Origin of the sequence: Bradyrhizobium sp. BRP56, assembly GCF_020194035.1 — a bacterium.
Classification (GTDB): Bacteria; Pseudomonadota; Alphaproteobacteria; order Rhizobiales; family Xanthobacteraceae; genus Bradyrhizobium; species Bradyrhizobium australafricanum.
In genome coordinates, this window is sequence record NZ_JADYVV010000025.1 from 1 (window position 1) to 107,825 (window position 107,825).

115 protein-coding genes and 1 pseudogene are annotated in these 107,825 nt (G+C 65.3%); 62 read left to right on the forward strand and 54 right to left on the reverse strand.

The features are described 5' to 3' along the window. Positions 1-217 precede the first annotated feature (217 nt). The 3 genes from I6F38_RS18725 to I6F38_RS18735 are packed head-to-tail and all read right to left on the reverse strand — an operon-like array spanning position 218 to position 2,214. Positions 218-874, reverse strand: a complete 657-nt coding sequence (locus I6F38_RS18725) for an SCO family protein (protein WP_225161361.1) — start codon at positions 872-874, stop codon at positions 218-220. Beyond that, entirely contained in the window at positions 871-1,986 is a 1,116-nt protein-coding gene (locus tag I6F38_RS18730; protein WP_225161362.1) for an MBL fold metallo-hydrolase, read from the reverse strand. Before I6F38_RS18730 ends, I6F38_RS18725 begins: the two co-directional genes overlap by 4 nt. 48 nt (positions 1,987-2,034) lie before the next feature. Then, positions 2,035-2,214 carry a hypothetical protein gene (locus tag I6F38_RS18735; RefSeq protein ID WP_225161363.1) on the reverse strand — a complete coding sequence of 60 codons (180 nt, stop codon included), beginning with the start codon at positions 2,212-2,214 and terminating at the stop codon, positions 2,035-2,037. On the opposite strand from I6F38_RS18735, the gene I6F38_RS18740 reads away from it, so the two are divergent. Then, positions 2,213-2,920 carry a glutathione binding-like protein gene (locus I6F38_RS18740; RefSeq protein ID WP_225161364.1) on the forward strand — a complete coding sequence of 236 codons (708 nt, stop codon included), beginning with the start codon at positions 2,213-2,215 and terminating at the stop codon, positions 2,918-2,920. The two genes, I6F38_RS18735 and I6F38_RS18740, sit on opposite strands and share 2 nt — an antisense overlap. A 125-nt stretch (positions 2,921-3,045) precedes the next feature. Here the strand turns inward: I6F38_RS18740 and I6F38_RS18745 are convergent, their stop codons facing one another. Further along, complete coding sequence (locus I6F38_RS18745) at positions 3,046-3,837, reverse strand: crotonase/enoyl-CoA hydratase family protein (RefSeq protein WP_225161365.1); 792 nt, start codon at positions 3,835-3,837, stop codon at positions 3,046-3,048. A gap of 86 nt (positions 3,838-3,923) precedes the next feature. Between I6F38_RS18745 and I6F38_RS18750 the strand changes: the two genes are divergently transcribed. Continuing rightward, complete coding sequence (locus I6F38_RS18750) at positions 3,924-4,520, forward strand: TetR/AcrR family transcriptional regulator (RefSeq protein WP_225161366.1); 597 nt, start codon at positions 3,924-3,926, stop codon at positions 4,518-4,520. Between the two features lie 390 nt (positions 4,521-4,910). Here I6F38_RS18750 and I6F38_RS18755 read toward each other — a convergent pair whose 3' ends face one another. After that, positions 4,911-5,585, reverse strand: a complete 675-nt coding sequence (locus I6F38_RS18755; protein WP_225161367.1) for an HAD family phosphatase — start codon at positions 5,583-5,585, stop codon at positions 4,911-4,913. A gap of 327 nt (positions 5,586-5,912) precedes the next feature. On the opposite strand from I6F38_RS18755, the gene I6F38_RS18765 reads away from it, so the two are divergent. Then, entirely contained in the window at positions 5,913-7,490 is a 1,578-nt protein-coding gene (locus I6F38_RS18765) for a DUF1800 family protein (RefSeq protein WP_225161369.1), read from the forward strand. Then, positions 7,487-8,716, forward strand: coding sequence for a DUF1501 domain-containing protein (locus I6F38_RS18770; RefSeq protein WP_225161370.1), 1,230 nt, complete (start codon positions 7,487-7,489; stop codon positions 8,714-8,716). Before I6F38_RS18765 ends, I6F38_RS18770 begins: the two co-directional genes overlap by 4 nt. Before the next feature lie 166 nt (positions 8,717-8,882). Here the strand turns inward: I6F38_RS18770 and I6F38_RS18775 are convergent, their stop codons facing one another. From I6F38_RS18775 to I6F38_RS18785, 3 genes are all read right to left on the reverse strand, one after another. Further along, a complete protein-coding gene (locus I6F38_RS18775) occupies positions 8,883-9,824 on the reverse strand; it encodes an aldo/keto reductase (RefSeq protein ID WP_225161371.1) in 942 nt (313 codons plus the stop codon). Positions 9,825-10,095: 271 nt separating this feature from the next. Continuing rightward, positions 10,096-10,557 carry a GNAT family N-acetyltransferase gene (locus I6F38_RS18780; protein WP_225161372.1) on the reverse strand — a complete coding sequence of 154 codons (462 nt, stop codon included), beginning with the start codon at positions 10,555-10,557 and terminating at the stop codon, positions 10,096-10,098. A 103-nt stretch (positions 10,558-10,660) separates the two neighbouring features. Next, the gene (locus tag I6F38_RS18785) at positions 10,661-11,476 is read right to left on the reverse strand and encodes a PAS-domain containing protein (protein ID WP_225161373.1); all 816 of its coding nucleotides are present in this window, start codon (positions 11,474-11,476) and stop codon (positions 10,661-10,663) included. 212 nt (positions 11,477-11,688) lie between these two features. Between I6F38_RS18785 and I6F38_RS18790 the strand changes: the two genes are divergently transcribed. Continuing rightward, positions 11,689-12,042, forward strand: a complete 354-nt coding sequence (locus I6F38_RS18790; RefSeq protein WP_076829887.1) for a DMT family protein — start codon at positions 11,689-11,691, stop codon at positions 12,040-12,042. Positions 12,043-12,230: 188 nt separating this feature from the next. Here I6F38_RS18790 and I6F38_RS18795 read toward each other — a convergent pair whose 3' ends face one another. From I6F38_RS18795 to I6F38_RS18805, 3 genes are all read right to left on the reverse strand, one after another. Further along, entirely contained in the window at positions 12,231-12,386 is a 156-nt protein-coding gene (locus tag I6F38_RS18795; RefSeq protein WP_168859260.1) for a hypothetical protein, read from the reverse strand. Between the two features lie 61 nt (positions 12,387-12,447). Further along, entirely contained in the window at positions 12,448-12,624 is a 177-nt protein-coding gene (locus tag I6F38_RS18800; protein WP_168859259.1) for a hypothetical protein, read from the reverse strand. 180 nt (positions 12,625-12,804) lie between these two features. Continuing rightward, positions 12,805-13,458 (reverse strand): glutathione S-transferase family protein, encoded by a 654-nt coding sequence (locus I6F38_RS18805; RefSeq protein ID WP_028336064.1) that lies wholly within the window; start codon positions 13,456-13,458, stop codon positions 12,805-12,807. Positions 13,459-14,085: 627 nt separating this feature from the next. On the opposite strand from I6F38_RS18805, the gene I6F38_RS18810 reads away from it, so the two are divergent. From I6F38_RS18810 to I6F38_RS18820, 3 genes are all read left to right on the forward strand, one after another. Beyond that, the gene (locus I6F38_RS18810) at positions 14,086-15,288 is read left to right on the forward strand and encodes a pyridoxal phosphate-dependent aminotransferase (protein WP_028340563.1); all 1,203 of its coding nucleotides are present in this window, start codon (positions 14,086-14,088) and stop codon (positions 15,286-15,288) included. Positions 15,289-15,531: 243 nt separating this feature from the next. Next, positions 15,532-16,053: a DUF992 domain-containing protein gene (locus I6F38_RS18815; RefSeq protein WP_057015953.1), complete on the forward strand. Its 522-nt coding sequence runs from the start codon at positions 15,532-15,534 to the stop codon at positions 16,051-16,053. Between the two features lie 257 nt (positions 16,054-16,310). Continuing rightward, on the forward strand, positions 16,311-16,793 hold the full coding sequence (locus I6F38_RS18820) for a DUF992 domain-containing protein (RefSeq protein WP_168859258.1): 483 nt from the start codon (positions 16,311-16,313) through the stop codon (positions 16,791-16,793). On the opposite strand, the gene I6F38_RS18825 is transcribed toward I6F38_RS18820, so the two are convergent. After that, entirely contained in the window at positions 16,790-17,722 is a 933-nt protein-coding gene (locus I6F38_RS18825) for an alpha/beta hydrolase (RefSeq protein WP_225161374.1), read from the reverse strand. The two genes, I6F38_RS18820 and I6F38_RS18825, sit on opposite strands and share 4 nt — an antisense overlap. 124 nt (positions 17,723-17,846) lie before the next feature. Between I6F38_RS18825 and I6F38_RS18830 the strand changes: the two genes are divergently transcribed. The 6 genes from I6F38_RS18830 to I6F38_RS18855 all read left to right on the forward strand — a co-directional run bounded on the left by I6F38_RS18830 (position 17,847) and on the right by I6F38_RS18855 (position 24,190). Then, positions 17,847-18,761, forward strand: a complete 915-nt coding sequence (locus I6F38_RS18830) for a LysR substrate-binding domain-containing protein (protein WP_225161375.1) — start codon at positions 17,847-17,849, stop codon at positions 18,759-18,761. A gap of 159 nt (positions 18,762-18,920) precedes the next feature. Continuing rightward, positions 18,921-20,969 carry an elongation factor G gene (locus I6F38_RS18835; RefSeq protein ID WP_225161376.1) on the forward strand — a complete coding sequence of 683 codons (2,049 nt, stop codon included), beginning with the start codon at positions 18,921-18,923 and terminating at the stop codon, positions 20,967-20,969. A gap of 141 nt (positions 20,970-21,110) precedes the next feature. Next, on the forward strand, positions 21,111-21,752 hold the full coding sequence (locus I6F38_RS18840; RefSeq protein WP_225161377.1) for a YoaK family protein: 642 nt from the start codon (positions 21,111-21,113) through the stop codon (positions 21,750-21,752). A gap of 31 nt (positions 21,753-21,783) precedes the next feature. Further along, entirely contained in the window at positions 21,784-22,626 is an 843-nt protein-coding gene (locus tag I6F38_RS18845) for a shikimate dehydrogenase (RefSeq protein WP_225161378.1), read from the forward strand. Between the two features lie 116 nt (positions 22,627-22,742). Next, positions 22,743-23,321: a hypothetical protein gene (locus I6F38_RS18850; protein WP_225161434.1), complete on the forward strand. Its 579-nt coding sequence runs from the start codon at positions 22,743-22,745 to the stop codon at positions 23,319-23,321. 260 nt (positions 23,322-23,581) lie between these two features. Further along, entirely contained in the window at positions 23,582-24,190 is a 609-nt protein-coding gene (locus I6F38_RS18855) for a hypothetical protein (protein WP_225161379.1), read from the forward strand. Positions 24,191-24,451: 261 nt separating this feature from the next. Here the strand turns inward: I6F38_RS18855 and I6F38_RS18860 are convergent, their stop codons facing one another. After that, positions 24,452-25,588, reverse strand: a complete 1,137-nt coding sequence (locus tag I6F38_RS18860; protein WP_028340554.1) for an alpha-hydroxy acid oxidase — start codon at positions 25,586-25,588, stop codon at positions 24,452-24,454. Between the two features lie 142 nt (positions 25,589-25,730). On the opposite strand from I6F38_RS18860, the gene I6F38_RS18865 reads away from it, so the two are divergent. The 11 genes from I6F38_RS18865 to I6F38_RS18915 all read left to right on the forward strand — a co-directional run bounded on the left by I6F38_RS18865 (position 25,731) and on the right by I6F38_RS18915 (position 37,288). Beyond that, on the forward strand, positions 25,731-25,904 hold the full coding sequence (locus I6F38_RS18865) for a hypothetical protein (RefSeq protein ID WP_225161380.1): 174 nt from the start codon (positions 25,731-25,733) through the stop codon (positions 25,902-25,904). Positions 25,905-26,120: 216 nt separating this feature from the next. Beyond that, complete coding sequence (gene glmM / locus I6F38_RS18870; protein WP_016846677.1) at positions 26,121-27,467, forward strand: phosphoglucosamine mutase; 1,347 nt, start codon at positions 26,121-26,123, stop codon at positions 27,465-27,467. 312 nt (positions 27,468-27,779) lie between these two features. Continuing rightward, positions 27,780-29,030: an MFS transporter gene (locus tag I6F38_RS18875; RefSeq protein WP_225161381.1), complete on the forward strand. Its 1,251-nt coding sequence runs from the start codon at positions 27,780-27,782 to the stop codon at positions 29,028-29,030. Between the two features lie 302 nt (positions 29,031-29,332). After that, complete coding sequence (locus I6F38_RS18880; protein ID WP_225161382.1) at positions 29,333-30,181, forward strand: outer membrane beta-barrel protein; 849 nt, start codon at positions 29,333-29,335, stop codon at positions 30,179-30,181. 180 nt (positions 30,182-30,361) lie between these two features. Continuing rightward, the gene (locus I6F38_RS18885; RefSeq protein ID WP_225161383.1) at positions 30,362-31,246 is read left to right on the forward strand and encodes an outer membrane beta-barrel protein; all 885 of its coding nucleotides are present in this window, start codon (positions 30,362-30,364) and stop codon (positions 31,244-31,246) included. Between the two features lie 82 nt (positions 31,247-31,328). Further along, positions 31,329-31,919: a glutathione S-transferase family protein gene (locus I6F38_RS18890; RefSeq protein ID WP_225161384.1), complete on the forward strand. Its 591-nt coding sequence runs from the start codon at positions 31,329-31,331 to the stop codon at positions 31,917-31,919. Between the two features lie 18 nt (positions 31,920-31,937). Then, positions 31,938-32,408: a GNAT family N-acetyltransferase gene (locus tag I6F38_RS18895; RefSeq protein ID WP_225161385.1), complete on the forward strand. Its 471-nt coding sequence runs from the start codon at positions 31,938-31,940 to the stop codon at positions 32,406-32,408. A gap of 168 nt (positions 32,409-32,576) precedes the next feature. Further along, positions 32,577-32,789, forward strand: coding sequence for a hypothetical protein (locus I6F38_RS18900; RefSeq protein WP_050382779.1), 213 nt, complete (start codon positions 32,577-32,579; stop codon positions 32,787-32,789). Between the two features lie 78 nt (positions 32,790-32,867). Beyond that, positions 32,868-34,040, forward strand: coding sequence for a phosphoserine transaminase (locus I6F38_RS18905; protein ID WP_225161386.1), 1,173 nt, complete (start codon positions 32,868-32,870; stop codon positions 34,038-34,040). 210 nt (positions 34,041-34,250) lie between these two features. Further along, the gene (gene serA, locus I6F38_RS18910; RefSeq protein WP_225161387.1) at positions 34,251-35,840 is read left to right on the forward strand and encodes a phosphoglycerate dehydrogenase; all 1,590 of its coding nucleotides are present in this window, start codon (positions 34,251-34,253) and stop codon (positions 35,838-35,840) included. Positions 35,841-36,115: 275 nt separating this feature from the next. Continuing rightward, on the forward strand, positions 36,116-37,288 hold the full coding sequence (locus I6F38_RS18915; protein WP_057017940.1) for an acetyl-CoA C-acyltransferase: 1,173 nt from the start codon (positions 36,116-36,118) through the stop codon (positions 37,286-37,288). Between the two features lie 73 nt (positions 37,289-37,361). Here I6F38_RS18915 and I6F38_RS18920 read toward each other — a convergent pair whose 3' ends face one another. Next, a complete protein-coding gene (locus tag I6F38_RS18920; protein WP_225161388.1) occupies positions 37,362-37,820 on the reverse strand; it encodes a MarR family transcriptional regulator in 459 nt (152 codons plus the stop codon). 82 nt (positions 37,821-37,902) lie between these two features. Between I6F38_RS18920 and I6F38_RS18925 the strand changes: the two genes are divergently transcribed. From I6F38_RS18925 to I6F38_RS44010, 4 genes and pseudogenes are all read left to right on the forward strand, one after another. Beyond that, complete coding sequence (locus tag I6F38_RS18925; protein ID WP_225161389.1) at positions 37,903-39,336, forward strand: MFS transporter; 1,434 nt, start codon at positions 37,903-37,905, stop codon at positions 39,334-39,336. Positions 39,337-39,515: 179 nt separating this feature from the next. After that, the gene (locus I6F38_RS18930) at positions 39,516-41,189 is read left to right on the forward strand and encodes a mucoidy inhibitor MuiA family protein (protein WP_225161390.1); all 1,674 of its coding nucleotides are present in this window, start codon (positions 39,516-39,518) and stop codon (positions 41,187-41,189) included. Positions 41,190-41,358: 169 nt separating this feature from the next. Further along, positions 41,359-41,715 (forward strand): annotated as a pseudogene (locus I6F38_RS44005) (enoyl-CoA hydratase/isomerase family protein); the annotation flags it as partial. Between the two features lie 67 nt (positions 41,716-41,782). After that, positions 41,783-42,193: an enoyl-CoA hydratase-related protein gene (locus I6F38_RS44010; protein ID WP_276573498.1), complete on the forward strand. Its 411-nt coding sequence runs from the start codon at positions 41,783-41,785 to the stop codon at positions 42,191-42,193. Positions 42,194-42,568: 375 nt separating this feature from the next. Here I6F38_RS44010 and I6F38_RS18940 read toward each other — a convergent pair whose 3' ends face one another. From I6F38_RS18940 to I6F38_RS18960, 5 genes are all read right to left on the reverse strand, one after another. Further along, entirely contained in the window at positions 42,569-43,921 is a 1,353-nt protein-coding gene (locus I6F38_RS18940) for an esterase-like activity of phytase family protein (RefSeq protein ID WP_225161391.1), read from the reverse strand. Positions 43,922-44,029: 108 nt separating this feature from the next. Continuing rightward, positions 44,030-44,833, reverse strand: coding sequence for a heme ABC transporter ATP-binding protein (locus I6F38_RS18945; RefSeq protein WP_225161392.1), 804 nt, complete (start codon positions 44,831-44,833; stop codon positions 44,030-44,032). Further along, positions 44,830-45,930: an iron chelate uptake ABC transporter family permease subunit gene (locus I6F38_RS18950; protein ID WP_225161393.1), complete on the reverse strand. Its 1,101-nt coding sequence runs from the start codon at positions 45,928-45,930 to the stop codon at positions 44,830-44,832. The genes I6F38_RS18945 and I6F38_RS18950 overlap by 4 nt, the downstream gene beginning before the upstream one ends. Next, on the reverse strand, positions 45,927-46,877 hold the full coding sequence (locus I6F38_RS18955; protein WP_225161394.1) for a hemin ABC transporter substrate-binding protein: 951 nt from the start codon (positions 46,875-46,877) through the stop codon (positions 45,927-45,929). The genes I6F38_RS18950 and I6F38_RS18955 overlap by 4 nt, the downstream gene beginning before the upstream one ends. Positions 46,878-46,885: 8 nt before the next feature. Beyond that, positions 46,886-47,092, reverse strand: coding sequence for a hemin uptake protein HemP (locus I6F38_RS18960; RefSeq protein ID WP_225161395.1), 207 nt, complete (start codon positions 47,090-47,092; stop codon positions 46,886-46,888). Positions 47,093-47,343: 251 nt separating this feature from the next. On the opposite strand from I6F38_RS18960, the gene I6F38_RS18965 reads away from it, so the two are divergent. From I6F38_RS18965 to I6F38_RS18990, 6 genes are all read left to right on the forward strand, one after another. Further along, positions 47,344-49,689: a TonB-dependent hemoglobin/transferrin/lactoferrin family receptor gene (locus I6F38_RS18965; protein WP_225161396.1), complete on the forward strand. Its 2,346-nt coding sequence runs from the start codon at positions 47,344-47,346 to the stop codon at positions 49,687-49,689. Between the two features lie 147 nt (positions 49,690-49,836). Then, a complete protein-coding gene (locus I6F38_RS18970; RefSeq protein ID WP_021080657.1) occupies positions 49,837-50,169 on the forward strand; it encodes an antibiotic biosynthesis monooxygenase in 333 nt (110 codons plus the stop codon). Positions 50,170-50,180: 11 nt separating this feature from the next. Beyond that, positions 50,181-50,690 (forward strand): heme utilization cystosolic carrier protein HutX, encoded by a 510-nt coding sequence (gene hutX / locus I6F38_RS18975; protein ID WP_225161435.1) that lies wholly within the window; start codon positions 50,181-50,183, stop codon positions 50,688-50,690. A 162-nt stretch (positions 50,691-50,852) separates the two neighbouring features. Next, complete coding sequence (exbB, locus tag I6F38_RS18980; protein WP_225161397.1) at positions 50,853-51,653, forward strand: tonB-system energizer ExbB; 801 nt, start codon at positions 50,853-50,855, stop codon at positions 51,651-51,653. Between the two features lie 3 nt (positions 51,654-51,656). Further along, complete coding sequence (exbD, locus tag I6F38_RS18985; protein ID WP_225161398.1) at positions 51,657-52,103, forward strand: TonB system transport protein ExbD; 447 nt, start codon at positions 51,657-51,659, stop codon at positions 52,101-52,103. A gap of 92 nt (positions 52,104-52,195) precedes the next feature. Next, positions 52,196-53,017: an energy transducer TonB gene (locus I6F38_RS18990; RefSeq protein WP_225161399.1), complete on the forward strand. Its 822-nt coding sequence runs from the start codon at positions 52,196-52,198 to the stop codon at positions 53,015-53,017. A 178-nt stretch (positions 53,018-53,195) separates the two neighbouring features. Here the strand turns inward: I6F38_RS18990 and I6F38_RS18995 are convergent, their stop codons facing one another. From I6F38_RS18995 to I6F38_RS19010, 4 genes are all read right to left on the reverse strand, one after another. After that, a complete protein-coding gene (locus tag I6F38_RS18995; protein ID WP_026193344.1) occupies positions 53,196-54,092 on the reverse strand; it encodes a carbohydrate ABC transporter permease in 897 nt (298 codons plus the stop codon). After that, positions 54,085-55,041 carry a sugar ABC transporter permease gene (locus tag I6F38_RS19000; RefSeq protein ID WP_092085191.1) on the reverse strand — a complete coding sequence of 319 codons (957 nt, stop codon included), beginning with the start codon at positions 55,039-55,041 and terminating at the stop codon, positions 54,085-54,087. Before I6F38_RS19000 ends, I6F38_RS18995 begins: the two co-directional genes overlap by 8 nt. A 128-nt stretch (positions 55,042-55,169) precedes the next feature. Next, positions 55,170-56,516 carry an extracellular solute-binding protein gene (locus I6F38_RS19005; RefSeq protein WP_069276553.1) on the reverse strand — a complete coding sequence of 449 codons (1,347 nt, stop codon included), beginning with the start codon at positions 56,514-56,516 and terminating at the stop codon, positions 55,170-55,172. 143 nt (positions 56,517-56,659) lie between these two features. Then, positions 56,660-57,703: a C-terminal binding protein gene (locus I6F38_RS19010; RefSeq protein WP_225161400.1), complete on the reverse strand. Its 1,044-nt coding sequence runs from the start codon at positions 57,701-57,703 to the stop codon at positions 56,660-56,662. Between the two features lie 277 nt (positions 57,704-57,980). Here I6F38_RS19010 and I6F38_RS19015 point away from each other — a divergent pair, with 277 nt between their 5' ends. Then, the gene (locus I6F38_RS19015) at positions 57,981-59,666 is read left to right on the forward strand and encodes a methyl-accepting chemotaxis protein (RefSeq protein WP_225161401.1); all 1,686 of its coding nucleotides are present in this window, start codon (positions 57,981-57,983) and stop codon (positions 59,664-59,666) included. Between the two features lie 210 nt (positions 59,667-59,876). Here the strand turns inward: I6F38_RS19015 and I6F38_RS19020 are convergent, their stop codons facing one another. Both I6F38_RS19020 and I6F38_RS19025 read right to left on the reverse strand, forming a co-directional pair. After that, complete coding sequence (locus I6F38_RS19020; RefSeq protein WP_225161402.1) at positions 59,877-60,848, reverse strand: tripartite tricarboxylate transporter substrate binding protein; 972 nt, start codon at positions 60,846-60,848, stop codon at positions 59,877-59,879. A gap of 264 nt (positions 60,849-61,112) precedes the next feature. Further along, positions 61,113-61,496: a nuclear transport factor 2 family protein gene (locus tag I6F38_RS19025; protein ID WP_225161403.1), complete on the reverse strand. Its 384-nt coding sequence runs from the start codon at positions 61,494-61,496 to the stop codon at positions 61,113-61,115. Positions 61,497-61,631: 135 nt separating this feature from the next. On the opposite strand from I6F38_RS19025, the gene I6F38_RS19030 reads away from it, so the two are divergent. Next, positions 61,632-62,588 (forward strand): LysR family transcriptional regulator, encoded by a 957-nt coding sequence (locus tag I6F38_RS19030; RefSeq protein ID WP_225161404.1) that lies wholly within the window; start codon positions 61,632-61,634, stop codon positions 62,586-62,588. Between the two features lies 1 nt (position 62,589). On the opposite strand, the gene I6F38_RS19035 is transcribed toward I6F38_RS19030, so the two are convergent. Both I6F38_RS19035 and I6F38_RS19040 read right to left on the reverse strand, forming a co-directional pair. Then, positions 62,590-63,543, reverse strand: coding sequence for a DMT family transporter (locus tag I6F38_RS19035; protein ID WP_225161405.1), 954 nt, complete (start codon positions 63,541-63,543; stop codon positions 62,590-62,592). Positions 63,544-63,833: 290 nt separating this feature from the next. After that, positions 63,834-64,679: a metal-dependent phosphohydrolase gene (locus I6F38_RS19040; RefSeq protein ID WP_092085207.1), complete on the reverse strand. Its 846-nt coding sequence runs from the start codon at positions 64,677-64,679 to the stop codon at positions 63,834-63,836. A gap of 114 nt (positions 64,680-64,793) precedes the next feature. Between I6F38_RS19040 and I6F38_RS19045 the strand changes: the two genes are divergently transcribed. After that, complete coding sequence (locus I6F38_RS19045) at positions 64,794-65,195, forward strand: DUF1330 domain-containing protein (RefSeq protein ID WP_225161406.1); 402 nt, start codon at positions 64,794-64,796, stop codon at positions 65,193-65,195. 96 nt (positions 65,196-65,291) lie between these two features. On the opposite strand, the gene I6F38_RS19050 is transcribed toward I6F38_RS19045, so the two are convergent. Beyond that, entirely contained in the window at positions 65,292-65,906 is a 615-nt protein-coding gene (locus I6F38_RS19050; protein ID WP_225161407.1) for a TetR/AcrR family transcriptional regulator, read from the reverse strand. A 75-nt stretch (positions 65,907-65,981) separates the two neighbouring features. On the opposite strand from I6F38_RS19050, the gene I6F38_RS19055 reads away from it, so the two are divergent. Then, entirely contained in the window at positions 65,982-66,386 is a 405-nt protein-coding gene (locus tag I6F38_RS19055; protein ID WP_225161408.1) for a hypothetical protein, read from the forward strand. A gap of 104 nt (positions 66,387-66,490) precedes the next feature. On the opposite strand, the gene I6F38_RS19060 is transcribed toward I6F38_RS19055, so the two are convergent. From I6F38_RS19060 to I6F38_RS19080, 5 genes are all read right to left on the reverse strand, one after another. Then, complete coding sequence (locus I6F38_RS19060; protein ID WP_346657120.1) at positions 66,491-67,708, reverse strand: alpha-hydroxy acid oxidase; 1,218 nt, start codon at positions 67,706-67,708, stop codon at positions 66,491-66,493. Positions 67,709-67,853: 145 nt separating this feature from the next. Then, complete coding sequence (locus I6F38_RS19065; protein ID WP_225161409.1) at positions 67,854-68,663, reverse strand: MlaD family protein; 810 nt, start codon at positions 68,661-68,663, stop codon at positions 67,854-67,856. Positions 68,664-69,081: 418 nt separating this feature from the next. Further along, the gene (locus I6F38_RS19070) at positions 69,082-70,011 is read right to left on the reverse strand and encodes a DMT family transporter (protein WP_028343500.1); all 930 of its coding nucleotides are present in this window, start codon (positions 70,009-70,011) and stop codon (positions 69,082-69,084) included. Between the two features lie 218 nt (positions 70,012-70,229). Further along, positions 70,230-70,616, reverse strand: a complete 387-nt coding sequence (locus I6F38_RS19075) for a hypothetical protein (protein WP_028343499.1) — start codon at positions 70,614-70,616, stop codon at positions 70,230-70,232. A gap of 412 nt (positions 70,617-71,028) precedes the next feature. Beyond that, positions 71,029-71,802 (reverse strand): LuxR family transcriptional regulator, encoded by a 774-nt coding sequence (locus I6F38_RS19080; protein WP_016842683.1) that lies wholly within the window; start codon positions 71,800-71,802, stop codon positions 71,029-71,031. A gap of 81 nt (positions 71,803-71,883) precedes the next feature. Here I6F38_RS19080 and I6F38_RS19085 point away from each other — a divergent pair, with 81 nt between their 5' ends. From I6F38_RS19085 to I6F38_RS19095, 3 genes are read left to right on the forward strand one after another with little or no spacing between them, the layout of a single operon-like run. After that, entirely contained in the window at positions 71,884-72,540 is a 657-nt protein-coding gene (locus tag I6F38_RS19085; RefSeq protein ID WP_225161410.1) for an acyl-homoserine-lactone synthase, read from the forward strand. Further along, on the forward strand, positions 72,500-73,864 hold the full coding sequence (locus I6F38_RS19090) for a cytochrome P450 (RefSeq protein WP_225161411.1): 1,365 nt from the start codon (positions 72,500-72,502) through the stop codon (positions 73,862-73,864). The genes I6F38_RS19085 and I6F38_RS19090 overlap by 41 nt, the downstream gene beginning before the upstream one ends. A gap of 38 nt (positions 73,865-73,902) precedes the next feature. Then, a complete protein-coding gene (locus I6F38_RS19095) occupies positions 73,903-74,121 on the forward strand; it encodes a hypothetical protein (RefSeq protein ID WP_016842680.1) in 219 nt (72 codons plus the stop codon). Positions 74,122-74,190: 69 nt separating this feature from the next. Here I6F38_RS19095 and ybaK read toward each other — a convergent pair whose 3' ends face one another. Next, positions 74,191-74,673: a Cys-tRNA(Pro) deacylase gene (ybaK, locus tag I6F38_RS19100; RefSeq protein WP_028333475.1), complete on the reverse strand. Its 483-nt coding sequence runs from the start codon at positions 74,671-74,673 to the stop codon at positions 74,191-74,193. Between the two features lie 347 nt (positions 74,674-75,020). Here ybaK and I6F38_RS19105 point away from each other — a divergent pair, with 347 nt between their 5' ends. From I6F38_RS19105 to I6F38_RS19125, 5 genes are all read left to right on the forward strand, one after another. Further along, positions 75,021-76,313: an adenylosuccinate synthase gene (locus I6F38_RS19105; RefSeq protein ID WP_225161412.1), complete on the forward strand. Its 1,293-nt coding sequence runs from the start codon at positions 75,021-75,023 to the stop codon at positions 76,311-76,313. Between the two features lie 35 nt (positions 76,314-76,348). Beyond that, entirely contained in the window at positions 76,349-77,899 is a 1,551-nt protein-coding gene (locus tag I6F38_RS19110; RefSeq protein ID WP_225161413.1) for a hypothetical protein, read from the forward strand. A gap of 197 nt (positions 77,900-78,096) precedes the next feature. Further along, positions 78,097-78,531, forward strand: a complete 435-nt coding sequence (locus I6F38_RS19115) for a DUF5413 family protein (protein ID WP_038382276.1) — start codon at positions 78,097-78,099, stop codon at positions 78,529-78,531. 218 nt (positions 78,532-78,749) lie between these two features. Beyond that, positions 78,750-79,274, forward strand: coding sequence for a cyclic nucleotide-binding domain-containing protein (locus I6F38_RS19120; protein WP_225161414.1), 525 nt, complete (start codon positions 78,750-78,752; stop codon positions 79,272-79,274). Between the two features lie 93 nt (positions 79,275-79,367). Continuing rightward, entirely contained in the window at positions 79,368-79,934 is a 567-nt protein-coding gene (locus I6F38_RS19125) for a DUF4112 domain-containing protein (protein ID WP_225161415.1), read from the forward strand. 138 nt (positions 79,935-80,072) lie between these two features. Here the strand turns inward: I6F38_RS19125 and I6F38_RS19130 are convergent, their stop codons facing one another. The 6 genes from I6F38_RS19130 to I6F38_RS19155 form a co-directional block, all read right to left on the reverse strand. Then, positions 80,073-80,363, reverse strand: coding sequence for a hypothetical protein (locus tag I6F38_RS19130; RefSeq protein WP_016844322.1), 291 nt, complete (start codon positions 80,361-80,363; stop codon positions 80,073-80,075). 224 nt (positions 80,364-80,587) lie between these two features. Further along, positions 80,588-80,752, reverse strand: coding sequence for a DUF3309 family protein (locus tag I6F38_RS19135; RefSeq protein WP_016844323.1), 165 nt, complete (start codon positions 80,750-80,752; stop codon positions 80,588-80,590). A 99-nt stretch (positions 80,753-80,851) separates the two neighbouring features. Next, positions 80,852-81,058 carry a hypothetical protein gene (locus I6F38_RS19140; RefSeq protein WP_225161416.1) on the reverse strand — a complete coding sequence of 69 codons (207 nt, stop codon included), beginning with the start codon at positions 81,056-81,058 and terminating at the stop codon, positions 80,852-80,854. Positions 81,059-81,076: 18 nt separating this feature from the next. Then, positions 81,077-81,490 carry a peptide-methionine (R)-S-oxide reductase MsrB gene (gene msrB / locus I6F38_RS19145; RefSeq protein WP_028343489.1) on the reverse strand — a complete coding sequence of 138 codons (414 nt, stop codon included), beginning with the start codon at positions 81,488-81,490 and terminating at the stop codon, positions 81,077-81,079. 114 nt (positions 81,491-81,604) lie between these two features. Beyond that, complete coding sequence (gene msrA, locus I6F38_RS19150; protein WP_225161417.1) at positions 81,605-82,321, reverse strand: peptide-methionine (S)-S-oxide reductase MsrA; 717 nt, start codon at positions 82,319-82,321, stop codon at positions 81,605-81,607. A 309-nt stretch (positions 82,322-82,630) separates the two neighbouring features. Beyond that, on the reverse strand, positions 82,631-83,740 hold the full coding sequence (locus tag I6F38_RS19155) for an ATP-dependent RecD-like DNA helicase (RefSeq protein WP_038382266.1): 1,110 nt from the start codon (positions 83,738-83,740) through the stop codon (positions 82,631-82,633). Positions 83,741-83,958: 218 nt separating this feature from the next. On the opposite strand from I6F38_RS19155, the gene I6F38_RS19160 reads away from it, so the two are divergent. The 7 genes from I6F38_RS19160 (at position 83,959) to I6F38_RS19190 (ending at position 90,840) form a co-directional block, all read left to right on the forward strand. After that, complete coding sequence (locus tag I6F38_RS19160; protein ID WP_225161418.1) at positions 83,959-85,164, forward strand: LLM class flavin-dependent oxidoreductase; 1,206 nt, start codon at positions 83,959-83,961, stop codon at positions 85,162-85,164. 217 nt (positions 85,165-85,381) lie between these two features. Continuing rightward, positions 85,382-86,332 carry a sulfonate ABC transporter substrate-binding protein gene (locus I6F38_RS19165; protein ID WP_225161419.1) on the forward strand — a complete coding sequence of 317 codons (951 nt, stop codon included), beginning with the start codon at positions 85,382-85,384 and terminating at the stop codon, positions 86,330-86,332. A 40-nt stretch (positions 86,333-86,372) separates the two neighbouring features. After that, positions 86,373-87,326, forward strand: a complete 954-nt coding sequence (locus tag I6F38_RS19170; RefSeq protein ID WP_225161420.1) for a sulfonate ABC transporter substrate-binding protein — start codon at positions 86,373-86,375, stop codon at positions 87,324-87,326. Continuing rightward, entirely contained in the window at positions 87,308-88,489 is a 1,182-nt protein-coding gene (gene ssuD, locus I6F38_RS19175; protein WP_225161421.1) for an FMNH2-dependent alkanesulfonate monooxygenase, read from the forward strand. Before I6F38_RS19170 ends, ssuD begins: the two co-directional genes overlap by 19 nt. Positions 88,490-88,647: 158 nt before the next feature. Continuing rightward, complete coding sequence (locus tag I6F38_RS19180) at positions 88,648-89,394, forward strand: ABC transporter permease subunit (protein ID WP_057017321.1); 747 nt, start codon at positions 88,648-88,650, stop codon at positions 89,392-89,394. Positions 89,395-89,402: 8 nt separating this feature from the next. After that, a complete protein-coding gene (locus tag I6F38_RS19185) occupies positions 89,403-90,242 on the forward strand; it encodes an ATP-binding cassette domain-containing protein (protein WP_225161437.1) in 840 nt (279 codons plus the stop codon). 7 nt (positions 90,243-90,249) lie between these two features. After that, positions 90,250-90,840, forward strand: coding sequence for a flavin reductase family protein (locus tag I6F38_RS19190; protein WP_225161422.1), 591 nt, complete (start codon positions 90,250-90,252; stop codon positions 90,838-90,840). Here I6F38_RS19190 and I6F38_RS44240 read toward each other — a convergent pair. Further along, complete coding sequence (locus I6F38_RS44240; RefSeq protein ID WP_346657121.1) at positions 90,837-91,190, reverse strand: hypothetical protein; 354 nt, start codon at positions 91,188-91,190, stop codon at positions 90,837-90,839. The two genes, I6F38_RS19190 and I6F38_RS44240, sit on opposite strands and share 4 nt — an antisense overlap. Before the next feature lie 197 nt (positions 91,191-91,387). Between I6F38_RS44240 and I6F38_RS19200 the strand changes: the two genes are divergently transcribed. Further along, a complete protein-coding gene (locus I6F38_RS19200) occupies positions 91,388-91,543 on the forward strand; it encodes a hypothetical protein (RefSeq protein ID WP_016844338.1) in 156 nt (51 codons plus the stop codon). A 41-nt stretch (positions 91,544-91,584) separates the two neighbouring features. Here I6F38_RS19200 and I6F38_RS19205 read toward each other — a convergent pair whose 3' ends face one another. The 7 genes from I6F38_RS19205 to I6F38_RS19235 form a co-directional block, all read right to left on the reverse strand. After that, positions 91,585-92,970 carry a sigma-54 dependent transcriptional regulator gene (locus I6F38_RS19205; RefSeq protein ID WP_225161424.1) on the reverse strand — a complete coding sequence of 462 codons (1,386 nt, stop codon included), beginning with the start codon at positions 92,968-92,970 and terminating at the stop codon, positions 91,585-91,587. 54 nt (positions 92,971-93,024) lie between these two features. Then, positions 93,025-93,375, reverse strand: a complete 351-nt coding sequence (gene fliN, locus I6F38_RS19210; protein WP_028333458.1) for a flagellar motor switch protein FliN — start codon at positions 93,373-93,375, stop codon at positions 93,025-93,027. 20 nt (positions 93,376-93,395) lie between these two features. Then, positions 93,396-94,019 carry a FliH/SctL family protein gene (locus I6F38_RS19215; protein WP_018273553.1) on the reverse strand — a complete coding sequence of 208 codons (624 nt, stop codon included), beginning with the start codon at positions 94,017-94,019 and terminating at the stop codon, positions 93,396-93,398. Then, the gene (gene fliG, locus I6F38_RS19220) at positions 94,019-95,104 is read right to left on the reverse strand and encodes a flagellar motor switch protein FliG (RefSeq protein ID WP_018273552.1); all 1,086 of its coding nucleotides are present in this window, start codon (positions 95,102-95,104) and stop codon (positions 94,019-94,021) included. Before fliG ends, I6F38_RS19215 begins: the two co-directional genes overlap by 1 nt. A gap of 1 nt (position 95,105) precedes the next feature. Continuing rightward, a complete protein-coding gene (gene fliF / locus I6F38_RS19225; RefSeq protein WP_225161425.1) occupies positions 95,106-96,734 on the reverse strand; it encodes a flagellar basal-body MS-ring/collar protein FliF in 1,629 nt (542 codons plus the stop codon). 174 nt (positions 96,735-96,908) lie between these two features. Beyond that, entirely contained in the window at positions 96,909-97,184 is a 276-nt protein-coding gene (locus tag I6F38_RS19230; protein WP_002714638.1) for a DUF1153 domain-containing protein, read from the reverse strand. A 175-nt stretch (positions 97,185-97,359) separates the two neighbouring features. Further along, entirely contained in the window at positions 97,360-98,220 is an 861-nt protein-coding gene (locus I6F38_RS19235) for a LysR substrate-binding domain-containing protein (protein ID WP_225161426.1), read from the reverse strand. A 78-nt stretch (positions 98,221-98,298) separates the two neighbouring features. On the opposite strand from I6F38_RS19235, the gene mdcA reads away from it, so the two are divergent. The 3 genes from mdcA to I6F38_RS19250 are packed head-to-tail and all read left to right on the forward strand — an operon-like array spanning position 98,299 to position 102,039. Then, the gene (gene mdcA / locus I6F38_RS19240) at positions 98,299-99,954 is read left to right on the forward strand and encodes a malonate decarboxylase subunit alpha (RefSeq protein WP_225161427.1); all 1,656 of its coding nucleotides are present in this window, start codon (positions 98,299-98,301) and stop codon (positions 99,952-99,954) included. A 12-nt stretch (positions 99,955-99,966) separates the two neighbouring features. Beyond that, positions 99,967-101,226 (forward strand): malonyl-CoA decarboxylase, encoded by a 1,260-nt coding sequence (locus tag I6F38_RS19245; protein ID WP_225161428.1) that lies wholly within the window; start codon positions 99,967-99,969, stop codon positions 101,224-101,226. Positions 101,227-101,259: 33 nt separating this feature from the next. Next, positions 101,260-102,039, forward strand: coding sequence for an alpha/beta hydrolase (locus I6F38_RS19250; RefSeq protein ID WP_225161429.1), 780 nt, complete (start codon positions 101,260-101,262; stop codon positions 102,037-102,039). Positions 102,040-102,098: 59 nt separating this feature from the next. Here I6F38_RS19250 and I6F38_RS19255 read toward each other — a convergent pair whose 3' ends face one another. Continuing rightward, positions 102,099-103,319, reverse strand: a complete 1,221-nt coding sequence (locus I6F38_RS19255; RefSeq protein WP_225161430.1) for an OpgC domain-containing protein — start codon at positions 103,317-103,319, stop codon at positions 102,099-102,101. Positions 103,320-103,443: 124 nt separating this feature from the next. Next, positions 103,444-103,626 carry a hypothetical protein gene (locus I6F38_RS19260; RefSeq protein ID WP_038377339.1) on the reverse strand — a complete coding sequence of 61 codons (183 nt, stop codon included), beginning with the start codon at positions 103,624-103,626 and terminating at the stop codon, positions 103,444-103,446. A 513-nt stretch (positions 103,627-104,139) separates the two neighbouring features. Between I6F38_RS19260 and I6F38_RS19265 the strand changes: the two genes are divergently transcribed. Then, a complete protein-coding gene (locus I6F38_RS19265; protein ID WP_225161431.1) occupies positions 104,140-105,117 on the forward strand; it encodes an AraC family transcriptional regulator in 978 nt (325 codons plus the stop codon). Between the two features lie 197 nt (positions 105,118-105,314). On the opposite strand, the gene I6F38_RS19270 is transcribed toward I6F38_RS19265, so the two are convergent. The 3 genes from I6F38_RS19270 to I6F38_RS19280 form a co-directional block, all read right to left on the reverse strand. Then, entirely contained in the window at positions 105,315-105,515 is a 201-nt protein-coding gene (locus tag I6F38_RS19270; RefSeq protein WP_057017332.1) for a hypothetical protein, read from the reverse strand. A 203-nt stretch (positions 105,516-105,718) separates the two neighbouring features. After that, a complete protein-coding gene (locus I6F38_RS19275) occupies positions 105,719-105,940 on the reverse strand; it encodes a hypothetical protein (RefSeq protein WP_028333448.1) in 222 nt (73 codons plus the stop codon). Next, a complete protein-coding gene (locus I6F38_RS19280) occupies positions 105,941-106,099 on the reverse strand; it encodes a hypothetical protein (protein WP_194295381.1) in 159 nt (52 codons plus the stop codon). A 179-nt stretch (positions 106,100-106,278) separates the two neighbouring features. On the opposite strand from I6F38_RS19280, the gene I6F38_RS19285 reads away from it, so the two are divergent. The 3 genes from I6F38_RS19285 (at position 106,279) to I6F38_RS19295 (ending at position 107,104) form a co-directional block, all read left to right on the forward strand. After that, positions 106,279-106,464 (forward strand): DUF3606 domain-containing protein, encoded by a 186-nt coding sequence (locus I6F38_RS19285; RefSeq protein WP_028333447.1) that lies wholly within the window; start codon positions 106,279-106,281, stop codon positions 106,462-106,464. 1 nt (position 106,465) lies between these two features. After that, entirely contained in the window at positions 106,466-106,642 is a 177-nt protein-coding gene (locus I6F38_RS19290) for a DUF2934 domain-containing protein (protein WP_225161432.1), read from the forward strand. A gap of 117 nt (positions 106,643-106,759) precedes the next feature. After that, positions 106,760-107,104 carry a DUF1236 domain-containing protein gene (locus I6F38_RS19295; RefSeq protein WP_092089173.1) on the forward strand — a complete coding sequence of 115 codons (345 nt, stop codon included), beginning with the start codon at positions 106,760-106,762 and terminating at the stop codon, positions 107,102-107,104. Between the two features lie 110 nt (positions 107,105-107,214). Here I6F38_RS19295 and I6F38_RS19300 read toward each other — a convergent pair whose 3' ends face one another. Continuing rightward, entirely contained in the window at positions 107,215-107,433 is a 219-nt protein-coding gene (locus I6F38_RS19300) for a hypothetical protein (protein ID WP_225161433.1), read from the reverse strand. Between the last annotated feature and the right edge of the window lie 392 nt (positions 107,434-107,825).

The following is a 107,825-nucleotide window of genomic DNA, read 5'->3' on the forward strand; positions in this document are numbered from 1 at the left end:
GGCAGGGCAATCGCATATGGAATGAACCGATTCTTCCGCGCCGTCATGGCCGGGCTTGTCCCGGCCATCCACGTCTTTTCTTCGCGTGGAAACGAAGACGTGGATGCCCGGGACAAGCCCGGGCATGACGAGTTTGTGGGAACTCCGATCGCCTCAAACGGCCATATGCGATTGCCCTACCCGCAAGCGGGAGAGGGACAGCAATCCCGATGCGGCACTAGCGCGCCGGCTCGGCGAGCCGTGGCCGGATGATCTCGACCATCCGGTCGGCCGACGTCCCCGGCGGAAAGAAGCCGAGATAATTGCCCTCGCGGTCCATCAAATAGATGTAGGCGGTGTGATCGACGGTGTAGTCGCCGGCATCCTTCAGCGGCACCCGCGCGAAATAGACCTTGTAGGCATCGGCGAGCTTGCGGATCGCATCCAGCTTGCCGGTCAGTCCGATCAGGCGCGGGTGGAACATCGGCACGTAGTCTGCGAGATGCGCCGCGGTGTCACGCTCGGGATCGACCGTGATGAAGATCGGTTGCACCTGGTCGCCGTCGCGGCCGAGCTTGTCGAGCACAAGCCCGATCGCTTGCAGATCGGTCGGGCAGACGTCGGGGCAGGTGGTGAAGCCGAAATAGATCAGCATCAGCTTGCCGCGGAACTCCCTGTCGGTGCGCTCATGGCCGGCCTGATCGGTCAACGCGAACGGGCCGCCGACCGGCTCCCTGTTCCACATCAGGATGTCCATGATCTCGGCGGCCGAGCGCGCCGATTGCGGCGGCGCATCGCCCGCCAGCACCGGCGCCAGCGTCAGCCACAGGCCGACGCCGGCGAATGCCAGGCCCGCGCCAGCGAATGCAATGACGCGCGGGATCGGCGCGATCATATGCCGAAGGAGAGGCGGCTGCCCGTCGTCGTGACCAGCACCTTGTCGCCCATCTGCGCGGTCGCCTCCTGCACGAAGTTGAGCCCGGAGCAGTGCATCGGGATCAGCACGTCGGGGTCGAGCTTCTTGATCTCGGCGACCACCTCGGTGAGGTAATCCTTCGGCGCCGGCCCGAGATGGAAGCCGCCGACGATGGCGTGCACCTTCTGGATGCCGGAGACCTCCTGTGCCTGCTTCACCGAATTGACGATGCCGACATGGCCGCAGGACGAGATCACGACGAGGCCGAAGTCCCGCACGTTGAAGCAGGTGGCGTGCTCGTGGATGTGCTCGTCGGGCACGATCTTGCCGTCCATCTCGGCCGGCAGATAGTGACTGGCATTGCAGCCGAGCCCGTCCTTGATGCCGAACTCGACCCAGGTCTGCGGCAGCACACGCTCGATGCTGCGGCGGGTGATCTTGCCTGTCGTGAAGGCATGGCCCGCGATCACGGTCGGGGTCTCGCACAGCACGGTGGTGACGCGCTGCGCCGCGAGCTGGCGGCGGTCGAGCGTGCCGAAATCGTTGAACTGGCCCTTGGTCGGTGTTGCGCTGACGCGGTGGCAGAAATTGTCCTCGCCGCCGGCATAGAGCTTCACGTCGGCCGGTAGTTTATCACGGAATTTGTCGAGGAAGCCGTTGAGGCCGCCGAAATGGTCGTAATGCCCGTGGCTCACAATCAGGGCATCGAGCTTCGCCGGATCAACGCCGACCAGCGCCATGTTGTTGAGCAGCACTTCCGGCGTGTAGCCGTAGTCGAGCATCAGCGTGCGCTGCGCGCCCTCGGCCTCCGACTCCAGCCACAGCGACAGGCCCCATTCATTGTGCAGCGACTTCTGGTAGTCGGCGGAGCGCGGCGGCGGCGCGATGGTGACGCCGCCCGACTGCTTCGGCTTGAAGAACAAATCGAAGCTGGAATCGACCAGCACGCGGATCGAGAGCTTGTCGACGGTCGGCACCTCGATCGGTGCGGCGCTCGCGACCTCGACGCAGGAGAAGGCGCCCGCGGCTGCTGCGCCGGCGAGCGCGGCCGAACCTTTCAGGAAATCACGTCGTGCCAAATCCCGTGTCATCGCAATCCCCCGTGTTTTGAAAACTTTTCAATACCAAACACGTTGAGCCTAGGAGCAATTGGGACGCGGCTCAATCGGGTACTTGCGCTGCTTGCAGATCACATTCGCGCGCGGTGCAATGCGCGCGCCATTGACTTGGCTGCGGTTATGCGCCCAACTCCATGCATTCGCATCTTTCTCGCCGATGCACGACATCGGCAGTCCCTGGCAATGCAGGATCACGCCCATGATCGATCTCCACTACTGGTCCACGCCGAACGGTCACAAGGTAACGATGTTCCTTGAGGAGACCGGATTGGAGTACAAGATTTTCCCGGTGAACATCGGCAAAGGCGATCAGTTCAAGCCGGACTTTTTGCAGATCGCGCCGAACAACCGCATCCCCGCAATTCTCGATCACGCGCCGAAGGGCGGTGGCAAGCCGCTACAGCTGTTCGAGTCCGGCGCGATCCTGCTCTATCTCGCCGAGAAGACCGGACAATTCCTGCCGGCCGATATCCATGGCCGCTATGACGCGATCCAGTGGACGTTCTGGCAGATGGGCGGGCTCGGGCCGATGGCCGGGCAGAACCACCATTTCCGCAACTACGCCGTCGAGAAGCTGCCTTACGCGATCGACCGCTACGTCAACGAGACCAACCGGCTCTACGGCGTGCTCAACAAGCGGCTCGCCGACCGCGAATTCGTCGCCGGCGATTATTCGATCGCCGACATGGCGAGCTATCCCTGGGTCGTGCCCTACAAGAACCAGGGCCAGGAGATCGACGATTTCCCGCATCTGAAGCGCTGGCTGGAGACGATCGGCAAGCGCCCGGCGACCGAGCGCGCCTATGCCAAGGCGAAGGAGGTCAATCCGAATTTCGGCCAGCCCGCGATCCGCACCGAGGAAGAGCGCAAGCTGCTGTTCGGGCAGACCGCGGCGGTGGTGCGGTAAAGGCAGAGGTCTCCGCCGTCTCTCCGTCGTCATGGCCGGGCTTGACCCGGCCATCCACGTCTTGGGACGCGGGAAGTCTTGGATGCCCGGGTCAAGCCCGGGCATGACGAGCTGATAGATTGACGCTACTCCCCGACATACCTCGCCGGCCGCCGTTCCTTCCACGCCGCGAGCCCCTCGGCGAGATCGCGGCCCGGCACCAGCGCGGCGAACTGCTCGCTCTCGACCAAAAGGCCCTCGGCAATCGGCATGTTGAGCCCGCGAGTCACCGCGGTGATGGTGCCGGCGACCGATCCGGGCGAATGCCTGGTGATCCGGCCGGCGAGTTCGCGCGCGGCGGTCAGCAGCTGATCGTGCGGCACGACCTGATTGACCAGCCCGATCTCGCGCGCATGCTCGGGCGGGAACGGATCGCCCGTCAGCAGCAATTCAAGTCCGCGCTTGCGTCCCGCCAGCCGTGGCAGTCGCTGCGTGCCGCCGAAGGTCGGCGGCATGCCGAGCTTGATCTCGGGCTTTGCAAATTGCGCGCGGTCGCTGGCGACAGCGAGATGCACCGCCTCGGTGATCTCGCAGCCGCCGCCGAAGGCGAGCCCGTTGACCGCGGCGATCACGGGCTTCTTGAATGCCTCGAGCCGCGCGCTCATGGCCTGGCCGCGGCGGACGAAGTCGCGCACCGCGACGGCGGCGCCCTGCTTGACGCTCTCGGAAAACTCCTTGATGTCGGCGCCGGCCGAGAAGGCCCGCTCGCCGGCCCCGGTCAAAATCACGGCGCGCACCTCAGCGTCGCCCTCGATGCGGCCGAGCGCGGCCATCAGCTGATCGATCAGCGCGTAGTTCAGCGCGTTGAGCTGCTCCGGACGGTTCAGGGTGATCAGGGCGATCCCGTCGGTGATCTCGAGCAGGATGGGGGCGGGCATGATGCAGTCTCCAGCAATTGTGTGTCGGGCCGAATGTAGGGCCAGCCGCAATTTGTGTATATTCACTGGTTAGTATACATAGCAGAATGCCCAGACCCTCCGAGCCCACCCGCGAGCGCATCGTCCAGGCGGCGAGCGCGCTGTTCTACAATGAAGGCATTCGCCGCGTCAGCGTCGACGAGGTCGCGGCCAAGGCCGGCCTCACCAAGCGCACGCTGTATTATCACTTCAAGAGCAAGGACGATCTCGTCGCTGCCTATCTCGCCGCGCGCGACCAGCCCAATCTCGCGCTGTTCCGCAAATGGTTCGCGGAGGCCGAGGGCGGCCTGGCGGTGAAGGTCGAGGCGATCTTCAAGAACCTCGCGCGCTCGGCGCGGCATCCGAAGTGGAAGGGCTGCGGCTTCCTGCGCACCTCCGCCGAGCTCGCCAACATGCCCGGGCATCCCGCGATCCGGATCGGTGCCGCGCACAAGAAGAAGTTCGAGGATTGGCTGCGCGCGACCTTCGCGGAGCAGGGCATCGCCGATCCGCTCAAGCTGGCGCGCCAGATCCTGCTGCTGCTGGACGGATCATTCGCCGTCGTGCTGCTGCACCGCGACGCGAGCTATATGGAGACGGCGGGGGAGGCCGCACGCACGCTGATTGCGACGGCGCTGGCGAGACCGCGGCGTAAGCGGGGTTAGGACATGACGAGAGTAGGTGGAATGGTAGTCGCGAAGGCGATGCGCTCCCTCTCCCGCTTGCGGGCAGGGCAATCGCATATGGCAGCGAAAAGCTTGGCGGCGCTATTTCCACATCGTCATGGCCGGGCTTGTCCCGGCCATCCACGTCTTTTTCGCGCGGAAACCAAGACGTGGATGCCCGGCACAAGGCCGGGCATGACGAGTCTGTGGAGGGATCGAGCGCACATGCGATAGCCCTGCGCTTGTGGGGGAGGGCTGGGGTGGGGGCTCTCTCCACGAGTCACATCGTGGAGAGAGCCCCCACCCGTATCGCATCTTCGATGCGATACGACCTCCCCCGCAAGCGGGAGAGGTGCAGCAGCCTGCGGCGAGACCTTCTCGCAATGACGATTAAAGCGCGCCGCGCTCCTGCAGCAGCGCCAGCACCGCGTTGAGGTCCGGCAGCACGGCCGCGCATTTTGCACGGGTCGCTTCGGTCGGCGGCGCCATGTCCGGCACCATCAGCGTGATGGCGCCGGCGGCGTGGGCCGCCGTGACGCCGTGGTTGGAGTCTTCCACGGCGATGCAGGCTGCCGGCGTCACGCCGAGTCGCGCGGCGGCCTTGAGATAGAGCGCCGGGTCCGGCTTGCCGTGTGTCACGTCGTCAAGCGTCAGCAGCGTCTCGAAGCGGTCGCGGATGCCGGCAAGCGTCAGGTTGCGTTCAGCAGAGCGGCGCGACGACGAGGTGACGATCGCCATCGGGCGTCCTGCCGCAGCTATGGCGTCGAGCAGATCGAGCGTGCCTGATTTGAGCGGCAGGCCCGACTGCATCATCCGATCGCGATGTTCGAGGAAGGCCAGGTTGACCGCCTCCAGCGGAAACGTCGCGCCGTAATGATCGCGCAGCATCGCCTCGCAGACCGGGCCGGGAAGGCCGACCATGGAATGGCACAGCGCGACGACGTCGTCGGTGTAGCCGCACACGTTCAGCGCCGCGACCAGGCTGTCGAAGTAGACCTTCTCGGTGTCGAGCAGCGTGCCGTCCATGTCGAGCAGGACGGCGTCGACGGTCCAGCGTGCCTTCACGTGGCGCTCACCGCTGCTTGCTGTTCCGCGAGCTTCCGCAAGCATGCGGGGCACAGGCAGTCGTCGCCGTCGGTCGGCATCGGCAGGCAGAAACTCTCATCGGAGCACCAGCATGCTCCCGTGAGCGAGCAGGAAAATTCGCTGCCGCATGCCGTGCAGGCAAGCCGGCGCGGAGATGCTGGTTGGGAACGATCGTTTGACGAGAGGTCCATTCTAACCGCGATTTAATGCGCGAATTAATCTCGGGTTCATCCCGGACCGCGCTATGATGCCAAGCAACTGATATAGCCGGGATAGGCCGCCAAGGAAATCGTCAAGGGAATTCTGATGGCCCGTGATTCGCAAGCCGCGCTGGTTGCCCTCAACCGGTTTGGATTCGGCGCCCGCGGCGGGGCGTCCGGCGACTTCATCAACGCGGCCTCCGATCCGCGCGGTTTCGTGCTGGCGGAACTGGCGCGTCCGAACGGCGCGCTGCTCGAAGTGCCGGGCCTGCTCTCGACACCCGAACTCGGCAAGCAGGTGTTCGATTATCAGTTCGAGATCCAGCAGGCGCGCAATGCCGCGAAGGCCGCGCAGCAGGGCGCGAGCGAGACACCGCCGCAGGGGCCGGACACCAAGCCGCAGCAGCGGCGCAACCTGTCGCTGCCCTCCGCCGCCAAGGAAATCGCCGGGAAGGATTCGGCGATGCAGACGCCTGACAACGCCAATGCGGCGATGACGCCGTCGGCTCCGATGCAGCCTCCGACGATGCAGACGGTGGCTGGTCCGCCCAAGCCGCCGGCGCAACCGCTCAACATCATCCAGAAGACGTTCCGCGCCGAGGCGCTGGCGCGCCTGCAGCGCGGCGTGGTCGCCGATTGCGGCTTCGTCGAACGGCTCGTGGTGTTCTGGTCCAACCACTTCTGCGTCTCCGCCAACAAGGGCGCGCTGGCGCGGATGTGGGCCGGCTCGTTCGAGCGCGAGGCGATCCGTCCGCATGTGCTCGGCCGTTTCTCGGACATGCTGAAGGCCGTCGAGCAGCATCCGGCGATGCTGTTCTTTCTCGACAACCAGCAATCGCTCGGCCCGGAGTCGCGCGCCGGCATCAACCGCAATCGCGGCCTGAACGAGAACCTCGCGCGCGAGATCATGGAGCTGCATACGCTCGGCGTCGGCGGCGGCTACACCCAGGACGATGTGACGGCGCTGGCGCGCGTCATCACCGGCTGGACCTTTGCCGGCCGCCGTGGCCAGCTCGGCACGCCCGGCAGCTTCGTGTTCAACGCCAATGCGCACCAGCCCGGACCGCAGCAGGTGCTCGGCAAGAGCTACGCGCAGGCGGGCGTCGCGCAGGGCGAGGCGGTGCTGTCGGACATCGCGCGGCATCCCTCGACCGCAAAATTCATCGCGACCAAGTTCGCGCGCCACTTCGTCGCCGACGATCCGCCGCCGGCGCTGGTGGCGAGGCTGCAGAATATGTTCACGAAAACGGACGGCGATCTCAGGGCGCTGGCCACCGCGCTCGTTCAGTCCAGCGAGGCCTGGCAGCCGCCGCTGACAAAGATGCGTTCGCCTTACGAATTCCTGGTCGCCTCCGGCCGCCTGCTGGCGCGCAATCCGGAGGATCCGGGCCGCTATCTCAACGGCCTCAACGTGCTGGGCCAGCCCTTGTGGTCCCCGGCCGGGCCGAACGGTTTTCCGGACACCGCCGCGGCCTGGGCGGCACCTGAAGGCGTCAAGCTCAGGCTCGACATCTCGGCGCAGCTTGCCTCCCAGCTCGCCGACCGGTTCGACCCGCGCGACCTGCTCGAGCTCATTGCCGCCGATGCAGCCTCACCCGAGACGCGGCGCACCATCGAGCGCGCGGAATCGCGGCAACAGGCGCTGGCGCTGCTGTTGATGTCGCCCGAGTTCCAGAGGAGATGACGATGGAATGCTCCGAGAGCCTGATGCTGCAGGCGACGTCGCGGCGCGCGCTGCTGCTCGGCGGCGCCTCGTTTGCGGCCTGGGCTTATTTGCCGAAATTCGCGCGCGCCGCCGATGGCCGCGATCCGCGCTTCGTCACCATCATCCTGCGCGGCGCACTTGATGGCCTTGCCACGGTCGCACCGATCGGCGACCCCGACTATGCCGGCCTGCACGGCGCGATCGCGCTGCGCCCCGATGGCCCGAACGCGGCGGTGATGCTCGATCCGTTCTTCGGCCTGCATCCGGCGATGCCGGAATTTTCGCGGATGTATCGCGCCAAGCAGGCCGCGGTGGTTCATGCGGTGGCAACCTCCTATCGCGATCGCTCGCATTTCGACGGCCAGGACGTGCTGGAAAGCGGCTTTCCCGGTCCGGGCCGCGTGCAGTCCGGCTGGCTCAACCGCGCGCTGGAGGCGCTGCCGAAAGGCGAGCGGGTGACGAGCGCGCTCGCGGTCGGCCCGACCACGCCGCTGGTGCTGCGCGGCGCCGCGCCGACCGTCGGCTGGGCGCCGACCGCGCTGCCGCAAGCCGCTGACGACACCGCGATGCGGCTGCTCGATCTCTATCAGCACCGCGATCCGGTGCTGGCGAGCGCGCTGACGCAAGGCTTGCAGCTCGAGAAGCAGGCGCAGGGCGACGAGATGAAGCCGAAGCCCGGAGTGGGCGGCGTGGCGGCGATGCGCCTCGTGGCGCGCGGCGCCGCGAAATTGATGGCAGCCGATGACGGCCCGCGGATCGGTGCGCTCGCCTTCGACGGCTGGGACACCCACGCCAATGAAGGCGGGCCGGTCGGCCGCCTCGCGCAGCTGCTCGGCGGCCTCGACGGCGCGCTGGCGGAATTCCAGAGCGGCCTCGGCGCGCGCTGGCGCGACACCGTGATCGTGGTCGCGACCGAGTTCGGCCGCACCGCGCGCATCAACGGCACCGAGGGCACCGACCACGGCACCGGCACCACCGCGCTGCTCGCCGGCGGCGCGGTGAATGGCGGCCGCATGATCACCGACTGGCCCGGCCTCAAGCCCGCCAATCTCTATCAGGCCCGCGACCTCGCCCCGACCACCGACCTGCGCGCCGTGATCAAGGGCGTGCTGCACGACCAGTTCGGCCTCGGCGAGCGCGTCCTGGCTGATGCCGTGTTTCCGGACAGCGCCCCGGTAAAGCCGATGAAGGGGCTGGTGGCTTGACGGCCAGCCTCAATCACGCTGTCGTCCCGGCGAAGGCCGGGACCCATTACCACTGCTGGTGATTGTTGGGGCGCGCTGGAGCCACAGCGTGGCGTAACCACGCGCATTTGTGGTTATGGGTCCCGGCTTTCGCCGGGACGACGCTGTGGTTACACGACCGCAAGTGTCACCCCTTCGTGATCCCATCGATCTCCGCCATCTGCTCCGCGGAGAGCTTCCAGCTGATCGCCTTGACGTTCTGCTCGATCTGCTCGGGACGCGTCGCCCCGGCGATGACGCTTGCGACTTGCGGGCGGGCGGCGAGCCAGGAGAAGGCGAGCTCGAGCATGGAGTGGCCGCGCTCACTGGCAAACGCCTGCAGCTTCTCGACGATGTCCTCGTTGCGCGGCGTGACGTAGCGATCCTTCAACGCCGGCGCCTTGGCGAAGCGGGTATCGGCGGGTGCGGCGGCGCCGCGCCGGTACTTGCCGGTCAAGAGGCCGCTGGCGAGCGGGAAGAACGGCAAGAGGCCAAGATTGTATGCTTGCGCCGCCGGCAGCAGATCCTTCTCGATGCCGCGCACCAGGAGGCTGTATTCGTCCTGGCAGGACACGAAGCGGTTCATGTTCATCTGGCGCGCGACGTACTCGGCTTCGGCGATCCGCCAAGCCGGGAAGTTGGAGTTGCCGATGTAGCGCACCTTGCCCTGGCGGACGAGATCGTCGAGCGCGCGCAGCGTCTCGTCGATCGGGGTGAGCGGATCGTAGTCGTGCTGCTGGTAGAGATCGATATAGTCGGTCTTCAGGCGAGTGAGGCTCGCTTCGACTGCGGACATGATGTAGCGCCGCGAGGCGCCCTGCTTGGTGCCGTCGGTCGCCATCGGCTTGGAGAATTTGGTGGCGAGCACGATGTCCTTGCGGCGGTCGCCCAGCATGGTGCCGAGCACGGTCTCCGAGCCGCCCATGCCGGCATAGATGTCGGCGGTGTCGAACAGCGTGATGCCGAGATCGATCGCCTTGTGGATCACCTTGCGCGAGGTTTCGAGGTCGGTGCGCTGGCCGAAATTGTTGCAGCCGAGGCCGACCGCGGACACGCGCAGCCCGGAGCCGCCGAGATTACGAATTTCCATGAGACAATCCTGTGGGATAGGCGAGGGGTGCCGCGTATTGTGACAAGCACACTAGGGCCCGGCAAGGTGCCGTCCTACCGCCGATCACGCATGACGGTGTCGCAAAATGAGATGCCGCAAAAAAAGCGGTCCCGGTCAGACGCGGCGACTGACGGGGACCGCTTGGCGAAGATCTGAGACGGGGGGCCTGATCTGCGCGAGCGGAAGCCTAGCCGGGCTTTGTAACGTGCCGGTGACACCTCAGTTCAATCCACAGGCCGCGAAGATCCGCTCAGACAATCTTGCGATAGATGACGAAGCCCGGCTTGTCCGCGACCTTGTCATAAAGCTGCATCGCGGTGTGGTTGGTCTCATGCGTCTGCCAGTAGACGCGCGGCGATCCCGCGAGCCTGGCCTGCGCGTAAACCCCGTTGATCAACGCGCGGTCAACGCCCTTGCCGCGTGCGGCTTCGCTGGTGAACAGATCCTGCAAATAGCAGGTTGGCGCGATCGCGGTGGTCGAGCGGTGAAACAGATAATGCGTCAGCCCGAGCAATCTGCCGCCGGCGTCGGCGACCAGCGCGTGCACCGGCTCATAGGCATCGAAGAAGCGTTCCCACGTCATCGCGGTGATCTCGGGCGCGAGCGCGGTCGGCCCGGATCGCTCATAGAAGGCATTGTAGCCGTCCCACAGAGGAAGCCACTGGGCGTAGTCGTCGCGGGTGACGAAGCGGATGGTGACGTCGTCGGCCATGGAGGATTCCTGGATGGTCCTGCGTTGCGGGCGATGTCTCCGCACCGCTCGCAAGGTTCTACCGTCGCTATCTCGCAGGATCAATTGTGGACGAGGTCGCGCCTCACTCGGCGGCGCGCAGCAGCCGCGCCAGACGGCGCTCGCGCCCGGCGCGCTGGGCCCGATATTCATCGGCCTTCGCGGGATCGTCGGTGTGCCGCACGAGGTCGGTGACCGGCGTGTAGCTCAGCATGCGGCCGCCGTCCGGCAGTGCGGTGCAGCTGAAGCGCAGCACCTGGCCGTCGGCGAGGTTGAGATTGATCGGCGTGGAGTCGCCGGCGCGCATCATCGCGATGCGCTCGGCGATGAACGCGCTCAGCTCGTCTTCCTGCAGTTCATAGGCGCCGGTGTCGCGGCCGTGATACATCAGCGCGACGAAGGGCGGCTTGCTCTCGGCCTGCGCATCCGACAGCGCGAAATAGTCGCGGAAGGCGCGGTTGATGAATTCGGCGCGGGTGTCGGTGTCGAGCAGCACGATGCCGATGTCGACCTGATCGAGCGCGGCGGCGAGCCGCTCCGCGGTGGCGTGATGCTGCTGGTCCGCGGCAAAGGCGTCGATCCATTTCTGCCGCAGCATTCCAGTGATCACGGCCGTGCCGGCCGCGGTCGCCGCCAGCATCAGCATTCGCGCGACGTCGGCGGTGTCGTAACCGGGCAGCGCGCGATGATTGAGGAAGAACAGCGCCGAGGCGGCCACCGCGATCGCGGCGGAGATCAGCCCGGAGGTGATGCCGCTGATCGAGCTCGCAAGCGCCACGATGCAGACGAACAGCGGCGCGGGATTGGGGACGGCGACAACGAGGCGATCGAGCAGGAAGGCGGCGGATGCCGTGATCGCCGTCAGGGCCGGACCTGAAATTGCACGCCAGTCGAACCGCATGCGCGTTCTCGCTATCTATCAAACGAACGATAAAGCCGCAGTTTGACGACAGGGCCGCAACCGCGCCGGCATTTCCGTCCCGACCGTTAAGCGGGCGTTGCGGGGGCCGAACCAGCTTTCGCTGATTTCAAATCAAATGATATGCAGATCGGCACGGAACCCGGTTCCGTGCCTGCGGGTTACCGCGTGCTTTGCTTGCAAGAGGACATTCGATGCCCGCCATTTCGCCGTCGCTGCTGCCGATCCTGATGCTGTTCGCCTCGAACGTCTTCATGACCTTCGCCTGGTACGGCCATCTCAAGTTCAAGGATCACTCGCTCCCCATCGTCATCATGGTGAGCTGGGGCATCGCCTTCTTCGAGTACTGGCTGGCAGTGCCGGCCAATCGCTGGGGCAGCGCGGTCTACTCGGCGGCGCAGCTCAAGACCATGCAGGAGGTGATCACGCTGGTCGTGTTCGCCGCCTTCTCGGTGTTGTACCTGAAGGAGCCGCTGGGCTGGAATCACGCGCTCGGATTTGCCTTCATCGCCGCCGGCGCGTTTCTGATCTTCCACAAATGGGGCTAATGCTTCACCTCGCCCCGTGTGCGGGGAGGTTGGAACGCATCGTTAGATGCGTTCCGGGTGAGGGGGACTCTCCGCAAATGCAGCGATCTCCGAATACGCGGAAAGAGCCCCTCACCCCAACCCTCTCCCCGTAAGAACGGGGCGAGGGAGCACACTGCCGCCGCGGTTCGACCTGATCTCATTGCGCTTTAGTGGTGCGGGGCCGGCTTGGCGGTCGGCGTCGTGACATGCGCGGGGCGTGCGCGGTCTTCGCCTTGCGTGCCGGTCACGATCAGGAGCGATGCCGCCAGCAGGATCGCCGCCGACAGCGTCACGGTCACCAGTCCGACGGGGGTCTTCATCATGTCGCGCCGCTGTCTCTCCCGCGCCTTGCCGCGGATCAGGTGCCAACCGGAAATTGCTTGATTACGCCGGGATCGCCGTTGCCATGGTGATGTTGCTCGACAGCACCGTCACGGCGACGACCAGGCACAACGTCAGCGCGCCGAGCGCGAGCGACGCGGCGATCGCGTTCGTCAGCCGGGATGATGCCACCGGGGCAGGGCGGCCATCGAAGCCTGCCGTGCCGGACCACCGTTTCATGGTCTAAATCCCTCAGGCCGCGAGCGAATCACTCGCGACATCCGCGCGAATCTGCCGGTTGTCACCGGCAACATTGCGGCGGCGGCGCCGTCCAAAAATGGCTAAAATACGGCGGGGGCGCGAGTTTTGCCCGTTATTTGGGCAGTTTCCCCGTTATTCCCTGGATTCACACCCAGCCGTTCAGACGCCGGCCGCGAGGCGAGGCTCAGGTTCGGCCTCGGTACCAGGCTGCCAGTCCATCGAGACAAACCCGGGGGTCTGCTCGACCCGCTTGAGCCAGGCGCGGATCGACGGAAAGGTCGCCAGGTCGAAGTCGCAGCGGTCGGCGACGTGGGTGTAGCCGTAGAGGGCGATGTCGGCGACGGTGAGCTGTCCGGCGGCGAAATAGGTGTGCTCCTTGAGGTGATTTTCCATCACCTGCAGCGCCGCATAGCCGCGCTCCATCCAGTCCTCCAGCGCGTGCGTCTGCAGGTCGCGTCCGCCCTTGACCAGCGACAGCCAGAAATAGGCGGCGCCGATATTCGGCTCGAGCGCGTGCTGCTCGAAGAACATCCACTGCAGCGCCTCGGCGCGCTCGATCCGCGACTCCGGCGCCAGCGGCGTGCCGATCGCGACGTACCAGAGGATGGCATTGGACTCGGCGAGATGGCGGCCCTCGGCGACCTCGAGCAGCGGCACCTGGCCGCTCGGATTCTTGGCCAGGAATTCCGGGGTGCGGCTCTCGCCGCGCAGGATGTCGATCTCGATCGCCTCGTACGGCGTGTTCAGCACGGCAAGCGCCAGCCGGACCTTGTAGCTGTTGCCGGAGCGCTGCATCGAATAGAGCTTGTACATTGCGTCGTGGTTCACTCGGTCAGGGAGACGGTACGCTTAAAAATTGCGCGGCCTGTCACACCGCAACGCCGCTAAACAATGATGCCGACGGGGATGCGTCGCAAGCCCTGCAGTGTGGAAAAAGTCGAAACGTCTACTGCACTGCACACGTGCAGAACGATTCCATCCACACGGCAGAACAACTCGGATCACGCCTGCGCGACGCTCTGCACGGTGCCGGTCGATGGCAAGGCCGATATCAAGGTCGGCACCACGGCCGGCGCGCTGCAACCCACAAACCTTAACGCGCCATCCTTGGCGGCACGACGCGCCGGTCTGCGTTGACGACCCGCCGTTAGCGCTGTCAGGCAGGTGCCGTGCGGCATTGTCCTCGGAGCAATCCGCGCTGGCGCATGCCGCCGAAGGCCCTGCCGGCAAGGCCGGAGCTATGGTCGCCGGCCTTGCCGGATATAAGTCATCCGGCGCCGGAACTTGCGGAAAATTGCGCGCGCCGCGAGCCATGCGCGAAAGTTTTCGTGCTTTACCGCCAAGCTTCTTGCGGTGCAGCGGCGACAGGCCTAGGGTGCCGCGATCCCATTCAAATCAAGTCGTGGCCCTACGGCTCACGACGTTTGCCAGGAGATGATAATGGCCTTCCTGTCCGCTGCGCTCGACCGTGTGAAGCCGTCCGCGACGATCGCGGTCACGGACAAAGCACGCGCGCTGAAAGCCGCGGGCCGTAACGTCATCGGCCTCGGCGCCGGCGAGCCTGACTTCGATACGCCCGCCAACATCAAGCTGGCAGCGATCCACGCGATCGAGGCCGGCAAGACCAAGTACACCGATGTCGGCGGCATTCCGGAGCTCAAGGAAGCCATCATCAACAAGTTCGCGCGCGAGAACGGTCTGACCTACAAGCCGAACCAGGTCATCGTCGGCACCGGCGGCAAGCAGGTGCTCTACAACGCGCTGATGGCGACCATCAATCCGGGCGACGAGGTGATCATCCCGGCGCCGTACTGGGTCAGCTATCCCGAGATGGTGGCGCTCGCCGGCGGCGAGTCGGTGCCGGTGGTGTGCCCGGCCTCGACCGGCTTCAAGCTGCGTCCGGAAGATCTCGAGAAGGCGATCACGCCGAAGACCAAGTGGGTGATCCTGTGCTCGCCGTCGAACCCGACCGGCTCGGCCTATACGAAGAGCGAGCTCAAGGCGATCACCGACGTGCTGGTCAAGCATCCGCATGTCTGGGTGATGACCGACGACATGTACGAGCACCTCGTCTATGACGACTTCGTCTTCACCACGGCGGCGCAGGTCGAGCCGAGCCTGTACGATCGCACGCTGACCGTGAACGGCGTGTCGAAGGCCTATTGCATGACCGGCTGGCGCATCGGCTATGCCGGCGGTCCGGCGCAACTGATCAAGGCGATGGCGACGATCCAGTCGCAGTCGACCTCGAACCCGTCGTCGATCGCGCAGTGGGCGTCGGTCGAGGCGCTCAACGGTCCGCAGGACTTCATCGCCGCGAACAACAAGGTGTTCAAGGAGCGTCGCGACCTCGTGGTGTCGATGCTCAACCAGGCGAGCGGTATCGAATGCCCGCGGCCGGAAGGCGCGTTCTACGTCTATCCGTCCTGCGCCGGCACGATCGGCAAGAAGGCACCGTCGGGCAAGCTGATCGACAACGACGAGGCGTTCGTCACCGAATTGCTCGAGAGCGAAGGCGTCGCCGTGGTGCAGGGATCGGCATTCGGGCTCGGACCCGCGTTCCGCATCTCCTACGCCACCAAGACTTCCGATCTCGAGGATGCCTGCAAGCGCATCCAGCGCTTCTGCGGTAATCTCCGGTAGTTCGATCCGAAATCAAGAAACGCTCCCGCACCTGGTGCGGGAGCGTTTTTGTTTGTGTGCTGAAATCGCGCCGGTAGATTCGACGAGTCAAATCACATCCTGCTCACCTCACGCGCGTGTGTGCGAACATCGATGCCACACGCGGGAAGTTTTTACGGCGTCTTTGCGCGCTGCCTTGTTTTGGACACGAGCCTTCCTTCCTGTCCGCCGCGCAAATTCAGTTCACCTTGCGGAGACAGTTCAATGCGACTTTCGACCCTCACCCTTGCAGCGCTTGCGTTGCTGGCGCCGTTCGCCACCGCCAACGCGGCGCCTCAGGTTCAAGCCGGGGTCCTGCAATGCCAGGGCGGCGAGAATGTCGGCTTCGTTGTCGGCTCTGTCGCGCGCCTCGAATGCGTATTTCAGAGCGGCGGCCGTCGGCCCGAGCCCTATGTTGCGACCGTGAAGCGGATCGGCGTTGACCTCGGCGTCACCGCGACGACCCAGCTCGCCTGGGCCGTGAGCGCGCCGACCACCCAGCTCCCGCGCGGTGCGCTCGCCGGCAGCTACGGCGGCGTCGGCGTCAACGCCTCGGTCGGCCTCGGTGCCGGCGGTAACTTCCTGTTCGGCGGCCCGAACAACGCCTACGCACTGCAGCCGGTCAGCGTGCAGGGCCAGACCGGCCTCAACGTTGCGGCCGGCATCGCCGGGATCGATCTCGAGCCGGTCGCCTACGGCGGTCCGCGCCGTCATCATCGTCACCACCGTCATCATCACCACCACTAAGTTGTTGGTGTCTCATCAAGAGGCCCGCGAAAGCGGGCCTCTTTTTTGTTGTCTGTTGTTTGCTGTCCGTTGCTCGATCAATCGGCAGACCCCGAGGAACATAGCAGCGCCGCAACATCTCCTGACAATCGGTGGCCGGGCACCGCAAATTCTGGCTGGACGTTCGATGTTGTGGCATAGGATGCGAACGGCGCCGCAGACACGGCGCCGTTCGGTTCTCTGCTCGCGTCATGCCTCTCAGCCGGAGACTTCCCAACATGCGTCGCTTCACTCGCCTCGCCGGTGCTGCCATTGCCACGCTGACCGCAATCGTTGGCGCCAGCGCCCAACAGCCGATCCAGCGCGTGCAGGTCGGCGTCCTTGAATGCCGCGGCGGCGCGAGCGTCGGCTTCATCGTCGGTTCCGTGACCCATCTCGGTTGCGTGCTGCGCGCCAATGGTCTGCCTGAGGATCGCTACATCGCGACCATCCAGAAGGTCGGCATCGATCTCGGCATCACCCAGGAATCGGCGCTCGCCTGGGGCGTCTACGCGCCGGTGGAGCGGCTCGGGCCGGGTGCGCTCTCCGGCAACTATGCCGGCGCGCAGGGCAGCGCGACGCTCGGTGTCGGCGTCGGCGGCAACGTGCTGGTCGGCGGCTCCGACAATACGATCGCCCTGCAGCCGCTCAGCGTGCAGGGCCAGGTCGGCATCAACATCGCCGCCGGCCTCGAAAGCCTGGAGCTGCGTCCGGGCCGCTAACGCGCGTCCGTGCGGTTGATCAGCTTGCCGAAGAAGCCACGGGCTTCTTCGGCAACGATCCGCGGCGCCTCGGCGTGAACATAGTGCCCGGTCTCGACGAACCTGATCGAAGGTTCGCTCCAATAGTCTTTCAACCTGTCCGACCATTCGGGCGCGATCAATGGATCGCGGCGGCCCCAGAGAAAGCGCGAGGGCACGTCGATGCGCGGCTGCGCCGGCAGCTTGCCTTCCAGCCAGAGCCGGCGATTGGGCGCGGACGAGAGATACCAGTCGAAGCCGCCCTGGATGTTGCCCGGCTTCATGAAGTTGTCGACATAGGCTTCCAGCAGGTCGCCGAACACCGCGGGATCGTCGCCCGACCAGTGGTCGAGGAAATGTCGGAAGTAGAGCCGGCATGACTCGCGCGAGCTTCCGACCAATTGCGCGGCCCATGGCAGCTGCTGGAAGTATTGATACCAGACCTCGATCAGGTGACCGGGCTGGCCGTAGCGATGTCCGAGGCCCGGATAGGGCGTGCAGAGATAGAGCGTGCCGGTCAGCCGCTGCGGCTGACGATGCGACATCGCCTGCATGACATAGGCGCCGAGATCGCCGCCGATGACGCCGAAGCGGTCATGACCGAGCGCGTCCATGACGGCAAACATATCCAGCGCATGGCGCTCCGCGGTGGCGGACGCATCGGGCTCCGGTGTCGGCTTGGCGGTGTCGCCGCAGCCGCGCAAGTCCGGCGCGATCAGTTCAAAACTGTCGCCGAGGCGCAGCATCAGCGGGCGCCACACCAGCCAGAACTCCGGCCAGCCATGAAGCAGGAGCAGCGGCGGCCCTTTGCCGAAGCGCGCGATGTTGACGCGCAGGCCGCCGATATCGATCTTCTGTTGCGTGATGCCTGCCGCGGCTGCTTCCGCGAAGGCTTTTTCCAGCGCCGTCATAAGGACTCCCTGTGCTTTGCCGCAGGCTGTCCGCGTTCGCGCGTCCGGTCCAATACTCGTTCGATACGGTTGCAGAGCTATTGTGTATGACTGACGGTACCCGCCGCCGTGCTATACCGACGGCATGGAATTGCGACATCTCAGATATTTCGTGGCGCTCGGCGAGGAATTGAATTTCACCCGCGCGGCCGAGCGGCTGCACATCGCGCAACCGCCGCTGAGCCAGCAGATCCGTCAGCTCGAGGACGAACTCGGCGTGACGTTGCTGCAGCGGAATAGCCGTCCTGTCAGACTCACCGAGGCGGGCGAGCTGCTGCTTGCGCGCGCCCGCTCCCTGCTCGTAAATTTCGAGGCCGCGGTTGCGGACACGCGGCGCGTCGGGCGCGGCCAGGCCGGCAAGCTCGCGATCGGATTCGTCGGCTCCGCGATGTTCGCCGGTCTGCCTGATCTCATCGGCAGCTATCGCGACGCCTGTCCCGACGTCGAGCTCGTGCTTGACGAGATGCTGGCGGCCGAGATTGCCGAAGCGCTGCGGCGACGCCGGATCGATGTCGGCTTCGCACGCCCGGCGCTATTGCCGGAGGCGGGACTTGCCCAGCGCCTGATCCTGGAGGAGCCCTATGTCGCGGCGTTGCCGCGCGCGCATCCGCTTGCCGAGAGGGACGACATTGCGCTCGCCGAATTGTCCGACGATGCCTTCGTGCTGTATCCGGCGCGGCCGGAGCCGTCGGTCACCGGCCTGATCGTCGCCGCGTGCCAGGCTGCCGGCTTCACGCCGCGGCTCGCGCAGGAGGTGCTGCATCTGCAAACCGCGATTGGCCTGATCGCCGCCGGCGTCGGTGTATCGCTCGTCCCGGAGGCCGCGGCACGCGCGCAGACCGGTCGCGGCGTGGCATATGTCCGCTTGGCCGAGCCGGCGGTGACGGCGCCGCTCACGATTGCGTGGCGTGAAGAAGATGTCTCGCCCGCCGTGCAGCGTCTGCTCGACCTCGCGACTCGCTGGCACGAGATTTCTCCGGGACTTGCGCGAAGGAACTGACGCAGCGGATGCAATTGTCCGGACGATGGCTCGGAATTGCAAGCTTACGCGACGCCGCACCGCAGCGACGTTTTCCCGCTTGCCAAATGTCAAACGCAGGCAGAGCATAAACGGTCGCCGACCCAATCATGGGCCGAGCTCCAAAACGAGGAGGCGGCAATGGGACAAGACGTCAGAAGTCCCCGAGGTCCACGGTGCATCGCATTGGTGGGCCCTTTCCAAAGCGGTAAAACCACACTTCTGGAAGCGATCCTGGCGCGCACTGGCGCCATTAAAACTGCCGGCAGCGTCGATGCCGGAACCTCCGTCGGCGATGCCAGCCCCGAGGCGCGTCAACACAAGATGGGCGTAGGCCTGACCGCCGCCACCACCACCTTTATGGGGGACAGCTACACCTTTATCGATTGTCCCGGCTCGATCGAATTCGCGCACGATATGCGTGCAGCGTTGCCGGCAGTCGATGCCGCGGTCGTGGTCTGCGAAGCCGATGAGAAGAAGCTGCCGCAGCTGCAGATCATCCTGCGCGAGCTCGAGGAGCTGAGAATTCCCCGTTTCCTGTTCCTGAACAAGATCGACCGTGCCAACAAGCGCGTCCGCGAGACGCTTGCGACGCTGCAGCCGGCCTCGCGCGTGCCGCTGGTGCTGCGCCAGATCCCGATCTGGAACGGCGATCTGATCGAAGGCTTTGTCGATCTCGCGCTGGAGCGCGCGTTCGTCTATCGCGAGCACAAGCCGTCGGAGGTGATGGCGCTCGAGGGCGGCAATCTCGATCGCGAGAAGGAAGCTCGCTTCTCGATGCTGGAGAAGCTTGCCGACCATGACGACGCGCTGATGGAGCAGTTGCTGGAGGATATCCAGCCGCCGCGCGATGCCGTGTTCGACGATCTCGCCCGCGAACTGCGCGAAGGGCAGATCTGTCCGGTGCTGCTCGGCGCTGCGAGCCGCGAGAACGGCGTGCTCCGCCTGATGAAGGCGCTGCGCCATGAGGCGCCCGGCGTTGCCGAGAGCGCCAATCGGCTCGGCATCAAGGATCAGAAGGATGCGCTGGCGTACGTGTTCAAGACCGTGCATTTGCAGCACGGCGGCAAGCTGTCGCTGGCGCGCGTGCTTGCGGGCCGGCTCGACGACGGCGCGACGCTGCAATCTTCAAGTGGCGAGAGCGGACGCGTCTCAGGCATCCTCGCGGTCTCGGGCGGGCATGACAGCAAGCGGCCGCAGGCCGAGGCCGGCGACACCGTCGCGCTCGGCAAGCTCGATGCGATCAAGACCGGCGATACGGTCTCGAGCGGCAAGACGGCGCCGGCCTCGCTGGTCAAGGTCGAGCCGGCCGCGGCCGTGCTGTCGATCTCGATTGCCGCGACCGACCGCAAGGACGATGTCAAGCTCGGCCAGGCGCTGCTGCGGCTGAACGAGGAAGATCCCTCGCTGACGATGATCCAGAACCCGCGCACCCACGACACCGTGCTGTGGGGGCAGGGCGAGATGCATCTGCGCGTGGCGCAGGAGCGGCTGAAGGACCGCTACGGCGTCAACGTCAAATCGCATCCGCCGGCGATCGGCTATCAGGAGACCATCCGCAAGCCGATCACCCAGCGCGGCCGGCACAAGAAGCAGTCCGGCGGTCATGGCCAGTTCGGCGACGTCGTGCTCGACATCAAGCCGAAGCCGCGCGGGTCAGGCTTCGAATTCCACGAGAAAGTGGTCGGGGGCGCGGTGCCGCGCAACTATATCGGCGCGGTGGAAGAGGGCGTCGTCGACGCGCTGGCGCGCGGCCCACTCGGCTTCCCCGTGATCGACGTCGACGTCACGTTGACCGACGGCTCCTATCACAGCGTCGACTCGTCCGATCTCGCGTTCCGTACCGCGGCGCGGATCGGGGTCAGCGAGGGGTTGCCGCAGTGCCAGCCGGTGCTGCTGGAGCCGATCCACATGGTCGAGATCGTCTGCCCGACCGACGCCACCGCCAAGATCAACGCGATCCTGTCGGCGCGCCGCGGCCAGATCCTCGGCTTCGACACCCGCGACGGCTGGATCGGCTGGGATTGCGTCCGCGCCACGATGCCGGAATCCGAGATCGGCGACCTGATCGTCGAGCTGCGCTCCGCCACAGCCGGCGCCGGCACCTTCACCCGCCAGTTCGACCGCATGGCCGAAGTGACGGGCCGCGCCGCCGACCAGATCATCGCCGCGCATCGCGACGCGGCCTGATTTCGCACCGTCATTCCGGGATGGTCCGAAGGACCAGACCCGGAATCTCGAGATTCCGGGTTCGATGCTGTCGCATCGCCCCGGAATGACGGGCCAAGATAGCGCCCGTGATTCCCTTCCTATGACGCAGTTTCCGCCAGCATGCTTGAATCCCGCCGTAACCTGGCGCTGGCCTGCGCGCTCAGCGCAATGGCCGGCTATGTCGACGGCATCGGCTATCTGCATCTCGGCGGGCTGTTCGTCTCTTTCATGAGCGGCAACTCGACGCGGCTTGGCGTGACGCTGGCCGAGGGGCATTGGCAGCATGCCCTGGAAGCGCTGGAGCTGATCGTGCTGTTCGTCGCCGGCGCCGCAGCCGGCAGCCTGATCGTGCTCAGCGCGCTGGCCCATCGCCAGCCCCTGCTCCTGCTCATCGAGGCGTGGCTGCTCACGGCGGCGGCGGTGGCCTATGCCCATGGCCTGCCGAACGCCGCGGTCGCCGCCATCGTGCTGGCGATGGGGCTCGAGAACGCCGTATTCCAGCTCGAAGGCGGCGCCGGGCTCGGCCTCACCTATGTCACCGGGGCGCTGGTGAAGGCCGGCCAGCTGATCGCCGCCGCGCTCACCGGCGGTGCGGGCTGGGCCTGGCTGCCGAACCTGCTGTTGTGGGCGGCGCTGGTCGCGGGCGCGCTCGCCGGCGGGCTGGCCTATGGCTGGATCAACCTCGCGGCGATCTGGTTCGCCGCAGCCGCCGCGTTCGCCCTCAGCGCGCTGGTTGCCGCAACCGCGAAGCGGACGCATTGACAGCGCGCCCGCCTTGGCCGATGTCACCATCATGACGTCCTCAAGCAAAACCCGCGCCGCGTGCCTGATCGGCTGGCCCGCCGCGCATTCCCGCTCGCCGTTGATCCATCATTACTGGCTGCGCACGCTCGGCATCGAGGGCGGCTATGTGATCGAGGCGGTGCCGCCGGAGGATTTCAAGGATTTCCTGTTTCGGCTGTCGCTGCGCGGCTTCGTCGGCGCCAATGTCACCATTCCGCACAAGGAGCGCGCGCTGGCGCTATCGGCGCCGGACGAGCGCGCCCGTGCCGTCGGCGCCGCCAACACGCTGTGGTTCGCCGATGGCGAGCTGCGCTCGACCAACACCGATGTCGAAGGCTTCATCAACAATCTCGACGCCTGCGCGCCCGGCTGGGACAAGACCGCGGACGCGCTGGTGCTCGGCGCCGGTGGCGCGGCACGTGCGGTGGTGTTCGGCCTGATCGAGCGCGGCATCGCGCGCGTGCATCTGGTCAACCGCACCATCGACCGTGCCCGTGCGCTCGCCGACCAGTTCGACGCGCGTGTTCATCCCGCGACGTGGGACGCGGTTGGCGAGTTGCTGCCGCGCGCAGGGCTGCTGGTGAACGCCACGTCGCTCGGCCAGCATGGCCAGCCCGCGCTCGAGGTCGATGTGGGGTTGCTGCCACAAAATGCGGTTGTTTCCGATATTGTCTATGTGCCGCTGGTGACGCCGCTGCTCGCGGCGGCGGAGGCGCGTGGCCTGAAGACCGCTGACGGGCTCGGCATGCTGCTGCATCAGGCGGTGCGCGGTTTTGAATTGTGGTTCGGCCAACGCCCGCAAGTTACAGCGGAACTGCGTGGGCTGGTCGAAGCCGATCTCACAAAGACTTGAGGCCTGGAATAGCGTCTCTGGCACGGTGTCTCGTGTTAGTCCCCCCACGTTCCCTCCCGGAGATCACCATGCCTGCCAGCCGTTCCCATCTCTTTCGTCCGTGCATCGCGCTCGCGATGGTGACGGCATCCACGCTTTATGCGCTTGCGCAGCAGCCGCCGACGCCGACGCGGGTGCGTGGAACCGTCGAGAGCGCCGATGGCGATACGCTCGCGGTGAAGTCGCGCAGCGGCGAGGACGTCAAGCTGCACATGGCAGGCAACATGGTGGTGCTCGGTCTCACCAAGATCGCGCTATCCGACATCAAGGTCGGTTCCTTCATCGGCACGACCACCGTGCCCGGCCCCGACGGCACGCCGAAGGCGGTCGAGGTGCACGTCTTCCCGGAGAACATGCGCGGCACCGGCGAAGGCTCGCGGCCCTACGATCTGAAGCCGAACAGCAGCATGACCAATGCGACCGTCGCGCAATCCGTCGTCAGCAATGACGGCCACACATTGCTGGTCAAGTACAAGGACGGCGAGAAGAAGGTGGAGGTCGCACCCGATACACCGGTCGTGACCTATGTTCCCGGTGACAGAGCGGACCTGAAGGCCGGCGCCAAGGTCATCGCTTTCATGAAGAAACTGCCAGACGGCTCGCTTGAAACCGATCGCGTCAGCGTCGGCCGCGACGGCCTCACGCCGCCGATGTGACGCACAGCGCGTAGCCCGGATGGAGCGGAGCGAAATCCGGGAATCTTCCCAGGAAGGCGGTCCCCGGATTGCGCTCCGCTCCATCCGGGCTACGGCAGAACATGCAAACGCATCACCTGTCCGTTATCGCAGTAACGGCCCCCTCATCCGGTCCGTAGTTGTTGAACGGTCACCTTTCCCGCAAACGGGAGGTAGCCGCACGGAATACCTTCAACTCCGCGGTGTTCCCTGATTCGCCAGCCAAACCCATGAGGGACACCATGCCGAAATCGACGCTGTTCGCCGCATTGCTTCTTGTTGCCCTTGCCTCGGCTGCATCCGCGCAGCAGCCGCCGGCGGTGCGCATCCGCGGCACCATCGAGGCCGTCGACGGCGCCATGCTGTCGATCAAGTCGCGCGACGGTGCCGACGTGAAGGTGCGGACCACCGACAACGTCGCGGTGTTCGGCGTCGCCAAGACCGATCTGTCGGAGATCAAGCCCGGCTCCTATATCGGGGTCACCGCGATGCCCGAACCCGACGGAACGCAGAAGGCGATCGCGGTTCACATCTTCCCGGAGAACCAGCGCGGCGCCGCCGAAGGCTTCCGCCCGTGGGACCTGCGCGCCAATTCGACCATGACCAACGCCACCGTCGCCGAGACCGTGAAGGGCACCGACGGCCAGAACATCACGGTGAAGTACAAGGACGGCGAGAAGAAAGTCGTGGTGCCGCCGGGCACCCCGGTCGTCACCTTCGTCGCCGGCGACAAGTCGGAGCTGAAGCCGGGCGCCAAGATCATCATCTTCGGTGCGCTGAAGAAGGACGACGGCACGCTGGAAGCCAACCGCGTCAATGTCGGCCGCGACGGGATCGCACCGCCGATGTGAGGCTGAACAGGCTCCGCTGTCGTCTCTGCGAAAGCAGGGACCCGTAATCACAGGGTTGAGTTGTTGAAGCGTGCTGTCGCCGCGGCGTTGCGAAACGACGGCCATCGGTGGTTATGGGTCCCGGGTCGCGCTTCGCTTGCCCGGGACGACGAAGATTGCGTAGCCCGGATGGAGCGCAGCGCAATCCGGGCCCAATCTATCCACGAGGAAAGACCCGGATTACGCTTCGCTTCATCCGGGCTACGATAATAGCGCCGGCGGCTAAACCGCCAGCACGTGATCGTCGATCTCGGCGATGGTGTTGACGCCGCACAGCCCCATCGTGGTGGTGAGCTCCTTGCCCAGGATGTCGATCGCCTTGGCGACGCCTTCCTGGCCGCCGGCGCCGAGGCCATAGGCATAGGCGCGGCCGATCATGCAGGACTTCGCGCCGAGCGCCAGCGCCCGCATCACGTCCATGCCGGTGCGGATGCCGCCGTCGAACATGATCTCGAGCTTCGAGCCGACCTCGTCGACGATCTCCGGCAGCACCTCGATCGAGGACGGCGCGCCGTCGAGCTGGCGGCCGCCATGGTTGGAGACCACGATCGCCTGCGCGCCGGTCTTGGCGGCAAGCTCGGCGTCCTCGACATCGAGAATCCCTTTGAGGATCAGCTTGCCCGGCCAGATGCTGCGGATCCAGTCGATGTCCTTCCAGCTCAGCGAGGTGTCGAACTGCGAGGCGGTCCATTCCGACAGTTTCGTCAGGTCCTCGGTGCCTTTGACGTGGCCGGCAATGTTGCCGAAGGTGCGGCGCTTGCCTTGCAGCACGCCGGACACCCAGGCGGGCTTGGTCGCGAAGTCGATCAGCTTCGACAGCGACCATTCCGGCGGCACCGTCATGCCGTTCTTGATGTCCTGGTGGCGCTGGCCGATCACCTGCAGGTCGACGGTCAACACCAGCGCCGAGCATTTCGCCGCGATCGCGCGCTCGATCAGCGACTTGATGAAGCCGCGGTCCTTCATGACGTAGAGCTGGAACCAGAACGGCTTGTCGACGGCGGCCGCGATGTCCTCGATCGAGCAGATCGACATCGTGCTCTGGGTGAAGGGAATGCCGGCCGCCTGCGCGGCGCGGCAGGCATAGATCTCGCCGTCGCCATGCTGCATGCCGAGCAGGCCGACCGGCGCCAGGATCAGCGGCATCGCCGCCGGCTCGCCGAGGATCGTGGTCGCCAGGGTGCGCTTGGACACATCGACCAGGATGCGCTGGCGGAACTTGATCTGCTGCAGATCTTCCGAATTCGCGCGCAGCGTGTCCTCGGTGTAGGAGCCGCGGTCCGCATAATCGAAAAACGCCTTCGGCACCCGGCGCTTGTGCAGCTGGCGCAGATCTTCGATGCAGGTAATGTGCTTCATGGACGGTCCCGGCCCTTCTTCTGTGTCGCACGTTCGATGTCGCGAGCCTTGTTTTAGGCAGCAAGTCTTGCGGGTGTTCGGTCTTGCCGTCATCTAGCATGGATGGGAGGCCTGCCAAATCGAAGACGGATGGGAGAGTGCGATGACCCAATCAGGCTCCAAGCCGAAAGCAGACGAGAACGCCGAGAAGCGCCGGCTCGACGAGGCCTTGGAGGAGGGACTGGAGGAGACGTTTCCCGGTTCCGACCCCGTCAATGTCACCCAGCCGGCCCCTACCAAGGGTGACCAGCACGTCAAGCGCACCGGCAAAGGGTAGGGGACGACGTTCGTTCCCCAGGTTGCCGAAAGAGTAATAATGTTATATCTTTCAGTGCCTTAATGTAGAGGCACGGGGTTTAGCCCCGGTAATGATTCATCATATTTTTTGAAGTCCTTTTAGCGCCTGGCAGTCTATAAGGCCGATGCACGCTAGACTGGTAGGCGTTCAGGACTCTCTCGCCGGGTGGTTCGAGAGGTCCGTGTTGGGGGTTACATGAGCCGCAAATATTTCGGGACCGATGGAATTCGGGGCCGCGCCAATGGGCTGATCACGCCGGAGCTCGCGCTCAAGGTGGGGCAGGCCGCGGGATTGGTGTTTCAGCGTGGCGACCATCGCCATCGCGTCGTGATCGGCAAGGACACGCGGCTGTCCGGCTACATGATTGAATACGCCATGGTCGCGGGCTTCACCTCGGTTGGTATGGACGTGCTGCTGGTCGGCCCGATGCCGACCCCGGCGATCGCGATGCTCACCAAGTCGATGCGCGCCGATCTCGGCGTCATGATCTCGGCGTCGCATAATCTGTTCGAAGACAACGGCATCAAGCTGTTCGGCCCGCAGGGCTTCAAGCTGTCGGACGATGTCGAGAAGCAGATCGAGCAGCTGCTCGACGAATCGCTCGACCGCCGCCTGGCGCAGAGCGCGAGCCTCGGCCGCGCCCGCCGCATCGACGGCGTCCATGACCGCTACATCGAATTCGCCAAGCGCACGCTGCCGCGCGATCTCTCGCTCGACGGCCTGCGCGTCGTGGTCGATTGCGCCAACGGCGCCGCCTACAAGGTGGTGCCGGAAGCGCTGTGGGAGCTCGGCGCCGACGTGGTGCCGATCGGAGTCGAACCCGACGGCTTCAACATCAACAAGGAATGCGGCTCCACCTCGCCGGAAGCGCTGTCGCGGAAGGTGCGCGAGATGCGCGCCGACATCGGCATCGCGCTCGACGGCGATGCCGATCGCGTCATCCTGGTCGACGAGCGCGGCCACATCGTCGACGGCGACCAGCTGCTCGCGGTGATCGCGCAGAGCTGGAAGGAGGAGGGGCGCCTCGCCAAGCCCGGCATCGTCACGACCGTGATGTCCAATCTCGGGCTGGAGCGCTTCCTGCAGGGCCTCGGGCTGCAGATGGTCCGCACGCCGGTCGGCGACCGCTATGTGCTCGAGCAGATGCTGAGCGGCGGCTACAATCTCGGCGGCGAGCCGTCGGGCCATATCATCATGTCGGACTATTCGACGACCGGCGACGGTTTCGTCGCCGCGCTGCAGGTGCTGGCGGTGGTGCAGAAGCTGCGTCGCCCGGTGTCGGAGATCTGCCGGCGTTTCGACCCGTTGCCGCAAATCCTGAAGAACGTGCGCTATCGCAGCGGCAAGCCGCTCGACGACGCCGAGGTCAAGTCCGCGATCACCGACGGCGAGAAGCGCCTCAACGGCCATGGCCGTCTGTTGATCCGCCCCTCTGGCACCGAGCCGGTGATCCGCGTCATGGGCGAGGGCGACGATCGTATCCTGGTGGAAGAGGTCGTCGACAACATCGTCAGCGCGCTCGGTCACGCCGCCGCGGCTTAAGCCCCGTCCGGCCTCGTCAGCTCGTGATCCGTCATTCTGAGGAGCGCGCCCTTGCGCGCGTCTCGAAGGATGCACGGCCCGTTGTCGCGATGTGGCGAGCGCCGGGCCGTCGACCCTTCGAGACGCGCGGAGCCTGTCATCGGGCCGCGCTTTGCGCGGACGCGTTGGCGCTCCTCAGGGTGACGGGGATAGAGTTTGGCCGCCGGCTGGCCACACAGCGCATCGCTGCCATCGGCTAACGCAACTGGTTTGCCTCACCTCCGCGTCGTACGACACGGAGGTATTTTTGCGAATCTGTCCGGGAATGCTGCATTGAACAAACCCGTCGTGAGCAAACAGGCGCTGGGCGAGCCGGTGCCGGTGCCGGAGCTGACGGCCGCGAAGGTCGCCGTCGCTGCGGGACCGGCCTATGTCGTGCTTGCCGGCATCAGCTTCTCGCACTTCCTCAACGACACGATGCAGTCGCTGATCGCTTCGGTCTATCCGATCCTGAAGGACAATTACGCGCTCGACTTCGCGCAGATCGGCATGATCACGCTGGCGTTCCAGTTCACGGCGTCGCTGCTGCAGCCGCTGGTCGGGCATTTCACCGACAAGAAGGCGCAGCCGTTCTCGCTTGCGATCGGCATGGGCTTCACCTTCTTCGGGCTGCTGCTGCTCAGCGTTGCGCACACCTATGGGGTCATCTTGATCGCGGCGTCGCTGGTCGGCCTCGGCTCCGCGGTGTTCCACCCGGAATCGTCGCGCATCGCGCGGCTGGCGTCGGGCGGACGTTACGGCTTCGCGCAATCGGTGTTCCAGCTCGGCGGCAGTTTCGGCACCTCGATGGGACCGGTGCTTGCAGCACTGATCGTGGTGCCGTTCGGCCAGCCCTCGATCGCCTGGTTCTCCTCGATCGCGTTCCTTGCCATCGTGATCCTCTGGCGCATCGGCGTCTGGTACAAGCCGCAGATATCGGGCAAGAAGACGGTCGCCATCGCGCGGCATCCCGACCATCCGGATCAGCGGCGCGTGAAGATCGCGCTCATCGTGCTGGTCGCGCTGCTGTTCTCCAAGCAGCTCTATGTCTCGAGCCTGTCGAGCTATTACATCTTCTATCTGATCGACCGGTTCGGCGTCTCGACGCAGGCGGCGCAGCTCTATCTGTTCGTCTTCCTTGCCGCCAATGCCGCGGGCGCATTCATCGGCGGCCCGCTCGGCGACCGCTTCGGCCGCAAATACGTGATCTGGTTCTCGATCCTCGGCGCGCTGCCGTTCACGCTGGCGCTGCCCTATGCCGGCCTGTTCGCCAGCGCTGTGCTGACGGTCGTGATCGGTTTGATCATCTCGTCGGCGACGTCGGCGATCATCGTGTTCGCGCAGGAATTGATGCCGCATCGCTTCGGCATGATCTCCGGCGTGTTCTTCGGCGTCGCGTTCGGGATCGGTGGTCTCGGCGCCGCCGTGCTCGGCAAGCTCGCCGACCACACCTCGATCGCCTTCGTCTACCAGCTGTGCGCCTTCCTGCCGGCGATCGGCCTGCTCGCGGTGTTCCTGCCGAAGATGCCGAAGGCCGTGCACTGAACGCCCGGCCGCAGACGCGACGCCCGCGTTAAGCATTCGCTAACACACGCGGCTCCCATGCCCTTGCGAACGGCGCGCATGCGTCAACGCTTCATTAGCACTTGTGGCGGGATCGCGATGTTCCGCCGCCAACCTGCGTCATTTATGGACCCATAAGCGACAGCTGCAGAGAAAGGTGAGAGAAAATCAACCTTAAAAATTAGGGTTAAGTGCCGCTTAAACATTTCCTGCCATCGTCCGGGCCGTGAGTTTCAGACGTGGGGCTTTCGTGTCGCCTCACTTGGCCCAAAAGGACGAAGCCAATGCGTAGCGTAAAGACCCTGATTGCCGCCGGTGCGGCATCTCTGTTGTCCTCGGCGGCGTTCGCCGCCGACATGCCCATCATGCCGCCGCCTCCGATGGCGTATGCTCCTCCGCCGGTCCAGGATTTCGGCGGCTGGTATCTGCGCGGCGACATCGGCATGACCAACACCCAGGCCAAGCTGCACGTCAACGCCTACGACACATTGCCGGCCGGCACCGCCTTCAACCAGTATGGCCACGGCTTCGACGGCGGCGTGCTCTACGGCATCGGCGTCGGCTATCAGTTCAACAGCTGGTTCCGCGCCGACATCACCGGTGAGTATCGCTCGAAGGTGAGCTTCAACGGCACCGATTTCTTCACGTTCCCCGGGCCCAGCCCGCTGAGCGACGCCTATCATGGCGGCATCCAGAGCTGGGTTGGCCTCGTCAACGTCTACGCTGATCTCGGCACCTGGGGCTGTTTGACCCCGTTCATCGGTGCCGGTGTCGGTGCCGCGACGATCAAGACCTCGGCCTTCTCCGACGTCGCGACGTTCCCGAGCGGGTCGGGCCTCACCAGCTCCTTCATCGCCGATGGCGCCACCAAGACCAACTTCGCCTGGGCGCTGCATGCCGGTGTCGCCTACAAGGTCACCAACAACTTCACGGTTGAACTGGCCTATCGCTACCTCGACATGGGCACTGCCGCCCACGGCCAAGGTCACTTCTTCGACGGCACGCCGGCCGGTCTCTCGAGCTTCCAGTACCGCGACATCACCTCGCAGGACGTGAAGCTCGGCGTGCGCTTCAACTTGCCGTGCTGCGACGTGCCGCCGCCGGCTCCGCCGCCGCTGATCCGCAAGGGTTAATTTCGGGCCTTCACGGTTAACGATTGCAACGGCGTGGGACCATCCCGCGCCGTTTTTCTTTGCCGCGTCATGTCGCGAACTTCTGCAACTTGCGTGCTCGAAAACGGGCGGCGACAACGATTGGTTAAGGTTAACAGGCGATGATCAACGCGAAATCGGTGCGGTGGATGGAGCGTTGCAATGCGTAGGTTGGTGCTGGCGGCGATGATGATTGGAACGGTGACCGGCGCACAGGCTGCCGACCTGCCGGACTTTCCGATCCTGCGCGGCTCCTATGTCGATGCACCGAGCAGGAGCGGGAACTGGGAAGGATGGTATGTCGGCGGCCAGATCGGCTATACCTCCGGCGACATCGATTTCAGCCACGCGCCAAGCGCGATGACCTCCTTCATGCTGCGCGAGAGCGTTCTGGCCGACCCGGTTTCGGGTTGGGCTCTGCTGCCGAAGAACCATGCGCAGAGCAACGGGTTCGGCGCGTTCGTCGGCCGCAACTGGCAATGGGACGACGTCGTGCTCGGCGTCGAGGCCAACTACAATTACCTGAACGGCCTCGAAAGTTCGGCGGGCGACTCGATGACACGGCAGATCGTGAATCCCAAGGGCGAGACTCCTCCGAGCGGGCACACCTACACCTACAACACCACGTTGTCGGGGAGCGCCGCCTTGCAGGTCAAGGACGTCACGACCTTCCGTGGACGCGCCGGATGGGCGGCAGGCAACTTCCTGCCATACATGTTCGGCGGTGTTGCGGTGGGACGCATGTCCGTGTCGCGTTCGGCGACGGTGTCGTTTGACAAGTACGATGCCTGGGCCGAGACCCAGACGGTCGGCAACAACACCGTTACAATTCAGCATAACGACTACCTAGGCTCAGGCAGCGCCGCCCAGACGGAGCAGCGGGTGAACAACTATGCGGTCGGTTGGACCGCGGGCCTCGGGCTTGAATATTGCGTGGTCGGCGGGTTGTTTCTCCGCGGCGAGTGGGAATATGTGCGCTTCGCTGCGGTCAAGAATATCGCCGTCGACATGAACAGCTTCCGGGTCGGCGCCGGCTACAAGTTCTGATCGCCGCTGCCGTAGCCGGCGACGGTTGACAGACCGGGGAGCGACTGCTGCTCTGTCGCCACCCGGTGCGGAGCGCGATCACATGAAAATCTACGGCGACGCCAATTCAGGCAACTGCCTGAAGGTGAAATGGGTGTGCGACAGGCTGGCGCTGCCGTACACATGGGTCGAGATCGACACCATGAAGGGCGGCAGCCGGACCGCGGAATTCCTCAAGCGAAACGACTGGGGCCAGGTGCCGACGGTGGAGCTGGATGACGGCCGCACGCTGGCCCAATCCAACGCCATCATCCGCTATCTCGCGCGCGGCAGCGACCTGATCCCGAGCGATCCCTATCGCGCGGCGCAGATGGATGCCTGGATGTTCTGGGAGCAGAACAGCCATGAGCCTTATGTGGCCGTCTGCCGCTTTCAGGCCGTGTATCTCGGCAAGGCCATCTCGGAGATCGATCCGAACCTCATCAAGCGCGGCTATGTCGCGCTCGATCATCTGGAGCGGCATCTGGCGGGTACACAATTTTTGGTCGGAGACGCGTTCTCGCTCGCCGACGTCTCGCTGCTCGCCTATACCCGTGTCGCGGAGGATGGCGGCCTCGAGCTCGCGCGCTATCCCGTGATCCGTCGCTGGATCGCCGACGCCGAGCGCGTGCTCGCGCTGTCGCCGGTCCGCTGACCTCAGGTGAATGCCGCCATGACTGAAGCTTCATCCATTATGATCCGCCGTGCCCGCCGCGAAGACGTCGCCGCCATCGTCGGCATGCTTGCGGACGATCCGCTCGGCAGTGCGCGCGAGCGGATCGAGGATCCGCTGCCGCAAAGCTATTACGAGGCCTTCGCGCGGGTCGAGCGCGATCCCAACCTGCAGCTCGTCGTCGCCGTCGACGGAGAGGGCGTCGTCGTCGGCTGTCTGCAGCTTGCGGTTCTGCCGGGCATCAGCTCGCAGGGCGGCTCGCGCGGCCTGCTTGAGGACGTTCGCGTCGCAAAGCATTGCCGCAGCCGCGGCATCGGCGAGAAGCTCGTGGAGTGGGCAGTCACGGAGGCGCGCGTGAGAGGCTGCATGCTCGTCGAGCTGCTGACGCATCAGACGCGGGTCGATGCGCAGCGCTTCTATGAACGGCTCGGGTTCGCGCGCAGCCATGTCGGGATGACGATTCGCTTTTGAATCGCGTGCAATAAGTTGTGCCATCTACCCGCCAATACCTGAAGCAGCGGATAGTCTGCGATCCGGTTAACAGCCAATAAACTAAGCCGGTCTCCGTGATTTTACGGACCGGAACGAGTCCGGTATGTCGGACGTCTCCCACGGGGCGGCGGGCAACTGGGGATTGGAATGTCGGATTATTCGATCGTGCGGGTCGGCAACGAATACATCGTGCAGGCCGGCGAAAAGCGCATTCTGAAAGTATCGAGCCGGCGCAGGGCGGTTAAGATCATGACTCTGGCGGCAGATTTGCTCGATCAGGAGACGATCCAGCAGGTCGAGGACGCCCCATCAATCAGCCGTGATGCCCGGATTGTTCCAGACGAGTCCGAACTTTCTTGACGTTTGGGTACCTTTCCACTATCCCCGACCGCGGGAAACCTCTCCCCACCGAGAGGCAGCTATCTGGAAGGGTAGATTATGACTGCAGCGAAGCCCGCTTCGCGGCCTGAAGTGCCGCATTTTTCCTCCGGCCCCTGTGCCAAGCGCCCCGGCTGGCACCCCAACAATCTCAAGGACGCCGCCCTCGGCCGCTCGCATCGTGCGAAAGTCGGCAAGGCCAAGCTCAAGCTCGCGATCGAACTGACGCGCGAGGTGCTTGAGGTGCCTGCCGATTACAAGATCGGCATCGTGCCGGCGTCGGATACCGGCGCGGTCGAGATGGCGCTGTGGTCGCTGCTCGGCGCGCGGCCCGTCACCACGCTCGCCTGGGAATCCTTCGGCGAGGGCTGGGTCAGCGATATCGTCAAGGAATTGAAGCTGAAGGACGTCACCAAGCTCAACGCGGCTTATGGTGAAATCCCCGATCTCTCCAAGGTCGATCCGAAGTCGGATATCGTCTTCACCTGGAACGGCACCACCTCGGGCGTGCGCGTGCCGAACGCTGACTGGATCAGCGCGGATCGCGAAGGCCTGACGATTTGCGACGCGACCTCGGCCGCCTTCGCGCAGCCGCTGGATTTCGCCAAGCTCGATGTCGTCACCTTCTCCTGGCAGAAGGCGCTTGGCGGTGAAGCCGCGCACGGGATGCTGATCCTGTCGCCGCGCGCGGTGGAACGGCTCGAGACCTACAAGCCGGCCTGGCCGCTGCCGAAGATCTTCCGCCTCACCAAGGGCGGCAAGCTCAACCAGGGCATCTTCGAGGGCGAAACCATCAACACGCCGTCGATGCTTTGCGTCGAGGACTATCTCGATGCGTTGAACTGGGCGAAGTCGATCGGCGGCCTGAAGGCGCTGATCGCCCGCGCCGACGCCAACACCAAGGCGCTCGCCGACTGGAAGGCGAAGACGCCCTGGATCGACTTCCTGGCCGAGGATCCCGCGATCCGCTCCAACACCTCGGTGTGCCTCAAGTTCACCGATCCCGCGATCACCTCGCTTCCATCAGACGCACAGGCCGACTTCTGCAAGAAGCTGGTCGCGCTGGTGGAGAAGGAGAACGCCGGCTTCGACTTCGCGTATTACCGCGATGCGCCGGCGGGTCTGCGGATCTGGTGCGGCGCCACCGTCGAAGCCAAGGATGTCGAGCTGCTGACGCAGTGGATCGACTGGGCGTTTGCCGAGACCAAGGCAGCGTTGCCCAAGGCGGCATAAGTTTTCTCTTGTCACCTCTTCCCGTTCTTACGGGGAGAGGTCGGATCGCGCAGCGATCCGGGTGAGGGGCCCTTTCGGCTTGTTCCTCGCTCGTGGCTGCCCTCACCCCAACCCTCTCCCCGCAAGAAACGGGGAGAGGGAGAAGTGATCAGAGACTTCACCAGATCGGTCCAGGAGACCCGCCCGCGGCAGGGTAAAGGAACAATCGAGATGACAAAACCCAAAGTTCTGATTTCCGACGCGCTGTCTCCCGCCGCCGTCCAGATATTCAAGGATCGCGGCGTCGAGGTCGACTTCCAACCCAACCTCGGCAAGGACAAGGAAAAGCTCGCCGAGATCATCGGCAATTACGACGGCCTCGCGATCCGCTCGGCCACCAAGGCGACCGCCAAGCTCATCGAGAAGGCGACCAGGCTCAAGGTGATCGGCCGCGCCGGCATCGGCGTCGACAATGTCGAGATCCCGGCCGCGACCGCCAAGGGCATCATCGTGATGAATACGCCGTTCGGCAATTCGATCACGACCGCCGAGCACGCGATCACGCTGATGCTGGCGCTGGCGCGCGAGATTCCGCAGGCCGACGCCTCGACCCAGGCCGGCAAGTGGGAGAAGAACCGCTTCATGGGCGTCGAAATCACCGCCAAGACCCTCGGCGTGATCGGCTGCGGCAATATCGGCACGATCGTCGCCGACCGCGCGCTCGGCCTGCGCATGAAGGTGATCGCGTTCGATCCGTTCCTGTCGCCGGAGCGCGCCAAGGACATCGGCCTCGAGAAGGTCGAGCTCGACGATCTCTTGAAGCGCGCCGACTTCATCACGCTGCACACGCCGCTGACCGAGAAGACCCGCAACGTGATCGATGCGGCCGCGATCGCCAAGATGAAGAAGGGCGTGCGTATCATCAACTGCGCGCGTGGCGGCCTGGTCGACGAGCAGGCGCTGGTCGACGCGCTGAATTCCAAGCATGTCGCGGGCGCCGCCTTCGACGTGTTCGTCGAGGAGCCGGCGACCTCGAACGTGCTGTTCGGCCATCCCAATGTGATCTGCACCCCGCATCTCGGCGCCTCCACCACCGAAGCGCAGGAAAACGTCGCGCTGCAGGTCGCCGAGCAGATGTCGGACTATCTGCTGTCTGGCGCGATCTCGAACGCGGTCAACTTCCCCTCGATCACGGCGGAAGAGGCGCCGAAGCTGAGGCCGTTCATCGAGCTCGCCGAGAAGCTCGGCTCGTTCGCCGGCCAGCTCACCGAGAGCGGCATCCTCAAGACAGAGATCACCTATGAGGGCCACGTCGCCGAGATGAAGATCAAGGCGATCACCTCGGCAGTGCTGTCGGGCCTGCTGCGGCCGATGCTGGGCGAGGTCAACGTGGTCTCGGCGCCGGTCGTCGCCAAGGAGCGCGGCATGGTGGTGGACGAGGTCGTCCGCGCCGCGCAGAGCGACTATGAAAGCCTGATCACGGTCACCGTCACCACCGAGCGTCAGGAGCGTTCGGTGTCCGGCACCGTCTACGCCGACGGCAAGCCGCGTCTCGTCGACATCAAGGGCATCCGCGTCGACGCCGAGTTCGGCAAGTCGATGATCTACGTCACCAACGAGGACAAGCCGGGCTTCATCGGCGCGTTCGCGAGCCTCTTGGGTGATGCGAAAATCAATATCGCGACCTTCCATCTCGGCCGCGTCAAGCAGGGCGGCGACGCCATTGCGCTGGTCGAGGTCGACGGCGCGGTGCCGGCGGAGCTGCTCGCCAAGGTACAGACGCTGCCGCAGGTGAAGCAGGCCAAGGCACTGACGTTCTGAGGCACTGACGTTCTGAGCCGCCGACGTTTCAAGGCGCCGATGTTTTAAACGTTGTTTGAGCGGTTCTCGTCGTCCGGGACGCGCCCGGACGTGACGAACAAAGATACCGCTCAAGCACATCCATATTCCGATCTGCGGAACATGACGCCGTCTCCGGTCCCGGAGGCGGCGTTTGTCGTTCCGGGGCGTCCGGTATTGCTGTTGCGCTCGCCGAAAAATGTGTACGAACGGGCCACGACGCGCCACAATGACCGTCATCTCAGAGGGAGAAAACAATGCGTGAAGCCGTAATCGTTTCCTACGCGCGCACCGGCCTGGCAAAGTCCGGCCGTGGCGGATTCAACATCACCCCGCCGATGTCGCTCGCCGCGCACGCCATCAAGCACGCGGTCGACCGCGCCGGCGTCGACAAGGAATATGTCGAGGATTGCTATCTCGGCAATTGCGCGCATGGCGCGCCGAACATCGGCCGCCAGGCGGCGCTGCTCGCCGGCCTGCCGAAGTCGACCGCGGGCGTCTCCGTGAACCGCTTCTGCTCGTCGGGCCTGCAGACCATCGCGATGGCCGCCAACTCGATCCGTTCCGACGGCTCCGATTGCATCGTCGCCGGCGGCGTCGAGAGCATCTCGATTCCCGGCGGCGGCTCGCCGAAGGAATCGATCGATCCCGAGCTGCTCAAGACCGCGCCCGACATCTTCATGGCGATGATCGATACCGCCGACATCGTGGCCGAGCGCTACAAGCTCAGCCGCGAATACCAGGACGAGTATTCGCTGGAGTCGCAACGCCGCATGGCCGCCGCGCAGCAGGCCAACAAGTTCAAGGACGAAATCGTCCCAATGAAGACGAAGATGAAGGTGGTCGACAAGGCGACCAAGGCCGAGTCGATCGTCGACTACGTGGTCGATCGCGACGAGTGCAACCGCCCCGAGACCACGCTAGAGGGCCTCGCCAAGCTCGAGCCGGTCAAGGGGCCGGGCAAGTTCATCACCGCCGGCAATGCCAGCCAGCTCTCCGATGGCGCCGCCGCCGTGGTGCTGATGGAGGCCAAGGATGCCGAGAAGCGCGGCCTCAATCCGCTCGGCCGCTTCGTGGCCTGGGCCTCGGCCGGCTGCGAGCCCGACGAGATGGGCATCGGTCCGGTGTTTGCGGTGCCGAAGCTGCTCAAGCGCCACGGCCTGAAGGTCGACGACATCGATCTCTGGGAGCTCAACGAGGCGTTCGCCAGCCAGTGCCTCTATTCGCGCGACCAGCTCGGCATCGATCCCGAGAAGTACAACGTCAATGGCGGTTCGATCGCGATCGGCCATCCCTTCGGCATGACCGGCGCCCGGCTCACCGGCCACCTGCTGCAGGAAGGCCGTCGCCGCAAGGCCAAGTGGGGCGTCGTGACCATGTGCATCGGCGGCGGCCAGGGCGGCGCCGGCCTGTTCGAGATCTACAGCTAAGCGCGATCGACCCTGATCGTGTGCGACCGAGCGGCCCGGCGGCAACGCCGGGCCGCTTTTCATTTGGAGCCGGCTAGCTCGCCGGTGAGGTAAGCGCGCGCTCGTCGAACTCGAGCGAGGCAATCAGTTCGAGCGTCTGCCGGAGATCGGCGGCCTGCCTTGCGCCGAAGGCGGTCTCGAAGCGCTCCTGCGCCTTGAGCCATGCGGCCTGTGATTCCTCGAGCCTGGCTTCGCCGCGCTTGGTGAGCCGCACCAGCCGGCTGCGCCGGTCGTTCTTGTCGACGGTGATGGTCAATAGACCGTCGCGCTCGAGCGGCTTGAGGTTGTGGTTCAGCGCGGTGCGGTCGAGCACCAGGGCTGCGGCAAGCTCGCCCATCGTCGGCGCGCCCGACCGCCTGACATAGACCAGAATCGCCCGTTGCGTGCCGCGCAGGCCGGATGTGGCAAGGACCTGATCGTAGAGCTGCGACACCCGCCGCGTCGCCTTGCGCAACGCCGTGAGATTACACCGGCTGGGTTCCGTTTTCGCCATCGCTGCCTCCGATGGACTTGACAGATACATGCGTATGCACCTAATGGCAATAGATGCATATGCACGTATTTCGGAGGGTGTGATGTCGGAGGTAGAGGCGGAGACCATCGATCTGGTCGTCGAACCTGATGCGCGGCCGCGGTCCGGCGTCGCCACCGCAACCCCGCGCCAGGTGCTTGCGATCGTGTCGGTCGGAATTTGCCTCGCCAATCTCGATTTGTTCATCGTCAATGTCGGGCTGCCGAACATCGCGCAGGAATTTCGCGGCGTCTCGCTTGAGGATTTGTCCTGGATCCTCAATGCCTACGCCATTGCCTACGCGGCGTTGCTGGTGTTCTTCGGCCGGCTCGCCGAACGCCACAGCCGCAATCTCAGCTTCCTGCTGGGCGTCGCGCTGTTCACGGCCGCGTCAGCGGCATGTGCGCTGGCCTCCAGTGTCGAGTTCCTGGTCGTCTCGCGCGTGGCGCAGGCCGCCGGTGCGGCATTGATGACGCCAACCTCGATCGGCCTGCTGCTGGCGTCGTTTCCGCCCGAGCAACGCGCCGGGGCGGTGCGCACCTGGACGGCGATCGGCGGCCTTGCCGCCGCACTGGGCCCGCTCGCGGGAGGCGTCCTGGTCACCTTCGACTGGCGCTGGATCTTCATCGTCAATGTCCCGATCGGCGTCGTCGCGCTGATCGTCGGCTGGCTGAAATTGCCCGAAGTGCCCGGTCACGACGTACCGCGTCCGAGTTCATGGGCGGCGCTGCTGGTGACCTCCGGTATCGGTGCGCTGACATTTGCGATTGTGAAGGCGAACGATTGGGGATGGAGTTCGCGCGGCGTCGTGCTTGGCTTTGCCGTCGCGACCGTCTCGCTCGCCGCCTTCGCGTGGCATTGCCTCAGATCGAGGAATCCCTTCGTCGATCCTGCGCTGTTCGCGGTCAGGCCGTTCACCGGCGCGTCGTTGGTGATGGCGCCTTATTCGGCGGCCTTCGGCGCCATGCTGCTGTCCTGCGCCTTGTGGGAGCAGACGGTATGGGGCTGGTCGGCGTTGAAGACCGGCCTTGCAATCGCTCCCGGCCCGCTGATGGTGCCGATCACCTCGCTGTTGTTTGCCGGCCGGCTGATTGCGCGGTTTGGCGCCGCGGCCGTCGTCTCCGCCGGAATCGTGCTGTTCGCGGCCGGCCTTGCGATCTGGGCGACGCTGCTTGGGGCCGACCCCAATGCGCCTGCCGTCGTCGCGGGCGTGATGCTGATCGGTATCGGCGTCGGGCTGACCTTTCCGACCCTGATGGGCGTCGGCGCCGGTGCGCTGCCGCCGTCGTCGTTTGCCACCGGCTCCGGCGTCATCAACATGATCCGGCAGGCGGCACTGGCGATCGGCGTCGCGATCTTTGTGGCGATCCTTGCAACGCCGGTCTCGATGACCGAGCGGATCGCGGCGTTTCAGCGCGGCTGGTGGATCATGATCGCGATCACCCTGGCCGGCTTCGTGCCGAATTATCTGTTCATCCGGCGCAAGGCAGATCGCTAACGCCCGAAAGACATCGCCGCGCCATGCGGCGGCCGCGGCGGCGCCATCGTCGCGCCGCAGGGAAACCCCAATCGAACCAGTCCCTTCCTCGCTGCGTCTCACCACGAGAAACGACGCGCCCTCGAGCCCGGCGCGCCGTTCGTCTCGCGCGCGATGCGGCGTTTTTCCGGAGGGATGTTATGTGTAGGATTGCGAATTATCTTGTGACCACCAGCCTGGTGCTGGCGGGTGCGCTGGTTGCCGGGCCGCTGCATGCGGCCAATCTCGATGCGGCCTCGCAGGTCGATGCCGTGACCGTCTATCCCGATGGCGCGAGCGTCACCCGCGTCATCACGCTGGATCTGCCTGCAGGCGATAACACCCTCATCGCTAGGGATTTCCCGATCGGGCTCGATCCGTCCTCGCTGCGGGTCGAAGGCGAGGGCGGAGCGAAGCTCACGATAGGCGCGATCGACACCAAGCTGCCGGGGCCGCTGCTGCCGCAAAATCTCTCCGAGATCGACAAGCGCATCGAGGCGCTTGACGATCAGCGCGCCGATTTGCAGGGACTGATCAGCGCGGCCGAGGCGCGGCGCAAATTTGCCGAGCGGTTTGCCGAGGCGTCACCCGCGGGCCTCGGCGAAAAGGGCGAGGCGCGTCCGCTCAGCGAGTGGCGCGCGGCGTTTTCGGCGGTGGCCGACGAGGTCGCAACCGCCGACAGCGCGATCCGTGACGCCGAGCGCAAGATCCGCGTGATCGACCGCGATCTTGCGCAGCTCGCAGCCGATCGCACCAGCAAGCCGCCGAGCAAGGTCGAGGTGCGGATCGATGTCGCCTCGCAAGCGGCGACCAAGGCGACCTTGCGGGTCACCTATGCGGTTCCCAACGCGCGCTGGACGGCGCTCTATGACGCCCGGCTCGACACCGGCGCCAAAGACCGCAAGCCCGCGATCGAACTGGTGCGCCGCGCCGAGATCACCCAGTCGACCGGCGAGGACTGGTCGAACGTGGCGCTCGTCGTCTCCACCGTGCGGGTCGCGCGCGGCGGCAATGCGCCCGACCTCCGCTCGCTGATCGTGCAATATCCGCAGCCCCCGCGGCCGCTGGCGAAGCTTTCGGGAGAGGCCAGCATGCGGGCGCGCGAGGCGCTGGCACCCGCGCCGGCCGCCGACGCGGTTCAGCAATTCCGCTTTGGTGGGGGACGCATGGACGAACTGGAAGCCACCGCCGAGGTCGGCGCCTTCCAGGCCACCTTCAAGATTCCCGGCCGCGTCAGCGTTGCCGCCAATGAGGGCGCGAAGAGCCTGCGCATCTCGACGGCGACCATCACCCCCGATCTCGCGGTTCGCGCCGTTCCTGTGATCGACCCGACCGCGTTCCTGGAAGCGAGCTTCGTGCAGGCCGACGATGCGCCGTTGCTGCCGGGGCAAATCTCGATCTACCGCGACGGTATCTTTGTCGGCCGCAGCCGGATGGCCACGGCCGCCAAGGACGAGACCGTGCGGCTCGGCTTCGGCGCCGACGACAAGGTCAAGATCGAACGCACGGTGGTGAAGCGCAACGAGGGCTCCGCCGGCCTGATCGTGACCACGTCGAAGACCGACGAGCGCGCCTTCAAGACCACGGTGCGCAACGGCCACGACTTCCCGATCAAGGTCGCGGTCCAGGATCAGCTCCCGGTCAGCGAGAACGACGATATCGTGGTCGAGATGCTGCCGTCGTCGACGCCGGCGACGACGACCAATCTGCGCGACAGGCGCGGCGTGCTGGAATGGGCGTTCGAGGCCAAGGCCGGCGAAGTCCGTGACATCAATTTCGCCTGGCGGATGCGCTGGCCCAAGGACAAGGGCGTCGTGATGGTGCCGGCGGGCTAGAGCCCGTGCCGGGGCTCTAGCGTTGTTGCTTGACGCGTTCTCTTCACGCGAACCGGAACCCACTTCGCTTGAAAACGCTATGAGGACCTGCGTCATCTGCCGATGACAACCCTGCCGATCTCGGGCATCACTTTGCCAAAGGCAACAAAGCCTGAGATCGGGAGGATCCATGAGCTACCAGCACATCATCGTCGATGATCCGCGTCCGCGCGTCCGCCGCATCACGCTGAACCGCCCCGAGAAGCGCAACGCGCTGAACAATCGCCTGCGCGGCGAGATCTTCGAGGTGCTGGAGCAGGCCGACCGCGATCCCGAAATTTCGATCTCGATCCTGCGCGGCGCCGGACCCTGCTTCTCGGCGGGCTACGATCTCTCCGCCGACAATCGCGTCGACCAGCCCTATCACTCGGCATCCGGGCCCGGCCAATGGTCGCGCCATGTCGTCGAGGGCTGGTTCTCGATCTGGGATCTCGCAAAGCCCGTGATCGCGCAGGTGCACGGCTACTGCCTCGCCGGCGGCACCGAGCTCGCGACCGCCTGCGACGTGGTCTATGTCGCCGACGACGCCCAGATCGGCTATCCCGGTGCGGCTGATGAGCCCGCCCGACATGCAGTATCACCCGTGGCTGGTCGGCATGCGCCGCGCCATGGAATTGATGCTGACGGGCGACGCGATGTCCGGCCGCGAGGCCGCCGAATGGGGCTATGCGACCCGGTCGTTTCCGCTCGCCGAACTGGAGGCGAAGACGCTGGATTTCGCCGAGCGCGCGGCCAAGGTGCCGATCGAGCTGCAGCAGCTCAACAAGCGTAGCGTCCACCGCGCGATGGAAATCATGGGCGCCCGCGCCGCGATGCGGGCCGGCACCGAGATCCAGGCGCTGGCCTTCACGACCGAGGCCAGCAAGGCCTACATGGCGGGCTTCCGCCGCGACGGCGGCAGCGTGAAGGCCCAGCTCGACCAGCGCGACACGACGTTCGGAGATTACCGGACGAAGAGGGAGTGACGATCACGCAAGCCGCGCGTTGAGCTGTATCGCCGTCACCTGAGGAGGCCGCAGAGCGGCCGTCTCGAAGGGCGGCGGCCCGGCTGTCTCCGCGCGGCTGCATCGGGGGCCGCGCATCCTTCGAGGCTCACCCAGCGGCGCAATTGCGCCGCAAGGCTCGCACCTCCAGCGACAAAGGCGAAGCCTTTGCGCGGGGAGGACGGAATGGCTGTCGTGCCGGGATGAGCATCACGCTATCCGCATATTCGCTGTCATGCCCCGCCTTGAGCGGGACATCCAGTACGCCGCGGCTTGTCCACCAAATTCGGACGTCAATACTGGGTCGCCCGGCCGAGCCGGGCGACGACACTGGTGTGATCGGCGAAAGCAGCCCCTTCACTTCGCCTTCAGGAAGTCGCCGACCTCGAGCAGCACGAACTCGTCGTCATCGGCCTTGTTCGGGTCGCGGCTCGAGGAGAACGGCAGGTTGTTGTCGTTGCCGACGATGATGTGGGTCTCGTCGACCCGGTCGACATTCTCGATGGTGAAGAACGGGAAGGTGTAGACGCCGTCGTTGAGCGGCTTGCGCGCCTTTTTGTTGGGATCGCGGATCTTCATCAGGTCGATATAGGCGATCTTGCGCACGGGCTTGCCGACATTGGCGTCGGACAGCTCGATCTTGTAGACGCGCTTGAACTTGGCAAGGTCAGGGAAACAGTTCTCGCCGCGCTGGCCTTGCGGGCAGGCTTTGTCGGCGGTGCCTTCGCCATTGTCGCGTTCGATCACGAGGCCCTGGGCCGGATCGATCATGTTGAAGTCGCCGATCGCATTGCCGTTCTGCTCGAACACATACTGCCAGTGGCGCCCGGTGAACTTCTCCGCCGCGACGTCGAATTCCAGGATGCGCGAGGCTTCCTTGCCGTCGACCTTCTCCCAATCCTTCTTGTCGGCATCCCACAGCGGTCCTTCGAGCAGGCCGTAGAGGAACTTGCCGTCCTTGGAGGAAGCAAAACCTTCATAGCCCTTGGAGCGGCGCAGGTTGACGTTGGTGTAGCTGGCGCCGGGCGCGCCGGGCGACTGCACCGCCCAGTGATCCGGCGAGCGCACCGGCTTGCCGTCGGCGACGGTCTCGAACACGGCGAGGATCTTGCCGGTCTTGTCGGCCTTGAGGATGTAGGGCCCGAACTCGTCGCCGATCCAGAAAATGTCGTTGATGATCTGGAAGCCCTCGGTGTCGAAGTCGGCACCGGTGAGGTAGCGCTTGGCGGTGTCCTCGTGCACGATGCGGAACGGCACCTTCCTGTCGGGATCGTGCAGGAACACGGTCTCCTGACGCTCGATCTTGCCGCTCGCCCAATCGATCTTGTGCCGGTTCAGGTACAGCATCGAGTCCGCCGAGTTGTAGCGCGAGCCCATGCCGTTGTCGGTGATCACCCAGAACGAGCCGTCGGGCATCACCTTGATGCCGGAATGGCCCTGCAGCGGCTGGCCCTTGAACGGCAGCGACACGCTGGTCGGCCGCCCGTACGATTTGCCCATCACGGTGCCGATGGCGTCGACGCGCCTGCCGGTGGTGTATTTGCCCGAGGTCTTCAGATCATCAGGGGCGTCGGCGGGCGCGTCGATGAAGCTCTCCGCCGGCATCACGGCATGTCCCGCCAGCGTCGCCGGGAATTCGCCCTCACCCTGCGCGAACGCCGAAGTGGCGAGCAGGATCGAGGCGACGGAGCAGAGCAGGGGCAGGCGCATGGTTGATCTCCCAAAGGATAAACGATGCGGTGTTCTCCGAGCCGCCTGTTACAGCCGGCTGACAGTTTTGTGAACCGCGGATGTTGCGGCGGGATAAGGCTTGCGGCGTTACGTCGCCTTGCCGGCCGGCCGCATCGTCTGCGGTAGCAGGAACGGCACGCCACCTCCGGTGTAATCGATCGCAGCGTCGATCTCGAAGATATCGCGCAGCGTCTCGGTCTTCATCGCCGCCGTGCGGTCGCCGTCGACGGCAAGCCGGCCGCGGTGCAGCAGCAGGACGCGGTCGGCGAACCGCATCGCGAGGTTGAGGTCGTGCAGGATCGCGATCACGGCGGTGCCGCGCGCGGCACGCCGCCTCGCCGTTTCGACCAGGTCGATCTGGTGCCGCAGATCGAGGCTCGAGGTCGGCTCGTCCAGTAGCAGCAGTCCGGGTCCGTGCAGCGCTTCGCCGCAGGCGAGCTGCACCAGCACGCGGGCGAAATGCGCCCGCTGCTGCTCGCCGCCCGACAGCGTCGGCAATTGCCTGAAACGGAAACGCGCGAGCCCGACCTCGTCGAGCGCCGCCTCGACCAGCGCCCGCGCCACGGCACGCGGGCTTTCGCCGGCGCCCATGCTGACGATTTCCTCGACGGTGAACGGGAAGGTGACGTTGACGTGCTGCGACAGCATCGCGCGGTGCTGCGCCAGCGCGCGTGGTCCGTAAGTTTGCAGGTCGCGCTGCCGCAGCCTGATCGTCCCGCGTGACGGACGCAGGTCGCCCGACAGCATCCGCAGCAGGGTCGATTTGCCGGCGCCGTTGGGACCGACGATCGCGACCATCTCGCCGGCACCGATCTGCAGCGACACCGCGTTGACCAGCGTCGTGCCGCTGACCGTCATCGATACCGACTGCGCTTCGAGCAGGGCCGTCATAGCGACACCAGTCCGCGCTGCCGCAGCAGCATGGCGAGGAAGAACGGCGCGCCGATCGCCGCCGTCAGGATGCCGATCGGCATTTCCGCGGGTGCCACGATGGTGCGCGCCACGGTGTCGGCGCCGACCAGGAGGATGGCGCCGAGCAGCGCGGAGGCCGGCAGCAGCAGCCGATGCGCGGGCCCGATCACCAGCCGCAACAGATGCGGCACCACGATGCCGACGAAACCGACCACGCCGCAGACCGAGACCGCGACTCCGGTCATCGCCGACACCAGCACGATCGAGATCCGCTTCAGCCGTTCGACGTCGACGCCGCTGTGGAACGCCTCAGCCTCGCCGAGCACCAGCACGTCGAGCCCGCGCGCGATCGAGAGGCAGGCGACCAGCGCGACCGCCAGCACCGGCGCCAGCGCTGTGAGCTTGCTCCAGGTCGCGCCGCTGAGCGAGCCGAGCAGCCAGAAGGTGATGTCGCGGAGCTGGCGGTCGTCGGCGACGAACACCAGAAGGCCGATGCCGGCATTGGCGATCGCGGCGATCGCGAGCCCGGCCAGCAGGAAGATCGCAATCGATGTCCGGCCGCCGCGGCTGGCGATGCCGTAAAGCACGATGGTCGTGATCAGCGAGCCGGCAAAGGCCGCGATCGGCAGCAACTGGTGTTGCAGGAAGCGCAGGCTTTCGCCGAGATGACTGTCGGTGAACACGATCGCGGCCGCCGCGGCAAACGCGCCGCCGGAGGAGACGCCGACCAGCGCGGGGTCGGCGAGGGGGTTGCGGAACAGGCCCTGCATGATCGCGCCTGATAGGGCAAGCAGTCCGCCGACCATCGCCGCCGCTGCGATCCGCGGGATGCGGATCGACCACACCACGAGCTGGTCGCGTGCGAGCAGCGGGTTGGCGACACGATCAGCCCATAGCCCAAGCGCTGCCGGAAGCCGCGCCATTGGAATGCCGGCGGCCCCGACCGTCAGGGCGACCAGGGCAGTGCCTGCGAGCGCCGCAAGCAGGCAGAGCAGGGTGAGTGCCGCGGCCGGCCGCAGCGACATGCCGACGCGCCGTCGTTTCGCACGCCGGCGGCGTTCGGCCAGCACGCTCATTGCCGGCAATTCGCGGTCAGCGCTGCCGGCTTGAAGCTGTCGGCGTCCGGCGCCAGCGCCGGATAGAGCTTGACCGAGAGGTCGCGTGCCGCGGCCGCGGTGCGCGGCCCGAAGCCGAGCAGATAAAGGCCTTCCATCGAGATGAAGGCCTTGTTGACCGCGACCGGCGTCAGCGCGAAGGCCGGATGCGCGAACACGGCATCCGACGTCAGCGAGTCCTTGCCGCGATCGATCGACAGCACGACATCCGGCTTCGCCGCCACGATGGCCTCGTCATTGACCGGCTTGTAGCCGTCGTAACCATCGATGGCGTTGACGCCGCCGGCAAGCCGGATGATCTCGTCGGCCGCGGTCTTGTGGCCCGCCGCCATCGCCCGGCCGTTCAACAGCGACATCACGAACATCACGCGCACCGGCTTCGTTACCCTGGCGCGCAGCGCGCGCAGTTGCGCGAGATCGCCCTCCACCACCGTGGTCAGGCAGGCGGCGCGCGGATCGGCGCCCATGGCGTGGCCCACCAGTCTGATCTTCTCGATCAGCCCGGCCTCCGAGAACGTCTCCGGCACCAGCACCAGCGGCACCTTGGCCGCCTCCAGCACGTCCATGGTCTCCTTCGGCCCGGAGCCCTGCACTGCGAGCACCAGCGACGGATGCAGGCCAAGCACGCCCTCTGGCGACAGCTGACGCATGTAGCCGACGTCGGGCTTCTCGCGCAGCGCTGCCGGCGGGTAGAGGCTGGTCGCATCGACGCCGGCGATGCGGTCCTCGAAGCCGAGGGCATAGAGGATCTCGGTGATCGCGCCGCCGATCGAGACGATCCGCGACGGATTGTCGATCACGACGTCGCGGTCGCGTGCGTCATGCACGGTGATGCCCTCGGCCGTCACGGCTTCGATCGGCAGCAGGCAGGAGAAGGCGAGCAAAGCGAGCGTGCGACAAATTGTCATCGGGGCCGTCACTTGGTCAGGATCAGCTTGTTCTGCGAGGTCAGCCGCAACCGGTAATGCTCTTCGCCGTGCATGATGATGATCTCGCGCTCCGCCGCGAACAGGTCGCGGCTGTCGAGACGATTACCGCGCATGATCAGTGTTTTGGCCACGCCGGATGCAGGCTCGGTCTGCTTTCCGGCTGCGCCGATATTGTCTCCGGAAGCTGCGGACATATTGTGGTGCTGCGCCTGCGAAAATTTTCAAATGGTGTTTGCTTGTATAAGCGGGCGAGAGCGCATTCCAACGGCGGCACTTTACAATCGATATAAACAGCGCTGCCGCATTCTTGACCGTTTTGTTTCCGGCTCGTAACCAATCCTCACGCGATGCAGGCGGGTGACTTGCATCGCGATGTAGCCAGCAAGCCGCTCGTCGGAGCGCACGCCAGCCAAACCAGAAAAGCGATGATCAGGCTGGGGCTAGAATGGCTGACGGGGCTAGGGTTTCGCGCGCCTTGATTTTGGGCGCGTCGGTGTTCTCATTTGCGGCAGCACTGCCGGAACGCGGCTTCGCGCAGACCGCCGATCCGTCGGCTCCACGTCCGGCGACCGAGCGGCCGAAGCAGGCCAAGCGGAAGCCGAAGCCGGCGGCCGAAGCTCAGGCGGCGCCGGCGGCGATGAACGCGCGGGCGCAGATCGGCGCGGTGCCGGTGCAATCGCTCGACACCATCACGGCGGTGGCCTCCAAGACCGAGGAGCGCGCGATCGATGCGCTGGCGCCGGTCAGCTCCGTCACGCTGGAGAAGATCCAGGGCCTGCAGCCGAACCGGCTCTCCGATATTTTCTATAACGTGCCCGGCGTCTCGGTTCAGGAGCGTGGCGACGATCCGGCAACCGTCATCAACATCCGCGGCTTGCAGGATTTCGGCCGTGTCGCTGTTGTCGTCGACGGCGCGCGGCAGAACTATCAGCGCACCGGTCACAACGCCAACGGCTCGTTCTTCCTCGATCCCGAATTGATCGGCGGCGTCGACGTGGTGCGCGGCCCGACCGCGAACATCTACGGCTCCGGCGCGATCGGCGGCGTGGTCTCATTCCGTACCAAGGACATCGACGACGTGGTGCGTCCCGGCGAGCGCTGGGGTGTCGACATGTCGGGCTCCTACGGCACCAACACGGACCGCGGCATGGGCTCGGTGTTCGGCGGCGTACGCGTCGATCCGAATGTCGATGTGTTCGGCGGCGCGGTCTATCGTACACAGGGCAATTACAAGGACGGCGCGGGCACCGAGATCGGCAACACCGGCAACGATATCGCGGCCGGCCTGATGAAGGTGACGTTCCGCCCGGCCGAAGGCCACGAATTCAAGATCGGCGGCATCTTCCAGGACTACCAGTACAATATCGGTCAGCCGAACCGCGGCCCGACCACGACGGCGGCGCCGCTCGCCGCCATCGCAGGCTCCTCGGTCTACGCCTCCGACGCGAAGAACTACACGGGCACCTTGAGCTGGCGATATTCCAAGCCAGACGACATGCTGTTCGACTGGAACATCTCGGTCTACGGCAACCGCACCGACAACGATCAGGTCAAGACCTACAACAACCGCATCACCACCGGCGGCGGGGTCTGCACGCTCGCCAATCCCGGCAACAACATTTCCGGCTGCGTCGGCGACAAGCGCGGTTATTTGCTGGATACGGTTGGTGTCGACGTCAACAACACCTCGCGCTTCAATTTCGGCGACTGGCGCAACGCCGTGACCTACGGCTTCGACGCCTTCCGCGACGATGTCGAGACCTTCGACTCGCGCGGCAATTCCAACATCACGACGCCGGGCGGCCAGCGCACGGTGTCCGGCGGCTTCGTGCAGCTGAAGCAGAACTATTCGACCTGGCTCGAGCTGATCAGCGCTGTTCGTTACGACCATTACGAGCTCAATTCGATCAACACCACAACCAGCGGCGACCGGCTGTCGCCGAAGATCACGCTCGGCGTCACGCCGGTTGCCGGCTTCACGCCCTATGTCAGCTATGCCGAAGGATATCGCGCGCCGTCGATCACCGAGACCCTGATCGCGGGCGGCCATGCCACCGGCGGCGGGCCGGCGCTGTTCAACTGCCCTGACGGCACCAGCGGCCTGTTCTGCTTCCTGCCCAATGCAGCGCTGCGGCCGGAGGTCGGCAAGAACAAGGAAGCCGGCATCAACCTGAAATATGACGGCATCTTCACCGCGAACGACTCGCTCCGCGGCAAGATCAACGTGTTCCGCAACGACGTCGACGGCTATATCGACCTCGTCGCCTCGGCGCCGACCCTGACGCCATTCGGGCGGTTCAGCCAGTTCTACCAGTACCAGAACATCGCCCACGCCCGCATCGAGGGCTTCGAGCTCGAGACGATGTATGATGCAGGCGACTGGTTCGTCGGCGTCGCCGGCCATCTGATGCGCGGCCGGAACACCCAGACCAATGTCGGGCTCGCCACCATCACGCCGCGCAAGGTGACGACGACCGGCGGCGTCCGCCTGCTCGACCGTTCGCTGATCATTGCCGCGCAATGGTCCTCGTTCGGCGCCAACAACGACCTGCCGGCGGGCTATCTGCCCTCGACCGGCTACGAGCTCGTCAACCTCTATCTGACCTGGAACGCCACCAAGGACATCACCTTCACGGCGTCGGTCGACAACCTCTTGAACCAGTACTACCGGCCTTATGCGATCCCGGGCTCCTCGACCGACGGCACGACGCAGAACGACGTGCTGTTCTCGAGCCCCGGTCCGGGCACCGTCTACAAGGCCGGGCTCAGGATTCACCTAGGTGGAGCGTAACGCGAGACGCCGATCATTCCATCCAGGTTGCTCCGGCCGCGCTGGTGCCCCCAGCGCGGCCTTGGCGTTTTCCCTGGCGCGTTCATGTTATTAACGAGATCAACCGGCAGGATCCGGGCATCCGCCGTCAAACAGGAGAGAGTCTTCATGTTCATCGCAATGAACCGGTTCCAGGTGATCAAGGGCAAGGAGCAGGCGTTCGAGACGGTCTGGAAGACGCGCGAATCCTATCTCGGCGATCTGCCTGGATTCATCGAATTTCATCTGGTGAAGGGTCCCGAGGCCGAGGATCACACGCTCTACGCCACCCACACGGTGTGGGCCAGCAAGGCGGCGTTCGAGGACTGGACCAAATCCGATGCGTTCCGCCGCGCCCATTCCCGCGCCGGCAACGAGACCGGCGGCAGCCTCTATCTCGGCCATCCGAAATTCGAGGGCTTCGAGGTGCTGATCACCGAGCGCGCGAAGAGCCCGGCGTGACGGAGGCGGCCGTGCAGAACGCGGAGCTTGCGGGATTGATGGCCCATATGGCCGACAATCCCGGCGCTGTGATCGAGGACGTTGCGCGTGAGCGCAAGGTGACGCCGCGCGCGGTGCTCGAGGCACTCCCCAAGGGCATGGTGCGGATCGGCGCCGGGGAGTTCGCCGCCGCGATGCAGGACATCGCGGAATGGGGCGAGGTGACGCTGATCGTGCACACCGATGACGCGATCTTCGAGTTCACCGGCGCCATTCCGAACGGCGAGGTCGGTCGCGGCTATTTCAACCTGATGCAGCCGAAGGGCCTGCACCGCCATCTGAGGCACGATCGCTGCGCGGCGATCGCGTTCGTCGAGCGGCCCTTCATGGGCAAGGTGTCGGCGTTCATCGCCTTCATCAATCGCGACGGCGGCATCATGTTCAAGGTGTTCGTCGGCCGCGACGAGACGCGCGCGCTGCGCGGCGATCAGCTGGTGCGCTTTCATGCGCTGGCGGACCGCCTCGCACCGAACGCGGGCTGAAGATTTCTTCTCCCTCTCCCCGCTTGCGGGGAGAGGGGCGGGGTGAGGGGACCCTCCGGGCACCGTGCTCGTGGAGAGTCCCCCTCACCCGGATCGCATCTTGCGATGCGATCCGACCTCTCCCCGCAGGCGGGGCGAGGTGAGATGCGGTTGGAGGTGAGTATGCTAATTCGCACGTTTGGCAGAAGTAGCCGGCTATCAATCGTCGTCCAGTTGATTGCGGTCGTGACTGCATCTCTCCCAAGCAGTAGCCTTGCCGCAGCCGACGCCGCAGTGCTGCCGCGCAACCTCTCGCCCTGGGGCATGTTCGAAAGCGCCGACATCGTCGTGAAGGCGGTGATGGTTGGGCTCGCCTTCGCCTCGCTCGTCACCTGGACGGTCTGGCTCGCCAAGACCGTCGAGATCCGCCGCAAGGCAGCGCTCGCCCGGCAGCGGATCGGCCTCCTTGAGCGTGACACCCAGCTTGCCGAAGTCGAGCAGGCGAGCCGCGACGGCAACGATGCGGTGGCGCAGATCGTGCAATCGGCCTCGCGCGAGGCTGCGCTGTCCGGCGGGATGTTCGACGACGGCTTCAAGGAGCGCATCGCGCTGCGGCTGGAGCGGGTCGAAGCGGCGATGTCGCGGCAGATTGCGCGCGGCACCGGTGTGCTGGCGACGATCGGCGCCACCGCGCCGTTCGTCGGCCTGTTCGGCACGGTGTGGGGCATCATGAATGCCTTCATCGGCATCTCCGAGGCCCACACCACCAATCTCGCGGTGGTCGCGCCCGGCATCGCCGAGGCGCTGCTTGCGACCGCGCTCGGCCTGGTCGCCGCGATTCCGGCGGTCGTGATCTACAATCACCTGACCCGTTCGATCGCGTCCTATCGCGCGTTGCTCGGCGACGCCTCCGTCATGGTGATGCTGCTGGTCAGCCGCGAGGGCGATCGCAGCTTGTTCCGGCTGGCGCGCGCTGCGGAGTAGGCGATGGGCGCGAAGCTTGGGACAGGCGGCGCATTCGGCGGCCGGCGTCGCGGCGATGACGATCTGGTCGAGGCGCATGAGATCAACGTCACGCCGTTCATCGACGTGATGCTGGTGCTGCTCATCATCTTCATGGTCGCGGCGCCGCTCGCGAGCGTCGATCTCGGCGTCGATCTGCCGGCCTCGACCGCCGACCCGCAGCCGCGCCCGGACAAGCCGGTGTTCGTCACCGTGAAGCCCGATCTCTCCGTCGCGGTCGGCGAGGACGTGATCGCGCGCGAGACGCTGACGTCGACGCTCGATGGCGCCACGCAAGGCAGGAAGGACGAGCGCATCTTCCTGCGCGCCGACAAGGCGGTCAGCTATGGCGATCTGATGGAGGTGATGAACCTGCTGCGCAACGCCGGCTATCTCAAGATCGCGCTGGTCGGCCTCGACGGGCGTAGCTAGCGCATGATCCGGAAAAGTGGGTACCGGTTTTCCGTCGCGACAAACGCGGAACGCGTTTGCGCGGAGATCATGCGCCAACAAGATAGACTTCCATGAATGCCTACGCGCTTCATGATGCGGGCGACGAGATCTGGCTGAAGCGCTGGGGCCTGTCGGTGGCCGTGATCCTGGCGGCGCATGCGGCGCTGCTCGCGCTCGGGATGACATGGGTCTTGGCGCCGCCGCCGGGCGTTGCGGTGCCGGCGGTGCTGGTCGACCTGACGCCGATCACCTCGGCCCCGGACATTTCGGAGACCGAGCTGCCGCCGGGGCCGGCGATGCAGGAGGCCGACGCGTCGCCGCCGGAGCCTGCCGCCGCGCAGGGCGTGCCGCAGGAGATCGCGCCGACGCCGATGCAGGAGAAGCCCGACGTCGTCGCACCGCCGGAACAGAAGCAGCTGATCACGCCGCCGCAACCCGAGCCCGCGAAAGTCGTTCCGGAGAGGAAGCCCGAACCGGTCAAGCCGAAGGTGGTTCGTCGGCAAGCAAAGAAGCCGTCCGAGGCAACGCCGGCACCGCGCACCAGCGCGCCGAGCCGTGCCGAACGGCAGGCGCCGGCGGCGTCTGCGATCAGCGTCGGCGCAGCCGCGTCAGCGATCGCGGCCTATAACGCCCGCGTCCGCGCGCATCTGCTGCGCTTCCATTCCTATCCCGCCGGCGGCAGCGGCCAGCGCGGGGTGGTCCGCCTGGTGTTCACGCTCGGCCGCGGCGGGCAGGTGCTGTCGAGCCACCTCGGCGGCTCGTCCGGCAATCCGACCTTCGACGCGCGGGCGCTGGCGATGGTGCGCCAGGCCCAGCCGTTTCCGGCGTTTCCGTCCGAGATCACGCAGGGCTCGATGGGTTTTTCCGTGCCGGTCGCGTTTGTGCCGCGGTAGCGTCAGATTCTTGTTGATCCAGGCCGCGCTTCCTTCCCCGTCATCCTGAGGTGCGAGCGGAGCGAGCCTCGAAGGATGAATCGGCCACCGGCGGGGCCGTGCATCCTTCGAGGCTCGCCGAAGAGGCTCGCACCTCAGGATGACGGAGATAGAGCGAATTGCGCGTCCCCGTGCCCAGCTACTCCTTCACCGCACCGGTCAGCGACGACACGTAGTAGTCGACGAACAGCGAGTAGAACAGCGCGACCGGCAGCGAGCCGAGCAGCGAGCCGGCCATCAGCGCGCCCCACTGGTAGACGTCGCCGGTGACGAGCTCGGTCAGGATCGCGACCGGCACCGTCTTGTTGGCGCCGCTCTGGATGAAGGCGAGTGCGTAGATGAACTCGTTCCAGGACAGCGTGAAGGAGAAGATGCCGGCCGAGATCAGGCCGGGCACCGCGAGCGGCAGCGTGATCCGCCACAGGATCTGCAACCGCGTCGCGCCGTCGACCAGCGCGCATTCCTCGAGCTCGTAGGGGATCGATTTGAAATAGCCGATCAACAGCCAGGTGCAGAACGGCACCAGGAAGGTCGGATAGACCAGGATCAGCGCCAGCGGCGAGTCGAACAAGCCGAACTGCACGATCACGGTGGCGAGCGGAATGAACAGGATCGACGGCGGCACCAGATAGGCGAGGTAGATGCCGAGGCCGACATAGGGACTGCCGCGGAAGCGCAGCCGCTCGATCGCATAGGCGGCGAGCGTCGAGGCGAACAGCGACAGGAAGGTCGAGCCGATCGCGACCAGCATGGTGGTCTTCAGCCAGCGCGGATAGGCCGTGTCGAACAACAAATGCTTGATATGCGCGAGCGTCGGCGAGGTGATCCAGAACGGATTGTGCTCCTTGTAGTTGAGCAGCTCGGCGTTCGGTTTGAACGAGGTGACCGCCATCCAGTAGAACGGAAACAGCAGGATCAGGATGAAGCAGGCGAGCGGCAGATAGATCATCACCACGCGCCGGGCGCGGGAGTCCCACGCCATCGTATCGGGCGTGGCGCTGGCGACGTTGGAGGATTGGGCTGCAACGTCAGTCATTGGCTTCTCCCTGCTGCCATTTGCGGCGCGCGAGGCCGAAGTAGCTGAACAATGTTGCGAACACCAGGAACGGGATCATCGAGACGGCGATCGCGGCACCCTCTCCGAGCTCGCCGCCGGCGATGCCGCGCTGGAACGCCAGTGTCGCGAGCAGATGGGTCGAGTTGACCGGGCCGCCGCGGGTGATGGCGTAGACCAGCTGGAAGTCGGTGAAGGTGAAGATGATCGAGAACGTCATCACGATCGCCAGGATCGGCATCATCATCGGGAAGGTGATGTAGCGGAAGCGCTGCCAGGAGGTGGCGCCGTCGAGCATCGCCGCCTCGTAGAGCGAGGGCGAGATAGTCTGCAGCCCCGCCAGCAGCGAGATCGCGACGAACGGGATGCCGCGCCAGATATTGGCGGCGATCAGCGAGAACCGCGCCGGCCAGGGCGAGCCGAGAAAGTCGACATTGCTGTCGCGCCAGTGCAGCACGTCGACCAGGAGATAGGAGATGATCGAGAACTGCGGATCGTAGATCCACCAGAACGCCAGCGCGGAGAGCACCGTCGGCACGATCCACGGCAGCAGCACGATGGCGCGGATCAGGCTCTTGAACGGAAAATGGTTGTTGAGCAGCAGCGCCAGCCAGAAGCCGAGCGCGAACTTTCCGAAGGTTGCGATCGCGGTGTAGAAGATCGAATAGAACACCGCGTTCCACCACAAGGAATCCTTGAGCAGATACTGGAAGTTCTCAAGTCCGATGTAGATGCCGCGCTGGCCGATCGTGGTGTCGGTGAAGGCGAGCCAGATGCCGAGGCCCAGCGGATAGGTGAGGAACACCAGCAGCAGGCCGATCGCAGGCGCAAGGCACATCACGATCAGGAACGGCTTGTAGTCGAACAGGCGCGCGAGCCAGCCCGGCTGGTGCAGCGCCGCGCCGCGTGAGGGGAGGGTGGTGACAGACATCAGGTTCTTGTCTCGGTCCTACTTCCAGGGGCATTCCGGGCTGGTGCGTTAGCACCGGACCCGGAATCTCGAGATTCCGGGTTCGACGCTACGCATCGCCCCGGAATGACAGCGGCTTGAGGTCGATCTTACCGGCCTTGCCGCCGGAAGTACCGCTTGGCGCGCTGTTCGGCTTCTGCTGCGGCGGCCTCGGGCGTTGCGGCGTCGGTCGCGACCGAGGCGCACATCTGCACCAGCACATAGTCGGCGTTGACGGCGCCGGTCGCGGTCGAGATCGGCCCCTTGTAGCCGTTGTAGTAGGGGCTCCTCATCGTGTCCTTGAAGATCGCGACCTTGGGGTCGCTCGACCACACCGCCGCATCGGCATAGGCCGCCAGCGGCTGCGACCAGTAACCGGAGTTGGCGTTGAGCCACGGCTCGTACTGTTCGTGCTCGAGCATGAACTGCAGGAATGCCTTCGCGGCGTTCGGATACTTGCTGTGCTTGAACACCATTGCGTTCAAGGTCAGGCCGGACATCGGAGAGGTGGGGGCCAGCCCCTTGATCAGGAACTGATGCGCGGTGTCGTCGGCGATCGCCTTGGTCGCGGGATCGTTCTTCAGCGAGAAATACAGCGAGACGCCGTTTGCGGTCAGGCCGATTTCCTGCGACGAGTAGGCGCGGTTGTTGGAAACGTCGTTCCAGGACGGCGTGCCGGCGATGAAGGTCGGATAGAGTTCCTTCAGATATTTCAGCGCCGCGATCGTCTCCTTGCTGTTGATGATGATGTTGCCTTCCTCATCGAGCAGCGCGGCGTTGTGCGACCACAACAGCCAGTTGGCGAAGCCGTTGCCGTCGCCGACCGCGTTGCCGAGTGCGAAGCCCGCGGGCTTGCCGGCCGCCTTCAGCTTCTTGCAGAGTTCGAGGAAGCCGGCGTGGTCCTCCGGCACCTTGTCGAAGCCGGCGGCGTTGACCAGCGACTTGCGGTAGACCAGCGGGCCGCCCGAGGCGCCGAACGGCAGGCCGACCCAGCTCTTCGACTTCGAGCGCATGCCGTATCGGCGCGCCAGCGTGAGCCATCCGCCATAGCGCTTGTCGAGATAATCGGCGACATCGGTCAGCTCGATCAGCTTGTCGATATAGATGTGCGGCGCGTCGCCGAAGCCGATGATGATGTCGGGGCCGGCGCCGGAGTTCGAGGTCACGGCGGTCTGCTGGTTGATGTCCTCCCAGCCGACGAAGTCGACCTTGATCTCGACACCGGTCTTGTCGGTGAATTTCTTGGCATTGGCGCGGAACACGTCCTCGTCGGCCTGGACGAAGCGCACCGGCCGCAGCATGCGCAAGGTGGCGTCCTTTTCGATCGGCAGCGACGGCGCCGCCACGTCGGCTGCCTTCACCTTCGACGCCTCCTGCGCCGAAGCGCCGGTGACCGCCAGCGCCGCCGCGGAAGCCCCCAGCACCAGCGCGTCGCGACGCGTGATCTCGTACTTCATGTCGTTCGCACTCCCGTTCTTATTGTTTCGTTGTTGTTTTTCCTTCCCGGCGTTTGGCCGCCGGTGAAGGTCTCTTGGTCTCGGCGCCAGCCGCACAAAGGGCCCGCAAGAGACGGGCCCCGCACGAAAAACGCATTCCCGCCCTAGCTGTTCGGACCGCGATCCATGCTGACGGGCTGCCAGCGGCGCAACGCGGTGTTTTGCAGCACCGACGGGTTGACGCAGCTTACCGGCCACATGCCTTGCAGCACTAGTGACAATTCGTAGCCCACCCGGCGCTTGCGCGCCTCGTCAAAACGTGCCGACGCCGAGGCGACATGGGCGGTCAAGGTAACATTGTCCATCCCGAGCATCGGATTGTTGTGCGACGGCGGCTCCTTTTCCAGCACGTCGAGCGCGGCGTGGGCGATCCAGCCCTCTTGCAGCGCCTTGATCAGCGATTCCTCGTCGACCGTGGCGCCGCGGCCGGTGTTGATGAAGATCGCCGACTTTTTCATCTGGCGAAAATGCTTCTCGGTCAGCATGTGGTGCACTTCGGGCCGCGCCGGGGCGTGCATCGAGACGAAATCCGACTGCGACAGCACCTCCGACAGCGTCGAGGGGATCACGCCGTGGTCGTACATCAGGGTTTCCTGGATGAAGGGATCGTAGGCCACCATTCTGAGGCCGAACGGCGCGGCGCGCTTGGCGACAGCGCGGGCGACCCGGCCGAACGAGATGAAGCCGAGCGTCTGGCCCATCAGCCGCGGAATCTTCAGAAGCGCCGGGCGGCCCTCGGCCCAGCGGCCGGTGCGCACCATCTTGTCCTGCTCGATCAGGCGGCGGAAGCCGGCGAGCAGCAGCATCATGGCGTGGTCGGCGACCTCCTCGATGAAGGTGTCGGGGATGTTGGTGACGGGGATGCCGCGGGCGGTCGCGGCCTTGACGTCGACCGAGTCGACGCCGACGCTGCCGAGCGTGATCACCTTGCAGTTCTCGAGCGCGTCGATGACCGCCTTGGTGATCGGCATGCCCTTGGCGTAGATCGCGTCCGCGGAGCGTGCCGCGGCGATGAATTCGGCCTCATTGGCCGGCGCCTCGACGATCTCGGCGCCGATCGGATCGAGCGCCTCGCGCTCATAATCGTAGCCGCCGCCGGCGACCGTGAAGCTCGCGCCCTTCGGCGTGACCACCCTGAATTTCGACATTGTCTGCTCCCGATGTGAGTCTGCTGTTCTTGCTTCTTGCTGGTTTGCTTCTTGATCTTGCTTCTTCTTGCTTCTTGGAGCGCGGCTGGGGTCGCCGCCTTCCCATGCTTGTACGCGAGCTGCGCTGTTCTCTCCACAATTGCCGGTTGGTCCGCGGCCTGATTCTCCGGGCTTCTACGGGGAACCTCCGTAACCAACAGGTAAAGGGTCTCACATTACGGTGCGCGGAATCAATCCGCCAATCGCGTCGCGTTCCCCGCCTCTTCTGGAGACCCCCGTGAAGCTGTCAAATCTGAAGATCACCCCCAAGCTCGGCATTCTGGTGGGGGTGACCCTCCTTGGCCTGTGCACGGCCGGCATCCTCGCCGGTCACCTGATGCAGCGGGAGATGCTGAATGCGCGCATCGACCAGGCCAAGGCCATCGTCGAGATGGCGAAGAACATGGCGGCGGGCCTGAAGAAGGATGTCGATGCCGGCAAGCTGACCAGGGAAGCGGCACTCGCCGAGTTCGGCAAGCGTGCCAACACCCTGACCTACGACAACGGCGCCGGCTATCTGTTCGGCACCGACTACAGCGGCATCACGGTGCTGGCGCCCGATCCGAAGCAGGTCGGAACCAATCGCATGGACGTCGTGACCAATGGTCGCAAGCTCTCGCAGGAACTGATGGACGGCGTGAAGGCCAAGGGCGAGATCCTGCTGTTCTATGATTATGTGAAGCCCGGCCAGGAGACGCCGATCCGCAAGCTCGGCTACGCCGTCGCGGTCCCCGGCTTCGATATGTATCTCGGCACCGGCGCCTATCTCGACGATATCGATGCCAAGATGCGGCCGATTGCCTGGCTGCTCGGCCTCGCGATCCTCGGCATCGGCATCGTTTCCGGCTCGGTCGCCTGGCTGATCGGCCGCAGCATCTCCCGTCCGCTCAACCTGCTCGGCGCCCGCATGCGCGACATCGCCGACGGCAAGCTCGACGGTGACATCCCCGGCGTCGGCCGCGGTGACGAGGTCGGCGGAATGGCGGCCACGGTTCAGGTCTTCAAGGACAACGCGGTTCGCATCCGCGGCCTGGAACAGGCCGAGGCCGAGACCAAAGCACGCGCGGAGGCCGAGCGCCGTGGTGCGATGGAGAATATCGCCAACGATTTCGAGCGCAGCGTGAACGGCATTGTCCGCACGGTGGCCTCCGCTGCCGCCGGCATGCAGACCACGGCGCAATCGATGACCGCGACCGCAAGCGACGCCAGCGCGCGGGCCGCGACCGTCGGCGCTGCGTCCGACAGCGCCTCCAACAATGTCGGCACCGTCGCCGCCGCCGCCGAGGAGCTCTCCAGCTCGGTTGCGGAGATCTCCCGCCAGGTGGCGCGCTCCAGCGAGGTCGCGAGCCAGGCGGTGGCCGATGCCGAGCGCACCAACGCGACCGTGCAGGCGCTCTCCACCGGCGCCGAGAAGATCGGCGAGGTGGTCAAGCTGATTCACTCGATCGCAGCCCAAACCAACCTGCTCGCGCTCAACGCCACCATCGAGGCGGCGCGCGCCGGCGAATCCGGCCGCGGTTTCGCGGTGGTCGCCTCTGAAGTGAAGGCGCTGGCCAACCAGACCGCGAAGGCGACCGAGGAGATCTCGGCGCAGGTCGCCGCGATGCAGGCTTCCACCGGCGAGGCGGTGACCTCGATCGGCGGCATCACAGCGACGATCGCGCAGATGAGCGAGATCACCGCCTCGATCTCGACCGCGATCGACCAGCAGGGCGATGCGACGCGCGAGATCGCGCGCAACATCCAGCAGGTCGCGGCCGGCTCGAGCGAGATTTCCGCCCATATCGGCGGCGTCACGTCAGCGGCCGCCGCCACCGGCACCGCGGCCGGCGACGTGCTGTCGAATGCCCGCGAGCTCGACACGCAATCGGGCATGCTGCGCAACGCGGTCGACGAGTTCCTGCAGAAGGTGCGCGCGGCGTAAGCGAGCCGCGTAGGGTGGGGTAGCGACGCTACGCCACCCTACGAATCCGTATCCCCGTCATCCTGAGGAGCGCGCTCTTGCGCGCGTCTCGAAGGATGCACGGCCACCAGTGGGGCCGTCGATCCTTCGAGACGGCCGCGTTGCGGCCTCCTCAGGATGACGGAGTTGGCAGAGTTCGTCGCTTCGCTTCGCTCGCAATGACGGGTGTCTCTACTGCTTCTCGATTCCGGCGTCGGCGATCAGCTTTTCCCACAGCACGAGCTGCTCCTTGAGGAATGCCTCGAACTCCTCGGGCGTGCCGGAGAATGCCTCCATGCCGCGCTCGGCGAGCTGGCTCTTGATGTCCGGCCGCTCGATGATCTTGCGGATCTCCGCATTCAGCCTGACCACGACGTCCCTCGGCATGTTGGCGGGGCCGAGATAGCCCTGCCAGGAGGTGATATCGAAGCCCTTCACGGTGTCGTCCATCGTGGGCAGGTCCGGCAGCAGCGCCGACTTCCGCTTGGTGGTGACGGCGAGCGGCTTCAGCACCTTGGCGTTGACGTGCGGCAGCCCGGTTGGCACGTCGATGAACATCATCGAGATGCGGCCGGCGATGACGTCGGTCAGTGCCGGCGGTGAGCTCTTGTAGGGCACATGCAGCAGGTCGATGCCGGCGAGGCGCGCGAAGGTCGCGCCGGAGACGCTCGCCGACGACGAGCCGCTGGCGTAGCTGTACTTGCCCGGCTCCTTCTTGGCGAGCGCGATCAGCTCGGCGACCGAGTTCGCCGGGATGTCCGGATGGATCACCAGCATGAAGGGCAGGTCGCCGGTGCGCGCGATCGGCGTGAAATCCTTAATCGGATCGTAGTTCATGGTCTTGAGCAGATACGGATTGGCCGAGTGCGTCGTGTTCGTGGTGACGAACAGCGTGTAGCCGTCGGGCGCGGAGCGGGCGACATAGTTCGCCGCGATCGAGCCGTTGGCGCCGGCCCGGTTGTCGATCACCATGCCGACGCCGAGCGCAACGCCGAGCTCCTTGGAGATCAGCCGCGTCGTGGTGTCGGTGCCGCTGCCGGCGGCAAACGGCAGCACCAGCGTGATGTTGCGGGTGGGATAGGTCTGGGCAAGTGCCGCCCCGGATATCGCCGCAAGCGCGGCGGCGGCTGCGGCCGCCAGGCAGCGATATCGTCTCAATCCCATGATCATGTCGTCGTCCCCCCGCGCAGGCCCTGAACAGGCCCATTGCGGCCGAAGCTAACCCGGCCGCCATGGCCGCGGAAGCCGTGCCGGGAGCAGCCTTTCGCCGCATGGCCGCTCCCGGGCCGTCGCAGGGCGCGCTGCCAAAATATCGAAAACAACCCCATGCAAAGGAGCCGGTGGCGGCCGGCGCCCGACCAGGCAACTTGACACGTCGGGCAAATCAGTGCCATTATTCCGATAGTCAGAAATTCAGTCGTGGGGACGCTACGATCCCGCCGGGAAGACCTGCGCGACGTGAAACGCCTTGGTGGTGATGAGCCACCGGCCGTCGATGCGATGAAACACCAGATGATCGATGAAGCCGGTTTGGCCGGCCCTGACGCGCACCTTGGCGACGGCCAGATCGGACGCGGTCTGGTCGATGCTGATGATGGCCTCCTCGCGCGGCGATTTCATCGACGCCGGCGAGGGACGGCTGCGGATGAAGTCGCGGAATTCGGCGGCCGACCGCACCGTGTGCTTGCCGTCCCGGATGCCGTGCACGATGCAGGCATCGGCGAAGACGTCGCAGAACCGGCTATCGTCGACGTCATACATCAGGTTGAAATATCCATCGATCGCGGATGCGATGGCCTCGATGTCGCTCATTGCAAAATCTCCTTGGCGGTTGATGTGGCGGTGGCCGCACCGGATCGAACCGGTGATCTGCGCCGACAGTGGCCGATATGGTGGCGGAGTGCTACGACTGGGCGGTCATCTCTTGGATGACTGAGAGGCATCGGCATGGACGAAGTTGATGGTCGGCTGGTTGGCGGCCTGGTGGTCCTCGCGGCGCTGGCGGATGCGCGCAGTTTTGGCCGGGCCGCCGAACGGCTCGGCATGACGCAATCCGGGGTCAGCAAGGCGATCGCGAAGCTCGAGGCGCGCCTCGATGCCAGGCTGGTTCACCGCACGAGCCGCGCCGTCGAGCTCACCGAGGAAGGACGCGCGCTGTGCGAGCGGGTTGCCGCGCATCTGGCCGGGATCGGCGAGGCGGCGGCGGAGACCTCGAAATCGCGCGATGCGGTTCGCGGCAGGCTGCGGGTCAATGTCGACCCGTTGTTCTCCCGCATGGTGCTGTCGCCGAAGCTGAGCGAGTTCCTGCTGCAGAATCCAGGGATGGAGCTGCGTATCGAGACCCGCGACCGGATCGCGGATCTGGTCAGCGACGGTTTTGATCTGGCGGTGCGTTTCGGCGAGCCGACGCCGTCGGCGCTGATTGCGCGCCGCGTACTCGATACGCGCGTGCTCACCGTGGCCTCGCCGATCTATCTCGAACGACACGGCCGGCCGCTTGATCCGCGGGAGCTGGCAAGCCGCGACCATCAGTGCATCCATGCAATCGACGCGGCGACCGGGCGTCCCTTCGATTGGGAGTTTCGGCGCGGCGGCGAGGTCGTGCCGGTCGCGGTTAACGGGCGGCTCACCGTGACCGATTCGGGAACCAAGCTCGGCGCTTGCCTGGCCGGCTTCGGCATCGCGCAGGTGATCGATCTCGGCCTCGACGATCACCTGAGGAGCGGCGCGCTGATCGAGCTGTTTCCGGACTGGCCCGACGAGCGTTTTCCGCTCTACGTCTATTACGCCTCGCGTAACCACGTGCCGGCCAAGGTGAGGCGGTTTATCGACTTCATCACGGAAACCCTGGCGGCAAAGTCGCATTCGCCACGCAAATCCGCCGGCTTGCGCAAGGTTGGCTAGTCTAGTGCTTCGCCGACGTCTTGGCCGATCCTTGCCGCGAGGCGATGATGACGCCGGCGAGCACCAGCGCGTAGCCGATCAGATGGAACGGCGCGAGCGTCTCGCCGAGCAGCAGGATCGCCATCGCCGAGCCGAACACCGGCACCAGATGGAAGAACGGCGCGGCGCGGTTCGGACCGATCAGCGCGACGCCGCGGTTGAAGAACAGATAGGCGAGCGTGGACGGGAAGATCAGCACATAGGCGAGCGTTGCGCCGGTCAGCAAGTCGAACTTCAGCGTCACGCCGTTGGCGAACTCCCAGGCCGCCACCGGCAGCAGCATCAGCGCACCGCAGCAGGTGGTGAACGAGATCAGCGAGAGCTGGTGGATTTTCGGCCGCCGCGGGATCAGCGCCGAATAGAGCCCGAACGACACCAGCGAGGCGCCGAACATGATGTCGCCGCGGTTGAAGCTGATACCGGCGAGCGCGGAGAAGTCGCCGCGCAGGATGATGGTCAGCACACCGGCCAGCGAGATCGCGATGCCAGCCAGCTGCGCCGGCGTCAGCCGCACGCCGAACAGGATCAGCGACCACAGCGCCACGAACAGCGGCCCCGCCGACTGGATCAGCAGCGCATTCAGCGCCTCGGTGTACTGCATTGCCCAGTAGGAGATCGCGTTGTTGAAGGCGAAACCGACCGCGGACAGCAGCAGCATCAGCGGCAGGGCGCTGCGCAGCTTCGGCCAGTCCTGCTTCAGATGCGGCCAGGCGAACGGCAACAGGATCAGGAAGACGCCGAACCAGCGGATGGTGGTCAGCGTGACCGGCGGCACATGGCTGCCGACATGGCGCGCCAGCACGATGTTGGCGGCCCAGAACAGCGACGTCAGGCTGAGCAGCAGATAGGGCTGGTTATTGAGCCAGTTGAGCGGCGAGCGGCGTGGCGTTGTGGCAGGTGCGGGCAAGGCGGTCATTATCGGGCGGATGTTGTGCCCGAATCCGCCGCCGCGACAAGACGAAAGAGCGGATTGGAGCCATGCGTGGTCGAACTCGTCGTCAAGCACAGCGCGACGAAAGCTCAATTCCGTCATCCCGCGCAAAGGCTTCGCCTTTGTCGCTGGAGGAGCGCGGAGCGCGTCTCGAAGGATGCACGGCCCGGCTGTGGCCGATTCATCCTTCGAGGCTCGCTCCGCTCGCACCTCCAGCGACAAAGGCGAAGCCTTTGCGCGGGGATGACGGGGATGGGTCTTCGTCGGCCCGCCGCCTATTTCTGCGGCCCCGACAGCGAGATGTCGCGCTCGGCGCGAAACACGTTGCTGTAGAGATTGGCGATCCATTGCCGTCCGCTCGAGGTGATGTTGAGGTAGCGGATCGCCTTCTGCACATGCGGGGCGACGCTGTCCCAGTAGAACCGCGGATAGCGGTCGACGAGATCGGCCGGCGAATCGTAGCCGAGCTGGCGGTTCAGTCCGGCCTCCTCGAATTCGATGTACAGCGCATTGGCCTTGCGGATGTAGTGGGGATCGCCGAGCTGGCCGATCAAATCGGCGGCCCGCAGCAGGGTGGCCTCTTCACCGAAATCCTCGTCGTCATCAGGGGCGCTCAGCGGAAAGCGGGTGCCTTCGATGGCACGCACAATGCGCTCCTTGTCGAGCAGGGTGACGCCCTTGAGCCGCTCCATCACGAAGATCTTGGAGCGATCGACGTGGTAGGACATCAGCGCCGCATCCGACGAGCCGCGCGGCAGGATGATCTTGCGGCCGTCGGCATCGACCAGATAGCCGTCCTGGCCGTCGGCCTCGAACAGCCCGCGCACATAGCCGATGTCATGGGTGAGGCAGGCGATGATGACATGGGCATAATCCTCGGCGCTCATATGCGAGTGCAGCGCGCGGCCGCGCAGGATGTCGTGGCCGGCCAGCGTCACCAGCATGGTGTGCTCGACATTGTGATAGAGCGCGTCGCTGTTGCCGATGCATTCGAGCGCGATCCGGGCGATCGAGGGCACCATTTCCACCAGCTGGGTCTGCGAAGAGCCGAACCGGCGCTGCATGTACTCGCCGAGGAACTTGCCGAGCGCGTCGGCCGCTAGTTCTGGAAGGGTCATCACGGCCTTGACCTCCGAGAGCTGACCTGAGCTTACGGCTCGGCGGTATTTCAGGCTAGTCCCGCGATGTGACATAATCGTTGCGGCTAGACCGATGTGCCTTGGGCGGGAGCGGTGATGGGTGTCGATCTCTTGAACGTCAAAGGCCTGAACGAGCTGGACCGCGAGGCGCCGGTCGTGATGGTCAATCTGATGCGGTTTCGCGCGCGGTCGCTCGACGGCGACGGCTCGGGCTGGGATGCCTATTTGCGCTACAGCGCGCTCACCGTCCCGATGATCAAGGCGCGCGGCGGCACGCTGCTGTGGACCGGCAGCGCCGAGACGGTCGCGCTGGGCGAGCCGGCCGGCCAGCGCTGGGATTATCTCGCGCTGGTCTACTACCCGAGCGTCGCCGCCTTCATCGACATGATGACCTCGGCCGACTACGAAGACCGCTGCGACCCGCACCGCCGCAACGGCTGCGAGGAGCACGTCATCATCGCGACGCGCGAGGCCTACAGCAAGTTCAAGCCTTCGTAGCACCGTCACCCTGAGGAGGCCGCAACGCGGCCGTCTCGAAGGGTCGACGGCCCGACTGGGGCCGATTCATCCTTCGAGACGCCGCTTCGCGGCTCCTCAGGATGACGGGTTGATTAGCGGTGCCAGCGCCGCGTGGCAGGCGCTCTGCACGACACGGCAGACATCATCGCTCGACCGCCCCGCGCTCAGCGACGCGAAGGTCGGATAGCTCGTCAGCGCGAAGATCAGGTCGACGGCGTCGCTGCGGGCCTGCTGTGACGCGCCCTTGCCCGCGACGCGGTCGACCAATGCGGTGACGCCGCGGCGGCGGCGCTCGTTGCGCTCGCGCACGGCCTCGGCGAATTCGGGATCGGTCGCCATCGCGTCATGCAGCCGGCCGACCGCGGAATCCCGGCTCCAGAATCCGCAGAAGATCTCCACCATCCGGTCGAGCGCGGCGCGCGGATCGGCCATCGTCATGGCGTCGGCGAGCTGGTGCAGCCCGCCATGGCGCGCGATCTCGTCGAACACCGCCTCGAGCAGCCCGCGCCGCGAGCCGAACTGGTTGTAGACGGTCAGCCGGGTCACGCCCGCCGCCTTGGCCACCGTATCCAGCGAGAAGCGCGCGATGCTCTCGTCGCGCAATGTGCGCGAGGCGGCCTCGATCACGCGCTCGCGGGTTTCGGCGGCGGCGGCGCTGCGCGCCGGGCTCACATAGCTGCGCGGCGGCATCGGTTTGCCTTGCTTTCGTCAGATTGACTATACATTATGTATATCTAATTTCCAATGCCCATCCGGAGCGACATCATGCAGACCGCCCTCATCATAGCGTTGTCCCTTCACGTCCTGTCATCGGTGTTTTGGGCCGGCTCGAGCTTCACCCTGGCGCGCACCGGCGGCCTCGGCGGCGAAAAGCTGCTGTTTCCGCAAATCGGCGCCGCGACGGTCGCGATCGTGACCGGCGCCACGCTCTGGCGCCTGGTCCATGAAGGGTCGTTCGGGCTGTCGGAGCAGATTCTGGCCGGTGGCGCGATCGCGGCACTGGCCGCAATCGCCGTGCAGGTCATCGTCGGCGGCGGCGCGGTCCGGCAACTGCGCAGCAGCGCGGACGATACGTCAGCCGCACGCTCGCGACTGGCGGTCGCCCAGCGCATCGCCGCCGGGCTGCTCGCGATCACCGCGCTGTGCATGGGCGCGGCGCGCTATGCGTGAGCCTGGAGCCTTTCCCGTTCCGATAAAATCGCAACGGGGCTCCAGACTCTTGTTGTGACGCGTTTTCTTCACCCGAACCGGTATCCACTTCGCTCGAAAACGCTCTAGAACTTCCGCACCAGGTCCGGAGTGATCTCCTTCAGGCTGCGGATGCCGAGCAGCGCGAGGTCGCGGTCGATCTCGGCATGCAGCAGCGAGATCGCGCGCGCCACGCCGGCCTCGCCCGCGACCACGGCGGCATAGAGGAACGGCCGGCCGACCCAGACGAAGTCCGCACCGAGCGCCAGCGCCTTGATCACGTCGGTGCCGCGGCGGATGCCGCCGTCGACCATCACGGTCATGTTGCCCTTCTGCGCCGCGATCTCCGGCAGCGTGCGCAAGCCGGAGACGGTGTAGTCGAGCTGGCGGCCGCCATGGTTGGAGACCATGACGCCGTCGCAGCCATGCTCGCGCGCCAGCCGGGCGTCTTCCGGCGCGATCAGTCCCTTGACCACGAGCTTGCCGCTCCAGCGCTTGCGGATCAGCTCGACATGCTTCCAGGCCAGCTGGTCGCGGCTGCCGATGTTGCGCATCAAATTCTTGGACAGCACCGGCGGGCCCTGCTTGGCGTCCATGTTCTCGAAATGCGGCATGCCGTGATTGAACACGGTGCGCGCCCAGGTGTTGAGCAGCCAGTCGGGATGGGTGACGGTGTCCCAGAACACCCGCGGCGTGATCTCGAGCGGCACCTGGAAGCCGTTGCGGATATTGTTCTCGCGGTTGGGCGGCACCGGCACGTCGGCGGTGACGACGAAGGTATCGTAGCCGGCGGCGGCGACACGGTCGACCAGCGGCTCGATCCGCTCGGGAAGGCCGGCGAGATAGGCCTGGTACCAGGCCGAAGGATTGGCGGCGCGAACGTCCTCCAGCGTGATCAGCGAGGAGGCCGACAGGATCATCGGGATGTTGGCGGCAGAAGCGGCGCGCGTCAGCACGATGTCGCCGCGATAGGCGCACAGCGCGGACGAGCCCATCGGCGGAATGCCGAACGGCGAGGCGTAGCTCTTGCCGAACAGCGTCGTGGTCTGGTCGCGGCCGGAGACGTCCTGCAGCACCCGCGGCACGAAGCCGTATTCCTCGAACGCCCGGCGATTGTCGGTGCGGGCCATATCGGTCTCGGCGCCGCCGGAGATGTAGCCGTAGAGGAATTTCGGCAGCAGCCGGCGCGCCTGCGGCTCGAAATCGTCGAGCGTGAGATAGCGCCGCAGATGCCGCGGTACGGCGGGTGCTGCGCGGTTGACGGTTACGGGAGGCGGAGAGGGGGCTGCGGTCCGGTCGTGCACGTTGAGCGTTTCCGTTGTTCTTGGTTCTTGGTCGGAAGGCCAGACTAGAGCATGATCCGGAAAAGTGGATACCGGTTTTCCGAAAAGATCATGCTCAAACAAAGAGATGAGATCATGATGCGATTCCATGGAAACGCATCATGATCTAGCGCCTGCCGGCGGGCCCGACAAATTTCTCGTTGAACTTGTTGACGGACTGGCTGACGTCGCTGAGCGTCTTGCGGGTCTCGGCGATCATGGCGCTGGATTTCTTGTCGAAGCTCTGGATCAGCTCGCGCAGCGAGATCACGGTCGGCAGCAGCTCGCCGCCATATTTGTCGCTGCCGAAGCTTTTCAGGAACTTGTCGGCCGAGTTCATCTTGGCGTCGACCGCGCTGATGCCGTCGTCGGCGGCGTCGATGAAGCCGGCGATCAGCTCGCCATTGCCGGACAGCGAATTGGTGAAGTTCTCAAGCCCGAGCAGCGAGTCCTTGATGTCGGCCTCATTCTCGCTGATGACGCGGTCGACATTGCGCAGCGCGACTCGCAGCTTCTCCTGGATCCCCATCGTGCCTTCGGCGTCGGCCGTCAGCTCGGGAATGCCGTCGGCGCCGAGCGTCGGCGGCGGAGCATCGTCGGTGCCGCCGGTGAAGGAGATCGAGGCGATCCCGGTCAGGCCCTGGAATTCGAGGCCGGCCTGGGTGTCCTTCTTGATCGGGGCGTTGCCTTCGATCCGCGTCATCGCCACCACGCGGTGCCGGTCGAGCCTGATCGAGACCACCTCGCCGATCCGCACGCCGGCGAAGTTGACGCTGCCGCCGCGGCGCAGGCCGGAGGCCGAGCCCTCGAAGATGACGCGGAACGGCACCATCCGCTTGATGCCGGCATAGCGCTGATAGCCCAGCCAGCCGCCGAGCGAGCCGGCGACCAGGGCCAGCGTCAGGGTGCCGATCAAGAGATTGCTGGCGCGCGCCATGCGTAAAACCCGTCTGCGAAGCAGACCCTAGTGTGCTGAATGCGAAGTTCGTGCGATTTCGCGGCAACCACTTTCACGAACTTCGCATTCATAAAGCACACTAGAATCATAAGTTTGCTAGTGTCCTCATCGAATCCGAAGTTCGATCCGAAGGTGCGGCAAATGATGCGAACTTCGGATTCGGGACACTAGCTGATAGCGGATTTGCCGCCGATAGTCACCGCGGGCTTTCCTTACCTCGCCCCGCTTGCGGGGTCGAGACGAGCGAAGCTCGCTCTTAGAGGTCGGATCGCATGCAGCGCAGCGGAATGCGGTCCGGGTGAGGGGAGTCTCCGCGCATTCGTCTCTCGCCGTCCTCGCGGAGCGAGCCCCTCACCCCAACCCTCTCCCCGTAAGAACGGGGAGAGGGAGAGGAGAATTACGCGCTCTGCTTCCGCGACGCCGCGAAGACGCCGGCCAGCACCAGCGCGAAGCCGATGAAATGGAAGGCCTGCGGATGCTCGCCGATGAACACGATCGACATGATGGTGCCGAACACCGGAACCATGTGGAAGAACGGTGCCGCGCGGTTGGCGCCGATCAGCTGCACACCGCGGTTGAAGCACAGATAGGCCAGTGTCGAGGGGAACACCGCGACATAGAACAGCGACAGCAGATTGTTGATCGTGAGCTGCATCACCGGGCGCGCGCCGAGTTCCCAGATGTAGAGCGGGATCAGGACCAGCGCGCCGCAGCCGAAGGTGAAGGCGGCGACCGACAGGCCGTGGATTTTGGGCCGCTTCAGGGTCAGCACCGAATACAGCGCGAAGATCACCAATGCGACGATGAAGATCAGATCGCCCTTGTTGAACTCGATCTTCGACAGCGTCGTGAGATCGCCGTGCAGCAGGATCACCAGTACGCCGGCGAGCGACAGCAGCACGCCGAACAATTGCGCCAGCGTCAGCCGTGCGCCGAGCAGGATCAGCGACCACAGCGCGACCACCAGCGGTGCCGCGGATTGCAGCAGCAGCGTGTTGAGCGCCTGGGTGTGCTCGAGCGCCCAGTATTGCAGCGTGTTGAAGGCGCTGATGCCGGTGATCGACATCAGCACCATGATGCCGAGATTGTTGCGGATCACGGGCCAGTCGCGGACGAGGTGCTTCCAGGCAAACGGCAGGATGATCAGGAATGCCGCCGACCAGCGCAGGAACGACAGCGTCACCGGCGGAATGTGGCCGGCGGCGAGGCGGCCGACGATCGCATTGCCGGCCCAGCATGTCGCAGTGATGCAGAGCAGCAGATAGGGCTGGTTGGCGATCCAGGAGCCGGCCGCAGGCGTTGATGTGGTGGAATCGGAGGCAGACATAAAGAGGGCCCGGGTTCACGACGCCGCGGCCTGCCCGGCTGGCACCGCCGGGCCGGTATGGATCTCCCCGGCTCGGATCACAGACACGGATTTCGTCATTCCATCAATGGGGATAGACGCATCGCGACCATGCGCGAAGACCCCTTCACCAAGGCAGCATGACGGCGCCTGGCCGGGCCAGCCCCGCGCCGGTCGCGCAGGGGATCGAACGCTTGGTCCTAGCCGGTCTCCGGCGGCGTGGTCTGGCGCTTGACGATCTGCTCGGCGAGCTCGATCAGGATCCGCTTGGTGTCGGGGTCCTGCACGTCGCGAAACACCCGCAGCATGCGCAGTTCGAGCAGGGACTGCAGCGATTCCGCCGTCTGGCCGGCTTGCGTCGGCGCTGCCGTGACCGGCCGGCGGTTGAGGATGTCGGCGGCGATTCCGAGCATCTCGGCTACGGTCGCGAGGCGACCGGTATCGATCTTCACCGTGCCGTCGACGCCATTCTTTTGCAGGGAGGCCCCGGCGCACAGGATCTCGGCGAGATCCGCCTGCGACAGCCCGATGGCGCGCCAGCGCGCCTGCACCAATTGGTCGATTTGGTCGTCCTGTGATGTGCTCATGATGCGTTCAGACCATCTCCAGCTAGGTCCGTGGACAGCATTTCCGCTACAAAAGTTGGTAGCAAATGAACCGGCGGTTCGTCGCGATGGGACTTCTACGGATCATGCGGCTGGACAACGGGTCCTGCCGTACCGGGCAACGTGCAGGATGATCCGCGCCTCTACGCCGGCCGGGCAGTCGCGCCGGACGGGCACCGCAGTGCGCACCCTGGTCTGGGATGCTCGCATCAGCGTCATCCGGCCACAGCCCTTATTATCAAGACCGTGCGCGAATGCAATCAGGGGGCGACAGGGGAGATGAACCCAACCGGATGTGTGACCGCGCCACATATCGCGGTGTCTGGTCCTGGCAGGGCGATGCGGTCGGCATGGCGGCAGCCCCGGGAGCGCCGCCATGGCTGCGCGGCGCCGCTCACAAATCGATGATCCCGAGCGCGATGCTCTTGGCCACCCCATGGGTCTTGTTGGAGGCCTCGAGCTTGCGCAGCGCCTGCTTGATGAAGCCTTCCACCGTCTCCGGCGAAATGCCGAGGATCTGCGCGGTGTCGGCCACGGTCTTGCCGCGCGCCGCCCAGGCGATCACTTCCTTTTCCCGCCCGGTGAGCTTGATGGTCTCGGCGGCGTCCGCGGGCTTGAGGATGGTCGGCGCGTTGCGCTGGTCGCGGTTGACGATGTCCATCGCCCGCTGCACCCAGTAAATCATCAACAGATGCAGTTCATGGCGATGGCAGACGAACAGCTTGTCGAAGTCGCGCGGCTCGTCTTCCCAGAAGAACACCGTCGAGCTCGAATGCACCGCGCCGAGCCGGTCGCGATAGTGGAAGGGAACGACGAAGCCGTCCTTGAATCCGAACTCCCGGGCGGCATCCATCGTCTTGACCTCGGGCGGTCGCTTGCGTCCGCTTCGCTCCGGCAGCTTCAGGCTGCTCCAGCTGAACGGCGTGTTGGTACGTCGTGACCGCGCCAGCGCCGGATCGGCATGAACGAACTCGTTCTGCACATACGCCCGCTTCCAGGCATCGGGAAATGTGCCGATATGATAGGGCAGATCAAGGTCGGGCCGGCCGGCATCGACAAAGGCAAAGCCCGAGAAGCCGTAATTCTGGACAACGCGATGCAATGACGAGCTGAGCTCGTCGATGGTATCCGACGCCTCGATGGTCGAAATCGCGTCTACCAGGCCCATTGACGAAAACCCCCGGTTTTAGGGGGTACCACAGTTAACCCCTTTTGTTCCAGATGTTCCCGCATTTGGAGGAAGGGACAAATGCTTCATTCATTGGACGGCTACCATGCCCTCATTACCAGGGAAGAGCTTGATCCGGCGCATGTCGGGGCGATGTTGCGGCTGCGCAAGCGCCTGTTCGTCGACCATTGCGGCTGGCTTCTGACCACGGTCGGGGATGTCGAACGCGATCAGTTCGACTGCTGGTATACCGAGCACTGCCTGTTGTTCTCCGGCGTCGAGCTCGTCGGCGGTTTCCGGGCTATCCGCACCGATTATCCCTATCTCACCAAGTCGGTCTTCCCGCAGCTTGCGCTGCGTCGCTTTCCGACCAGCCGCGACGCCTGGGAGATCAGCCGTTTCGGCGTGCTGCCGAACGTTGCGAGGTCGCAGGCCGCACGCGTGAACTACGCGCTGATGTTCCGCTTCGCCGAGCTGCGCGGAGCGAAGGCGCTCGTCGCGCTGGCTGACCTCTCCTATGAGCGTTTTCTCACCCGCATGGACATCCGCACCCGCCGCTACGGCCCGCCGCAGGTGATCGGCAATGATCGCACGGGCCGCCCGCTGACGGCGCTCGCCGGAGAAATCCCGCTCGGTCTCGCCGCCAATCCCGGCCTGACCAAATTCCTCGACCTTGGACGGCAATTGGAGATCCACGATGCTTCACATGTTCTCGGACGTTCGAGCATTCCAGCGTGATCCGCTGCGTCTGCTGCTGACGCGCGGCAACGAGTCCGCGCTGGGGCTGGTGCCGTTGCAACTCGGTCCCGCGCCGGTGTTCCTGGTGAACGATCCGGATCTGCTGCGCCCGATCCTCAAGGCGCCGGAGACCGACATCGGAAAGGGCAAGCTGATCAAGAAGCTGACGCCGGTGCTCGGCCGCAGCTCGCTGATGCTGAGCGGCGAGGAGCACAAGCGGCGGCGAGCGGTGCTGCAGAAGCACATGGCCAAGGGCAGCGTCGAGAAATTCCTGCCGCATATGTGCGCCGAGATCCGCGCGGTCGGCGCCAGCCTGGCGCGGCTCGGATCGTTCGATCCGCACCATGTCACCGCGATGCTGGCGCTGCGGACGATCTGCGTCGCGATCTTCGGCTCCCAGGTGATGTCGTCCGGCGACGAGGAAGCCCTGGTTCAGGCGGTGGGCGCGATCGAGGACGATCTTGCAGAAGAGATGTTCCGCGCGTTGCCGTTCGGTCCGGTGGCCTGGTATCGGCGGCGCAAGAACCGGGTCTGTGCCAAGCTTGCGATGTCGACGGTGGTGCAACGTCTGCGCCGCAAGGCCGGCTCGAGCAGTGCGCTGCGCGATCTCGAGGCGCTCGGCCTGACCGATCGCGATCTCGAGGACGAGATCCTGACATTGCTGCTGGCCGGCCACCACACCACAGGTTCGACTGCGGCGTGGATGTTCTACCAGATGGCTGCCGATCCCGCCCTGATGGACGAGATTGCCGACGAGGCGGCGGAGTGCCTCGGCGACGACGGCGAGCTGCGGCTTGACGCGGTGAAGCGCGCCAATCTGAGCGCGACGCTGGTCAAGGAGGTCTGCCGGCTCTATCCCAGCGCCTGGTGGTTCTCGCGCGAGGTGATGCAGCCGGTGACGATCGGCGGGCGCGACCTCAAGGTCGGCACCTCGCTGTTGATCTGCCCCTGGCAGCTGCAGCGCGACCCCCGGCATTTCGAGGATCCGGACCGCTTCCTGCTGACGCGGCGCTACAACACCGACGCCTACATCCCGTTCGGTGCCGGTCCGCGCGCCTGCGCCGGGATGGGGGTTGCGATGCTCGAGCTGCAACTGCTCGCGCTCGAGATCGCCGCGGCCTATCGCTTCACCGGCGTCACTCCGAATCCGGCGCCGTGGCCGAAGGCCTCGGTGACGCTGATTCCCCCGCCGATGACCATCGACATCGAAATCCGCGAGATGCGCCCGCGCATCCCGCATCTCGGCGACGAAGCCGAGCATCTGCCGTACATCCCACCCGTGGGTGCGGCGTCCATCAGCACACTACAATCGGTATCCCAATGACAACTCAGCTAACAACGGCCAGCGCCGGGCAAAGGGCCATGGATCAAGTGCAAGTGCGCAGTTTGCGCGACGTCATCGCTGTCTTGATCGAGCAGCGCAGCATCGTGAGGGCGGCCGGCGCGAGCTTCGCCGCGCATCTGCTCGACCTCGCGATCATGCAGCTGCGGCTCAACGTCAATGATATTACGGCGGAGGAATTATCCGGTCTGTCCGACTTCGTCGGCGCAGAGTTCATGAGGGATAAATCCTCGCATTGATCGCGGCGACCGGTCTTCGGATCGGTCTCGCGCAGGATCGGTCTCGCGCAGGCTCAGCCTTGCGTAGGATCAGTCCTGCGTCGCCACCAGCGCCTTCATCGTGGCGCCGGCGGCAAGCGCGGCATCGTTCGGATCGATCTCGATCTGCAGGCCGCGCTGGCCGCCATTGACGAAGACCGTGACGTGGGTGAGGGCGGTCTCGTCGATCGCGGTCGGCACCTTCTTCTTCTGGCCGAACGGGCTGATGCCGCCGACATGATAGCCGGTCAGCCGCTCGGCATCGGCCGGGCGCATCATCCTGGCCGACTTGCCGCCGAGGGCGGCGGCAAGCTTCTTCATGCTGACCTCGCAGTCGGACGGCACCACGGCGCAGACCGGCTTGCCGTCAACCTCCGCCATCAGCGTCTTGAGCATGCGATTCGGGTCGACGCCGAGCGCCTCGGCCGCCTGCAGCCCGATGCTCTCGGCGCTGGAATCGTAGACATAGGTGTGAAGCTTGAAGGCAATGCCGAGCTTGCGCAGCGCCATCGTCGCTTGGGTGGAATTGGGCATGGACCCTGCCGGTTAATCTAAGTGAATGATCGCCGTAATAGGAGCTGCGATCAATCCACAGCAGGTCCGGCGTCACGTTGCCGTAACATTAAATTCCAGCCAGCCCGGCGCGGCCGGGCGCAGCATGGAATTTAATGGGGATATCAAAGGGTTGTAGCCCGTCTAAAAGGCGTAAACGAGCCCCTTCTTGCTTGCGCAGCCGAGCCGCTTCCTTTATCCGGTAGGCGCCTTGCGTGCGCGCGGCCGGGCGCCGCGATTTAGGCTGGGCATATCAATGCAGGTCGCTGTGGGCGGACGCGTTTTCGCCGCGATCATGGTCTGAAACACCTGAAGGGAACATCTTCGCAATGGCCAATGTTGTCGTCGTCGGCGCCCAATGGGGTGACGAAGGGAAGGGCAAGATCGTCGACTGGCTGTCGGAACAGGCCGACATCGTCGTGCGCTTCCAGGGCGGCCACAATGCCGGCCATACGCTCGTGATCAATGGCGAGACCTACAAGCTGGCGTTGCTGCCCTCCGGCGTGCTGCGCCCGAACAAGCTCGCGGTGATCGGCAATGGCGTGGTGTTCGATCCGCAGGCCTTCCTCGACGAAGTCGCCAAGCTGAAGGGGCAGGGCGTCGCGGTCGGACCGGACAATCTGCGGATCGCCGAGAACGTCACGCTGATCCTGCCGCTGCATCGCGAGCTCGACGCCTTACGCGAATCGTCCAACGCCATCACCTCGATCGGCACCACCCGCCGCGGCATCGGCCCGGCCTATGAGGACAAGGTCGGCCGCCGCGCCATCCGCCTGATGGACCTCGCCGACCTCGACACCCTGCCGCACAAGATCGAACGCCTGCTGGCGCATCACAATGCGCTGCGCCGCGGCCTCAACCTCGCGGAGATCGACGGCAAGAGCATCCTGGGCGAGCTGTCGGCGATGGCGCCGAAGCTGCTGCCCTATGCCGAGACGGTGTGGCGGCTGCTGGACCTCAAGCGCCGCGAGGGCAAGCGCATCCTGTTCGAGGGCGCGCAGGGCGCGCTGCTCGACGTCGACCACGGTACCTATCCCTACGTGACGTCGTCCAACACGGTGGCGGCGCAGGCCGCGACCGGCACCGGCCTCGGCCCGGGCGCGGTCGGCTATGTGCTCGGCATCTGCAAGGCCTACACCACCCGGGTCGGCCAGGGTCCGTTCCCGACCGAGCTGAACGACGAGATCGGCGAGGAAATCGGCCGTCGCGGCAAGGAATTCGGCGTCAATACCGGGCGCAAGCGCCGGGTCGGCTGGTTCGATGCCATGCTGGTGCGACAGACTGTCCGCACCTGCGGAATTGCCGGGCTGGCGCTGACCAAGCTCGATATTCTGGACGGGTTCGACAGCATCAAGGTCTGCATCGGCTACAAGCTCGACGGCAAGGAGATCGACCATCTGCCGGCGGGCGAGGGCGCGCAGGCCCGGGTCGAGCCGATCTATGAGATCATCGAGGGCTGGAAACAGCCGACGGCCAATGCGCGGTCCTGGGCGGACCTGCCGGCCCAAGCCATCAAGTACGTTCGCCGGGTCGAGGAATTGGTGGGGTGTCCGATCGCCCTGCTGTCCACCAGCCCGGAGCGTGAAGATACTATTCTGGTACAGAATCCGTTCGAGGCTTAACGGGATATTACCTATATCCCTCCAATTGTGTGGAAATGGCTGACTACTACCCGCTGATCGCCCGTGCCATCGCCGGATTGGACCCCAACGCCCCCGGCGAAGCCCGCCGTGCGCTGTACGCGCGGGCGCGAACGGCGTTGATCCAGCAGCTCCGCGGCGTGCAGCCGCCGCTCTCCGAGTCCGAGATCACCCGCGAACGGCTGTCGCTGGAAGAGGCGGTTCGCAAGGTCGAGTCCGAGGCCGCGCAGCGCGCCCGCGAGGCCTCGCGCCCCGGCGGCGCGGCCGTTGCCCGCGGCAGCCGCGCCAATGCCCGGCCGCCCGAGCTCGGTCCCGCCGACACTGCCACGCGCCCGCGGCCTCCAGCCGAACCCCGTCCGCCGCGCAATTTGCGCCCCGACGCGCCGCCGCCGGCCCCGCCGCGGCCGCAGAACCCGCCGGTCCCGCCCGAGACCCAGGCGCCGTCGGCCCGGCCGGGCCCGCCCCGCCGCGGTCCGGAAGGCGCGGCGCCGCCGGTGCCGCCGGCCGCGCCGGGCGTGCGCGGCTTCCGTGACATCACCGCCGATGCCGACGATCTCGGCCGCGCCGCGGCGCAAGCCAGCCGCAACGCGCGCAAGACCTACGCCAACGTGCCGTCGCCCTCGCCGGAATTCGATCGGCTCGAGCCGAGCCTGGAGAATCGCGGCGGCGATCCCGAGGCGCCGTATTCCTACGACGAGTCGATCGAGGAGGCCGAGCGCTACACCCCGCAGCCGCCGCAGGGTCCGCCGCCGCAGCGGTCGCGGGCCGGCAACGGCGAGCGCGAGCCGAAGAAGCCGCCGCGCGTCGGGTCGATGTTCCCGTTCAAGACCGCGATCGTGATCGGCATCCTGCTGATCCTGGTCGGCACCGGCATCCTGTTCCGGCAGCAGGCCATGACCATTGTCAGCAGCCTGTTCAAATCCTCGGCCCCGGTCGAGGCGCCGAAGGATGCCGCGTCGACGCCTGCGAGCAAGAAGATCACCGACCGCGTCGGCCAGCCCTCGTCGTCGGGCGAGACGGTCGCGCCGGTGGCGCAGCGCGTGGTGCTGTATGACGAGGATCCGTCGGATCCGAAGGGCAAGCAGTATGTCGGTTCGGTGGTCTGGCGCACCGAGCAGGTCAAGGGATCGGGCAACCAGAAGCCCGACATCGCCGTGCGTGCCGACATCGACATCCCCGATCGCAAGTTCAAGATGACGATGTCGTTCCGCCGCAACACCGATTCATCGCTGCCGGCGAGCCATACCGCGGAATTGACCTTCATCCTGCCGCAGGACTTCGCCAATGGCGGCGTCGGCAACGTGCCGGGCATCCTGATGAAGTCGAACGAGCAGGCGCGCGGCACGCCGTTGGCCGGGCTCGCGGTCAAGGTCACCGACGGCTTCTTCCTGGTCGGCCTTTCCAATGTCGACGCCGACCGCTCGCGCAATCTGCAGCTCTTGAAGGAGCGCTCCTGGTTCGACGTGCCGCTGGTCTACACCAACCAGCGCCGCGCCATCATCGCGATCGAAAAGGGCGCCCCCGGCGAGCGGGCCTTCAACGAGGCGTTCGCCGCGTGGGGTGAGTGACGGCCTGAGCTCTCGCCCCGGTTGCCAGCAATGTCATCGCCCGGCTTCGTCCGGGCGATTCCGTATCGCAGCAAGATCAGCGGCTGTTGCAGCGCATTCGACGCGCAGAGCTCCGGACATCGCCGCGGCTTTCGATTTTTCCCTAGAACCGTCGCGCGACCGCGTTACACTTGGCTGACGTCGGGCAAGGGCACGCCATGAAACGCTATCTGATCTTCGCAGCCATCGGGCCGTTCATCGGCGGCTTCCTGCTGCTGCTCATGACCACCTATCAGTCCGGCTACTGGACCGAGACCAGTGGCGGCGAGGTGACCAAGCTGCTCGTCGTGTTCGTGAAGTCGCTGCAATACAATTATCTGTTCGGCATCGTGCCGTCGCTGATGTTCGGCGCGATCGACGACATCCTGATGCACGTGAAGCGGATCGCGCCGGTGGTGCGGATGCTGCTCGTCGGCGCGGTGGCGTTCGTCGGCGCGGCGCTGACCTATGCCTCGCACGGCTCCGAGAGCGGCGCGGTGCAGTTCATCCTGTACGGAATGGTCGGCTTCATCCCGGGCGTGATCACGTCCTGGCTGGCGCACAAATATGCCGAAGAGCTGCACGCGCCGGCGCAGCCGGCTTCCCAGCATTAGGGCAGGTGCTCAGTACCAAGGGAAAAGCAGAAGTCGTGACCGGCGACTTCTGGCCCAACGGCGAATGATCGCATCGGGATCGGACAGGGCCGCGCTCTACGCACGGCGCGGAATAGATCACCCATTGCGGTAGTCTTGTCAGCGCACCAGACGGCCGGACAGCCAGCGTACTTCACATAACTGTCATATCATCGTCACGCAAACGTAGTCCCAATGTCATGCCCGCGTCGTCCTCGCGACCCGCGGCCGTCCGGGGCAGCGGCGATGCCGATCCCGGGCCTGCTCTATTCTGTGTTCGCGCATTTATTTCAGCCGTCGCTGCAGACGACCGGGACGTACCGATCTGCGTCCGGATTCGGGGAAAGGAATTTCGAGTGGCAGATGCAAGCTTCAGCCTTCTGACGGGCAACAGTATCGAAACGCGCCTGGTCCGAGCCGGCGGCATTATCTTTCGCGAGGGCGAGCAGGCCAACGAGCTCTTCGTGATCAAGAGCGGCTACGTGCGCATTCAGGTCGGCAACAAGACCATGGCGGACCTCGCGCCTGACACGATCTTTGGCGAGATGGCGTTGATCGACAATGAGCCAAGGAGCGCGACCGCCACGGCGCTCACGGATGTCGAGCTCGTCCCGGTCTCGGAAAAGCAGTTTCTCTTCCTCGTGAGCCAGACGCCGCATTTTGCCCTGAAGGTCATGCGGACGCTGGCGCAGCGGCTCAGAACCATGAACAAGGGCGTCTACTGAAGCGAGCACGGCGGAGCCTCGAAGTAACAGGCCTTGAAGGTGACACAGTGGTAATGTGACGCAACTTGAACCGCCTGCCTGCGTTACCATGTGATGGCCATGACCGAGGACGACATCTTCACGCCCCACGCCGCGCGATCGCGGCCGCCTTTTGGCGGCGCGCAGGCGCGCAGCAAGGTCATCGACCAGGACGGGCGCGAGCTCGCCGATGGCCCGCTGCATCCGCAGTTCCAAGGTTCTCAGGGAGCCTTTCAGGAAGGCTTCCAGTTCGACTTCCGCAACTCCACCGCCAATCCGTTCGGCAATCTCACGCGCGAGGAGCGGCTGGCGCGGCTGGAGATGATCGCAAGGCTGCTCGACGTCGCCTTCATCGTGCCGGGCACCAATGTGCGCTACGGCATCGACGGGCTGATCGGCCTGATCCCGGTGGTCGGCGATATCATCACCACCGCGATCTCGCTGTGGCTGGTGCGCGAGGCTCGTCTGCTGGGCGCGCCCTGGCACATCACCGCGCGGATGCTCGCCAACGTCGCCGTCGACGGCGTGATCGGCATGGTGCCGGTGGCGGGCGATGCCTTCGACGTCATGTTCCGCGCCAATATCCGCAATGTGCGGATGCTGCGGCGCTGGCTCGACAAGCAGCCGCCGCGCCGCGCATAATCCGGAAAACTGTGCAGCGGTTTTCCCTCGCGACAAACGCAAGGCGTTTGCGCGGAGATCATGCGCAAATAAATGTCCCTCAAAACAAAAGCCCCCGGATCGATCCGAGGGCTTTTCGTTGAGCGAAGAGTAGAAAGCTTATGCGGCGTCAGCGTCGGTCTGGCTGGCGGCCGGGCGCGGACGACGCGGCAGCGGGAAGGCCTCGCTCTCATAGAGCGAGCGGATGCCGTTCTGGTCGAAACGGGCTTCCTCGACCTGGAGATAGGCGCCGTTCAGCGAGTCCGCCGGCAGCTGCTCCATCGCGAACTGCACGGCCTCGGCAGCGGTGCCGAAACGGCGATAGGCGAAACCCGCCCGCTTCTTCTTGCGGATCGCGGCGGGGAACAGTTCGGCGGATGTGTTATAGTTGAACGGACGCAGGGGACGCATGGTCGACGACCTCTTGTGTTCTTTTCAGTTGGCGTTGCGAAAGGGATTTTGGGGGACGGCGGCCTATTATCGGCGGCGCGCCGTACATGTCATTACGACCCCTAATATAGGCCTCTTTGACAAAAATGCGACCCCAGAAGAGCCCCTGACAGGGCACATGCTGAATCCGCGCATAGCACGGGGGCCGGCAAGATAAATTCTTTTATTTCAATGGTTTATGGTGCTTAAATCTTGTCGAGCCAGGCCAGGATCGCGACCACGATCAAAATCACCCCGAAAAGGCCCATTCCGGAGTGGCCGAGGCCATAGCCATAGCCGCGAATTCGGCCGCTATAGCCGCCCAGCAGGATAATCAGCAGAAGGATGATGAGGATCAGTCCAAGCGACATGGCGCCCTCCTCAGAACAGGCGGCAGCCGCACGGCGAGACGCCTACGGCCCCGCGAAGACCGAGCAAAGCACATTCCGGCCTGCGAGTCGTTAAGGCCGTCAGCTGATCACGAGGATGTTGCCGGGGGCCGAAGCCAAAACAAAGCCCCACGCGACCGGCCTGTTGGTCGCGTGGGGCGGATCAAACTTCGACGGGAAATCGTGATATTTGCCAGTCCCGCCATCGTCATTGCCGGGCTTGACCCGGCAATCCATCACGGAGAAACGCTCTCTCTTTCGATGGATGCGCGGGTCAAGCCCGCGCATGACAAAAAATCGCAGCCGTCACTTCTTCTCGTCGAGCTTCAGCGCCGCCGAGTTGATGCAGTAGCGCAGGCCGGTCGGGCCGGGGCCGTCGTTGAAGACGTGGCCGAGATGGCCGTCGCATTTCGAGCACAGCACCTCGGTGCGGATCATGCCGTGGCTCATGTCGCGCTCCTCGTCGACATGGCTCTCGACCGAGGGCTTGGAGAAGCTCGGCCAGCCGCAGCCGGAATCGAACTTCTGGTCGGATTCGAACAGCGTCTGCCCGCAGCCGGCGCAGACATAGGTGCCCTTGCGGGGATCATGCTCATATTCGCCGGTGAAGGGCCGCTCGGTCGCTTTCTCGCGCAGCACGGCGTACTGCATCGGCGTCAATTCCTTGCGCCACTCGGCCTCGCTCTTGCGGACCTTGCCGTCGGTCTTGGTATCGGACATGGAAACTCCCTTGTTGGTTGTCATTGCGAGGAGGGAAGCGACGAAGCAATCCATCTTTCCGCTTGCCGCGGCATGGATTGCTTCGCTTCGCTCGCAATGACGGGAAGCGTCGCCTCAGTTGGTGACCTTGGTGCCGCCCACCAGCGTCGGCTTCTCGATATAGTTCTCCGCGAAGATCTTCTTCAGGTTCTCGACCTTCGGGATGTCGTTATAGGCAATATAGGGTTGGTTCGGGTGCAGCGTCAGATAGTCCTGGTGGTAGCCCTCCGCCGGATAGAAAGCCTCGAGCGCGCCGACCTTGGTGACGATCGGCTTCTTGTAGACCTTGGCCGCGTTGAGCTGGGCGATATAGGCGTCCGCCACCTTCTTCTGCTCGTCGCTGGTGGTGAAGATCGCCGAGCGATATTGCGTGCCGGAATCCGGGCCCTGCCGGTTCAGCTGGGTCGGGTCGTGCACGACGGAGAAGAAGATCTGCAGGATCTTGCCGTAGGAGATCTTCTGCGGGTCGTACTTGATTTCGACGGACTCGGCATGGCCGGTGGTGCCGGTCGAGACCTTCTCGTAATCGGCGTTCGCCTTGCTGCCGCCGGAGTAGCCGGACACCGCGCTGACGATGCCGGTGGTGTGCTGGAATACGCCCTGCACACCCCAGAAGCAGCCGCCGGCCAGCACCGCGGTCTTGATGCCGGATTCCGCCGCGCTTGCGGCGGGCGCCGGGATGATCACGGCGTCCTCCGCGGCAAGCGAGGGCGCAACGGCAAAAGCTGTGACGGCCAGCGCGCCGATCGCGGCGGCGCACAGCGAGAGGCGGCTGAGGGAGCTTTTGGGCATGGGTTCCTCGTGGGATCGCAATTGGGGCCAGTCTAGAGCGGGAGCCGGCATTGGCCAATCAGGCCGAGCGGCTCCGACGCTTCAAAATACGGGCGAGGGGACGCTTTGTTACGGCGCCGGCCACACGGTTTCGTGAAGGAAATGCTGGTTATTCAGGCGTGTAGGTGCCTTGCACCCGTCATCCTGAGGAGCCGCGGAGCGGCGTCTCGAAGGATGCACGGCCCGGCTGTGGCCGATTCATCCTTCGAGGCTCGCTCCGCTCGCGCCTCAGGATGACGGGTCTATGGAAGTGCGGCGCCGGCGGGACGATCAAACTACGATACTCAGCCGCTTCGCGGCCCGCGTGATCCCCGTGTAGAGCCACCGCGCGCGCGAGTCCTGGAAGGCAAAGCTCTCGTCGAACAGCACGACGTCGTCCCATTGCGAGCCCTGCGACTTGTGCACGGTCAGCACATAGCCGTAGTCGAACTCGTCATAGGGCTTGCGCTGCTCCCACGGCACGCCCTCGACACCGCCGTCGAAGCACTCGCCGCGCACCGAGACCTTGGTGACCTTGTAGCCGAAATCCTCGTCCGGCATCACGCGCATGGTGATGATCTTGGATTTCGACTGCGCGCGCGCCTTGACCCGCCACAGGCCGCCGTTGAACAGGCCCTTCTTGCGGTTGTTGCGCAGGCAGACCAGCTTGTCGCCGGCAACCGGCAGCGGATCCTCGATGTTCTGCCGCTGCCGCACCCGCATGTTGTAGGCGCGGCGGGTGTTGTTGCGGCCGACCAGCACCTGGTCGGCGCTCATCACGCGGTCCGGATCGAGCTCCTTGCGCGACACCACCTCGCTCTCGCCGTGGCGGCCGATCTCGAGCTCGCGGCCCTCGCGGATATCCATCGACATCCGCACGATCGGATCGTCCTGCGCCTGGCGGTGCACCTCGGTCAGCATCGCGTCGGGCTCGGCGTCGGTGAAGAAGCCGCCGCCCTGGATCGGCGGCAACTGCGCGGGATCGCCGAGCACCAGCAGCGGGCAGTCGAACGACATCAAATCGCGGCCGAGCTCGGCATCGACCATCGAGCATTCGTCGATCACGATCAGCTTGGCCTTTGATGCCGGCGCGTCGTCCCAGAGCTCGAAGCTCGGCTGCTCGACGCCGGACTCGCGGGCGCGGTAGATCAGCGAATGGATCGTCGAGGCGCTGTCGCACCCCTTGTTGCGCATGACGAGCGCCGCCTTGCCGGTGAAGGCCGCGAACTTCACCTCGCCGTCGACGCCTTCGGCGATGTGGCGGGCGAGCGTTGTCTTGCCGGTTCCGGCATAGCCGAAGAGGCGGAACACCGGCGGCGTGCCGTTCTGGCCGGGCTTGGCCTTCAGCCAGTCGGCGACGGCTTTCAGCGCAGTGTCCTGATGCGGCGTGAAGGTGGTCATGGGCTTTCGGAAGAGTGAGCGCGCGACCGATAGCGCCGCGACTCAGGCCAGCACAAGCTAAACATTCATGCGTTCCGATCAAGCCGTCTCCCGCTGCGCGGAATTGGGGTTTCGCCCCCGAGGCTAGACTTGATCCGGAGCGCCACTAGACTGCCCCAAAACAACAAGCGGTCGAGACCACGATAAGTGGTCGAAGAAGCGACCTTGGGAGTGACTCCATGAAATTCGGCATCTTTTACGAGCTGCAACTGCCGCGCCCCTGGAACGACGGCGACGAGCTCAGGCTCTACCAGAACGCGCTGACGCAACTGGAAACCGCCGACCGGCTGGCTTACGACTACGCCTGGGTCGTGGAGCACCACTTCCTCGAGGAATATTCGCACTCGCCGGCGCCGGAATCCTTCCTTGCCGCAGCGAGCCAGCGCACCAAGAACATCCGGCTCGGCCACGGCATCTTCCAGCTCACCACCAATCATCCCGCCCGCGTCGCCGAGCGGGTCGCGGTCCTCGATCTCTTGAGCAACGGCCGCTGCGAGTTCGGCATGGGTGAGAGCGCCTCGATCACCGAGCTGACGCCGTTCGGCCGCGACATGGAGACCAAGCGCGAGGTGTTCGAGGAAGCCGTGCAGGCGATCTTTCCGATGTTCAGCAAGGTCGGCACCGAGCATCACGGACAATATTTCGATATCCCGCTGCGCAATGTCGTGCCGAAGCCGGTGCAGAAGCCGCATCCGCCGCTCTGGATGGCATGCTCGCAATTGCCGACCATCGAACGCGCCGGGCAGAACGGATTTGGCGCGCTCGGCTTTCAGTTCGTCAGCGCCGAGGCGGCGCATGCCTGGGTGCACGCCTATTACAACGCGATCACCAAGCGGCTGAAGAAGCTCGCCGACTACGAGATCAATCCGAACATGGCGCTGGTCTCGTTCTTCATGTGCGCGAAGACCGACGAGGAAGCGCGCCGGCGCGCCGACGGCGCGACCTTCTTCCAGTTCGCGCTGCGCTATTACGGCCAGGCACAGAACCGGCAACGCCCGGCGCCCGGCACCGTCAACATGTGGGACGAGTACAACAAGTGGAAGCGCGACAATCCGGAGGCGCAGGAGGCCGCGCTGCGCGGCGGCCTGATCGGCTCGCCCGAGACCTTGCGCAAGAAGCTGCGGCGCTTCCGTTCCTCGCATATCGATCAGGTGATCCTGCTCAACCAGGCCGGCAAGAACACCCATGAGCACATCTGCGAGTCGCTCGAGCTGTTCGCGAAGGAAGTGATGCCGGAGTTCCAGCACGATCCCGAGCACGAGGCCTGGAAGAAGGGCGTGCTCGACGGCTCGATTAAGCTCGAGGAGATCGACACCCAGGCGTTCACGGACCGCTATGGTAAACTCGCGGTCAATGTCGGATCGAAAGCCGCCGCTGCGGGCTGATCAATTAATGCGCAGCCGCCTCGCGATCGCGTGAAGAAAATAATTCGCTACACGCGATCCGCGCCTTAAAAGAAACGGCACGCGCGATGCCAGCACCGAAGTGCTGGCATCGCTATTTTTGTGCGGTGCTCGACAGCTTCATTCGCGCGCCCCATCATCCTGACATCGCATGATCGTGCAGCGCGATAGCGCGCTTGATCGTCAGGAGAGTCTTGGAATGAAGCGTCGTGAGTTCCTCCAGCTGTCGCTCGTCACGGCCGCCGCCGCTGCGCTGTCACGGGGCGCGCAGGCGCAGGCGGACGGGAAGGAAATTCGTATCGGCTACCAGAAGAACGGCGTGCTCGTCATCACGCGCCAGCGCGAGGCCTTGGAAAATCATTTCAAGCCGCAGGGCATCAGCGTGAAATGGGTTGAGTTCTCCTCGGGCCCGCCGATGATGGAAGCGATGAATGTCGGCAGCGTCGATTACGGCGCGGTCGGCGATTCCCCGCCGATCTTCGCGCAGGCCGCCGGGGCGGCCATCGTCTATGCCGCGGCGCAGCCCATCATCAACGGGTCCGGCATCCTGGTGCCGCAGAATTCGGCGATCACGTCAATCGCCGATCTTAAGGGCAAGCGCGTCGGCTTCACCAAGGGATCGAGCGCGCACAACGTCGTGATCCAGACGCTGGAGAAGGCCGGGCTCACCTATGACGACATCACGCCGGTCTATCTGACGCCGCCGGACGCCGGTCCCGCCTTCGCCAATGGCGGCATCGATGCCTGGGCGATCTGGGATCCGTATTTCGCGATCGCCGAGACCAAGCAGAACGGCCGCATCCTGGTCAAGACGCGCGACATCACCAAGACCAACTCGTTCTACATCGCCAACCGCGACTTCGCCCGCAATCGCGGCGCGGTCCTGCAGCAGATCGTCGATGTCACGACGTCGAGCGCGGCATGGGCGCAGGCGCATCCCGATGAGGTCGCCAAATCGCTCGCCGCCGTCACCGGCGTGCCGCTCGATATCCAGACCATCGCGGCGAAGCGGGCGGGCTTCTCGGTCGGACCCGTGACCGACGACATCATCGCGACCCAGCAGGGCGTCGCCGACCGCTTCTTCAAGCTCGGCCTGATCCCGAAGCAGATCGCGATCCGCGACATCGTCTGGCGCAATCCCCAGACCTGATCGGCGCGCGTTTGGTCATTTCAATGCAGAGGATAGTCTCATGACGCGTTTATTTCGACGCTGGGTCGCCCGCGCGGTGCTGTCGCTCAGCATCGTCGCCGCAACCGTCAGCGCCTCCTACGGCCAGGAGAAGGTCGTCCGCATCGGTTACCAGAAATATGGCAAGCTGGTGCTGCTCAAGAGCAAGGGCTCGCTCGAGGAAAAGCTGAAGGCGGTCGGCACCAAGGTGGTGTGGACCGAGTTTCCGTCCGGGCCGCCGCTGCTCGAGGCGCTCAATGTCGGCGCGATCGATTTCGGCAACACCGGCGAGGCGCCGCCGATCTTCGCGCAGGCCGCCGGCGCGCCGATCCAGTATGTCGCCTATGAGCCGCCGGCGCCGAAGGGCGAGGCGATCCTGGTGCCGAAGGACAGCGCGATCAAGTCGGTCGCTGACCTGAAGGGCAAGAAGGTCGCGCTGAACAAGGGCTCTAACGTCCAGTACCTCTTGGTGAAGGCGCTGGAGAAGGCCGGCGTCAAATATTCCGAGATCGAGCCGGTGTTCCTGGCGCCGGCCGATGCGCGCGCGGCGTTCGAGCGCGGCGCGGTCGATGCCTGGGTGATCTGGGATCCGTTCCAGGCCGCGGCGGAGGCTGCGACCGGCGCCCGCACGGTCGCTGACGGCACCGGCATCGTCGCGAACTATCAGTTCTACTTCGCCTCGAAGAAATTCCTGCAGGCCGATCCGAAGATTGTCGAGCTCGTGCTGGCGCAGCTGAGCGAGGTCGACGACTGGGCCAAGGGTGACATCCATGCCGTTGCCGAGCAGCTGGCGCCGAGCATCGGCCTGTCGGTGCCGGTGGTCGAGGTCGCGTTGAAGCGGCAGGCCTACGGCATCAAGCCGGTCACCGATGCGGTGGTCGCGGACCAGCAGCAGGTCGCCGACACGTTCTTCGCGCTCGGCCTGATCCCGAAACAAATCAAGATTTCCGACGTCGCATGGAGGCCGGGCACGTGAGCACCCCAACCAACGCCAACATCCTCTGGTTCCTGCCGACCCACGGCGACAGCCGCTATCTCGGCACGTCGATCGGCGGCCGCGAGGTGAACTTCAATTATCTGCGCCAGATCGCGCAGGCCGCGGATCAGCTCGGCTATTACGGCGTGCTGCTGCCGACCGGGCGGAGCTGCGAGGATTCCTGGGTGGTGGCCTCGGCCGTCGCGCCCTGGACCGAACGTCTGCGCTATCTCGTGGCGGTGAGGCCCGGCCTGCAGTCGCCGAGCGTCGCCGCACGCATGACCGCGACGCTGGACCGGCTGTCGAACGGCCGTTTGCTGATCAACGTCGTCACCGGCGGCGATCCGATCGAGAACAAGGGCGACGGCATTTTCCTGGATCATGACGAGCGTTACGCGGTGACCCGCGAGTTCCTCAACGTCTACAGCGATCTCCTGGCGGGCAAGACCGTCAATGTCGAAGGCAAGCACATAAGGATCGAGGACGGCCGCCTGCTGTTCAATCCGGTGCAGTCGCCGCGGCCGCCGCTGTATTTCGGCGGCTCCTCGGATGCCGGCATCGACGTCGCGGTCGACACCGTCGACAAATATCTGACCTGGGGCGAGCCGCCGGCGCAGGTCGCCGAGAAGATCGCCAAGGTGAAGGCGGTGGCGGCGCAGCGCGGCCGCAAGCTCTCGTTCGGCATCCGCCTGCATGTGATCGTGCGCGAGACCAATGCGGAGGCGTGGCGCGCCGCCGACGAGCTGATCCAGTACGTCACCGACGACACGGTGGCCGCCGCGCAAAAGATCTTTGCGCGGATGGATTCGGTCGGCCAGCAGCGCATGGCGCAGCTGCATGGCGGCCGCCGCGACAAGCTCGAGATCAGCCCGAACCTGTGGGCCGGCGTCGGCCTGGTGCGCGGCGGGGCCGGCACCGCGCTGGTCGGCGATCCCGAGACCGTCGCCGCGCGGATCAAGGAGTATCAGGAGATCGGCGTCGATACCTTCATCATGTCGGGCTACCCGCATCTCGAGGAAGCCTATCGCTTCGCCGAATTGGTGTTCCCACTGCTGTCGCTGGCGCAGGGCGGCAACGTGACGCCGATCCGCGTCAACACCGGGCCGTTCGGTGAGACCATCGGCAACGACTATCGTCCGAAGAAGCAGGCATCGCAATCATGAGTCTCATCGACAGTCTCCCGCGCCGCAAAGCGTTTTCGAGCGAAGTGGATGCCGGTTCGCGTGAAGAAAACGCGTCAAAACAAAAATCTGGAGCTCCGTTCCGATCCCATCGGAACGGAAACAGCTCCAGCGCGCCGAAACTCCCGAAGGTCGACGGCTTGATCCCCTGGATCGTGCCGCTGGCGATCGTGCTGGTGTGGCAGCTTGCTTGCGTCACCGGCTACGTGCCCTCGCGGGTGTTGCCGGCGCCGACTGACGTCGCGGTGGCGGGATGGAAGCTGCTGCTGTCCGGCGAACTGGTCCGCAACATCTGGGTCAGCTTCTGGCGCGCCTCGATCGGCTTCTTGATCGGCGGCGGCATCGGCTTTGCCTTCGGCCTCGCCAACGGCCTGTCGCAGCTGTCGGCAAAGCTCACCGACACCACCTTGCAGATGGTGCGCAACATTCCGCATCTGGCGCTGATCCCGCTCGTCATCCTGTGGTTCGGCATCGACGAGTCGGCCAAGCTGTTCCTGGTTGCGCTCGGTGTGTTCTTCCCGATCTATCTCAACACCCTGCACGGCATCCGCACCGTCGACCCGCAGCTGATCGAGATGGGCCGCATCTACGGCATGACCGACGGCGAGCTGTTCCGCCGGGTGATCTTCCCGGGCGCGCTGCCCTCGATCTTCGTCGGCCTGCGCTTCGCGCTCGGCATCATGTGGCTGACCTTGATCGTCGCCGAGACCATCGCTGCCTCGTCGGGCCTCGGCTACATGGCGATGCAGGCGCGCGAGTTCATGTTGATCGACGTCGTCGTGCTCTCGATCCTGATCTACGCCTTGCTCGGCAAGCTCGCCGACAGCGCCTCGCGGGCGCTGGAGCGGCTGACCCTGTCGTGGCATCCCGCCTTCCAGAAGAAGTGAGAATGAGAATGCAAGAAGCGCTTCGTTTCGAAACCGCTGAGGCCGAGCCGGTCGACCGCACCGAGATCGTCGTGAAGGCGAGGCAGTTGCGGCGCGTGCCGGAAGGCGCGGCCCGCGGCCTGTCGCTGACCATCCGCGGCCTGCGCAAGGCGTTCGGCGACAATGAGGTGCTGCGCGGCATCGACCTGCACATCCCGGCCGGCCAATTCGTCGCGATCGTCGGCCGCAGCGGCTGCGGCAAGAGCACGCTGCTGCGTCTGATCGCCGGCCTCGACGCGCCGACGGCGGGAAGCATCGCCTTCGGCGAACAGCCGAGGGCGCAGGACGTCCGCGTCATGTTCCAGGAACCGCGGCTGCTGCCCTGGGCGCGCGTGCTGTCCAATGTCGAGGTCGGGCTGGGGCGCGAGCGCTCGTCTGCCGATGCACAGGCGCGCGCCGAACGCGCGCTGGTCGAGGTCGGACTCGGCGACAAGCGCACCCAGTGGCCGTCGGTGCTGTCGGGCGGGCAGAAGCAGCGCGTGGCGCTGGCGCGGGCGCTGGTCAGCCAGCCGCGCGTGCTGGCGTTCGACGAACCGCTCGGCGCACTCGACGCGCTGACCCGGATCTCGATGCAGCAATTGCTGGAGCGGGTCTGGCGCGACCAGGGCTTTACCGCGATCCTGGTGACGCATGACGTCGCCGAGGCGGTCGCGCTCGCCGACCGCGTGCTGGTCATCGAGGACGGCCGCATCGCCGAGGACGTCGCGATCGACCTGCCGCGGCCGCGCCGGCGCGGGTCGGCCGAACTCGCCGCGCTGGAGGGCGAGATCCTGAAGCATCTGCTCGAAGGCAGCGAAGACAGTCTGTGAGGTCGCCATGAATTCCGTCGTCCGCAATGTTTCGATCGAGCCCGCGGTTGCGGCCGCCGAATTCCGCGGCGCGATGCGTCACCTCACCGGCGGCGTCAGCGTGATCACGGCCGGTCGGGCTAAGGATATTTCGGGAATGACGGTGACCTCGGTGTCGTCGCTCTCGGTCGAGCCGCCGTCCTTGATCGTCAGCATCAACCGCGCGGCCTCGTCATGGCCGCTGATCGCGCGCCATGGCGTGTTCGGCGTCAACATCCTGGCCGCGGATCAGCGCGACATCGCCGAGCGCTTCACCGGCAAGGGCGGCCTGAAGGGCGCGGACCGCTTCACCGGAGCCGAGTGGACGACGCGCGCGTCAGGCGTCCCGCTGCTGGTCGGCGCGCTGGCCGCGGTTGATTGCGAGGTCGAGGAGACCATCGAACGTCATTCGCACGTGATCGTCATCGGTCGCGTGCTCGACGTGATTGCCTCGGAGCGAACCGCCGCGCTGGCATATTGGCACGGCGAGTATGTCGCGATCGACCATGAGGAAGACGCCGCACGGCTGGCTGCGGTCAGCCTGCCGTCGCGTCATGTTCATGCCCGCGGCGGGCGTTAGCTCATGATCGCGGTCAAGCTCGCGGGCGTATCGATGACCACCGTGCTGCCGCGGACGCTGGACCAGACCGCCTGGACAGTCTGCGCCGCGTTGCCGAGCGGGACTCCAACCACCAGTGTGGTCGGGACGCGGCCAAAGCTCGCCGGAGTGGCCTCGTTGTAGGTGAAGCCCGCGACGACCCCGGACATCACGCCATTGAGGGTGATCCCGAAGCTGCCGCCAGGCGTATCGTTGCCCTGGGCGTACGGGAACGGGACGTTCAGGATGATGATGGCGGTAATGCCGACGCCCTCGGGGAGCGTTATCGCAAGGCCGTTGATCGGCGTAAAGGAAGCGGAGTTGGTGGTCAGGGTGCCGCTGGTCTGGGCGTAGAGGCCATATCACTCTCCAGTTGTCTAAAATACAAACGCAATAGGAGATTGTGTACGGCAACTGTTCCCCGGATTCAAGGGAGGAACGGCAGGAAGGCCGGCGCGGCATGTTGGCCGTGGCGCTTTCCCAATCGGCGCATTAAATGGCGCGGATGTTTCGGAGAGGTGACCGTTGGATGAAACGCGTGGGAACCTGGCTGTTCTATCTCGTCGGTGCGATCGCCGTCGCCTATCTCGCGCTCTATGCCTATGTGACGTTCACCGGCCGCGACATCACGCCGGGCGATCCGATCCGGATCTTCCGCAAGCCCGACGCGCCCAGCTATTCGTGAGGCGAGGCAAACGGCGGGACTTAATCCGCCGCTTCCCGTGCTCAGCCGGCGTTCGCCATGCGCTGATAGTCGGGCGCGCCGTTGCCGGCCGGGGTGATCGGGATGCCGCCGTCGGCATATTCGTTCAGCTTGTTGCGCAGCGTGCGGATCGAGATGCCGAGGATGTTGGCGGCATGGGTGCGATTGCCGAGGCAGTGCTTCAGCGTTTCCAGGATCAGGTCGCGCTCGACATCGGCGACGGTGCGGCCGACCAGCGCGCGGGTGACCTGCTCGGCGGCCAGCGTGGCGTGCGCGACCGCGGGTGCGGTCTTGGCGAGGTCGAGGCGGTCACCGTCGGGGGTCAGGATCGCCTCAGCGCCGATCTCGTCGCCCTGCGCCATCAGGACCGCGCGATGGATGGTGTTCTCGAGCTCGCGGACGTTGCCCTGCCAGCGGTTCGCGGTCAGGATGCGGCGGGCATCAGTCGAGATCGGACGCACCGGCATGCCGTTGGCCTCGGCATATTTCCTGGCGAAATGCTGCGCCAGCTCGAGGATGTCGGCCGGGCGGTCGCGCAGCGGCGGAATCTTCAGGTTGACGACGTTGAGGCGGAACAGCAGGTCCTCGCGGAAGGTGCCTTCGCGCACCGCCTCCGACAGGTTGCGGTTCGAGGTCGCGATGATGCGGATGTCGACCGGGACCGGCTTGGTGCCGCCGACGCGGTCGATCACGCGCTCCTGGATCGCGCGCAGCAGCTTGGACTGCAGCCGAACGTCCATCTCCGAGATCTCGTCGAGCAGCAGCGTGCCGCCGGTCGCTTCCTCGAACTTGCCGATGCGGCGCGCCACCGCGCCGGTGAAGGCACCCTTCTCATGGCCGAACAGCTCGGATTCAAGGAGGTGCTCGGGGATCGCGGCGCAGTTGATCGAGATGAACGGCCGCTTGGCGCGGGCCGAGCGGGAATGGACATAGCGCGCCAGCACTTCCTTGCCGGTGCCGGACTCGCCGGTGATCATGACGGAGGCGTCCGAGCCCGCGATCTGCTGCGCCAGCTTGATCACCCGGCCCATCGCCTCGTCGCGGTAGATCAGATCGCGCGCGTCGTTGGCGACCGCGGCCAGCACCGCTGCGATCAGCTCGGGGTCCGGCGGCAGCGGGATGTATTCCTTGGCGCCGGCATGGATCGCGGCGACCGCGGCGCGGGCGTCGTTGGAGATGCCGCAGGCGACGATCGGCACGTGGATGTGCTCGGCGTCGAGCCGCATCACGAGGTCGCGGATGTCGAGGCCGACATCGACCAGCAGGAGGTCGGCGCCCTTGCCGCCGCGCAGCACGTTCATCGCCTGTTCGGCGGCCTCGGCGTGGGTCACCGAGGCGCCGTTGTCCATCGCGATCTTGGTCGCGGTCGTGAGCTGGCCCTTCAGGGTGCCAACGATGAGAAGCCGCATGATGATCTCCTGTTCGTCTGGTCGCGCAGGTCCCGCGCGTGACCGCCTGAGTTGTTAAGAGCGTTCTGCCTTGATGATTTCGGTCATGGTCACGCCGAGCTTGTCTTCCACCAGCACCACTTCGCCGCGCGCCACCAGGCGGTTGTTGACGTAGATGTCGATCGCCTCGCCGACGCGCCGGTCGAGTTCGAGCACGGTGCCCGGTCCGAGTTTCAAGAGGTCGCCGACGTCCATCTTGGAGCGGCCGAGTACCGCCGAGACCTGCACCGGCACGTCGAACACGGCCTCCAGATCGGCCGCGATGCGCGCGGCATGTTCGTCTTCGTTGTAGCCGATGTCGTCGATGGTGGGCGCGTCGGCGGAGTTGAGATCGGGAAGCGGGACTTGGGTGTCGGTGTCGGTCATGGTTCAGCCCTCAATCGCCTTCAGCCGGCCTGGCCGCGGGACGCCAGATAGCGCCCGACGAGTTCGTTGATCTTGCCTTCGATCGCGGCGCGTTCCAGCACGACGCCGCCATCGGCCCATTCGATCCGGCAGTCGCCGGTCGCAATCGTCGGCTCGGCGAGGATCACCAGCCGGCCCTGAAAGCCGGAATGCGCCGCCATCCGCTCGATGTTGTCGTGCGCCGCCTCGTAGAGCGCGTCATTGATGCGGACCACGAGATGCGGTGTCGCCACCAGATGCGAGAAGCAGTCGGAGACCAGCGCGGTGATCTCGCCGAGCGGTTCGCGCGCGATCAGCTCGGAGCAGAGCTTGCGGGCGACCGCCACCGCGACGTCCACCGCCTCGGTTTCCATCCGCGTCTCGATGCCGGCGAAGCGCGCCGCGATGCCCTTGATCGCGGTGCCGATCTCCTCCAGCGCCTGCGCGGCGCGGCGGTCGCTCTCGACCTTGGCCTCGCGCAGCGCGGCCTCGTAGCCGGCGCGATAGGCCCGTGCCTCGGCGTCGGCGACCTTCTGTGCGACCTCGGCCGGCGTCGGCGCGCGTTCGCGCGCGCGGTCCGGCGCCGAGAAATCGGTGTCGAACAGGAATTTTGCGGGCGCGGCCATCAATACACCAGCTCGTCGTCGGCGCGGTTCTTGGTCAGCGTGATCTCGCCGCGGGCGGCGAGGTCCTTGGCGAGGTTGACCAGAAGCGCCTGCGCTTCGTCGACGTCGCGCAGCCGCACCGGACCCATTGCGGCCATGTCGTCCATCAGCATCTTGCCGGCGCGCGAGGACATGTTGCCGAGGAAGAAGCTGCGCACCTCCTCGTTGGCGCTCTTCAGCGCGACGCCGAGCTTGTCCTTGTCGATGTTGCGCATCAGCGTCTGGGCCGAGGCGGTATCGAGCTTGATCAAATCGTCGAAGGTGAACATCAGCGCCTTGATGCGCTCGGCGGATTCGCGGTTTTCCTCTTCCAGCGACGTGATGAAGCGGGTCTCGGTCTGGCGGTCGAAATTGTTGAAGATCTCCGCCATCACCTCATGGGCGTCGCGGCGGCGGGTCTGCGACAGGTTCGACATGAACTCGGTGCGCAGCGTCTGCTCGACGCGCTCGATGACTTCCTTCTGCACCGCTTCCATCCGCAGCATGCGGCCGACCACGTCGAGCGCGATGTCCTCGGGCAGGATCGCGAGCACGCGCGCGGCGTGCTCCGGCTTCAGCTTCGACAGCACCACGGCGATGGTCTGCGGGTATTCGTTCTTGAGGTAGTTGGCGAGCACCTCTTCCTGCACGTTGGAGAGCTTCTCCCACATGTTGCGGCCGGCCGGGCCGCGGATCTCGTCCATGATGCCGGAGACGCGCTCGGCCGGCAGGTATTGCTGCAGCAGCCGTTCGGTGGCGTCGAAATTGCCCATCAGCGCGCCGGAGGCCGACATCCGCGAGACGAATTCCAGCATCAGGTCCTCGACCACGTCGGCCTCGACGGTGCCGAGGGTCGACATGTGGACCGACAGCTCGCGGACCTCCTCGTCGTCGAGCATCGACCAGATCTTGCCGCCATACTGCTCGCCGAGCGCGAGCATCAGGATCGCCGCGCGCTTCGGGCCGGGCAGCGGCTTGCCTTTGGGCCGGGCGCTTTGCCGGTTCGCCAGCGTCGAGAGGACGGTGGCGATGTCGTTGGCGTTTGTGGTCTGGGGTACGGCGGCCATGTCAGTTCTCTACCGGCTCGCTCAGCCATTGACGGACGATGGAGACGGTTTCGTTCGGATTGCGTTCGGCGAGCTCGCCGACCCGGTGCACGGCCTGGGCGTGGACCTGACCCTGGATCTGGGCGACGTCGATCAATTGCGCCGCGCCGCTGCCGCTCGGGATCAGCGCCTGACCCGGCGTTGCGGCGCTCTCGGCATGGGCTTCCGCCAGCGCGGGCATGCCCGCGCCGGTCAGCGCCGGAATGACGTCGGCCGCCACGATGCGCTTGACCAGCGGGCGGACCACCATGAACAGCACGACGAGGCCGAGCATCATCATGACGCCGAGCTCGATGACGTACATCACGTCATCCTTGGTGAATTGCAGCATGCCGAGCAGGCCGGTCGGCTCGGCGATCGGCTGCGCGGCGGGCGGCTCGGCGAAGCGCAGGTTGACGACCTCGACCTGGTCGCCGCGCTTCTGGTCGAAGCCGATCGCGGAGCGGACCAAAGCGGCGATGCGGTCGAGCTGCTCCTTGGTGCGGTCCTGATAGGCCAGCTCGCCCTTTTCGTTCTTGGAGTAGCTGCCGTCGACCAGCACCGCGACCGAGATGCGGTTGACGCGGCCGGCCTCGGTCACCTCGGTCTTGGTGGTGCGGGAAATCTCGTAGTTGTTGGTCTCTTCGCTCTTCTTGCTCTGGTCGCGGGCGCGGGCGGCGTTGTCCTGGTTCTGGCCGCCCGGCAGCTCGTTGGCGACGGTGACCTGGCCGGAATTGTCGGCGGTGAGGCTACTTTCCTCGCGGGTCTGGGTCGAGCGCAGCACCCGTCCTTCGGGGTCGAACTTGTCCGAGGTCTGGGTGATCTTGTTGTAGTCGAAGTCGGCGGAGAGCTGGACGCGGGCGCGGCCGGCGCCGACCACCGAGGAGACGATGTCCTCGACCTGCTTGCGCATCCGCTTCTCGAAGGCGGCGCGGCGCTCGTCGCCGACCGCGGCGTCGGCATCGGACTGGGCGCCGTCGGCGAGCAGTTGCCCGGCCTCGTCGACGATCGAGACCCGCTGCGGCTTCAGCCCGTTGACCGCGGAGGCGACGACGTGGCGGATCGCCCGGATCTGCTGCGGCTCCAGCGCGCCGCGCACCCTGAGCACGATCGAAGCTGATGGTTCAGGCGTCTCGCGCGAGAACAGCGGCTTCTCCGGCAGCACGAGGTGGACGCGCGCGGCCTGGACGCGGTCGATGGCGCGGATGGTGCGGGCGAGCTCGCCCTCCAGCGCCCGCAGATGATTGATGTTCTGGACGAAGCTCGTGGTGCCCAAGGCATCCGACTTGTCGAAGATCTCGTAGCCGACGCCGCCGCCCTTGGGCATGCCGCCCTCGGCGAGCTTCATCCTGAGCCGCGTCACCTTGTCCTTCGGCACCATGATCGCGGCGCCGTCATTGCGCAGCTCGAACGGGATCGCCTGGCGCTCCAGCTCTTTGATGATTCCAGAGGAATCCTCGGTCGACAGGTCGGTGAAGAGGGTGGTCATCTGTGGCGTCGTGACGCGCATGATGACGAAGGCGAAGAAGCCGATCAGAGCCGCGGTGACCGCAACCATGGCCGCGAGGCGGGCCGCACCAAGACCTCTCAGGAAAGCAACCAGACTTTGCACCAACGGCCCCCAGGGATTCGGCCCGCGCGGGTCCGACTGGGCAAATATTGCCTAGGGTATGGTTTCCATATGGTTAACGAAGGTTAAGGACCGCGGCAAAATCGCGGACATGAAAAAAACCGGCTTCGCAAGGCGAGGCCGGTTTTCGTCAAATGCCACAGGATCGGCGTCGAATTACTGCCGATATTGCTGGATGCGGGTGGTGCGCAGCCCGGCCAGACCGTGTTGGTCGATCGAAAACTGCCAGGAAAGGAATTCATCGACGGTCAATGTGTAGCGGCTGCAGGCCTCCTCGAGGGAGAGCAGGCCGCCGCGGACCGCAGCGACGACTTCGGCCTTGCGGCGGATGACCCACCGTTTGGTACCGGGGGCCGGCAAATCCGCAATCGTTAACGGGCTGCCGTCAGGCCCGATGACGTATTTCACCCTCGGGCGATGGGGTTCTGTCATGGCGTACTCACAAACTCTCAACCACTGAACTCGCAAGGGGTAAGCTACGCCTCCCGGTTTAAAATTTGCCTAAGCCCAAGCGTTCAATACGAATCTCGTTGGAACGGCCGGGAACATTCGGGTCTGCCCGCCGGCAGGCAGACCGGCGCGCGGCGCAATTCGCGGTTCGGTGCGCTCAAATCGAGGGACGCAGGGGACCGCGCGCCAACGTCAGCAAGGCGTCGGCGAGCGCCTCCGAGGCCTTGTCCGACCGTCTTTTCTCGTAGATGGCGAATTCCAGATCGGGAAGCGGCGGCAGGCCGTCGCCAATTCCGAGAACGCGCAGGCCCGTGGTGACGGCGCTGAGCGGCAGCGGGGTAATGGCAAGTCCCGCGACGGCGGCGGCGCGGACGCCGGTCAGGCTCGGGCTGGTATAGACGATCTCCCAGCCGAGCTCGCCGTCGCGCAGCGCGGAGAGCGCGGCGTCGCGCGACACCGATCGTTCGCGGTACAGCGCCAGCGGCAGCGGCACGCCGGGAACGAGATCGAACGTTTCCGCCGCGGTCCACACCAGCGGTTCGCGCCACACCAGACGGCCTTTCGACGTTCCGAGCGGCCGCTTGGCGAACACCAGATCGAGACGGCCCGCATCGAGCTGCTCGATCAGTTCGGCGCTGACACCGATCTGCACCTCGAGCTTGACCCCGCGATGCAGCGCGGCGAAGCGGCCCAGCGCCGACGGCAATGAGCCGCCGGCGACTTCCTCGACCACGCCGAGACGGACCGAGCCGGACAGCCGCGGCGCCACCAGCCGCTGCCGCGCCGCTTCCTCGAGCTGCAGCAAACGCCGCGCATCGCCGAGCAGCATCTCGCCTTCGTCGGTCAGCGCGACGCTGCGCGTCGTGCGCCGGAACAGCGGCCGCCGGGTCTCGAGCTCGAGCCGCTTGATCTGCTGGCTGATGGTCGACTGGGTCAGATGCAATTGCTCGGCGGCGCGGTGGAAGCCGCCGCAATCGGCGACCGCGACGAAGGCCCGCAAAAGTTCGAGGTCGAGCATCGATTAATCCATTATCGTAATCAATCATATTATAGAATATCGTTTCTATTATCAATGCCGGCCGCCTACCTTCGCTGCATGACCAAGCAAGGAGAGGCCATCATGTCGGAGACAACACCACGAACCGATCGCACGGCGCGTCTGGCGCGCGCGCGAGCTGTCTGCGGCACAAACGGAAAGGTCTGCCCGCCCGACCGCGCGGTCGAGCTGCTCGAGGCGGTCATCGCATCCGGCGACCGGGTGGCGCTCGAGGGCGACAACCAGAAGCAGGCCGACTTCCTGGCCGCGTGCCTCGCCGGGGTGGACCCGGCGCGGGTGCATGATCTGCACATGGTGCAGTCGGTGCTGGCGCTTCCCGATCATCTCGCGGTGTTCGAGCGCGGCATCGCCAACCGCCTGGACTTCGCCTTTGCCGGCCCGCAGAGCCGCCGCCTTGCCGAACTCGTCGCCGCCAAGGCGCTGCGGATCGGCGCAATCCATACCTATCTCGAACTTTACGCGCGGATGCTGGTGGACCTGACGCCGCAGGTTGCGCTCATCGTTGCCGACAAGGCCGATCGCCACGGCAATCTGTACACCGGTCCGAACACCGAGGACACGCCGACCATCGCCGAGGCCGCGGCGTTCCGCGGCGGCGTCGTCGTGGCGCAGGTCAACGAGATCGTCGATCGTCTGCCGCGCGTCGACATCCCCGGCGACTGGGTCGATGTCGTGGTGCCCGGTCCGAAGCCGTATGCGATCGATCCGCTGTTCACGCGCGATCCCGCCAAGGTCAGGGACGAGAACGTCCTGATGGCGATGATGGCGATATCGGCGGTGTACGAACCTTATCAGGTGACACGGCTCAATCACGGCATCGGCTATGCCACCGCGGCGATCGAGCTGATCCTGCCGACCTTTGCCGCCAGGCGCGGGCTGAAGGGCAAGGTCGCGCGGAATTTCGTGCTCAACCCGCATCCGACGCTGATCCCCGCGATCGAAGCCGGCTTCGTCGACAACGTCTATTGCTTCGGCTCGGAGCTCGGCATGGAGCGCTATGTCGCCAGCCGTCCCGATGTGTTTCCGGTCGGCGCCGACGGCAATCTGCGCTCCAACCGCGCGCTGGCGCAGGTCGCCGGACAATATGCCTGCGATCTGTTCGTCGGCGGCACCTTGCAGATCGATCCCGAGGGCAACAGCTCGACCGCCACCAAGGACCGCATCATGGGCTTCGGCGGCGCGCCGAACATGGGTGCCGATCCGCGCGGCCGACGCCACGACAGCGTTGCCTGGCTGCGTGCCGGCGAGGAAGCAGGCGAGCGCCTGCGCGGCCGCAAGCTGGTGGTGCAGATGGTCCAGACCCGGCAGCCGAACGGCGCGCCGAGCTTCGTCGAGCGCCTTGACGCGTTCGACCTCGCGGCCTCGGCCGGCTTTGCGCTGCCGCCCGTCATGATCCATGGCGACGATGTCACCCACGTGATCACCGAGCGCGGCGTCTGCAACCTGTTGCGTTGCCGCTCGCCGCAGGAGCGCGAGGCCGCCTTGCGCGCGGTCGCCGGCGACACCGAGTTCGGCCGGCGGCAGGACGCCGGGACGACCGACGGCCTGCGCCGCCGCGGCATCGTGATGCTGCCGTCCGATCTCGGCCTCGACGTCGAGACGGCGACGCGCGACTGGCTCGCCGCGAAATCCATCGACGACCTCGTCACCGCATCGGGCAACCTCTACACGCCGCCCGCCAAATTCCGCCGCTAGAAGGAGGCTCCCTTGACCCACGCCGAGCACACCCCAGGCAGTCCACCGGTCTTGCTCGACAAAGCGAGGCAGCTCGCCGCGGCATTGTTGTCCGAGCGCGGCGAAGCGTCGGGCGCCCTGATCGCGCGCCAATTGCAGCAGACCATGCGCGCGCTCGATGCCACGGGCCGGCACGGCTTTCAACGCTATCTGGCGAGCGCGTTTCAGCCCGACGCGACGGCGCTGCAGGATGCGGCGAAGCGCTATCTTGCCGACGGCACCGCGGCGGCCGCGGCCGCCTTGGCCGATGCCGCGGATCCGCCGCGGCAGGAGGTGCTGCGGCGGATGAACATGGCGCCCGGCGGCACGGCGAGCCTGATCGCGATGCGCAGCGAGATCGCCGGCCGTCTCGGTCCCGAACCGGAGCTGAAGCTGCTCGATGCCGATCTCAAGCATCTGTTCGTCTCATGGTTCAATCGCGGCTTCCTCGAGCTTCGCCGCATCGACTGGCAGTCGCCGGCCGCCGTGCTCGAGAAGCTGATCGCCTATGAGGCGGTGCACGAGATCAAGGGCTGGGACGATCTGCGCCGCCGCCTTGCGCCCGACCGCCGCTGCTTTGCCTTCTTCCACCCCGCGCTGCCCGGCGAGCCGCTGATCTTCGTCGAGGTCGCGCTGGTGCAGGGACTGGCCACCGCCGTGCCACCGCTGCTAGTGCAGGATGCGGATCAAGACAGCGCAGGCCTCAGGGCCGCGCATGCCGACACCGCGATCTTCTATTCGATCTCCAACTGCCAGGACGGACTGCGCGGCGTGTCGTTCGGCAATTTCCTGATCAAGCAGGTGGTCGAGGAGCTGCAAGCGGAATTCCCGCAGCTGAAGCGCTTCTCCACGCTGTCGCCGATCCCGGGCTTCAGGCGCTGGCTCGGCCAGCAGCCGCAATCCGGCGGCAAAGACGTCGCGATGCTGCGCGAGCTGGACCGCGAAGGCTGGTGGCACGACGCGGCGACCTGCGAGACCTGGCGTCCGGTCCTGATGAAGCTGTGCGCGCAATATCTCACGCGCTCGCCGGCGTCAGGAAATCGCATCGATCCGGTGGCGCGCTTCCATCTCGGCAACGGTGCCCGGCTGGAGCGGATCAATTGGCTCGGCAACACGGCCGACCGCGCGATGGCGGAATCCTTCGGCATCATGGTCAACTATCTTTACGATCACGACAGCATCGAGCGTAACCACGAGGCCTTTGCACGCGTAGGAGAGATTGTCCGTTCACCGCAGGTGGACGCGCTTCTCTGATTTTCAACTCAGCATACACAACGGAGCAGTAACATGATGATGAACAGACGTGCCTTCTCGACCGCTTTGCTCGCTGGAGCCGCGGCTTCACTGGTGTCCTCGCGCGGCATGGCCGCCACCACGCCGCCGGTCAAGGCGCGCAACGTCGTGCTGGTGCACGGCCTGTTCGCCGACGGCTCCTGCTGGTCCGAGGTTATTCCGCGCCTGCAGGCCGCCGGGCTCAACGTGACGTCGGTGCAAAATCCGCTGACCACGCTGCCCGACGCGGTTGCTTCCGCGCAGCGGGTACTCGATCGCCAGGATGGTCCGACTGTGCTGGTCGGCCATTCCTTCTCCGGCATGATCGTCACCGAGGCCGGCGTGCGTCCGAATGTCTCGGCGCTGGTCTATGTCGCGGCGCGCGCACCCGATGCGGACGAGGATTACACCGCGCTGGCCAAGACCTATCCGACGCCGCCGGCGAGCGCCGGCATCGTGTTCGACGGCGACGAGGGCCGGCTCAGCGAACAAGCGTTCCTGCGCGATTTCGCTGGCGACCTGCCGGAGGCGAAGGCGAAGGTGCTCTATGCCGTGCAGCAGCCGTTCCAAAAGCAACTGCTGGCCGGCAAGACCAGCCATGCGGCCTGGCGCAGCAAGCCGAGCTACTACGCCGTCTCGACCGAAGACCGCACCATCAATCCGGATCTCGAGCGCTTCATGGCCAAGCGGATGGGCGCCACCACGATCGAGGTGAAGGCCAGCCATCTCGCGCTGATCTCGCAGCCGGACGCGATCGCGCGGCTGATCCTCGACGCCGCGCGGCAGTCGAGCTGAGCGTCGGCGTTGACCGTGCGTGGGAGAGCATCCGCTTCTCCCGCGCACGATGACGCGCTCTAGAGGATATGCGCGCCATGACCGTCGAAGATGCCGCGATCGCCGGCGCGCGGCACAAGGTCTTGTCCGGCGGCATCGACATCCGGCGGCCGGGCGCGCTTGGTGCCGAGCGTGTTCAGCAGCGTCGCGACCGCGGCCATCACAAGGACGCCGGCAAGACTGAGTCCGATCTGCATCGAGAGCCGGTTCGAGATGTCGAACAGGTCACATTGGCTGGCGAGCGCCAGCAGGACGCCGAGACAATAGATCGGCAGCGAGTTCTCGCCACAACGCCTCGCGCTGCGCAGCATCGGCGTCGACAGTCCCTGCCAGCCCGCTGGAACGAGCCATGACACCACGATGGCAAGTGCCAGAAAATGCAGCAGCCGCAACGGGCTCAAATTCGACTTGTCCATCGGAAACAGCAGATCCGTCAGCGCCTGCGGCAGCAGCGGCGGCTTGATGCCGTGGCCCAGCGCAACGACGAGGCCGAACGCGAGATAGAGCGCGGACAGAACCAGCGCAGGGCGCGCCGTCACCCATCCCTGGATCGTCCTTCCCTCGATGACGTACCATGCGCCCAGCACGACCGGAAGCTGCCAGGCCAGCGGGTTGAAGAACCAGACGCCGTCGGGCCAGGCGGGAATGCTCCAGCCGAAGAGATGCACCAGCGCATAAAGCGACAGCGAAAGGCCAAGCGTCAGGTTCGGCGCTCGCAGCAGCAGCCACAGCAGCGGTGCGAACAACACGTGACAGATCACAAAGACCGGCAGCACGTCGGTATTGACAGGGTGGAATTGCAGCACCGCGGCGTGCGCAAGCGCTGCGCCCGGACGTTCGAACAGAACCCGCGTATTGCTGTCGTCGGCGAGGCGATCGATGCCCGCGAGGTAGACGACGATCGCGCAAGCGAGCGTCAGCAGCAGAAAGGCGGCATAGATATCCCATCCTCGCCGCAGCGAACGGCCGATCATGCCGCGCCAACCGTCGCGCTGACGCGCCCTGCCGTAGGCCAGTGCGCAGGTGACGCCCGAGATGAACATGAATATTTCGGCGGCATCGCAGAAGCCGTAGTTGCGCAGGGTCAGCCAACTTCCGACGTTGTCTGGAATGTGATCGAGAAAGATCCACCACAACGCGATCCCGCGACAGACATCGATGCGCGGGTCGCGGCCGGTCGATCTGAACTCCGGCGGAGTCTCGCCGAGCAATCGCTTCGAGCTGCGGGTTCGATCGTGCATCTGTCGATCTGTCTGGCGGGCGCGCGCGGCCTCATCGGACCCAGGTCCATGAGACGCTCGGGTGCTCCGAGGCGTGCGCGTGCCGGACTAGCCTCCGGCCAACCTGTATGATTGTGCGCTCCAGCTACCCGAGGGTTGGCGGCGCTTCCGCCGGCCAGCCGCAATCACGGGGACCGGGTGGATCGCTATCCTCTGACGGCGCCGCCTGCGCGACGTCGCCGATGGCCGGCAACAAGTGCTGCTTTCGCATTTCGGCGAGGCGGGCGCGACAGTATTCACGATAAAGCATGTCGAATATGATGGACATGATCGAACGCCTTCTTGATCACTAGGTTGACTTTCCCACGTGACAGATTTCGACCATTTCAACCGGCGGCGATAACCGACAGTGCCGCAGGCAGTCCGACGCAACCAAAATCGATATCAGTCGTTCTACTGAATGACCTGCGCGTGGCGTCTTAGCCAGGAAACCGCGTACAGGGGCACGACACTGATTTGCGCTTGCACGCTGCCCGGAATGTTTGAAACGGATCCGATGGCAGCAATTATAAATAGAGCGATCGCGACTGCTTCTTCTTAAAAGGGAAATTTGCCGCGATTTTCATGATGTCATTATATACGTAATATTCTAATCACCAAGTGAACCAGTTCACATCAGCATCAATCACAGGCGAGCAAGACTAGCAGACCGGTAGCGTGGCTTCTTGGACTCATGCGCACGGATCGGGCGAAGGCCGGTGCGTGAATCGCAAAATGCAGATACTGACTGTGGAGTGCCGCAGCATTTCATTCTGGTGTTTTGTGAAGGCTGGAGGTCCCCATGCCGATGGACGCAGCCAATTTCGCATCGTATCGATTTTCGACGTGCGAGCTTCCGGAACGCATTCGTATCCCGCTCTGGCGCGAGCACTTTGGCCGATGCATCGTGCACGCCGATATCGAGCCTCTCTCGAACGTTTCATTCCAGGCCGATGCGTCGCTGCGAGCGGTTCAGGGTCTACGCATGCTGGCGCTGAAGGGTACGTCGATGCGGTTCAAGCGTTTGCAGGCGAACCTTGCCGATGGCGATGACTCCATCGGGGTCATCTTCTGCTCTCCGGGCAGAGGTCAGCTATCGCAGCGTGGCCGGGACGCCGATTTTCGCGCCGGCGACGCAATTGCAATTCTGCATTCGGAGCCCGCCAGCGTCACCTATATCGACGGGTTGCAATTCGGCCTGGCCGTGCCGCGCGAGGCGCTTGCGCAGCGCGTGACCGACGTCGAAGGCCTGGTCATGCGGCCGATTTGGCACCGGACAGAAGCATTCCGACTGTTCATCTCATACCTGAAATCGGTGCTTAAGACGAAAGCGCTGAGCGCGCCGAAGCTTCGCGATACGGTCGTGACCCATATCCACGATCTCATCGCGCTCGCGATCGGCGAGTGTGCTGCGCTGGGCGAGAGCAGCGCGAGCGCCGTCGTCGCTGCGCGGCACCGTGCCGTGCTCGACTACATCGCCGCACACTTTGAGGAGCCCGGGCTCAACGTTCAAACGGTTGCGCGTGGCCAGGGCATCTCGTCGCGCTATCTGCAGCGCCTGATGGCGTCATCAGGACCGTCATTCACCGAGCGCTTGAATGAATTGCGGCTCGAGCGGGCGCTCAAATTGCTCACCGAGCCAGATGCCGGTCGTCGGCGAATTTCCGATATCGCGCTCGAGGTCGGTTTCTCGGATGTTTCGCATTTCAACCGTCTGTTCCGAGCCCGCTTCGGCGATTCGCCACGCGGTGTGCGGCTCGCACGAAAGGGTTCTCACTGAGCCGCCGCCCCTGATCGGGATGTGCGCGAGATGCTGCCTGGGGGCGCTCCGGAGCGAAGGGCGAGGTGGGTTGAGGCCGGCTGCAAGTCTGGTTGGGGCAAAACCCGACGTTGGGGCGGGCCCGAGCCTCGAACGCCTCTCGCGGCTGCGCGCGCATTAGCTTATGTGAATCGACACAACTTATGTGAATCGAAGCGCTATGGTGGCGGCTCTGCTCCCGGAGTGGCGAGCCATTGGTCGATCTGGACGGCGCGCTCGGCCTCGCGGGCCTTCTTGAGAAGTCGTTCCCGCTCGGTGCCGGGAGGCAGATGCGAAGCCCTCGCGCGGGCCGCTTCCTCCAGCTGAATGAGGCGGTATGCGAGCGTCGTGGTTTGCTTGAAGCGATTGCGACGTTTCATGTGTGCAATTGGTGTTTCAACCCTGATGTAGGTCCGAACCGCGCTCGTCGTCGTTTGTTCCTATTGAACGGCGGGGCGTGGCCTGTCCTGGTCGCGCCCTTGAGAGCACCATGCGGCGGGCCGGCCAGGGAATGCCGGACATCGGCCGGCAGCGTCGGTCTGCGGGAAGCGAGCCGAGCCGAGATGAGAACAATCGTTCCCCGTCAGACGCTCGTCGAAGCCAGGGGGATGCGGAAGAGTTCGCTATCGCCCGCATCGCGAACCGAAATGAAATTGCCGTCGCGAACCATCTCCGGCTTTTCGGTCCCGATCCGGTGAGCGATGAAGCTGCCGTGATCCTGGGCGTCCTTGTCGTCGGCACAGTCGTGACCGACGACGTCGTGTGCGGGGATGTCGCCCGCGAGATGGAAGAAGTATCTGGGCATCTAGGTTAGCTTGTCCAAATTGCCGAACGGCTTCGCGGGCGGCGCATTCTCGGCCTTCTTGATCTGCTGCGCGCCTTCCTCGGCAAGCCTGCCATCGTTGATGATCTCGGCGATGAGCTGCTTGACCCGTCCGCCGATCCTGTCTGCAATGCCTGTCATGGCTTACCTTTGTTCGTGCTGCCGCCCGCGGCCTCTCACGACTGAAGTATCGCTCGTGGAGAATGTTCCTCCGAGGGGTGAGCACCCAGCCATCCAAGAAAGGAACAAATGACTGTCCGGAAGATTGGATCGCCAGCAACGGCCGAGGCTCAGGCCGAGCGGTTGACGCGAGAAGTTCAGTGACGAAGCGCTTGACCAGGAAAGAGCAGTTCGATCGATCGAAGATCAACATGCATGATCTGCTTCAGGTGAGATGCTGGACACATGCCCTCGGCGTGTCGCGCGAACAGCTGCGTAAAGCCGTCGAGAAGGTCGGTGACTCGGCCGTCACGGTTCGCAAGGAGCTCGGAATTCCCGAGGAATGACATGGCCACCGAACAGCAGATCCGGGACTACGCGCGGCAGCTCTGGGAGAAGGCCGGAAAGCCCGACGGCAGGGACGAGGAATTCCGGCACGCGGCCGAGGTCGAGCTGAATGCGGAGAGCGAAAGTCCGGACGCGCCAGCACTGGACCAGCCGAACAAGACGACCATTCCCGGATGAAGCCGGCCTTGGCGCGAGAGGCGCGCCGGCGGCGCGATTGATGGGGATCCTCCATTAGGAACATTGCCATTCTGTCGCGGTTCTCGAAACGCCGCATGGAGCGGTGAGGAGGACGTTATGAAAAGACTGGTTTTGATTTCTGTTGCCGCCGTATTGGCGTCGACGGGCGCTTTTGCCCAGAGCACGATTGTCGGCACGACCGGTGCCGGACATGCCGCCACCGTGCAGATCGAGCCGCAATACCGTACGCGAATCCACAGCTATGTGACCGAACACAAGATCCGTCCCGTCGAGACGCGGGAGAGGATCGTCGTCGGCTCGCCTGTGCCGCGCGAGGTCGAGCTTGAAGCGGTGCCTGCCGATTGGGGCCCGTCGCTCACCAGATATCGCTATGTCTATACCGGCCAGCGCGTGATGCTGGTCGATCCCGACACCCGTACGGTCGTCCAGGAAGTCGAGTGAGGCCGCTCTGATGGCGGGCCGCCAGCAACGGCGGCGGCCCGCGCTCAGCCGGAACGCCTGATCCGCGGGACAAACGCCGTTCGGTCAGCGGCCATCGACCGCGTCGGCCGTCAGAGACCGATGCTGGCGACAGCCGCTTCCGCGATGCCCTTCGCGTCGAGGGCCCCGGTCTTGCCGATCTCGATGACCTTGCGGGCCACGATCTCGCAAAGCGGATCGTTGCGATCGACCAGACCCATCGAATGCAGCGCCAGGCTGAACGCCCTGTTGAAGAGCTCGATTTGTTCCGGGGTGTATTCGTCCGTCTTCAGCAAGCGATTGATCGGCATTGTCGAGCCCCACAGCAAGCAGCCAAGTGACGTGGCTATAGCATGGAACCGTCGCGATCGGCAGTCGGCTTTCCCTGCGCCCTCCAGCAGAGGCGAGACGAGAAGCAAAAGCTCGGGCAAATCATGTCGCGAGAATGCGATCGTGTGACCACAAAAACCGCGCCACACACTCAGTGTCGTCCTGGCGAAAGCCAGGACCCATTACCCCAACTCTCAATTGTTGCGCGACGCTGGGGCCACGATCCCGTTCATTACCAAATGCGGTGGTTGATGGTGTGGACGGCCCCCTACGGCATCAGTGTGCCAGAATGAGGTTGTCTAGATCTCATACAAGGGAGCCGTCCGTGAACCAGATTATCCGCATTGGGATTGATACGTCGAAGTATATTTTT

Coding starts and splice junctions, on each gene's coding strand:
- I6F38_RS18725 (WP_225161361.1), bottom strand. CDS start 874: ATGATCGCGCCGATCCCGCGCGTCATTGCATTCGCTGGCGCGGGCCTG.
- I6F38_RS18730 (WP_225161362.1), bottom strand. CDS start 1,986: ATGACACGGGATTTGGCACGACGTGATTTCCTGAAAGGTTCGGCCGCG.
- I6F38_RS18740 (WP_225161364.1), top strand. CDS start 2,213: ATGATCGATCTCCACTACTGGTCCACGCCGAACGGTCACAAGGTAACG.
- I6F38_RS18735 (WP_225161363.1), bottom strand. CDS start 2,214: ATGGGCGTGATCCTGCATTGCCAGGGACTGCCGATGTCGTGCATCGGC.
- I6F38_RS18745 (WP_225161365.1), bottom strand. CDS start 3,837: ATGCCCGCCCCCATCCTGCTCGAGATCACCGACGGGATCGCCCTGATC.
- I6F38_RS18750 (WP_225161366.1), top strand. CDS start 3,924: ATGCCCAGACCCTCCGAGCCCACCCGCGAGCGCATCGTCCAGGCGGCG.
- I6F38_RS18765 (WP_225161369.1), top strand. CDS start 5,913: ATGGCCCGTGATTCGCAAGCCGCGCTGGTTGCCCTCAACCGGTTTGGA.
- I6F38_RS18770 (WP_225161370.1), top strand. CDS start 7,487: ATGACGATGGAATGCTCCGAGAGCCTGATGCTGCAGGCGACGTCGCGG.
- I6F38_RS18775 (WP_225161371.1), bottom strand. CDS start 9,824: ATGGAAATTCGTAATCTCGGCGGCTCCGGGCTGCGCGTGTCCGCGGTC.
- I6F38_RS18780 (WP_225161372.1), bottom strand. CDS start 10,557: ATGGCCGACGACGTCACCATCCGCTTCGTCACCCGCGACGACTACGCC.
- I6F38_RS18785 (WP_225161373.1), bottom strand. CDS start 11,476: ATGCGGTTCGACTGGCGTGCAATTTCAGGTCCGGCCCTGACGGCGATC.
- I6F38_RS18790 (WP_076829887.1), top strand. CDS start 11,689: ATGCCCGCCATTTCGCCGTCGCTGCTGCCGATCCTGATGCTGTTCGCC.
- I6F38_RS18795 (WP_168859260.1), bottom strand. CDS start 12,386: ATGATGAAGACCCCCGTCGGACTGGTGACCGTGACGCTGTCGGCGGCG.
- I6F38_RS18800 (WP_168859259.1), bottom strand. CDS start 12,624: ATGAAACGGTGGTCCGGCACGGCAGGCTTCGATGGCCGCCCTGCCCCG.
- I6F38_RS18805 (WP_028336064.1), bottom strand. CDS start 13,458: ATGTACAAGCTCTATTCGATGCAGCGCTCCGGCAACAGCTACAAGGTC.
- I6F38_RS18810 (WP_028340563.1), top strand. CDS start 14,086: ATGGCCTTCCTGTCCGCTGCGCTCGACCGTGTGAAGCCGTCCGCGACG.
- I6F38_RS18815 (WP_057015953.1), top strand. CDS start 15,532: ATGCGACTTTCGACCCTCACCCTTGCAGCGCTTGCGTTGCTGGCGCCG.
- I6F38_RS18820 (WP_168859258.1), top strand. CDS start 16,311: ATGCGTCGCTTCACTCGCCTCGCCGGTGCTGCCATTGCCACGCTGACC.
- I6F38_RS18825 (WP_225161374.1), bottom strand. CDS start 17,722: ATGACGGCGCTGGAAAAAGCCTTCGCGGAAGCAGCCGCGGCAGGCATC.
- I6F38_RS18830 (WP_225161375.1), top strand. CDS start 17,847: ATGGAATTGCGACATCTCAGATATTTCGTGGCGCTCGGCGAGGAATTG.
- I6F38_RS18835 (WP_225161376.1), top strand. CDS start 18,921: ATGGGACAAGACGTCAGAAGTCCCCGAGGTCCACGGTGCATCGCATTG.
- I6F38_RS18840 (WP_225161377.1), top strand. CDS start 21,111: ATGCTTGAATCCCGCCGTAACCTGGCGCTGGCCTGCGCGCTCAGCGCA.
- I6F38_RS18845 (WP_225161378.1), top strand. CDS start 21,784: ATGACGTCCTCAAGCAAAACCCGCGCCGCGTGCCTGATCGGCTGGCCC.
- I6F38_RS18850 (WP_225161434.1), top strand. CDS start 22,743: ATGGTGACGGCATCCACGCTTTATGCGCTTGCGCAGCAGCCGCCGACG.
- I6F38_RS18855 (WP_225161379.1), top strand. CDS start 23,582: ATGCCGAAATCGACGCTGTTCGCCGCATTGCTTCTTGTTGCCCTTGCC.
- I6F38_RS18860 (WP_028340554.1), bottom strand. CDS start 25,588: ATGAAGCACATTACCTGCATCGAAGATCTGCGCCAGCTGCACAAGCGC.
- I6F38_RS18865 (WP_225161380.1), top strand. CDS start 25,731: ATGACCCAATCAGGCTCCAAGCCGAAAGCAGACGAGAACGCCGAGAAG.
- glmM (WP_016846677.1), top strand. CDS start 26,121: ATGAGCCGCAAATATTTCGGGACCGATGGAATTCGGGGCCGCGCCAAT.
- I6F38_RS18880 (WP_225161382.1), top strand. CDS start 29,333: ATGCGTAGCGTAAAGACCCTGATTGCCGCCGGTGCGGCATCTCTGTTG.
- I6F38_RS18885 (WP_225161383.1), top strand. CDS start 30,362: ATGCGTAGGTTGGTGCTGGCGGCGATGATGATTGGAACGGTGACCGGC.
- I6F38_RS18890 (WP_225161384.1), top strand. CDS start 31,329: ATGAAAATCTACGGCGACGCCAATTCAGGCAACTGCCTGAAGGTGAAA.
- I6F38_RS18895 (WP_225161385.1), top strand. CDS start 31,938: ATGACTGAAGCTTCATCCATTATGATCCGCCGTGCCCGCCGCGAAGAC.
- I6F38_RS18900 (WP_050382779.1), top strand. CDS start 32,577: ATGTCGGATTATTCGATCGTGCGGGTCGGCAACGAATACATCGTGCAG.
- I6F38_RS18905 (WP_225161386.1), top strand. CDS start 32,868: ATGACTGCAGCGAAGCCCGCTTCGCGGCCTGAAGTGCCGCATTTTTCC.
- serA (WP_225161387.1), top strand. CDS start 34,251: ATGACAAAACCCAAAGTTCTGATTTCCGACGCGCTGTCTCCCGCCGCC.
- I6F38_RS18915 (WP_057017940.1), top strand. CDS start 36,116: ATGCGTGAAGCCGTAATCGTTTCCTACGCGCGCACCGGCCTGGCAAAG.
- I6F38_RS18920 (WP_225161388.1), bottom strand. CDS start 37,820: ATGGCGAAAACGGAACCCAGCCGGTGTAATCTCACGGCGTTGCGCAAG.
- I6F38_RS18925 (WP_225161389.1), top strand. CDS start 37,903: ATGTCGGAGGTAGAGGCGGAGACCATCGATCTGGTCGTCGAACCTGAT.
- I6F38_RS18930 (WP_225161390.1), top strand. CDS start 39,516: ATGTGTAGGATTGCGAATTATCTTGTGACCACCAGCCTGGTGCTGGCG.
- I6F38_RS44010 (WP_276573498.1), top strand. CDS start 41,783: ATGAGCCCGCCCGACATGCAGTATCACCCGTGGCTGGTCGGCATGCGC.
- I6F38_RS18940 (WP_225161391.1), bottom strand. CDS start 43,921: ATGCGCCTGCCCCTGCTCTGCTCCGTCGCCTCGATCCTGCTCGCCACT.
- I6F38_RS18945 (WP_225161392.1), bottom strand. CDS start 44,833: ATGACGGCCCTGCTCGAAGCGCAGTCGGTATCGATGACGGTCAGCGGC.
- I6F38_RS18950 (WP_225161393.1), bottom strand. CDS start 45,930: ATGAGCGTGCTGGCCGAACGCCGCCGGCGTGCGAAACGACGGCGCGTC.
- I6F38_RS18955 (WP_225161394.1), bottom strand. CDS start 46,877: ATGACAATTTGTCGCACGCTCGCTTTGCTCGCCTTCTCCTGCCTGCTG.
- I6F38_RS18960 (WP_225161395.1), bottom strand. CDS start 47,092: ATGTCCGCAGCTTCCGGAGACAATATCGGCGCAGCCGGAAAGCAGACC.
- I6F38_RS18965 (WP_225161396.1), top strand. CDS start 47,344: ATGGCTGACGGGGCTAGGGTTTCGCGCGCCTTGATTTTGGGCGCGTCG.
- I6F38_RS18970 (WP_021080657.1), top strand. CDS start 49,837: ATGTTCATCGCAATGAACCGGTTCCAGGTGATCAAGGGCAAGGAGCAG.
- exbB (WP_225161397.1), top strand. CDS start 50,853: ATGCTAATTCGCACGTTTGGCAGAAGTAGCCGGCTATCAATCGTCGTC.
- exbD (WP_225161398.1), top strand. CDS start 51,657: ATGGGCGCGAAGCTTGGGACAGGCGGCGCATTCGGCGGCCGGCGTCGC.
- I6F38_RS18990 (WP_225161399.1), top strand. CDS start 52,196: ATGAATGCCTACGCGCTTCATGATGCGGGCGACGAGATCTGGCTGAAG.
- I6F38_RS18995 (WP_026193344.1), bottom strand. CDS start 54,092: ATGACTGACGTTGCAGCCCAATCCTCCAACGTCGCCAGCGCCACGCCC.
- I6F38_RS19000 (WP_092085191.1), bottom strand. CDS start 55,041: ATGTCTGTCACCACCCTCCCCTCACGCGGCGCGGCGCTGCACCAGCCG.
- I6F38_RS19005 (WP_069276553.1), bottom strand. CDS start 56,516: ATGAAGTACGAGATCACGCGTCGCGACGCGCTGGTGCTGGGGGCTTCC.
- I6F38_RS19010 (WP_225161400.1), bottom strand. CDS start 57,703: ATGTCGAAATTCAGGGTGGTCACGCCGAAGGGCGCGAGCTTCACGGTC.
- I6F38_RS19020 (WP_225161402.1), bottom strand. CDS start 60,848: ATGGGATTGAGACGATATCGCTGCCTGGCGGCCGCAGCCGCCGCCGCG.
- I6F38_RS19025 (WP_225161403.1), bottom strand. CDS start 61,496: ATGAGCGACATCGAGGCCATCGCATCCGCGATCGATGGATATTTCAAC.
- I6F38_RS19030 (WP_225161404.1), top strand. CDS start 61,632: ATGGACGAAGTTGATGGTCGGCTGGTTGGCGGCCTGGTGGTCCTCGCG.
- I6F38_RS19035 (WP_225161405.1), bottom strand. CDS start 63,543: ATGACCGCCTTGCCCGCACCTGCCACAACGCCACGCCGCTCGCCGCTC.
- I6F38_RS19045 (WP_225161406.1), top strand. CDS start 64,794: ATGGGTGTCGATCTCTTGAACGTCAAAGGCCTGAACGAGCTGGACCGC.
- I6F38_RS19050 (WP_225161407.1), bottom strand. CDS start 65,906: ATGCCGCCGCGCAGCTATGTGAGCCCGGCGCGCAGCGCCGCCGCCGCC.
- I6F38_RS19055 (WP_225161408.1), top strand. CDS start 65,982: ATGCAGACCGCCCTCATCATAGCGTTGTCCCTTCACGTCCTGTCATCG.
- I6F38_RS19065 (WP_225161409.1), bottom strand. CDS start 68,663: ATGGCGCGCGCCAGCAATCTCTTGATCGGCACCCTGACGCTGGCCCTG.
- I6F38_RS19070 (WP_028343500.1), bottom strand. CDS start 70,011: ATGTCTGCCTCCGATTCCACCACATCAACGCCTGCGGCCGGCTCCTGG.
- I6F38_RS19075 (WP_028343499.1), bottom strand. CDS start 70,616: ATGAGCACATCACAGGACGACCAAATCGACCAATTGGTGCAGGCGCGC.
- I6F38_RS19080 (WP_016842683.1), bottom strand. CDS start 71,802: ATGGGCCTGGTAGACGCGATTTCGACCATCGAGGCGTCGGATACCATC.
- I6F38_RS19085 (WP_225161410.1), top strand. CDS start 71,884: ATGCTTCATTCATTGGACGGCTACCATGCCCTCATTACCAGGGAAGAG.
- I6F38_RS19090 (WP_225161411.1), top strand. CDS start 72,500: ATGCTTCACATGTTCTCGGACGTTCGAGCATTCCAGCGTGATCCGCTG.
- I6F38_RS19095 (WP_016842680.1), top strand. CDS start 73,903: ATGGATCAAGTGCAAGTGCGCAGTTTGCGCGACGTCATCGCTGTCTTG.
- ybaK (WP_028333475.1), bottom strand. CDS start 74,673: ATGCCCAATTCCACCCAAGCGACGATGGCGCTGCGCAAGCTCGGCATT.
- I6F38_RS19105 (WP_225161412.1), top strand. CDS start 75,021: ATGGCCAATGTTGTCGTCGTCGGCGCCCAATGGGGTGACGAAGGGAAG.
- I6F38_RS19110 (WP_225161413.1), top strand. CDS start 76,349: ATGGCTGACTACTACCCGCTGATCGCCCGTGCCATCGCCGGATTGGAC.
- I6F38_RS19115 (WP_038382276.1), top strand. CDS start 78,097: ATGAAACGCTATCTGATCTTCGCAGCCATCGGGCCGTTCATCGGCGGC.
- I6F38_RS19120 (WP_225161414.1), top strand. CDS start 78,750: ATGCCCGCGTCGTCCTCGCGACCCGCGGCCGTCCGGGGCAGCGGCGAT.
- I6F38_RS19125 (WP_225161415.1), top strand. CDS start 79,368: ATGGCCATGACCGAGGACGACATCTTCACGCCCCACGCCGCGCGATCG.
- I6F38_RS19130 (WP_016844322.1), bottom strand. CDS start 80,363: ATGCGTCCCCTGCGTCCGTTCAACTATAACACATCCGCCGAACTGTTC.
- I6F38_RS19135 (WP_016844323.1), bottom strand. CDS start 80,752: ATGTCGCTTGGACTGATCCTCATCATCCTTCTGCTGATTATCCTGCTG.
- I6F38_RS19140 (WP_225161416.1), bottom strand. CDS start 81,058: ATGCGCGGGCTTGACCCGCGCATCCATCGAAAGAGAGAGCGTTTCTCC.
- msrB (WP_028343489.1), bottom strand. CDS start 81,490: ATGTCCGATACCAAGACCGACGGCAAGGTCCGCAAGAGCGAGGCCGAG.
- msrA (WP_225161417.1), bottom strand. CDS start 82,321: ATGCCCAAAAGCTCCCTCAGCCGCCTCTCGCTGTGCGCCGCCGCGATC.
- I6F38_RS19155 (WP_038382266.1), bottom strand. CDS start 83,740: ATGACCACCTTCACGCCGCATCAGGACACTGCGCTGAAAGCCGTCGCC.
- I6F38_RS19160 (WP_225161418.1), top strand. CDS start 83,959: ATGAAATTCGGCATCTTTTACGAGCTGCAACTGCCGCGCCCCTGGAAC.
- I6F38_RS19165 (WP_225161419.1), top strand. CDS start 85,382: ATGAAGCGTCGTGAGTTCCTCCAGCTGTCGCTCGTCACGGCCGCCGCC.
- I6F38_RS19170 (WP_225161420.1), top strand. CDS start 86,373: ATGACGCGTTTATTTCGACGCTGGGTCGCCCGCGCGGTGCTGTCGCTC.
- ssuD (WP_225161421.1), top strand. CDS start 87,308: ATGGAGGCCGGGCACGTGAGCACCCCAACCAACGCCAACATCCTCTGG.
- I6F38_RS19185 (WP_225161437.1), top strand. CDS start 89,403: ATGCAAGAAGCGCTTCGTTTCGAAACCGCTGAGGCCGAGCCGGTCGAC.
- I6F38_RS19190 (WP_225161422.1), top strand. CDS start 90,250: ATGAATTCCGTCGTCCGCAATGTTTCGATCGAGCCCGCGGTTGCGGCC.
- I6F38_RS19200 (WP_016844338.1), top strand. CDS start 91,388: ATGAAACGCGTGGGAACCTGGCTGTTCTATCTCGTCGGTGCGATCGCC.
- I6F38_RS19205 (WP_225161424.1), bottom strand. CDS start 92,970: ATGCGGCTTCTCATCGTTGGCACCCTGAAGGGCCAGCTCACGACCGCG.
- fliN (WP_028333458.1), bottom strand. CDS start 93,375: ATGACCGACACCGACACCCAAGTCCCGCTTCCCGATCTCAACTCCGCC.
- I6F38_RS19215 (WP_018273553.1), bottom strand. CDS start 94,019: ATGGCCGCGCCCGCAAAATTCCTGTTCGACACCGATTTCTCGGCGCCG.
- fliG (WP_018273552.1), bottom strand. CDS start 95,104: ATGGCCGCCGTACCCCAGACCACAAACGCCAACGACATCGCCACCGTC.
- I6F38_RS19230 (WP_002714638.1), bottom strand. CDS start 97,184: ATGACAGAACCCCATCGCCCGAGGGTGAAATACGTCATCGGGCCTGAC.
- I6F38_RS19235 (WP_225161426.1), bottom strand. CDS start 98,220: ATGCTCGACCTCGAACTTTTGCGGGCCTTCGTCGCGGTCGCCGATTGC.
- mdcA (WP_225161427.1), top strand. CDS start 98,299: ATGACCAAGCAAGGAGAGGCCATCATGTCGGAGACAACACCACGAACC.
- I6F38_RS19250 (WP_225161429.1), top strand. CDS start 101,260: ATGATGATGAACAGACGTGCCTTCTCGACCGCTTTGCTCGCTGGAGCC.
- I6F38_RS19255 (WP_225161430.1), bottom strand. CDS start 103,319: ATGCACGATCGAACCCGCAGCTCGAAGCGATTGCTCGGCGAGACTCCG.
- I6F38_RS19260 (WP_038377339.1), bottom strand. CDS start 103,626: ATGTCCATCATATTCGACATGCTTTATCGTGAATACTGTCGCGCCCGC.
- I6F38_RS19265 (WP_225161431.1), top strand. CDS start 104,140: ATGCCGATGGACGCAGCCAATTTCGCATCGTATCGATTTTCGACGTGC.
- I6F38_RS19270 (WP_057017332.1), bottom strand. CDS start 105,515: ATGAAACGTCGCAATCGCTTCAAGCAAACCACGACGCTCGCATACCGC.
- I6F38_RS19275 (WP_028333448.1), bottom strand. CDS start 105,940: ATGCCCAGATACTTCTTCCATCTCGCGGGCGACATCCCCGCACACGAC.
- I6F38_RS19280 (WP_194295381.1), bottom strand. CDS start 106,099: ATGACAGGCATTGCAGACAGGATCGGCGGACGGGTCAAGCAGCTCATC.
- I6F38_RS19290 (WP_225161432.1), top strand. CDS start 106,466: ATGGCCACCGAACAGCAGATCCGGGACTACGCGCGGCAGCTCTGGGAG.
- I6F38_RS19295 (WP_092089173.1), top strand. CDS start 106,760: ATGAAAAGACTGGTTTTGATTTCTGTTGCCGCCGTATTGGCGTCGACG.
- I6F38_RS19300 (WP_225161433.1), bottom strand. CDS start 107,433: ATGCCGATCAATCGCTTGCTGAAGACGGACGAATACACCCCGGAACAA.